The organism is Paraburkholderia monticola, from assembly GCF_001580545.1.
Taxonomy (GTDB): Bacteria; Pseudomonadota; Gammaproteobacteria; order Burkholderiales; family Burkholderiaceae; genus Paraburkholderia; species Paraburkholderia monticola.
Window position 1 is genome coordinate 688,130 of sequence record NZ_LRBG01000038.1, and the last position, 113,408, is coordinate 801,537.

The 113,408-nt window shown below is 64.8% G+C and carries 102 protein-coding genes (2 of these 102 running past the window's edge); 45 read left to right on the forward strand and 57 right to left on the reverse strand.

Annotated features, from left to right (window positions below; all coding sequences use genetic code 11):
* The 4 genes from CI15_RS30535 to CI15_RS30550 all read right to left on the reverse strand — a co-directional run.
* Positions 1–1,394, reverse strand: the 5' portion of a protein-coding gene (locus CI15_RS30535; RefSeq protein ID WP_062135884.1) for a potassium transporter Kup. Its footprint begins 520 nt before the window's first position; the window shows 1,394 of its 1,914 coding nt (coding positions 1–1,394); its start codon is at positions 1,392–1,394; its stop codon lies beyond the left edge, outside the window.
* A gap of 257 nt (positions 1,395–1,651) precedes the next feature.
* Entirely contained in the window at positions 1,652–2,002 is a 351-nt protein-coding gene (locus tag CI15_RS30540; RefSeq protein WP_062135886.1) for a hypothetical protein, read from the reverse strand.
* 99 nt (positions 2,003–2,101) lie between these two features.
* On the reverse strand, positions 2,102–2,740 hold the full coding sequence (locus tag CI15_RS30545) for a LysE family translocator (RefSeq protein ID WP_062135889.1): 639 nt from the start codon (positions 2,738–2,740) through the stop codon (positions 2,102–2,104).
* 206 nt (positions 2,741–2,946) lie between these two features.
* Entirely contained in the window at positions 2,947–3,822 is an 876-nt protein-coding gene (locus CI15_RS30550) for a LysR family transcriptional regulator (RefSeq protein WP_062135891.1), read from the reverse strand.
* A gap of 154 nt (positions 3,823–3,976) precedes the next feature.
* Between CI15_RS30550 and CI15_RS30555 the strand changes: the two genes are divergently transcribed.
* From CI15_RS30555 to CI15_RS30580, 6 genes are all read left to right on the forward strand, one after another.
* A complete protein-coding gene (locus CI15_RS30555) occupies positions 3,977–4,411 on the forward strand; it encodes a VOC family protein (protein ID WP_062135894.1) in 435 nt (144 codons plus the stop codon).
* 409 nt (positions 4,412–4,820) lie between these two features.
* On the forward strand, positions 4,821–8,093 hold the full coding sequence (locus CI15_RS30560) for an efflux RND transporter permease subunit (RefSeq protein WP_062135898.1): 3,273 nt from the start codon (positions 4,821–4,823) through the stop codon (positions 8,091–8,093).
* A gap of 23 nt (positions 8,094–8,116) precedes the next feature.
* Entirely contained in the window at positions 8,117–9,349 is a 1,233-nt protein-coding gene (locus CI15_RS30565) for an efflux RND transporter periplasmic adaptor subunit (RefSeq protein WP_062135901.1), read from the forward strand.
* Positions 9,349–10,869: an efflux transporter outer membrane subunit gene (locus CI15_RS30570; protein WP_062135904.1), complete on the forward strand. Its 1,521-nt coding sequence runs from the start codon at positions 9,349–9,351 to the stop codon at positions 10,867–10,869. The genes CI15_RS30565 and CI15_RS30570 overlap by 1 nt, the downstream gene beginning before the upstream one ends.
* 89 nt (positions 10,870–10,958) lie before the next feature.
* A complete protein-coding gene (locus CI15_RS30575) occupies positions 10,959–11,645 on the forward strand; it encodes a heavy metal response regulator transcription factor (RefSeq protein ID WP_062135907.1) in 687 nt (228 codons plus the stop codon).
* Complete coding sequence (locus tag CI15_RS30580; RefSeq protein WP_062135910.1) at positions 11,642–13,120, forward strand: heavy metal sensor histidine kinase; 1,479 nt, start codon at positions 11,642–11,644, stop codon at positions 13,118–13,120. The genes CI15_RS30575 and CI15_RS30580 overlap by 4 nt, the downstream gene beginning before the upstream one ends.
* Here the strand turns inward: CI15_RS30580 and dinB are convergent.
* On the reverse strand, positions 13,087–14,253 hold the full coding sequence (gene dinB / locus CI15_RS30585; RefSeq protein WP_062135913.1) for a DNA polymerase IV: 1,167 nt from the start codon (positions 14,251–14,253) through the stop codon (positions 13,087–13,089). The genes CI15_RS30580 and dinB overlap by 34 nt on opposite strands.
* A gap of 271 nt (positions 14,254–14,524) precedes the next feature.
* Here dinB and CI15_RS30590 point away from each other — a divergent pair, with 271 nt between their 5' ends.
* Complete coding sequence (locus tag CI15_RS30590) at positions 14,525–16,117, forward strand: EAL domain-containing protein (RefSeq protein WP_062135915.1); 1,593 nt, start codon at positions 14,525–14,527, stop codon at positions 16,115–16,117.
* A gap of 40 nt (positions 16,118–16,157) precedes the next feature.
* Here the strand turns inward: CI15_RS30590 and CI15_RS30595 are convergent, their stop codons facing one another.
* The 3 genes from CI15_RS30595 to CI15_RS30605 form a co-directional block, all read right to left on the reverse strand.
* Positions 16,158–16,739, reverse strand: coding sequence for a YceI family protein (locus CI15_RS30595; protein ID WP_062135918.1), 582 nt, complete (start codon positions 16,737–16,739; stop codon positions 16,158–16,160).
* Between the two features lie 48 nt (positions 16,740–16,787).
* Positions 16,788–17,363, reverse strand: a complete 576-nt coding sequence (locus tag CI15_RS30600; protein WP_062135919.1) for a YceI family protein — start codon at positions 17,361–17,363, stop codon at positions 16,788–16,790.
* A 112-nt stretch (positions 17,364–17,475) separates the two neighbouring features.
* Complete coding sequence (locus CI15_RS30605; RefSeq protein WP_062135922.1) at positions 17,476–18,039, reverse strand: cytochrome b; 564 nt, start codon at positions 18,037–18,039, stop codon at positions 17,476–17,478.
* Positions 18,040–18,259: 220 nt separating this feature from the next.
* Here CI15_RS30605 and CI15_RS30610 point away from each other — a divergent pair, with 220 nt between their 5' ends.
* On the forward strand, positions 18,260–19,510 hold the full coding sequence (locus CI15_RS30610) for an arsenic transporter (protein ID WP_062135925.1): 1,251 nt from the start codon (positions 18,260–18,262) through the stop codon (positions 19,508–19,510).
* Between the two features lie 23 nt (positions 19,511–19,533).
* On the opposite strand, the gene CI15_RS30615 is transcribed toward CI15_RS30610, so the two are convergent.
* Positions 19,534–19,773 carry a hypothetical protein gene (locus CI15_RS30615; protein ID WP_062135929.1) on the reverse strand — a complete coding sequence of 80 codons (240 nt, stop codon included), beginning with the start codon at positions 19,771–19,773 and terminating at the stop codon, positions 19,534–19,536.
* Positions 19,774–20,063: 290 nt separating this feature from the next.
* The gene (locus CI15_RS30620) at positions 20,064–20,285 is read right to left on the reverse strand and encodes a hypothetical protein (RefSeq protein ID WP_241495990.1); all 222 of its coding nucleotides are present in this window, start codon (positions 20,283–20,285) and stop codon (positions 20,064–20,066) included.
* Positions 20,286–20,535: 250 nt separating this feature from the next.
* On the opposite strand from CI15_RS30620, the gene CI15_RS30625 reads away from it, so the two are divergent.
* Genes CI15_RS30625 through CI15_RS30635 form a run of 3 tightly spaced genes read left to right on the forward strand, consistent with a single transcriptional unit; the run spans position 20,536 to position 22,936 of the window.
* Positions 20,536–20,826: an EF-hand domain-containing protein gene (locus CI15_RS30625; protein WP_062135932.1), complete on the forward strand. Its 291-nt coding sequence runs from the start codon at positions 20,536–20,538 to the stop codon at positions 20,824–20,826.
* A 26-nt stretch (positions 20,827–20,852) separates the two neighbouring features.
* The gene (locus tag CI15_RS30630) at positions 20,853–21,566 is read left to right on the forward strand and encodes a response regulator (RefSeq protein WP_062135935.1); all 714 of its coding nucleotides are present in this window, start codon (positions 20,853–20,855) and stop codon (positions 21,564–21,566) included.
* The gene (locus CI15_RS30635; protein WP_062135938.1) at positions 21,563–22,936 is read left to right on the forward strand and encodes an ATP-binding protein; all 1,374 of its coding nucleotides are present in this window, start codon (positions 21,563–21,565) and stop codon (positions 22,934–22,936) included. Before CI15_RS30630 ends, CI15_RS30635 begins: the two co-directional genes overlap by 4 nt.
* Positions 22,937–22,980: 44 nt before the next feature.
* Here the strand turns inward: CI15_RS30635 and CI15_RS30640 are convergent, their stop codons facing one another.
* The 3 genes from CI15_RS30640 to CI15_RS30650 form a co-directional block, all read right to left on the reverse strand.
* Positions 22,981–23,247 carry a hypothetical protein gene (locus CI15_RS30640; protein WP_062135940.1) on the reverse strand — a complete coding sequence of 89 codons (267 nt, stop codon included), beginning with the start codon at positions 23,245–23,247 and terminating at the stop codon, positions 22,981–22,983.
* 169 nt (positions 23,248–23,416) lie between these two features.
* Positions 23,417–24,733, reverse strand: coding sequence for an MFS transporter (locus tag CI15_RS30645; RefSeq protein WP_062135943.1), 1,317 nt, complete (start codon positions 24,731–24,733; stop codon positions 23,417–23,419).
* A 35-nt stretch (positions 24,734–24,768) separates the two neighbouring features.
* Positions 24,769–25,923: a M20 aminoacylase family protein gene (locus tag CI15_RS30650; RefSeq protein WP_062135946.1), complete on the reverse strand. Its 1,155-nt coding sequence runs from the start codon at positions 25,921–25,923 to the stop codon at positions 24,769–24,771.
* Between the two features lie 234 nt (positions 25,924–26,157).
* On the opposite strand from CI15_RS30650, the gene CI15_RS30655 reads away from it, so the two are divergent.
* Positions 26,158–26,790, forward strand: coding sequence for a MarR family winged helix-turn-helix transcriptional regulator (locus CI15_RS30655; RefSeq protein WP_241495991.1), 633 nt, complete (start codon positions 26,158–26,160; stop codon positions 26,788–26,790).
* Between the two features lie 28 nt (positions 26,791–26,818).
* Here the strand turns inward: CI15_RS30655 and CI15_RS30660 are convergent, their stop codons facing one another.
* The gene (locus tag CI15_RS30660; protein ID WP_241495992.1) at positions 26,819–28,651 is read right to left on the reverse strand and encodes a sigma-54-dependent Fis family transcriptional regulator; all 1,833 of its coding nucleotides are present in this window, start codon (positions 28,649–28,651) and stop codon (positions 26,819–26,821) included.
* 370 nt (positions 28,652–29,021) lie between these two features.
* On the opposite strand from CI15_RS30660, the gene CI15_RS30665 reads away from it, so the two are divergent.
* Genes CI15_RS30665 through CI15_RS30690 form a run of 6 tightly spaced genes read left to right on the forward strand, consistent with a single transcriptional unit; the run spans position 29,022 to position 33,798 of the window.
* Positions 29,022–29,297, forward strand: a complete 276-nt coding sequence (locus CI15_RS30665) for a phenol hydroxylase subunit (protein WP_062135948.1) — start codon at positions 29,022–29,024, stop codon at positions 29,295–29,297.
* Between the two features lie 33 nt (positions 29,298–29,330).
* Complete coding sequence (locus CI15_RS30670; RefSeq protein WP_062135951.1) at positions 29,331–30,377, forward strand: aromatic/alkene monooxygenase hydroxylase subunit beta; 1,047 nt, start codon at positions 29,331–29,333, stop codon at positions 30,375–30,377.
* Positions 30,370–30,642 carry an MmoB/DmpM family protein gene (locus CI15_RS30675; RefSeq protein ID WP_018433525.1) on the forward strand — a complete coding sequence of 91 codons (273 nt, stop codon included), beginning with the start codon at positions 30,370–30,372 and terminating at the stop codon, positions 30,640–30,642. Before CI15_RS30670 ends, CI15_RS30675 begins: the two co-directional genes overlap by 8 nt.
* A gap of 32 nt (positions 30,643–30,674) precedes the next feature.
* On the forward strand, positions 30,675–32,294 hold the full coding sequence (locus tag CI15_RS30680) for an aromatic/alkene/methane monooxygenase hydroxylase/oxygenase subunit alpha (RefSeq protein WP_062136311.1): 1,620 nt from the start codon (positions 30,675–30,677) through the stop codon (positions 32,292–32,294).
* Positions 32,295–32,332: 38 nt separating this feature from the next.
* Positions 32,333–32,695 carry a phenol hydroxylase subunit P4 gene (locus CI15_RS30685; protein WP_062135966.1) on the forward strand — a complete coding sequence of 121 codons (363 nt, stop codon included), beginning with the start codon at positions 32,333–32,335 and terminating at the stop codon, positions 32,693–32,695.
* Positions 32,696–32,733: 38 nt separating this feature from the next.
* Entirely contained in the window at positions 32,734–33,798 is a 1,065-nt protein-coding gene (locus CI15_RS30690) for an NADH:ubiquinone reductase (Na(+)-transporting) subunit F (protein ID WP_062135969.1), read from the forward strand.
* Positions 33,799–33,837: 39 nt separating this feature from the next.
* Here CI15_RS30690 and CI15_RS30695 read toward each other — a convergent pair whose 3' ends face one another.
* The 8 genes from CI15_RS30695 to bcsD form a co-directional block, all read right to left on the reverse strand.
* Positions 33,838–36,504 (reverse strand): hybrid sensor histidine kinase/response regulator, encoded by a 2,667-nt coding sequence (locus CI15_RS30695; protein ID WP_062135972.1) that lies wholly within the window; start codon positions 36,502–36,504, stop codon positions 33,838–33,840.
* A gap of 410 nt (positions 36,505–36,914) precedes the next feature.
* Entirely contained in the window at positions 36,915–41,615 is a 4,701-nt protein-coding gene (locus CI15_RS30700) for a cellulose synthase subunit BcsC-related outer membrane protein (RefSeq protein WP_062135974.1), read from the reverse strand.
* Positions 41,606–42,793, reverse strand: a complete 1,188-nt coding sequence (gene bcsZ / locus CI15_RS30705; protein ID WP_062135977.1) for a cellulose synthase complex periplasmic endoglucanase BcsZ — start codon at positions 42,791–42,793, stop codon at positions 41,606–41,608. The genes CI15_RS30700 and bcsZ overlap by 10 nt, the downstream gene beginning before the upstream one ends.
* A gap of 19 nt (positions 42,794–42,812) precedes the next feature.
* Positions 42,813–45,371 carry a cellulose biosynthesis cyclic di-GMP-binding regulatory protein BcsB gene (bcsB, locus tag CI15_RS30710; protein WP_062135980.1) on the reverse strand — a complete coding sequence of 853 codons (2,559 nt, stop codon included), beginning with the start codon at positions 45,369–45,371 and terminating at the stop codon, positions 42,813–42,815.
* A 3-nt stretch (positions 45,372–45,374) separates the two neighbouring features.
* The gene (gene bcsA, locus CI15_RS30715; protein ID WP_062135984.1) at positions 45,375–47,582 is read right to left on the reverse strand and encodes a UDP-forming cellulose synthase catalytic subunit; all 2,208 of its coding nucleotides are present in this window, start codon (positions 47,580–47,582) and stop codon (positions 45,375–45,377) included.
* A complete protein-coding gene (gene bcsQ / locus CI15_RS30720) occupies positions 47,579–48,367 on the reverse strand; it encodes a cellulose biosynthesis protein BcsQ (RefSeq protein ID WP_062135987.1) in 789 nt (262 codons plus the stop codon). The genes bcsA and bcsQ overlap by 4 nt, the downstream gene beginning before the upstream one ends.
* Complete coding sequence (gene bcsP / locus CI15_RS30725; protein WP_062135990.1) at positions 48,364–49,338, reverse strand: cellulose biosynthesis protein BcsP; 975 nt, start codon at positions 49,336–49,338, stop codon at positions 48,364–48,366. The genes bcsQ and bcsP overlap by 4 nt, the downstream gene beginning before the upstream one ends.
* Before the next feature lie 142 nt (positions 49,339–49,480).
* Complete coding sequence (gene bcsD / locus CI15_RS30730; protein WP_062135993.1) at positions 49,481–49,936, reverse strand: cellulose biosynthesis protein BcsD; 456 nt, start codon at positions 49,934–49,936, stop codon at positions 49,481–49,483.
* A 457-nt stretch (positions 49,937–50,393) separates the two neighbouring features.
* On the opposite strand from bcsD, the gene CI15_RS30735 reads away from it, so the two are divergent.
* From CI15_RS30735 to CI15_RS30745, 3 genes are all read left to right on the forward strand, one after another.
* Positions 50,394–51,542 (forward strand): GGDEF domain-containing protein, encoded by a 1,149-nt coding sequence (locus CI15_RS30735; RefSeq protein ID WP_062135996.1) that lies wholly within the window; start codon positions 50,394–50,396, stop codon positions 51,540–51,542.
* A gap of 174 nt (positions 51,543–51,716) precedes the next feature.
* Entirely contained in the window at positions 51,717–54,062 is a 2,346-nt protein-coding gene (locus CI15_RS30740; protein WP_062135999.1) for a bifunctional diguanylate cyclase/phosphodiesterase, read from the forward strand.
* Positions 54,063–54,172: 110 nt separating this feature from the next.
* Positions 54,173–57,493, forward strand: a complete 3,321-nt coding sequence (locus tag CI15_RS30745) for an adenylate/guanylate cyclase domain-containing protein (protein WP_082814335.1) — start codon at positions 54,173–54,175, stop codon at positions 57,491–57,493.
* Between the two features lie 16 nt (positions 57,494–57,509).
* On the opposite strand, the gene CI15_RS30750 is transcribed toward CI15_RS30745, so the two are convergent.
* The gene (locus tag CI15_RS30750) at positions 57,510–58,760 is read right to left on the reverse strand and encodes an ABC transporter substrate-binding protein (RefSeq protein WP_062136002.1); all 1,251 of its coding nucleotides are present in this window, start codon (positions 58,758–58,760) and stop codon (positions 57,510–57,512) included.
* A gap of 226 nt (positions 58,761–58,986) precedes the next feature.
* On the opposite strand from CI15_RS30750, the gene CI15_RS30755 reads away from it, so the two are divergent.
* Positions 58,987–60,042 carry a LuxR C-terminal-related transcriptional regulator gene (locus CI15_RS30755; protein WP_062136005.1) on the forward strand — a complete coding sequence of 352 codons (1,056 nt, stop codon included), beginning with the start codon at positions 58,987–58,989 and terminating at the stop codon, positions 60,040–60,042.
* A 102-nt stretch (positions 60,043–60,144) separates the two neighbouring features.
* Here the strand turns inward: CI15_RS30755 and CI15_RS35880 are convergent, their stop codons facing one another.
* The 8 genes from CI15_RS35880 to CI15_RS30790 all read right to left on the reverse strand — a co-directional run bounded on the left by CI15_RS35880 (position 60,145) and on the right by CI15_RS30790 (position 66,784).
* Complete coding sequence (locus CI15_RS35880; RefSeq protein WP_075643807.1) at positions 60,145–60,423, reverse strand: hypothetical protein; 279 nt, start codon at positions 60,421–60,423, stop codon at positions 60,145–60,147.
* Between the two features lie 386 nt (positions 60,424–60,809).
* Positions 60,810–61,613 carry a 4-hydroxy-2-oxoheptanedioate aldolase gene (gene hpaI, locus CI15_RS30760; RefSeq protein ID WP_062136008.1) on the reverse strand — a complete coding sequence of 268 codons (804 nt, stop codon included), beginning with the start codon at positions 61,611–61,613 and terminating at the stop codon, positions 60,810–60,812.
* A gap of 10 nt (positions 61,614–61,623) precedes the next feature.
* Positions 61,624–62,427, reverse strand: coding sequence for a 2-oxo-hept-4-ene-1,7-dioate hydratase (hpaH, locus tag CI15_RS30765; protein ID WP_062136011.1), 804 nt, complete (start codon positions 62,425–62,427; stop codon positions 61,624–61,626).
* Positions 62,428–62,437: 10 nt separating this feature from the next.
* Entirely contained in the window at positions 62,438–62,836 is a 399-nt protein-coding gene (locus CI15_RS30770; RefSeq protein WP_062136013.1) for a 5-carboxymethyl-2-hydroxymuconate Delta-isomerase, read from the reverse strand.
* A 19-nt stretch (positions 62,837–62,855) separates the two neighbouring features.
* The gene (gene hpaD / locus CI15_RS30775) at positions 62,856–63,719 is read right to left on the reverse strand and encodes a 3,4-dihydroxyphenylacetate 2,3-dioxygenase (RefSeq protein ID WP_062136016.1); all 864 of its coding nucleotides are present in this window, start codon (positions 63,717–63,719) and stop codon (positions 62,856–62,858) included.
* A gap of 38 nt (positions 63,720–63,757) precedes the next feature.
* Positions 63,758–65,215: a 5-carboxymethyl-2-hydroxymuconate semialdehyde dehydrogenase gene (hpaE, locus tag CI15_RS30780; RefSeq protein WP_062136019.1), complete on the reverse strand. Its 1,458-nt coding sequence runs from the start codon at positions 65,213–65,215 to the stop codon at positions 63,758–63,760.
* A 40-nt stretch (positions 65,216–65,255) separates the two neighbouring features.
* Positions 65,256–66,014 carry a fumarylacetoacetate hydrolase family protein gene (locus tag CI15_RS30785; protein WP_062136022.1) on the reverse strand — a complete coding sequence of 253 codons (759 nt, stop codon included), beginning with the start codon at positions 66,012–66,014 and terminating at the stop codon, positions 65,256–65,258.
* Positions 66,011–66,784 (reverse strand): fumarylacetoacetate hydrolase family protein, encoded by a 774-nt coding sequence (locus tag CI15_RS30790; RefSeq protein WP_062136024.1) that lies wholly within the window; start codon positions 66,782–66,784, stop codon positions 66,011–66,013. The genes CI15_RS30785 and CI15_RS30790 overlap by 4 nt, the downstream gene beginning before the upstream one ends.
* Before the next feature lie 189 nt (positions 66,785–66,973).
* Between CI15_RS30790 and hpaR the strand changes: the two genes are divergently transcribed.
* The gene (gene hpaR / locus CI15_RS30795) at positions 66,974–67,381 is read left to right on the forward strand and encodes a homoprotocatechuate degradation operon regulator HpaR (protein ID WP_062136314.1); all 408 of its coding nucleotides are present in this window, start codon (positions 66,974–66,976) and stop codon (positions 67,379–67,381) included.
* A 29-nt stretch (positions 67,382–67,410) separates the two neighbouring features.
* On the opposite strand, the gene CI15_RS30800 is transcribed toward hpaR, so the two are convergent.
* The 6 genes from CI15_RS30800 to CI15_RS30825 all read right to left on the reverse strand — a co-directional run bounded on the left by CI15_RS30800 (position 67,411) and on the right by CI15_RS30825 (position 72,316).
* The gene (locus CI15_RS30800; protein WP_062136027.1) at positions 67,411–67,704 is read right to left on the reverse strand and encodes a contact-dependent growth inhibition system immunity protein; all 294 of its coding nucleotides are present in this window, start codon (positions 67,702–67,704) and stop codon (positions 67,411–67,413) included.
* 498 nt (positions 67,705–68,202) lie between these two features.
* Entirely contained in the window at positions 68,203–68,493 is a 291-nt protein-coding gene (locus tag CI15_RS30805) for a contact-dependent growth inhibition system immunity protein (RefSeq protein WP_062136317.1), read from the reverse strand.
* 11 nt (positions 68,494–68,504) lie between these two features.
* Positions 68,505–69,341: an RNase A-like domain-containing protein gene (locus CI15_RS30810; protein ID WP_062136030.1), complete on the reverse strand. Its 837-nt coding sequence runs from the start codon at positions 69,339–69,341 to the stop codon at positions 68,505–68,507.
* A 143-nt stretch (positions 69,342–69,484) separates the two neighbouring features.
* Positions 69,485–70,633, reverse strand: a complete 1,149-nt coding sequence (locus CI15_RS30815) for a DSD1 family PLP-dependent enzyme (RefSeq protein ID WP_062136032.1) — start codon at positions 70,631–70,633, stop codon at positions 69,485–69,487.
* Between the two features lie 34 nt (positions 70,634–70,667).
* On the reverse strand, positions 70,668–71,321 hold the full coding sequence (locus CI15_RS30820; RefSeq protein ID WP_062136035.1) for an HAD-IA family hydrolase: 654 nt from the start codon (positions 71,319–71,321) through the stop codon (positions 70,668–70,670).
* A gap of 89 nt (positions 71,322–71,410) precedes the next feature.
* A complete protein-coding gene (locus CI15_RS30825; protein ID WP_062136038.1) occupies positions 71,411–72,316 on the reverse strand; it encodes a LysR substrate-binding domain-containing protein in 906 nt (301 codons plus the stop codon).
* 107 nt (positions 72,317–72,423) lie between these two features.
* Here CI15_RS30825 and CI15_RS30830 point away from each other — a divergent pair, with 107 nt between their 5' ends.
* The gene (locus CI15_RS30830; protein WP_062136042.1) at positions 72,424–73,500 is read left to right on the forward strand and encodes a hypothetical protein; all 1,077 of its coding nucleotides are present in this window, start codon (positions 72,424–72,426) and stop codon (positions 73,498–73,500) included.
* Positions 73,501–73,537: 37 nt separating this feature from the next.
* Here CI15_RS30830 and aroQ read toward each other — a convergent pair whose 3' ends face one another.
* From aroQ to CI15_RS30845, 3 genes are read right to left on the reverse strand one after another with little or no spacing between them, the layout of a single operon-like run.
* A complete protein-coding gene (gene aroQ, locus CI15_RS30835) occupies positions 73,538–73,975 on the reverse strand; it encodes a type II 3-dehydroquinate dehydratase (RefSeq protein ID WP_062136045.1) in 438 nt (145 codons plus the stop codon).
* Positions 73,976–74,027: 52 nt separating this feature from the next.
* Complete coding sequence (locus CI15_RS30840; RefSeq protein ID WP_062136048.1) at positions 74,028–75,098, reverse strand: Gfo/Idh/MocA family protein; 1,071 nt, start codon at positions 75,096–75,098, stop codon at positions 74,028–74,030.
* 51 nt (positions 75,099–75,149) lie between these two features.
* Positions 75,150–76,553: an MFS transporter gene (locus CI15_RS30845; RefSeq protein WP_062136051.1), complete on the reverse strand. Its 1,404-nt coding sequence runs from the start codon at positions 76,551–76,553 to the stop codon at positions 75,150–75,152.
* 284 nt (positions 76,554–76,837) lie between these two features.
* Here CI15_RS30845 and CI15_RS30850 point away from each other — a divergent pair, with 284 nt between their 5' ends.
* Positions 76,838–77,794: a LysR family transcriptional regulator gene (locus CI15_RS30850; protein WP_062136054.1), complete on the forward strand. Its 957-nt coding sequence runs from the start codon at positions 76,838–76,840 to the stop codon at positions 77,792–77,794.
* Between the two features lie 38 nt (positions 77,795–77,832).
* Here CI15_RS30850 and CI15_RS30855 read toward each other — a convergent pair whose 3' ends face one another.
* The 4 genes from CI15_RS30855 to CI15_RS30870 all read right to left on the reverse strand — a co-directional run bounded on the left by CI15_RS30855 (position 77,833) and on the right by CI15_RS30870 (position 81,079).
* Positions 77,833–79,179 (reverse strand): MFS transporter, encoded by a 1,347-nt coding sequence (locus CI15_RS30855; RefSeq protein ID WP_062136056.1) that lies wholly within the window; start codon positions 79,177–79,179, stop codon positions 77,833–77,835.
* Positions 79,180–79,241: 62 nt separating this feature from the next.
* Positions 79,242–79,808 (reverse strand): isochorismatase family protein, encoded by a 567-nt coding sequence (locus CI15_RS30860; RefSeq protein ID WP_062136059.1) that lies wholly within the window; start codon positions 79,806–79,808, stop codon positions 79,242–79,244.
* A gap of 45 nt (positions 79,809–79,853) precedes the next feature.
* On the reverse strand, positions 79,854–80,306 hold the full coding sequence (locus CI15_RS30865) for a MarR family winged helix-turn-helix transcriptional regulator (protein ID WP_062136062.1): 453 nt from the start codon (positions 80,304–80,306) through the stop codon (positions 79,854–79,856).
* A 125-nt stretch (positions 80,307–80,431) separates the two neighbouring features.
* On the reverse strand, positions 80,432–81,079 hold the full coding sequence (locus CI15_RS30870; RefSeq protein ID WP_062136067.1) for a VTT domain-containing protein: 648 nt from the start codon (positions 81,077–81,079) through the stop codon (positions 80,432–80,434).
* A gap of 151 nt (positions 81,080–81,230) precedes the next feature.
* Between CI15_RS30870 and CI15_RS30875 the strand changes: the two genes are divergently transcribed.
* Positions 81,231–81,758: a GNAT family N-acetyltransferase gene (locus CI15_RS30875; protein WP_062136070.1), complete on the forward strand. Its 528-nt coding sequence runs from the start codon at positions 81,231–81,233 to the stop codon at positions 81,756–81,758.
* Positions 81,759–81,862: 104 nt separating this feature from the next.
* On the opposite strand, the gene CI15_RS30880 is transcribed toward CI15_RS30875, so the two are convergent.
* Both CI15_RS30880 and CI15_RS30885 read right to left on the reverse strand, forming a co-directional pair.
* Positions 81,863–82,921: an alkene reductase gene (locus CI15_RS30880; RefSeq protein ID WP_062136072.1), complete on the reverse strand. Its 1,059-nt coding sequence runs from the start codon at positions 82,919–82,921 to the stop codon at positions 81,863–81,865.
* A gap of 83 nt (positions 82,922–83,004) precedes the next feature.
* Positions 83,005–83,307, reverse strand: a complete 303-nt coding sequence (locus CI15_RS30885) for an ArsR/SmtB family transcription factor (RefSeq protein ID WP_062136074.1) — start codon at positions 83,305–83,307, stop codon at positions 83,005–83,007.
* A gap of 220 nt (positions 83,308–83,527) precedes the next feature.
* Between CI15_RS30885 and CI15_RS30890 the strand changes: the two genes are divergently transcribed.
* From CI15_RS30890 to CI15_RS30905, 4 genes are all read left to right on the forward strand, one after another.
* Entirely contained in the window at positions 83,528–84,085 is a 558-nt protein-coding gene (locus CI15_RS30890) for a TetR/AcrR family transcriptional regulator (RefSeq protein WP_241495993.1), read from the forward strand.
* A 56-nt stretch (positions 84,086–84,141) separates the two neighbouring features.
* Positions 84,142–84,987: an SDR family NAD(P)-dependent oxidoreductase gene (locus CI15_RS30895; protein WP_062136079.1), complete on the forward strand. Its 846-nt coding sequence runs from the start codon at positions 84,142–84,144 to the stop codon at positions 84,985–84,987.
* Positions 84,988–85,093: 106 nt separating this feature from the next.
* Positions 85,094–85,951 carry an SDR family NAD(P)-dependent oxidoreductase gene (locus tag CI15_RS30900; protein WP_062136081.1) on the forward strand — a complete coding sequence of 286 codons (858 nt, stop codon included), beginning with the start codon at positions 85,094–85,096 and terminating at the stop codon, positions 85,949–85,951.
* A gap of 4 nt (positions 85,952–85,955) precedes the next feature.
* Positions 85,956–86,633 (forward strand): NAD-dependent epimerase/dehydratase family protein, encoded by a 678-nt coding sequence (locus tag CI15_RS30905; RefSeq protein ID WP_062136083.1) that lies wholly within the window; start codon positions 85,956–85,958, stop codon positions 86,631–86,633.
* A gap of 30 nt (positions 86,634–86,663) precedes the next feature.
* Here the strand turns inward: CI15_RS30905 and CI15_RS30910 are convergent, their stop codons facing one another.
* Positions 86,664–88,244: a Na+/H+ antiporter gene (locus tag CI15_RS30910; RefSeq protein WP_062136085.1), complete on the reverse strand. Its 1,581-nt coding sequence runs from the start codon at positions 88,242–88,244 to the stop codon at positions 86,664–86,666.
* Positions 88,245–88,293: 49 nt separating this feature from the next.
* Entirely contained in the window at positions 88,294–88,569 is a 276-nt protein-coding gene (locus CI15_RS30915; protein ID WP_062136320.1) for a XapX domain-containing protein, read from the reverse strand.
* Between the two features lie 277 nt (positions 88,570–88,846).
* Between CI15_RS30915 and CI15_RS30920 the strand changes: the two genes are divergently transcribed.
* Positions 88,847–89,533 (forward strand): hydrolase, encoded by a 687-nt coding sequence (locus CI15_RS30920; RefSeq protein WP_062136323.1) that lies wholly within the window; start codon positions 88,847–88,849, stop codon positions 89,531–89,533.
* A gap of 96 nt (positions 89,534–89,629) precedes the next feature.
* Here CI15_RS30920 and CI15_RS30925 read toward each other — a convergent pair whose 3' ends face one another.
* Positions 89,630–90,553: a LysR family transcriptional regulator gene (locus tag CI15_RS30925; RefSeq protein WP_062136088.1), complete on the reverse strand. Its 924-nt coding sequence runs from the start codon at positions 90,551–90,553 to the stop codon at positions 89,630–89,632.
* A 156-nt stretch (positions 90,554–90,709) separates the two neighbouring features.
* Here CI15_RS30925 and CI15_RS30930 point away from each other — a divergent pair, with 156 nt between their 5' ends.
* The 6 genes from CI15_RS30930 to CI15_RS30955 all read left to right on the forward strand — a co-directional run bounded on the left by CI15_RS30930 (position 90,710) and on the right by CI15_RS30955 (position 96,497).
* Positions 90,710–90,877, forward strand: coding sequence for a DUF1427 family protein (locus CI15_RS30930; RefSeq protein ID WP_062136091.1), 168 nt, complete (start codon positions 90,710–90,712; stop codon positions 90,875–90,877).
* A 36-nt stretch (positions 90,878–90,913) separates the two neighbouring features.
* The gene (locus CI15_RS30935; protein WP_062136095.1) at positions 90,914–92,803 is read left to right on the forward strand and encodes an amidohydrolase; all 1,890 of its coding nucleotides are present in this window, start codon (positions 90,914–90,916) and stop codon (positions 92,801–92,803) included.
* Between the two features lies 1 nt (position 92,804).
* Complete coding sequence (locus tag CI15_RS30940; protein WP_062136098.1) at positions 92,805–93,251, forward strand: DoxX family protein; 447 nt, start codon at positions 92,805–92,807, stop codon at positions 93,249–93,251.
* A 45-nt stretch (positions 93,252–93,296) separates the two neighbouring features.
* A complete protein-coding gene (locus CI15_RS30945) occupies positions 93,297–94,211 on the forward strand; it encodes a VOC family protein (protein ID WP_062136100.1) in 915 nt (304 codons plus the stop codon).
* Positions 94,208–94,903, forward strand: coding sequence for a YoaK family protein (locus tag CI15_RS30950; RefSeq protein WP_062136102.1), 696 nt, complete (start codon positions 94,208–94,210; stop codon positions 94,901–94,903). Before CI15_RS30945 ends, CI15_RS30950 begins: the two co-directional genes overlap by 4 nt.
* 76 nt (positions 94,904–94,979) lie before the next feature.
* Positions 94,980–96,497, forward strand: a complete 1,518-nt coding sequence (locus CI15_RS30955; RefSeq protein ID WP_420915889.1) for an alginate export family protein — start codon at positions 94,980–94,982, stop codon at positions 96,495–96,497.
* An 83-nt stretch (positions 96,498–96,580) separates the two neighbouring features.
* Here CI15_RS30955 and CI15_RS30960 read toward each other — a convergent pair whose 3' ends face one another.
* From CI15_RS30960 to CI15_RS30975, 4 genes are all read right to left on the reverse strand, one after another.
* Positions 96,581–99,190, reverse strand: a complete 2,610-nt coding sequence (locus CI15_RS30960) for an ATP-binding response regulator (protein WP_062136107.1) — start codon at positions 99,188–99,190, stop codon at positions 96,581–96,583.
* A 16-nt stretch (positions 99,191–99,206) separates the two neighbouring features.
* On the reverse strand, positions 99,207–100,439 hold the full coding sequence (locus tag CI15_RS30965) for a hypothetical protein (protein ID WP_174543276.1): 1,233 nt from the start codon (positions 100,437–100,439) through the stop codon (positions 99,207–99,209).
* A 296-nt stretch (positions 100,440–100,735) separates the two neighbouring features.
* Positions 100,736–101,986, reverse strand: coding sequence for a phospholipase A (locus tag CI15_RS30970; RefSeq protein ID WP_241495994.1), 1,251 nt, complete (start codon positions 101,984–101,986; stop codon positions 100,736–100,738).
* 575 nt (positions 101,987–102,561) lie between these two features.
* Positions 102,562–104,565: a bifunctional DedA family/phosphatase PAP2 family protein gene (locus CI15_RS30975; RefSeq protein WP_062136117.1), complete on the reverse strand. Its 2,004-nt coding sequence runs from the start codon at positions 104,563–104,565 to the stop codon at positions 102,562–102,564.
* A gap of 151 nt (positions 104,566–104,716) precedes the next feature.
* Here CI15_RS30975 and CI15_RS30980 point away from each other — a divergent pair, with 151 nt between their 5' ends.
* Both CI15_RS30980 and CI15_RS30985 read left to right on the forward strand, forming a co-directional pair.
* A complete protein-coding gene (locus CI15_RS30980) occupies positions 104,717–105,085 on the forward strand; it encodes a hypothetical protein (RefSeq protein ID WP_062136120.1) in 369 nt (122 codons plus the stop codon).
* 47 nt (positions 105,086–105,132) lie between these two features.
* Positions 105,133–105,609 carry an OsmC family protein gene (locus CI15_RS30985; protein ID WP_062136122.1) on the forward strand — a complete coding sequence of 159 codons (477 nt, stop codon included), beginning with the start codon at positions 105,133–105,135 and terminating at the stop codon, positions 105,607–105,609.
* Positions 105,610–105,691: 82 nt separating this feature from the next.
* Here CI15_RS30985 and CI15_RS30990 read toward each other — a convergent pair whose 3' ends face one another.
* Positions 105,692–105,925, reverse strand: a complete 234-nt coding sequence (locus CI15_RS30990; protein ID WP_062136125.1) for a hypothetical protein — start codon at positions 105,923–105,925, stop codon at positions 105,692–105,694.
* Between the two features lie 86 nt (positions 105,926–106,011).
* Complete coding sequence (locus tag CI15_RS30995) at positions 106,012–106,482, reverse strand: Lrp/AsnC family transcriptional regulator (protein ID WP_062136128.1); 471 nt, start codon at positions 106,480–106,482, stop codon at positions 106,012–106,014.
* A 153-nt stretch (positions 106,483–106,635) separates the two neighbouring features.
* Between CI15_RS30995 and CI15_RS31000 the strand changes: the two genes are divergently transcribed.
* Positions 106,636–107,316, forward strand: coding sequence for a LysE family translocator (locus CI15_RS31000; RefSeq protein ID WP_062136132.1), 681 nt, complete (start codon positions 106,636–106,638; stop codon positions 107,314–107,316).
* Positions 107,317–107,379: 63 nt separating this feature from the next.
* Here the strand turns inward: CI15_RS31000 and CI15_RS31005 are convergent, their stop codons facing one another.
* Entirely contained in the window at positions 107,380–107,553 is a 174-nt protein-coding gene (locus CI15_RS31005; RefSeq protein ID WP_062136134.1) for a DUF1289 domain-containing protein, read from the reverse strand.
* Positions 107,554–107,702: 149 nt separating this feature from the next.
* Between CI15_RS31005 and CI15_RS31010 the strand changes: the two genes are divergently transcribed.
* Positions 107,703–108,029: a YnfA family protein gene (locus CI15_RS31010; protein WP_062136136.1), complete on the forward strand. Its 327-nt coding sequence runs from the start codon at positions 107,703–107,705 to the stop codon at positions 108,027–108,029.
* Between the two features lie 37 nt (positions 108,030–108,066).
* On the opposite strand, the gene CI15_RS31015 is transcribed toward CI15_RS31010, so the two are convergent.
* Positions 108,067–108,579: a DUF1993 domain-containing protein gene (locus tag CI15_RS31015; RefSeq protein ID WP_062136139.1), complete on the reverse strand. Its 513-nt coding sequence runs from the start codon at positions 108,577–108,579 to the stop codon at positions 108,067–108,069.
* Between the two features lie 305 nt (positions 108,580–108,884).
* On the opposite strand from CI15_RS31015, the gene CI15_RS31020 reads away from it, so the two are divergent.
* From CI15_RS31020 to CI15_RS31035, 4 genes are all read left to right on the forward strand, one after another.
* On the forward strand, positions 108,885–110,444 hold the full coding sequence (locus CI15_RS31020) for a S53 family peptidase (protein WP_062136143.1): 1,560 nt from the start codon (positions 108,885–108,887) through the stop codon (positions 110,442–110,444).
* An 82-nt stretch (positions 110,445–110,526) separates the two neighbouring features.
* Positions 110,527–112,185, forward strand: coding sequence for a S10 family peptidase (locus CI15_RS31025; protein ID WP_062136146.1), 1,659 nt, complete (start codon positions 110,527–110,529; stop codon positions 112,183–112,185).
* A gap of 143 nt (positions 112,186–112,328) precedes the next feature.
* Complete coding sequence (locus CI15_RS31030; protein ID WP_062136149.1) at positions 112,329–113,000, forward strand: hypothetical protein; 672 nt, start codon at positions 112,329–112,331, stop codon at positions 112,998–113,000.
* Between the two features lie 89 nt (positions 113,001–113,089).
* On the forward strand, positions 113,090–113,408 hold the 5' portion of the coding sequence (locus CI15_RS31035; protein WP_062136152.1) for a hypothetical protein. 32 nt of this gene lie beyond the right edge of the window; the window shows 319 of its 351 coding nt (coding positions 1–319); its start codon is at positions 113,090–113,092; its stop codon lies off the right edge, out of view.

Genomic DNA, 113,408 nt, shown 5'->3' on the forward strand with positions numbered 1-113,408 from the left:
CGCGCTTCGGCCATCATCATTTCCCAGCCGCGTCCCCACGTCGCCATGATCGTGAACATGATCCCGCCGACCACGAGCGGGAACCAGCCGCCATCCACGATCTTCAGCAGGTTCGCCGAAAAGAACAGCGCGTCGATCACGAAGAAGAACGAGGTGGAGAGCACGCACAGCAGCCAGTTGTAGTGCCACGCGTAACGCACGACGAAGAACGTGAGGAAGGTGGTGATCAGCATCGTGCCGGTCACGGCGATGCCATACGCGGAGCCGAGGGCAGTGGACGAGCGGAAGCCCACCACCGCCGCGACGACCGCGACGAGCAGAATCCAGTTGATGCCGGGCACGTAGATCTGCCCGATCTCGCGCTCCGACGTATGCACGATGTTCATGCGCGGCAGGAAGGAGAGCTGCATGGCCTGCATCGTCATCGAATAGGTCCCCGAAATAACGGCCTGCGAGGCGATCACGGTGGCGACGGTCGCCAGCACGATCATCGGCACGACGGTCCATTGCGGGAACAGCCGGTAGAACGGGTTTTGCACTGCGCCGGGATTCGTCAGCAGCAGCGCGCCCTGGCCGAGATAGTTGAGCGCTAGTGCGGGAAAGACGATGCCGAACCACGTTAGACGAATGGGCCGCTTGCCGAAATGCCCCATGTCGGCGTAGAGCGCCTCGGCGCCCGTGAGAGAGAGCACGACCGCGCCGAGCGCGACGAACGCGAGCCAGTGATGATGCGCGCAGAACCGGAGTCCTTCCAGCGGATTCAGCGCGTAAAGCACGACCGGCGCGTTCAGGATGTTCGCGATGCCCGCCGCGGCGATCACGAAGAACCAGAGCACCATCACCGGCCCGAACACGGCGCCGATGCCGCTGGTACCGTGTTTTTGCGTGACGAAGAGGACGATGATCGCGGCGAGCGTGATCGGAATCACATAGGTCTTGAGGCCGGGCTCGACGACTTCGAGCCCCTCCACGGCGCTGAGCACGGAGATGGCGGGCGTGATCACGCTGTCGCCGAAGAACAGCGCCGCGCCCATCACGCCGACCACCAGCAGCGTACGACGCAAACGCGGCCGCGATTTGACCGACGACGCCGCGAGCGCGAGCAGCGCCATGATGCCGCCTTCGCCGTGATTATTCGCCCGCAGGATCAGCACGACGTACTTGAGCGACACGACGATCATCAGCGACCAGAAGATCAGCGAGACGATGCCGACGATATTGAAAGCATTGACCGCGAGACCGTTGATGGGATCGAACACGGTGGCGAGCGTGTAGAGGGGGCTCGTGCCGATGTCGCCATACACCACGCCGAGCGCGGCCAGCGCGAGCGCTGGCAGAGCCGGCGCGGCTTCGCCGTGGCCTTCCGCCGGCGCGTCCGTTGCGGGATGTCCCATGTCTCCCTCCTCATACGAATCGCGCGCCGGCCCTGATAGGCGAGCGCGGGTTCGCTTCGATTCTTTCGTTTTGTTGACGTGGATTCGTTCGGTTTTGTACGGGCCGCTTCCTGCTCGTTGTGCGCTAGAGGAAGTATAGAAATTTCCGGCGAAATTGCGCTTCGCGTCACCATTTCGCGCGGGTGTCGTCGTGCATTCGCAATACGGTCGGAGTCAGGCGCATTCGCCCGATCAATCGGGCGCGGCCGCTACGTCACTCACTCATCCGCGAAAAAATGGCCGATGAAGACACACCCGGCCGCGAGCGCGGCGCCCAGCACGGCGACCGTATAAGCGAGCCTGGAACCGTGCCACAGGTTATCGAACCATTGATGCAACTGCGCCATCAGCACCGCCGCGTTGCCGCCGATTTGCTGTAGCTCGATCTGATAGCGCGGATCGACCATGCCATACATCGCGACCGCGGGATCCGGCGGCGGCGTGCTGACGTAAATGAGTATCGCGGCGATCAGGCTGAGGACGAGGATCGCCGCGCCGGTGAAATAGAGCCGCCTTTGCAGCGGCGAACGTTGGGTTGAGGAGACTGCGTCGTGATCGTTGCCGTTCATCGTTTCGTGGGTGGGTGCGCTAGCAGCCGTCGTTCATGGAGCCGAACCGCCAGTATCGCAGAGCGCGGCCCGCAGGCGGCCGGGCGACCCCAGCAGGCCTCAACTCTTCGACGTCAACAACTTGATTCCCGCAATCCCGAACATCACCGCGAGCGATCCATCGAGCCAGCGGCGGATCGCCGTATAGATGCGCCGCGCGGACGCCGTCGAAAACAGCACCGCATAGCTGCTGAACACCGTCGCGCCGATCACCATGCAGCCAAGCACGACCGGCATCACGTGCGCGGCGCCGTGCACCGGCGACATCGCGAGCGAGACGATCGACAGCCACACGAGCACCGCCTTCGGATTGGTGAGGTGCAGCAAAAGACCGCGCAGATAGAGGCGCCCAAGCGGTTCGTCGAGGCGCGCCGCCCGGGCGGCCGGCTTGTCGGCGCTCAATGCCGAGCGCGCGGACTTGAAGCCGAGCCATAGCAGATATAGCCCGCCCGCAATGCGGATCGCGACGAGGCATTGCGAGTACGTGGCGAGCACCGCCGACAAGCCAAGCGAGGCGAGCAGCGCCCACGAAAACGAACCCGACACCACGCCGAGCGCGAACACCAGCGCGGCGCGCCGGCCCGCGCTCATCGCGAGCGACATGATCGCGAGATTGCTCGGCCCTGGGCTCGCGGTGCCGACGAAATAGGCGCTGTAGGCGATCAGGACATCGGCGGTGAGCAGAGGGCTGGCGATCATATCGGGCAGGGAGTAAGGGCAGGGCGCGTGACGGGCAATGCAGCGCAATGCAGCGCAATGCAACGCGGCGTGGCTCGCGCGCCATCCAGGCGGTTGAACGAAGCAACGATTCTGCGCGCCGCCGCGCGCAACTCACAGATACAGTTGCGCGTTCGTAGGGCAGGACACTCGAGTCGAACGCGCGTCGAGCGCACCGCCCGAACCGCTCACCCCTGCGCCGCGCCCGCAATACATTCCGCCAACGCATCCGCGACCACCGGCCGGCTATGCCGCGGCCGCAACACGAGCCCGATCTCACGCGTGAAGGTCGCGTCGCCGAGTTCGAGCGCCACGACGCTCGCCGGCCATTTGCCGAGCCCGGCCGTATCGGGAATCAACGCGACACCCATGCCGCGCGCGACCAGTTGCACGATCGCCTGCAATTCGTCGAGCTCGACCGCGTCGCGCACGGTCAGGCGCGCGCGCCGCAGAAAACGGTCGACGAGCCGGCCGCCGAACGACGCGCGGTCGTAGCGGATGAACGGCTCGCTGCGCAGCAACTCGCGCCACGAGCGGCCGCCGCGCGCGAGCTTTTTCGGCGCGAGCAGCACGAACGGTTCGGCGACGAGGGTGCGCCATTCGAGCTCCGAGGGCAGCGCGAACGGCGGCTTGATGATGACGGCCAGATCGAGTTCGCCGGAATCCACCTGGCCGAGCAGCCCCAGCGACACCCCCGGCACCACGCGAATGCGCCAGCCGGGGCGGTCGACGCGAAAGCGCGCGAGCGCGTCGGCGAGCAGCGACACCTGCGCGGACGCGATCGCGCCGACCCGCAGCATGCCGCTTTCGGCGGCGCCGCCGCTGCGCTCGGAGAGCCGCGCGTAGAGCGTCATCATTTCCTCGGCGAGCGCGAGCGTTTCGCGGCCCGCTTCGTTGAGCGTCGCCGAGCGCCCGGTGCGGTCGAACAACTGGAAGCCCAGTTCCTCCTCGAGCCGCTGCATCTGCGCGCTGACGGCGGATTGCGTGAGCCCGATGCGCGCGCCCGCGCCGGAAAATGTGCCGTACTGGCTGACGGCGATGAAGGTTTTCAACTCGCTGAGCATGATCGATCAATCGATTTTGGTGATGGTCAGATCAAATATATATCGTTTCTCAGCATTTTTATTCATGGTTAAACTTGCCTTCAATTGACCGGTCGTTAGTCGAACCGCCCGTCACGAGCCACCCCCCCACACCCACCCAGCGAGTCTTACCATCATGAGCGTTGCCGAAAACGTTTTGCCGCCATTCCATCTGGCGTTTCCTGTTCATAGCCTCGCCGCCGCGCGCGAGTTTTACGGTGAATTGCTCGGCTGTCCGGAAGGGCGCAGCTCCGACGCGTGGGTCGATTTCAATTTCTACGGCCATCAGATCGTCGCGCATCTGGCGCCGGACGAAATCGGTCATCGTCATACGAGCGCGGTCGACGGCGACGCGGTGCCGGTGCGCCACTTCGGCGCGGTGCTGTCGATGGAGCAGTGGCAGGCCGCCGCGGACAAACTGCAAAAGGCCGGCATCGAATTCATCATCGAGCCGCATGTGCGCTTCAAAGGCGAAGTCGGCGAGCAGGCGACGATGTTCTTCCTCGATCCGTCGGGTAATGCGCTCGAGTTCAAGGCGTTCGCCGATATGTCGTCGCTGTTCGCCAGGTAAGTGTCGCGGGCGTTGACGCCCGCAGGCGGATAGTTGTAAATCAGAAGGCCGGTCGACCCTGTAGGTCGACCGGCCTTTTGCATTGAGGAGCACGCTCGCGCGGAGCAAAATACCGTGTTGGGCGAATCAATCTGAAAGCATGTTTCATAATATTTCCAATGAAAGCCGTGTCGCGTCTCAGCAAACGTTCCATTAACTACGCTTAAATTTATTCAATAAACGTTTGCTTGTCGCGAAATTGGACGCATCTCCGGCGCGGGTACGGCGCCCTCAAAAATCGCGCTTAGGCTTTCAACAAGCTTCCTGACAATCTCGCCATTTTCACGCCATGCAGGCGTTGGTGCTACCGATCTAGCATAAGCGCAGATTCAATCCCTCCCTCCACCCGCATTTTCTCTGGCCCGTTTCAATGTGGATCGTCAACGTAGCGCTTAAGCGGCCATACACGTTCATCGTGATGGCGATTCTGATCGTGCTGGCGACGCCCTTCGTGCTGTTCACCACGCCCGTCGACGTGTTGCCGGAAATCAACATTCCGGTCGTCAGTATCATCTGGACGTATACGGGGCTGTCGGCCGAGGACATGGCCAACCGCATCACGTCGGTCAACGAGCGCAGTCTGACCACGACGGTCAACGACATCCAGCACATCGAATCGCAATCGCTGCAAGGCATCACGATTCTGAAGGTGTTCCTGCAACCGAACGCGAACATCCAGACCGCGATCGCGCAGACCGTCGCCGTCGAGCAGGCGCAGTTAAAGCAGATGCCGCCCGGCGCGACGCCGCCGCTCGTGATCAGCTATTCGGCGTCGAGCATTCCGGTGATCCAGCTCGGCCTGTCGAGCCCGAAGCTCTCCGAGCAGGCGCTCAACGACACCGCGCTGAACTTCCTGCGACCGCAGCTGGTGACGATTCCGGGCGCGGCCGTGCCGTATCCGTACGGCGGCAAGTCGCGCCTGATCTCGGTCGACCTCGACACGCGCGCGCTGCTCGCGAAAGGCCTGACGCCCTCGGACGTGGTCAGCGCGTTCAACGCGCAGAACCTGATCCTGCCGACCGGCACCGCGAAGATCGGCCCGAAGGAATACACGATCAACATGAACGGCTCGCCGCCGACGGTGGACGGGCTCAACGACATTCCGGTGCGCACCATCAACGGCGCGACGACCTATCTGCGTGAAGTCGCGCACGTGCGCGACGGCTTCTCGCCGCAGACCAACATCGTGCGGCAGAACGGCCATCGCGGTGTGCTGATATCGGTGCTGAAGAACGGCAACGCGTCGACGCTGTCGATCGTCGATACGCTGAAAGACCTGTTGCCCGGCGCGCGCGCGGCGCTGCCGCCGGACCTGCAGATCACCGCGCTGTTCGACCAGTCGGTGTTCGTGAAGGCGGCGGTGGCGGGCGTGGTGCGCGAGGCGCTGGTGGCCGCCGCGCTGACCGCCGCGATGATCCTGCTGTTCCTCGGCAACTGGCGCAGCACCTGCATCATCGCGATCTCGATTCCGCTGTCGATTCTGTCGTCGCTGATCGTGCTGCATGCGCTCGGGCAGACCATCAACATCATGACCTTGGGCGGGCTCGCGCTCGCGGTCGGGATCTTGGTGGACGACGCGACGGTGACGATCGAGAACATCGAGCGGCACTTGCACATGGGCACGAATCTGCACGACGCGATTCTCGACGGCGCCGGCGAAATCGCGGTGCCGGCACTCGTGTCGACGCTGTGTATCTGTATCGTGTTCGTGCCGATGTTCTTCCTGACCGGCGTCGCGCGCTATCTGTTCGTGCCGCTCGCGGAAGCGGTCGTGTTCGCGATGCTCGCGTCGTACATCCTGTCGCGTACGCTCGTGCCGACGCTCGCGATGCTGTTGATGGGCCACGCGCACAAGCCGAAGGCGGGCGCGAAGCCGAATCTGTTCATGCGTCTGTATCACCGCTTCGACGCCGGCTTCGAGCGCATGCGCGCGGCTTACATCATGATCCTGAGCAGCCTGCTCGTGCGTCGCAAGATGTTCGGCACGCTGTTCCTCGGCTTCTGCGTGCTGTCGATGGGCCTGTTCTTTACGCTCGGCGAAGACTTCTTCCCGAGCGTCGACGCGGGCGATATCCGCTTGCACATGCGCGCGCCGACCGGCACGCGCATCGAGGAAACCGCCCGGCTCGCCGACGAAGTGGAAAAGGTGATCCGCGAAGTCGTGCCGCCGAAGGACCTCGGCACGATTCTCGACAACCTCGGCCTGCCATATAGCGGTATCAACCTGTCGTACAGCAATGCGGGCACGATCGGCACGCTCGACGGCGAGATCCAGATCGCGCTGAACGAAGGGCACAAGCCGTCGCAGATGTATATGGACAAGCTGCGCACGATCCTGCCGCAGCGTTTCCCGGGCGTCGAGTTCTTCTTTCAGCCGGCCGACATCGTCACGCAGATCCTGAACTTCGGCCTGCCCGCCGCGGTCGACGTGCAGATTTCCGGCGCGGACCAGGAAGGCAATCTGGAGGCCGCGCGCAAGCTGCTCAAACAGGTGCGGCTGATCCCCGGCACCGTCGACACTCACATCCAGCAGAAGCTCGACGAACCCGCGATCAATCTGCAGATGGACCGCACGCGGCTGCAACAGCTGAACCTGAGCGCGAGCAACGTCGCGCAGAACGTGCTGATCTCGCTGTCGGGCAGCTCGCAGACCTCGCCGGGCTTCTGGTTCAACAACCGCAACGGCGTCGAATACAACGTCGCGGTGCAGACGCCGCAGTACCAGGTGTCGTCGATCGACGAACTGCTGCGCACGCCGGTGTCGGGTGCGGCCAACGGGCCGACGCAACTGCTCGGCAACCTCGTACGCGTGTCGCCGCACGCGCAGTTCGCGGTCGTCTCGCACTACAACATTCGTCCGGTGATCGATCTTTATGTGAGCGTTGAAAAGCGCGATCTCGGCAGCGTGGCGAATCAGGTCGACAAGATCGTCAACGAGGTGCGCGGCTCGCTGCCGCGCGGCAGCCAGATCACGGTGCGCGGGCAGGTGGAGACGATGCGCAGTTCGTTCTTCGGGCTCGGCATCGGTGTCGCGATGGCGATCGTGCTCGTGTATCTGCTGATCGTCGTGAACTTCCAGTCGTGGATCGATCCGCTGATCATCGTCAGCGCGCTGCCGGCGGCACTCGCGGGCATCATGTGGATGCTGTTCCTGACCGGCACCCATCTGAGCGTGCCGGCGCTGACCGGCGCGATCATGACAATGGGCGTCGCGACCGCGAACAGTATTCTGATGGTCTCGTTCGCGCGCCAGCGGCTCGCCGCCGGTGCGCCGGCGCTGACCGCCGCGCTCGAAGCGGGCGCGAGCCGGATCCGTCCGGTGCTGATGACCGCGTTCGCGATGATCATCGGCATGATCCCGATGGCCCTCGGCCTCGGCGAAGGCGCCGAGCAGAATGCGCCGCTCGGCCGCGCGGTGATCGGCGGCCTGCTGTTCGCGACCGTCTCGACGCTGTTTTTCGTGCCGCTCGTGTTCGCCGGGATTCATTCGTGGCTCGCGCGCCGGCACAGGAACGGCGGCGGCGACGACAACGGCGGTGGCGACGATGGCGGCAACGGCGGTGGCAACGGCGGTGGTACTGGCAGTGGCGGCCATACCCGCAGCCCTGCGCCGGAACACAGCAGTGCGGCAACGCCCGCGTAAAAGTTAAACGATGGTTGACTGAGATGACCGAAAAAACTCATGCATCGCTAGCGATCCCCGCGCGGGAAACCGAACAGGGAGAGCACCAGCTGCCGCCGCGCCAGCGCGAATGGAAGCGCGCGAAGATCGCGGTTGTGATCGTGTTCGTGCTGCTCGTGGTCGGCACGCTGCGCACCGTGATCGCGAACGTGATGCAAAACCGCGAAGTCACGGCGACCGCGCAGCAGAACGCCACGCAGTACGTGAACATCGTCACGCCGACGCAGACCGACGGCAGCGGCAACACGTTGCTGCCGGGCACGTTGCGCGGCTATGTCGAGTCGCCGATCTATGCGCGCGCCACCGGCTATCTGTTGCACTGGTACGCCGATATCGGCGCCCGTGTGAAGCAGGGGCAATTGCTCGCTGAACTCGATACGCCGGAAATCGATCAGGAACTCGCGCAGGCCCTCGCGCAACGTCAGCAGATCAATTCGAGCCTCGCGCTTGCGAAGAGCTCGCTGGAGCGCTGGCAGCAGTTGCGCCAACGCGATGCGGTCTCGCAACAGGAACTCGACGAACGGCAAAGCACGTACACCCAGGATCTCGCGAACCTGGCCGCCGCCGATGCGAACGTCAAGCGGCTGCAGCAGCTCGAATCGTTCAAGCGGATCGTGGCGCCCTTCACCGGCGTGGTCACGCAGCGCAATGTCGACGTCGGCGATCTGATCGATGCGGGCAGCGGCACGAGCCGGGCCCTGTTCGCGCTCGCGCAGTCGGACCCGTTGCGCGTCTATGTGCAATTGCCGCAGGCGTATGCGCAGAACGTCACGGTCGGGCAGAAGGTCGTCGTCACGCAGGCCGAGTTGCCCGGCCAGCAGTTCAACGGCACGATCACGCACATGTCCGGCGCGATCGACGTGCCCACCCGTTCGTTGCAGATCGAAGTGACGCTGCCGAATCCCGACGACAAGCTGCGCCCCGGCGCCTACGTGCAGGTCGCGGTGCCGGCCGCCGCGCATGCGCGCCTCACGGTGCCCGGCAACGCGCTGCTGTTCCGCGCCGAGGGGCCGCGCCTCGCGGTCGTCGATGCGAAGGGCGTCGTGAGCCTCCACAAGGTCGTGATCGCGCAGGACCTCGGTCAGCAGCTCGAAATCGAAAGCGGTATCGACCCGACCGATCGCGTCATCATCAACCCGAGCGATTCGATCGCCGATGGCGATCACGTGAAGGTGCAGCCTCAGTCCCAGCAGAAGAACGGCAAGGGGGCGTCGTGATGTTCGCGGCTTCACGCCAGGCACTGACGCGTGGCACCGTCTTCACCGCGCTAACCGCTTGCGCGGGCGCGGCGCTGCTCGCCGCCTGCACGGTCGGCCCGGACTATCAGCGGCCGCAGGCCGAGGTGCCGCCCGAATGGCACACCGATTCGTTCTGGCGCGTCGCGACCCCGTCGCACGCGCCGATCGCGCCGGACTGGTGGACGGGCTTTGCCGATCCGACGCTCGCGACGCTCGAAACCCAGGCGCTCGCGCAGAACCAGACGCTCGTCGCGGCGAGCGCGCACTACGAGCAGGCGAAGGCGACGCTCGCGAACACCAGCGCGCAGCGTGTGCCGGAAGTCGATTTCAACGCCCAGGGGTCGCGCTTCCGTATTTCGCACGACCGGCCGCTGACGAACTACGGGACGCCGACCCAATCGACGGTGCAGAACAACATCCAGCTCGGGCCGACGATCAACTACGACACCGATCTGTTCGGCCGCATCCGTCGTCAGGTCGAAGGGGCGAAGGCATCGGCCGAGCAGTCCGCGGACGATCTCGCGAACGCGCGCCTCGTGCTGACGACCGACCTCGCCACCGACTACTTCTCGCTGCGCGAGCTCGACAACGAGATCGACGTGCTGAACCAGTCGGTGAAGCTGCAGCAGAAGGCGCTCGATTACGTGAACACCGAGCACGATCTGGGCTCGGTATCGGGCCTCGACGTGCTACAGCAGAAGTCGCAGCTCGATGCCACGCGCGTGCAGGCGCAACTGCTGCTCAATCAGCGCGCGCAGTTCGAGCATGCGATCGCCGCGCTGGTCGGCGTGCCGGCCCCGCAGTTCGCGATCGAGCCGAAGGTGCTCGACATCAGGCCACCGACCGTGCCGCTCGGCTTGCCGAGCGACGTGCTGCAACGGCGCCCCGACGTCGCGTCGGCGGAACGCGCGATGGCGGCCGCCAACGCGCAGATCGGCGTGGCCAAGGCGGCGTACTTCCCGAGCCTCACGCTGACGCCGGGCATCGGCTGGGAGAGCACCGAGTTCGCCAATCTGCTGAGCGCGCCGACGCTGATGTGGACGCTCGGCGCGGCGGTCAGTCAGGTGATCTTCGACGGCGGGCGGCGCGCGGCCAACGTCAAGTTCGCGAGCGAGGGCTACACGGCCACCGAGGCGAACTATCGGCAAACGGTGTTGACCGCGTTCCAGCAGGTGCAGGACGGCATCACCGGGCTGTCGGTGCTCGACGGCGCGGCGAAGCAGTCGCGCGAGGCGGTCGAGGATGCGCAGCGGCTGCTGTCGCTCGCGAACGATCGATATTCGGGCGGGCTCGTCGCGTATCTGAACGTGATCGACGCGCAGGAGTCGCTGCTGACGAGCGAGCGGACCGACGTGCAGATTCACGGCCAGCAGTTGACGCTGTCGGTGGCGCTCGTGAAGGCGCTCGGTGGCGGCTGGGATGGCGGTGCGCAAGGCGGTGCAATGGCCGCGAACGAGGCCAACGTGCCGCAGACGGAGGCGCCGGCTCCAGCACGCTGAAGCGCTAGCCGAGCTTCCATGCCGAGGTAATGGGATCGACGCGAGGAGTTAGGGGCGTTTCGTATAATGCAGAGGCACAGGGGACAAGGATGAAATTGCTGATAGTTGAAGACGAGCACAAGGTAGTGGACTACCTGCGCTCCGGTTTGACAGAGCAGGGCTGGGTCGTCGACGTCGCGCTCGACGGCGAGGAAGGCATGCATCTGGCCACCGAATTCGACTATGACGTGATCGTCCTCGACGTGATGCTGCCCAAGCGTGACGGCTTCAGCGTGCTGAAGGCGCTGCGCATGCGCAAGTCGACGCCGGTCATCATGCTGACCGCGCGCGATCACGTGAACGACCGCGTGCGCGGTCTGCGCGAAGGCGCCGACGACTACCTGACCAAACCGTTCTCGTTCCTCGAACTCGTCGAGCGTCTGCATGCGCTCGCGCGCCGCACGCGTTCGCAGGAGTCCACCCTGATTTCCGTCGGCGATCTGTTCGTCGATCTGATCGGCCGCCGCGCGACGCGCGACGGCGTGCGCCTCGACCTCACCGCGAAAGAGTTTCAACTGTTGAGCGTGCTCGCGCGCCGTCAGGGCGACATCCTGTCGAAGACCGCGATTACCGAGCTCGTGTGGGACGTCAATTTCGACAGCCACACGAACGTCGTCGAAACCGCGATCAAGCGGCTGCGCGCGAAGCTCGACGGTCCGTTTCCGTCGAAGCTGCTGCACACGGTGCGCGGCATGGGCTACGTGCTCGAAGTGCGCGAAGAGGCTGAAGCATCATGAACCGCTCGATTGCCCGCCGTCTTGCGTCGATGTTCGCGCTGGTGGCGCTGTTCGTGTTTACGCTGGTCGGCAGCGGGCTCTTTCTGGTGCTGCGCACGCAGCTCGAACATCATCTGCGCGAGTCGCTCGACGATCGCACGCAGATCGCGCGCATCCTGGTCTATCACGCGGTGACGCCCGAGAAATGGCGAATGGCCCGCGAAAAGCTCACCGTCATGACGCCGCACGACAGCAGCACCGTGTACTCGGTGACGAGCGAGGACCCGAGCTATCACTTCGGCACGCCGGTCGAGGGCACCGTCACGAAGAGCTGGTCCGGCGGCTACGCGCGCATTACGCCGGCGGGCGGCGGCCCCGATATGCTGACCTCGACGGTGACGTTGCCCGCCAACGCCGGGCGGCCGCCCGTGCAGTTGCAGGTCGCGGCGAGCTATTCGCCGAACCTGCGCACGATGCGCGTGTTCGGCTCCGCGCTCGCGGCGCTGTCCGCGCTCGGCTCTCTCGCGGTGCTGCTGCTCAGCTACTCGGTCACGCGCATCGGTCTCGCACCGCTCACACGCCTGACGCGCGACGCCTCGGCGGTCAGTCCGAACAATCGCTCGCAGCGCCTGAACACCGCGTCGTTGCCGCACGAGCTGAACGATCTGGCGAACTCGTTCAACGGCGCGCTCGAACGGCTCGACGGCGCTTACGGGCGCCTCGAATCGTTCAATGCGGACGTCGCGCACGAACTGCGCACGCCGGTCACGATCCTGATCGGCCAGACCGAGGTCGCGCTCACGCGCAATCGCTCGGTCGAGGATCTGCGCCACACGCTGCAATCGAATCTGGAAGAGTTCGAGCGGATGCGCGCGATCATCAACGACATGCTGTTCCTCGCGCGCGCCGATCAGGGCGAACGCGCGACGGGGCTCATCGAGGTGTCGCTCGCGGCGGAAGTCGCGCATACGCTGGAATTTCTGGAGATCCCGCTCGAAGAGGCGCGCGTGCATGCGCACCTGGAGGGCGATGCCCTTGCGCGCGTGAACCGGTCGCTGTTCGGCCGCGCGTGCACGAACCTGCTGATGAACGCGATCCAGCATTGCGAGCCGGGCGCGTCGATCAGCGTGACGATCGCGCGCGGAGAGGGGCCGTTGCGTGACCAGTTGCGCGTGGCCGTGGCGAATCCGGGCGAGCCGATCGCGCCGGACGTCCTCGAACATCTGTTCGACCGCTTCTATCGCGCGGAAGTCTCGCGCACCAATAGCCGTGAAAACCACGGGCTCGGGCTCGCGATCGTGAAGGCGATCGCGGAGATGCATCGCGGCACCGTGTCCGCGCACAGCGCCAACGGCGTCAACACGTTCTCGTTTTCGGTGGCGGCGTCGGCGCTGTCCACTTCGGGCGGCGCGCCGGCCATGCGCGCGAGCGCGAATGCGACCGGTGTCAGCAGCGATACCGCTTATTCGTCGCTCGCAAAAGGCAAGTCGGCCTGAACCGGCAGGCGCGGTTTCAGTGCCTGTTCGCTCGCCGAGCTCAGCGCGCTGATGCGCACGCCCAATAACCGCAGCTTGCGGTTCAACTCCACGCGTCGCAAACATTCGGTCGCCGCGCGACGGATTTCGGTCGCGTCGGCGGTCGGTTCGTCGAGCGTCAGGTCGCGCGTGACGGTGCGGAAATCGTCGTAACGCAGCTTGATGCCGATCGTGCGGCCCACATAGCCCTTGCGCACGAGATCGTCGGCGACGCGCACGCACAACCCGGTAAACGCGCTCGATAACGCGGGCCGATCATGACGCGGATGCAGATCGCGCTCGAACGTGGTCTCGCGGCTGATCGACTTCGGCTCCGATTCGACCACCACCGGCCGCTCGTCGTGACCCTGCGCGACCTGCATCAGCCACGCGGAATAGCTGCGCCCGAAGTTGTCCTGCAACAGGCCGGCATCGGCGGCGGCCAGATCGCCGACCGTCGCGAGGCCGAGCGCGGTCAGCTTCTCCGCGGCCTTCGGGCCGATGCCGTTGACCTTGCGCACCGGCAGCGGCCACACGCGCAGCGGTATGTCGGCCGGTGTCAGGATCGTCAGGCCGTCGGGCTTGTCCAGTTCGGAGCCGATCTTCGCGAGCAGCTTGTTCGGCGCGACGCAGATCGAGCACGTGAGACCGGTGGCCTGATGCACGGCTTCCTTGATGCGTCGTCCGATGTCGGCCGCTTCTCCCGGCACCTCGGTCAGATCGATATAGATCTCGTCGATGCCGCGGTCTTCGATGCGCTCCGTGAAGGCCCTGACCGCCGCCTTGAAGAGGCGCGAGTAGTGGCGGTACGAATCGAAGTCGGTCGGCAGCAGGATCGCGTCGGGCGCGAGCGCGGCGGCCTTCATCATGCCCATCGCCGAAAACACGCCGAGCGCGCGCGCCTCGTAGGTCGAGGTGGTCACGACGCCGCGGCCCGCGTAATCGCGCAGCTTCGCAAAGCGTTTGCTGCCGTCTTCGAGCACCTGCGGCACGCTGTTGCGCCCGCCGCCGATCACCACCGCGCGGCCGCGCAGCTCCGGATAGCGCAGCAGTTCGACGGACGCATAAAACGCGTCCATGTCGAGGTGCGCGATGCGGCGGAGTGGCGAATTCATGGGGTTGACGCGGGCGATGGCGATGAGCGAGGGCTAGGGCTTGGGCGGCGCGCGCTGCAACGGCGCCAGCCCGTCATGGTACCTTGCCGCGCGCGCGGCGGGTCAGGGGCGCCTGCGGCGATCGCACGCGTGGCGTTCAACGCAAAGTTGAAAAAGCGGGTCCAGAAACTATCCTTGACACTGGCATCCGTCGCACGCGCGCCGGGTCCATGGCGGGCCGCGGCCGCTCCCGGCCGGTTTCGCCGCGACCGTTCATCACTGGGCTCGACAGATGATCAAGCGAGTGTCGCTGATTTCGGCGTATATCGCACTCGGCTGCGCCGCAACGGTGCTGCCGGTACTGATCAGCATCTATATCGCGAGCGATTACGTCATGCGCCGCGAGCAGGACAGTTTGCGGGAATTTGCGGCGAAGGCCCTGATGCGCGCCGATCTCGTCACCTATCAGGCCGTCGCCGCAATCGCGGAGCTGCACTCCGTGCGCGCGCCGCCGTGTTCGCCCGAATACCTGCAACGGGCTGCCCACGTGGTTTTCAACTACCGCTACGTTCGCGATGCCGGCGCCTACACCGACGGGCGCTATCTTTGCTCGCCGCTGTTCGGCGACGTTCGGACTCAGGACATCGTTTTGCCGCCGCCGCGTTGGCGCAGCAACGACGGCTTTCTGATCTGGTTCCAGCACAGGAATCCGCTCAGCGAGGTGCGCGAGGATATCCAGGTCGGGCGCGACGGCCAGTACGTGTCGATCGATCCGCAGTCGTTCGTCGATGTGATCGATCCGGCGGGAAGGCCGATCGCGACGATCAACACCAGACTGAACACGATCGTCGCGCTGTCGCCCGGGGCGGATCCCGACGATATGCTCAATGCATGGCGGCGGGCGGGGCGCGTCGAAAGCGACGAGTGGAACTACGTGGTGGCGGTTTCGGCGCCCCGCTCGTTGGGCGTCGTCGTCAAGGGCCGGCGCACCAGCCTGCTGAGGGACTGGCCCGGTCTGCTGGCGCTGTGGCTGTCGGTCGGCGTCGCCACGGGCGCCGCGCTGGGCTGGTTCGCGTTCAAACGGATCTCGCGGCAAGTGTCGTTCCAGGCCTCGCTCGAATGGGCGATTGCGCAGAAAGACATCGATGTCGTCTATCAACCGATCGTCCGTCTCGCGAACGGCGAATGCGTCGGCGTCGAAGCGCTGTCCCGATGGAAGCTGAACGGACGCGACATTTCGCCGAATATCTTCATTGCGTTGGCCGAGCAGCATGGCCTGATCCAGCCGTTGACCGACCTCGTGCTGGACAAACTCCTCGACGAGTTGACTGGGCTATTGCTTGCGCGGCCGTCGTTCTATGTCTCGATGAACGTGAGCGGTGACGACCTGTGCACGTCGCGCTTGCTGGAGCGGATCACCGCGAAACTGGCTGGGACGGGCATACGTCCTGCCCAGATCAGGATCGAAGCGACGGAGCGCAGCTTCCTGAATGCCGATGCAACCCGCAAGACGCTGGCGGCCTTCAGGAGCGCCGGCCACCCGATCTATATCGACGATTTCGGCACCGGCTATTCGAGCCTCGCCTATTTGCACACCTTCATGATCGACGTTCTGAAGATCGACAAATCGTTCGTCGACACCATCGCACAGGAGGCGGCGTCGAGCATCGTTGCGCCGCATATCATCGATATGGCGCACGAACTGGGTGTGGAAATCGTGGCGGAAGGGATCGAACGCACCGAGCAGGCCGAGTATCTGGTGCGCCGGGGTGTTCAGTACGGGCAGGGCTGGCTGTTTGCGAAGGCCATGCGTCGCGCGGAGCTGATCGCGTGGCTCGAGGCGCGCCACGCGTCGCACGCGCCGGCGCAGCCCGCGATCCAGTAGTTCGTCACCCGGCCATGCCGGCCGGGTGCGGGCGAGGCAGTTACTGCTTGATGCCTTCGGCCTGGATATTCAGCGTGGTCTTCATGTTGAAGCCGTACGCCTTGCCGAAGTCGATGCCGAAATCGTCGCGGTTGAACGTGGCGGTCGATTCGGTGCCGCACACTTCGCGCTTCAGCACCGGGTGCTGGATGCACTTGAACGATTCGATCTTCAGGTTCACCGGCTTCGTGATGCCGTGCATCGTCAGCGTGCCGATCACTTCGACCGGCTTGTCGCCTTCGAAGCGGACCTGCGTGCCCTTGTAGACTGCGGTCGGGTACTTCGCGGTGTCGAAGAACTTGTCGCCGACCAGTTCCTCGTTGAGCTTGTCGTTGCCGATGCCGACCGAGCTCAGGTCGATCGTCGCGTCGACCGTGCCGGTCTTCGCCGCGCGATCGAGCACGACCGTGCCGGTGGCTTTCTTGAACTTGCCGCGCCAGATCGACAGGCCGCCGAAGTGGTCGGCCTCGAAACTCGGCGACGTGTGCGTCGGATCGAGCTGGTAGGTTTCGGCGGCGGCCATCGCGTTAAACGACAATGCAGCGGCGAGCGCGCCGGCGGCGAGCAGGAAGGATTTCTTCAAGGTGGACTCCAGAGGTCGATAAGTAAAGCGGTGCGGCCGCGTTGTGCGTTATTTCTTCGCCGCGACCAGATGAAATTTGATGACGACTTCGTCGGCGACGACCGACGTGTCTTTCCATTCGCCGGTGCCGACGTCGAACTGCGTGCGCTTGATCGGCAGCGCGCCGTCGAAGGTTTGCGTGGCGCCCTGGCTCGCGATCACGACCGGCACGACGACCGTTTGCGATTTGCCCTTGATCGTCAGCTTGCCGGTCACCTTGTACTGGTTGCCGCCGGCCGGCGCGATCGAGCTCGACACGAAGGTCGCGGACGGGAAGGCGCCGCTGTCGAACCATTCCTTGCCTTGCGCCTGCTTGTTGTAGTCGTCGGCGCCGAGGTCGTAGCTCGCGGTGTCGATCGACACGTTCGCGCTGCCCGCGGCCGGCTTCGCCGGATCGAAATTCAGTTGCGCGGAGAACTTTTTGAACTTGCCGTCGACGGGCACGTTCATCTGTTTGGTCGTCGCGATGACGCTGCTTTTCGCGAGGTCGACGTCGGCGTGCGCGAGGTTCGCGCCGAAGAGCGCGAGTGCCGCGAGAGAGGCGAGCGTTGCGCGATGAGCGGAGTGATAAAAGGGTGTCTTCATGATGGTACGCATCCTATCCGAGCCACGCGGTCTGATTGCACACCGCGAAGAATTAGATTGCCAACCAGTCGTAGCCAATCGGCGGGGGGGCTTTCCTGAAGCCGTCATATCGCTATGCGCGGGTCTTCAGAAACGGCACCATGCGCGCGAGCAATCCATCGCGATCGACGAACTGATGCTTGAGCGCCGCGAGCACGTGCATGATCACGAGCGCGAGCAAGGTGTAGTTGAGCAGCACGTGCAGCGTGCGCAGCGTGGCCTTCAGCGCCTGATCGGGACCGATGATAGTCGGCAGCGGCACGATGCCCAGATACACGACCTGAATGCCGGCCGCCGAGCTATAGAAGTAGCCGGACAGCGGGATCGCGAGCATCAGCAGATACAGCAGACCGTGCACCAGATGCGCGGCGGCCTTCTGCCATCTCGGTGTGGCGGTATCGAGTGCGGGCGCGCGGTGGGTCGCGCGCCACAGCACGCGCACCAGCGCGAGTGCGAACACGGTGACGCCGATCCATTTGTGCCACGAGAAGTACCTGAGCTTCGTCGGCGTGAAGCCGGGGATATCGGTCATGATCCAGCCGATATAGAAGCCGCAGATCATCAGTGCCGCGACCAGCCAGTGCAGCGCGATGGCCGCGCCGTGGTAGCGCGCGGGAACAAAAGCCTGTCTCTGCATTGTGTTCTCTATCCGTTGCTCGCGAGAAGCCGCGTGGAAATGCGGATAGTAGGGATGTCAATTGAAAGTGAATAGGCGGGTGCGCGAGAACAGATTGTTGTCAGCGTGACGTTAATCGAGTCGAAAGGCAGGGGGCGCTGTGGTAACTTGTGGCCCCGAACAAGCCGCTTGCGCGCGCCTCGCGCAATCATCAACTTAACTCATTATCCGGGCTTGAGCCGTGAATTCCGTTTTTCTTTCCTGGGGCATCGCCGCGCTCGCCACCGCCGGCGTCATCACGCGGCCGTTCAAATGGCCCGAAGCCGTGTGGGCCGTCGCCGGTGCGCTGCTGCTCGTCGCGCTCGGCCTGTTGCCCTTGCATCTCGCGTTCGAAGCGATCGGTAAGGGTACCGACGTCTATCTGTTCCTGTTCGGCATGATGCTGCTGTCCGAAGTGGGCCGCCGCGAAGGACTGTTCGACTGGGTCGCGGTGCTCGCCGTCAATCATGCGCGCAGCTCGCCCCGCAAGCTGTTCGTGCTCGTGTATCTGTTCGGCGTCGTCATCACCGCGTTCCTTTCCAACGACGCCACCGCCGTGGTGCTGACACCCGCCGTGTTCGCGGCGGCGAAAAAAGCGAAGACGCCGCCGCTGCCGCTGCTGTTCGTCTGCGCGTTCGTCGCCAATGCGGCGAGCTTCGTGCTGCCGATTTCGAATCCGGCCAACATCGTGCTGTATGGCAATCACACGCCGCCGCTGGGACCGTGGATGTTGCGCTTTACGTTACCTTCGGTGCTGTCGATCGCCGCGACCTTCGTGATGCTGCGCTGGACGCAGCGCGAGGCGCTCTCCGGCGTTTGCGCGGCGAACCTCGAAGCGGTCGAGCTGTCGGCGAGCGGGCGCGTCGCGCTCGCGGGCATCGCGGTGACGGCCGGCGCGTTGCTGACGGTCTCCGCCTACGACATCCAGCTCGGTTTGCCGACCGCGATCCTCGGCACCTTGACCGCGCTCGTCGTGCTGATCAAGGAGCGCAAATCGCCGCTGCCGATGATCCGCGAGATTTCGTGGAGCGTGCTGCCGCTCGTCGCCGGGCTGTTCGTGCTGGTCGAGATGCTCGATCACACCGGCGTGATCAGCACGTTCGCGGGCGAGCTGCGGCGCGCGACCGAACACAACGAAATGGCCGCGGCCGGATGGGCCGGCACGAGCATCGCGTTCCTCAGCAATCTGATCAACAACCTGCCGGCCGGGCTGATCGCGAGCTCGACCGTGATGCAGGCGCATAGCCCCGAGCGCGTGGTCGATGCGCTGCTGATCGGCGTCGACCTCGGGCCGAACCTGTCGATCACCGGCTCGCTCGCGACGATCCTGTGGCTCAACGCGATCCGCCGCGAAGGCGAAGACGTCAGCTTCATGAAGTTCCTGAAGGTCGGCGTGCTCGTGATGGTGCCCGCGCTCGTGCTGGCGCTGGGGGCACGGGTTCTGACGGGCTGAGCGGCGGTTCGACGCCGCCGTTATCAGCGCGGGCTGGCAGCTCCGAGGCGCGTCGCGCCGGCCTTGTCGAGCCGCGCGCCGACCGAGCGCAGCGTCGCTTCGAGGTGGGCGACCCGTTCGCGTTGCACGGGCACCATCGACGAAAGATTCAGCGCATGCAGCCGGCGCTGCCAGTACGACAGCGGAAAACGGTCGCGCGCGGACAGCACGTGGAAGACGGCTTCGAGGTGGGCAATTTCCCTGTCGATATCTAGGTAGCTCATCGCAAAGGTCCAGGAAAAGAGAAGAGACGGAATCGGCGCGCGGACCCCAGAGCGGGAGCAATCTCCGTTCCATCCCGCCTATATGTAGTCGATATCAGCCGTCATGGCGCATAGGGCCGCATGGTGCGCGCCCCCGGGCGCGGTCCGGGATGGTAAGAAACGGCAGTTCCATGCAAGCTTTACGCGCGGCTCCCGGCTTTCAACGGGACAACGGGAATTCACCAGGCGTGCGCGAGAAACTCATGTCCTATGCTGAGTCAACGGTGTGCCTGGCCGGCCTTGGCGCGCAGTCAACGCGGTGCGGCGACGATGGTCGAGGCGGCCACCGGCACGGTGAGCGGTGGCGCCGAGACATACATGGGATTGATCTGCACCGGGTAGTAGATCGGTCGCGGCGGCGGCGCGTACACCACGTTGGCCGGCAGATACACGACCACTCGGGCGTAGGCGGCGGAAGAACAGGCAAGACCGATGGCGGTGAAAGTCGAGGCGCAGGCGAGACGGATGGTCATTTGGGACTCCTGAGACGTTGAGGGCCGACAGGCGGCAGACCGAACGATACGCAGCAGGCTCGCAAAACGGAAACGCAAACTCATTTCATTCGATGTCACGATGCCGTGGCGCGCTCGGCGCCGTGACATCGGCCGACATGATTCTTGAATTGCGATTGCGCGGCGTCTGACCAAGAATTCGGCCTGTCATCGAAACGGATCGCGGCACCCAGGCAGGCGACGGACGATGGCCCAACCGAAGGAGTCAGTCATGAAGAAGTTGCTCGCCACCGTGGTGCTGTGCTGCGCGTCCACCGTCACGTTCGCTCAGGCCGCCGCGCCGCAAGGTATCAGCCAGCAGCGCATGGCGCAGATGGAGCAGCAGCTGCAAACGCGCTTTGCCAACGCGAACGCCACACACGACGGCAAGCTCACCCGCGAGCAGGCGGCTGCCATGCCGATGGTCGCGCGTCATTTCGACGAAATCGACACGCAGAAAGCCGGCTACATCACGCTGCCGCAGATCGAGGCGTTCATGCAGGAACGCGCGGCCGCGCACTGAGCGGCGCAATATCGAGGAGCTTTCGCATGGAACGCCCGGCCAGGATCATCGTGCTCGACGACGAAGCCGAGTTGCGCAACATGCTGCTGCGCTTTCTGCGCGGTCATGGTTTCGACGTGCGCGCGGCCGAAGACAGCAAGCGTCTCAATCGTTATCTCGAACGCGAGCCGTTCGATCTGCTGATACTCGATCTGATGATCGGCGAAGAGAACGGCCTCGAAATCTGCGCGAAGCTGCGCGCGCAAGGGCAGACCTTGCCGATCCTGATGCTGACCGCGAAGGGCGATCCGCTCGACCGCGTGACCGGGCTCGAGACCGGCGCCGACGATTACCTGGCGAAGCCGTTCCTGCCGCGCGAACTGGTGGCGCGCATCAACGCGCTGCTGCGCCGCCAGAAGATGGCCGCGGGCGACCCCACGGTCACTTCGCAACGCGTGCGCTTCGGCGACTTCACGCTCGACGTCGGCAAGCAGGAGCTATCGCGCGCGGGCGAGCCGCTCGAGATTCATTCGGCGCAGATGCTGCTGCTGGTGGCGCTCGCCTCGTCGCCGAATCGCGCGGTGAGCCGCGACAATCTGCTCGCGCGTGCGCGCGGCCGCGATCACGACGCGCTCGATCGCAGTATCGACGTGCAGGTGCTGCGGCTGCGGCAGATCGTCGAGGACGATCCCACCAAGCCGCGTTTCATTCGCACGGTGTGGGGCGTCGGCTATATGCTCGCCGCCGACGTCGAGTCATGACGCGCTCGCTGTCGCGCATCCTGCTGCCGCGCACGCTGCTCGCGCGCAACATCGCGCTGTTGATCGCGCTCGTGATGCTGAGCCAGATCTGCTCGATCATCGTGCTGCTGCACTATGTGCAGCGGCCCCGCGTCGAGCGCGCGGCGGCCGTGTTCGCGACCTACGTCACCACGCTCGACAACCTGCTCGCGACGACCCCGCCCGCCTCGCGCGCGGCGCTGAGCGCGCGTCTCGACGCGCGCGAGCAGTTGCCGCCCGAAGCGACCGACAGGCCGCCGCGTGATCTGTTGCATTCGTATAGCGCCTACCAGCGCGGCGTGTTTCTCGACAGCCTGCAAAAACACCTGCCCGCCGATATGCCCGCGCGCTGGCAGACCGAGGGCGGGCAGCGCCTGTGGATTCGCATGCACGCGCCGGCCGCCGGCCCCGACCCGGCGGCGCAATCCACTCCGGGCGCGCCCTACTGGATCGCGTTGCCGGTTCCCGAGGACGCGCAGGGCAGCGGCCTCGAAGCGGCGATCTTTCTGTCGTTGGGTCTCGGCGTGCTTGCCGCGCTTGCCGGCTACGCGATCCAGCTGCATCTGAACGAGCCGTTGCACGAGCTGACCCAGGCGGCACGCCGCGTCAGTGCCGGCGAGATGCCCGCGCCGCTGCCGACCGACGGCCCCGCCGAAATCGCCGCGGTGGGCAGCGCTTTCAATCAGATGACGCAGGCGTTACAGGAGGCTGAATCGACGCGCGCGTTGATGCTCGCGGGCATCTCGCACGACATCCGCACGCCGCTGACGAAGCTGCGCCTGTCGATGGCCATGGCCATGCCGCAGGGTGCCGACAGCAGCTTCGTGATCGCCGCCGAATCGTATCTCGATCAGATCGAGACGATCCTGCAGCAGTTCATGGATTACGCGGGCAGCGGCGAGCGCGAGGAGGCGCAGCCCGGCGATCTGAACGCGCTGATCGAGCGGCTCGCGGGCGACTTCGCGGGGCTCGGGCACGAGTTCGAGTTGTCGCTCGGCAGCTTGCCGGCCGTGCGTTACCGGCCGATCAGCATGATGCGGCTGCTGATGAACCTGATGCAGAACGCGATCGTCTATGGCGGCAGCGGGCTGGCGGTGCGCACGTGGGCGACGCAGGACGCGGTGACGGTCGCGGTCGGCGATCGCGGCAAGGGCTTGACGGCCGTGGAGTTGGAGAAGCTGAAGGCGCCGTTCCAGCGCGGCCGCAATGCGCGTGCGCACAGCGGCGGCACGGGGCTGGGCCTGTCGATCGTCGAGCGGATCGCGCGGCTGCACGGCGGCGGCCTGCAGTTTCATGCGCGCGACGGCGGCGGCCTCGAAGTGTGGGTCGTGTTGCCGCTCAAGGCGGCTTAATGACGTAATGACGTAATGACGTGAGGGCGTGCCGTTCCTGCCGCTCACTCCCGATCGAGCCACGCGTCGAGTCCGACGCGAAACGCGACGCCCGCGATCACCGGCACCGTCAGCATCAGGATGATGCCGAAGTTCGGGATCTCGTCGCCGTACATGATCGGGTTGTAAAGCACGACGCCCGCCACGATCGCGAACATCACGACGCCAATGGCGACCATCAGGAGATTGCGCACCGAAAGGGACAGCGTCTTGCGCTTCGGCTTGTGCGTCGCGTCGTGAGCGCCGGGGGCTTCGTCGTGTTGGACAGGCATGATGGTTCTCGTGGCAAGTAAGGCGGCATCGAAAGCGGTCGCGGCAGGTGCCACGCCCGGCATCTTACCCGCACCCGCGCGGCTCGTGCAGATCGAGCCGCGCCGTTGCGGGTACCCCTCCTTACCAACAATATATGCCATTCCAGGCCGCGCAATTTCTGCTTGGCGCTCAGGTCGCGAATCCAGGCACCGTGCGGCGGGCCGCCGACGGCAATACCAGCACGCCGATGATGCCGATCACCACGCTCGCCTGCACGTAGTAGATCGGCGCGAGATTGCTGCCGCTCACGTGCACGAGCCACGTGTTCACGAACGGCGCGAGGCCGCCGAAAATCAGCACCGCGAGGTTGTACGTGACGGCGGCGCCGGTCGAACGAACGCTGACGGGGAACACTTCGGTCAGCACGATCGGCGTCGGGCCCCAGAAGAAGCTCATCAGGCACGACACGCCGATCTGCACCGCGAGCAGCGAGCCGAACGTCGGCACCTCGACGAGTTGCCTGAACAGCACGTACGAGGCGATGCCGTACGCGACGATCGCGGGCAGCAGCACGGCCTTGCGGCCAAAGCGGTCCGACAGATAGCCGGCGAGCGGGCAGAACACGAGAATGATCGCGGTGCCGATGAAGGTGCTCAGGTTCACGTCGGCGGCCGACATGCCGAGTTGCTTCTTCGCGAAGATCGGCAGGAAGAACACGAACACGTAGGCCGAGACGGTGCCGACCACCGACATGCCGATGCTGCCGAGCACCGCGCGCGGATAGTCGCGGAACACCGTGCGCAATGGCGTATTCACCGGCTTGATCTTGCCGCGCCGTACCTCGCTCGCGTAGGCGAGAAATTCCGGCGATTCGTCGACGGTCGAGCGGATCAGCCAGCCGACCGGCCCGATCAGGATGCCGAGCAGGAACGGCAGACGCCAGCCCCACGACTCGAGATCGTGCGGCGCGAGGTTGACGGTGAGCAGGTAGGCGACCAGCGCGCCGAGCGAAAACGCGAGCGCCTGCGAGCACATCTGGAAGCTGCCGTAAAAGCCACGCCGGTTCGCGGGCGCGAACTCGACCAGCATCGTCGTCGCGCCGCTGAATTCGCCGCCGACCGAGAAGCCCTGGATCAGCCGCGCGAGCACCATCAGGATCGGCGCCGCAATGCCGATCGCCGCATAGGTCGGCAACAGACCGATCATGCCGGTGCCGATCGACATCAGCACGATCGTCATCGACAGCGCCTTCTTGCGGCCCACGCGATCGCCATACAAACCGAGCAGCACGCCACCGAGCGGACGTACCGCGAAACCGACGCCGAACGTCGCGAGCGTGAGCAGCATCGACGCGAAGTCGTTGCCGCCCGGGAAAAACAGCTTCGCGATCAGCACGGCGAAGAGGCCGTAAATCGCGAAGTCGAACCATTCGAACGCATTGCCGAGTACCGAGGCAATCACGACTTTTCGCACCATCGCCGGCGAGGGCGTCGGGTTTCCGTTCATTGCTGCTCCCCTCTGATCGATTGCCTGAATGTGGATTAACCGAGCCGCTGCCGGACGATTTCGATGAACACGGTCGCGCCGGTGGGGGCGGTGTCGTCGTCGAAGTCGAACTCCGGGTGGTGGCAGGTGAGCCCATCGTGGCCGAGGAAAAAGTACGAGCCCGGGCGTTGCTGCAGCATGAACGCGAAGTCTTCCGAGGCCATCAGCGGCGCGACGTCGACGATCACGTTGTCCGCGCCGAGCACGCGCTCGGCGGCGCGCCGCACGGTGTCGGTTTCGGCGGGCGTGTTGAGCGTCGGCGGCGAGGTTTGCAGATGTTCGAAGCTGACTTCGCAGCCGTACATCGTGGCCGCGCCTTCGCAGATCGCGCGCAGCCGCGCGAGCGTGGTTTCCTGGGCCTTGACCGAGAGCGTGCGCACGGTGCCTTCGAGCACCGCGGTGTCGGGGATCACGTTGATCGCGGTGCCCGACAGGAACTTGCAGACGCTGACCACGGCGGTGTCGAGCGGATCGATGTTGCGGCTCACGATGCTCTGGATCGACTGCACGAGCGTCGTGCCGACGATCAGCGGATCGATCGACTTGTGCGGCATCGCCGCATGGCTGCCGATGCCCTTGACGGTGATGCGGAACAGGTCGCAGGCCGACAGGATCGCGCCGCTGCGCACGCCGATCTTGCCGGCCGGTAGCTGGTTGTTGTTGTGCAGCGCGTAGATTTCGTCGCAGTGGAAGCGCTCGAACAGGCCATCGCTGATCATCGCCGAACCGCCGCGCAGCGTTTCCTCGGCCGGCTGGAAGATCAGATGGACGGTGCCGCGAAAGTCGCGATGCGCGGCCAGGTGTTGGGCGACGCCGAGCAGGATCGCGGTGTGGCCGTCGTGGCCGCAGCCGTGGAACACGTTGTCGTGCATCGAGCGGTGCGCGGGGGTGCCTTTTTCGCTCATCGGCAGCGCGTCCATGTCGGCGCGCAAACCGATCGACGGGCCGTCGCCGCGCGTGCCGCGAATCGTGCCCACTACGCCCGTGCCGCCGATGCCGGTCTGCACCTCGATCGCCCAGTCGGCCAGCAGCTTCGCGACCAGCCCGGCCGTGCGATGCTCGTGAAAGCCGAGCTCGGGATGCTGGTGGATATCCCTGCGCCATGCGCGCATCTGTTCGCCGAGCGCGTTCAACTGATTGTCCGTCTGCATACCGCCAAGCCTCGCTGTGATGGGTGGGAATGCGGTCCGTCCGCGCGATGCGCAGTCGGCCGGTGCGTATCGAAGAATAATTCATTAGTTGATATTTTCAACTAATGCTTTTCCCTGATAATCGGATCGCGGACGGTTGGCTGGGCTATCATCGCTGGTATCAAGGGGCGCGCGGCATCGCAGCGGCGCAACGCGCTTCATATCAGGCACAGTCTTCAGACAGGACGCGAACAGATGCGAGCAGGCAGGCCAGCGGCGGGACAGAAGGCTCAGACGAAGCGCCGCGCGAACGATCCGGGCGACGCGCCGCACGACACCGCGAACGGCGCGGCGCAAGAAGCCGCGCAACCAGCAGCGCAAGAAGCGATTCAACAAGCGACGCAACAAGCGGAGGACGGCGCGCCGGACGCGCTCGCCTCGACGCGCGGCGTGTCGTATTTCCTGACCTTCAAGCTCGATCTGATCAAGAGCGAAATGATCAGCCGCGCGAATGCGGCCTACCGGCCCGCCGTCGGGCTCGACGTTCGTTCGCTGCGGGTGCTGCGGATCATCTGCGATGCGCCGGGGATTACGGCGACCACGTTGAAGGAACTGACGCTAATCGAGAAGACGCTGCTGTCGAAGCTCGTCGCGGACCTGATCGAACGCAAGCTGGTGCGGCGCTCGATCCATCCGGACGACGCGCGCCACTTCCAGCTATGGCCGACCGCGGCCGGCAAGCGGACCCGCACGTCCAGCGACGAACTGGGGCACACGCTGGAGACGGAGATCCTGTCGGTGCTGTCGGCCGACGAGCGCGGCCAGCTGAACCGTATCGTCGACAAGCTGGTCGACGAGTTTCGCAAAACGGGGAAGGGGCAGGGCTGATCAGGCGAGGCGTCCGGCCACCGCTTGCCTACACCCGCAGCCCGCGGCTCTTCAGCCGATAAACCAGCTGCGGCCGCGTAATCCCCAACGTGCGCGCGGCCGCCGACAGATTGCCCTGCGCGCGTTGCACCGCGCTTTTCAGCAGCGCGGTTTCGATATCGTCGAGCGAGGTCGGGTCGATCTCGCCGCTCGCGCCCATCAGCAGATCGTTCACCTTTCTGACCACCCGTTCCGCCTCGCCGTCGCCGGCGGCCTGCTGATCGAGCAGCGAACCCGACGGCATCAGCGAGCCGTTGGTGCCGAGGCCGAACATCTGCGCGTCGATCGTTTCGCCGCTCGTAAACAGATGGCCGATATCGATCGCCCCGCCGTCCGGCGCGAGAATCACGCCGCGCTCGACGAGGTTCTCCATCTCGCGGATATTGCCGGGCCAGCCGTAGTTCAGCAGCGCGTCGAGCGCGCGGCCGGTGAAGCCGGTCACGTCGCGCGCATGACGTTCGCGGTATTTGTGCAGCATGTGATTGAGCAGCACCGGCAAGTCCTCACGCCGCTCGCGCAGTGACGGCACGCGAATCGGGAACACGTTGAGCCGGAAATACAGGTCTTCCCTGAAGCGTCCCGCGCGAATCTCGTCCTTCAGATCGAGGTTCGTCGCGGCGATTACGCGTACGTTGACGCGGCGCGTCTGCGTGTCGCCGATCCGTTCGATCTCGCCTTCCTGCAGCGCGCGCAGCAGCTTGCCCTGGGCGGTCAGGCTCAGAACGCCGATCTCGTCGAGAAACAGCGTGCCGCCGTCGGCGCGCTCGAAGCGGCCCGCGCGGCTGTGCGTCGCATCGGTAAAGCCGCCACGCTCGACGCCGAACAGTTCCGATTCGACCAGCGCCTCCGGAATCGCCGCGCAATTGACCGCGACGAACGGACCGTCGCTGCATGCGCTGATCCGATGCAGCGTGCGCGCGCACACTTCCTTGCCGACGCCGCTTTCGCCGAGAAACAGCACGGTTGCGCGTGTGTTCGCGACGCGCCGGATCATGTGGCAGACCGCGTTGAAGCCGGGCGACGCGCCGACCATGTTGTCGTCACCGAATGCGGTGGGCGTGGGCGGCCGGGTGTCGCCGAGCAGGGCGACGCTCGCGTCCGGTTTGACGTCGCGCTTTACCGCCGCCGCCGAGAGCCCTTGCGTGAACGACTGTGCCTGCATGAAGCGCAGATCGTCGGCGGCTTCGTCGCCCCATTCCTCGACCGGCTTGCCGACGATCCGGCATTGCGACTGCCCGAGCGCGCGGCACTCGACCTCGCGATAGACGATCGGGCGTCCCATGAACACGCTCGTATAACCCGAGGCATAACCGATCTGCGTCCAGCACACCGGCTCCGCGCCGATGCCGTAGATGCGCACATGCTCCTCGTCTTCCGCGCAGTTCTTCCAGACGAACTCGCCGTAGTAATGGCCTTTTTCGACGTCGATCTCGAGCCGCACCGGCTCGACCACGGTCATGCCTTCGAGCATGTGCAATTGCGGGCCGACCGCGAACATTTCGGTAATCGAACTATCGGGACGCACCTTGCGCGCAAGCTCGGCGTCGCGCGCACCCGAGTTGTAGCCCATGCGCGTGAGCAGGCCGCGCGCCGCGTCGATGCCGAGACTATCGATCAGCTCGCGGCGCATCACGCCGACCGAGCCCGTATGCACGAGCAGCATGCGCTGATCGCCGAGCCAGATGCGCCCGTCGCCGGGCGAGAAGTGCAGCCTCGACATCAGGTCCGCGATGTCCGGATAGCGCAGGCTGTCCACGCAGTCGCCCTTGGGCGAGACCATCGACATGCGCGGGTTCGCGGCGGGCTTGATTCGGTTGGCCATCGGAATTCGTCTCCAACTACCTGTCTGTGTTTTTCGTCGGCGTATGCCGGCCGACAGTATGCAATGCGGCGCGCGCGGCTCGCCCTCGGGTGTTCCCTGATGACGATTTGATCGGCTGCGCAACGCGTGCAAGTGGGTGGTTTCGATCATTTGATCTAGCGCGAGCACGCATGCGTCTCGCGGCGAATCCGCCGCGCGAAATTTCGATTGCTGTTTGGTGGTTGATTCACAAGGGATTGTGCGCTTTTCGCCGCGCGGCGCGCGGCCTCTCCTGGTCCGTTGGCATAGCGGTTGCATTAATAGGCGCGCTGCCGCCAGTTTCGACGAAAGCGTGCAGTGACGGATAACGCCAAAACATCTGGAGACCGTGATGCCCTCGCAATCACCCCACGCCGAACCGCCGTCGCGAACGTTCGATGTCACGCGGCGCTATGTCCGCGTGCGCGAATGCCGCGACGACGGCTTCGTCGAGTTCGATTTCTCGATCGGCGATCCGGGCCTGAGCGTCGAGCTCGTGATGAGCGCCAGGGACTACGCGTCCTTCTGCGCGACTCATCACGTGTGCCAGTTGAGCGACGACGAAGCCGCCGCGTTGGATCTGGAGCAACTGAAGTGGCGCTACGGCACGCCGGGCGTCGCCGAGTGAAGCGCCCCCCATAAGAGACATAGGAGAGACCCCATGCAGATCGACATCAAGACGTCCTCGGTCCAGCAGATCCGCCAGACCTTCTCGCATGTCGCGAGACGGCTCGGCGCGGACAAGCCGGCGTCGCGCTATCAGGAAGCGACGCTGGAGCTGCAGCCCGAAGACAACTTCCATTACCGGCCGCTGTGGCAGCCCGGCTTCGCGCTCTACGACAAGGGCCGCACGGCGATCCGCATGAACGACTGGTACGCGTTCAAGGATCCGCGCCAGTACTACTACGGCGCGTACACGATCGCGCGGGCGAGGCAGCAGGACACGATGGAGAAGAACATCGAGTTCGTCACGCGACGGCGTCTGCTCGCCGATCTGCCCGATGACGCGAGAGCGCGCATCGCCGCGCTGATGGTGCCGCTGCGCCACCTCGAATGGGCGGCCAACACGAACAACTGCTTCGTGACCGGCTACGGCTGGGGCACCGCGATCACGCAGGCGACGATGTTCCACGCGATGGACCGCCTCGGCATCGCGCAGTACCTGTCGCGTATCGGTCTGCTGCTCGACGGCAATTCGGGCGCCTCGCTGGTCGAGGGAAAACAGCGCTGGCTCGATGATCCGATGTGGCAGGGCCTGCGTCGCGTGGTCGAGGACACGATGGTCGTGCAGGACTGGTTCGAAACCTATGTCGCGCAAAACGTCGTGCTCGATGGTTTGTTGTATCCGCTCGTCTACCGGCATATCGACCAGCGTTTGTCGCGCGAGCACGGCGCGGCGCTCGGCATGTTGAACGAGTTCGCGAGCGGCTGGTACGACGAAACGAGCCGCTGGGTCGATGCGACGTTGAAGACCGCGGCGGTGGAGTCGGCGCAGAACGCCGCATTGCTCGGGCGCTGGATCGCGCAGTGGCAGCCCCGCGTGCTAGAGGCGTTGCGCCCGCTTGCCGTCGAAGCGCTGGGCGCTGACGAGGCCGATGCGGCACTGCGCGAGATCACCCAGGCGTTCGATGCGCGCATCCAGAAGCAGGGCGTGCCGCTCGCGGCGCAGCCCACAGCACAGCCCACCCAGGAGACCCAACATGGCTGATTCCGTATTCATCGCGTTTCAGACCAACGACGACTCGCGCCCGATCATCGAGGCGATCGAGGCGGACAACCCGCACGCCGTCGTCAACGCGTTTCCGGCGATGGTCAAGATCGATGCGGTCGGGCGGCTCGTGATCCGGCGCGAGTCGATCGAGGAGCGCATCGGGCGCGACTTCGATCTGCGCGAGCTGCAACTCAATCTGATTTCGCTCGGCGGCAACATCGACGAGACCGACGACGAATTCATTCTCGAATGGAAGGCCTGAGTGGCCGCGACCAATCGCATGGGAGACGCACGATGAGCACCACGAACACGACGCCGAAGAAGCTGAGCATCAAGGAAAACTACGCGATGCTGACGCGCGGCCTCGGCTGGGAGACGACCTATCAGCCGATGGATGAGGTCTTTCCGTACGACCGCTTCGAAGGCATCAAGGTCCACGACTGGGACAAATGGGAAGACCCGTTCCGCCTGACGATGGACGCCTACTGGAAATATCAGGGCGAAAAGGAACGCAAGCTGTACGCGATCATCGACGCGTTCCAGCAGAACAACGGCCAGTTCAACGTGACCGACCCGCGCTATATCAACGCGCTGAAGCTGTTCCTGACCGGCGTGAGTCCGCTCGAATACGCGGCGCATCGCGGCTTCGCGCTCGCCGGCCGGAACTTTCGCGGCGCCGGCGCACGCATCGCCTGCCAGATGCAGGCGATCGACGAATTGCGGCACGCGCAGACGCAGGTTCATACGATCAGCCACTACAACAAGTTCTTCAACGGCTTTCACGACTTCAAGCATATGCACGACCGGGTCTGGTATCTGTCGGTGCCGAAGTCGTACTTCGAAGACGCGATGAGCGCCGGCCCGTTCGAGTTCGTCACCGCGATCTCGTTCTCGTTCGAATACGTGCTGACCAATCTGCTGTTCATGCCGTTCATGTCGGGCGCCGCATTCAACGGCGACATGGCGACGGTGACGTTCGGCTTCTCCGCGCAGTCCGACGAATCGCGCCATATGACGCTCGGTCTCGAAGTCGTGAAGTTCCTGCTCGAACAGGACCCGGGCAACGTGCCGATCATCCAGAAGTGGATCGACAAATGGTTCTGGCGCGGCTACCGGCTCTTGACGCTCGTCGCGATGATGATGGACTACATGCTGCCGAAGCGGATCATGTCGTGGCAGGAAGCGTGGGAAACCTACTTCGAGAAGAACGGCGGCGCGCTGTTTCATGATCTCGAACGCTACGGCATTCGCATGCCGAAGTATCACGAGGTCGCCTCGAAAGAGAAGGACCGCCTTTCGCACGAAGCGTGGGGCATCTTCTACAACTACACGCACGCGGCGGCGATGCATACGTGGATTCCGTCGGACGACGAAATGAACTGGCTCGCCGACAAGTATCCGGCGACGTTCGACAAGCTGTATCGTCCACGCTTCGAGTACTGGCGCGAGCAGCAGAAAGCGGGCAAGCGCTTCTACAACAACACGCTGCCGATGCTGTGCCAGATCTGCCAGATCCCGATGGCCTTCACCGAGCCCGACGATCCGACCAAAACCTGCTACCGCGAAAGCGATTATCTCGGCAACAAGTACCACTTCTGCTCGGACGGCTGCAAGGACATCTTCGACAACGAGCCGGAGAAATACGTCCAGGCGTGGTTGCCGGTGCATCAGATCTACCAGGGCAACTGCTTCGAGAAAGACGCGGACCCGTCCGCCGCCGATTTCGATCCGCTCGCCGAAGTGCTGCGCTATTACCACATCAACGTCGGCGCGGACGGTCACGAGTTCGAGGATTCACCCGACAGAAAGAACTGGCTGCGCTGGACCGGCAAGCCGAGCCACGGCGGCGAGGGCACCACGGAAAACGTCACCGAAGCCACGGGCCCAGGAACACCCGCCGCGCAAGCCGCGTGACGCTCACCCACGCCAACCGGATACGAAGGAGACACACCATGTCAGTTATCGCGCTCAAAGAAGGCTACACGGGCGAAGTGAAAGACCGCGAGGAAAACTTCCACGGCAACCGCCTGCTGTTTATCGGCTGGGAAGATCATTTGATGTTCTGCGCGCCGCATTGCATTCCGGTGGCGCCGTCGATGACGTTCGCGACGCTCGCGAACGACGTGCTGCCCGGCATCTACGCCGCGCATCCCGACTGGGAGCGCGTGAAGCAGGACGAGATCGAATGGTTCCGCTCGAACGAGCGCTTCACGCCCGCATTCGATCGGACGCTCGAAGAAAACGGCCTGCTTCACAAGGCACTGATCCGTTTTCGCACGCCGGGTTTGACCGGCATTCGCGGCTCGTGCAGCTAGGCCGCGCGCTCTCGTGACCAGAAAGAGGAGACGCTGACATGAGCTACCAGCTAACCATCGAGCCGATCGGCCACACGATCGAGATCGGTGACGAACAGACCATTCTCGACGCGTGCCTGCGCGCCGGCGTATGGCTACCGCACGCGTGCTGCCACGGGTTGTGCGCGACCTGCAAGGTGCAGGTCGTCGACGGCGAGATCGAGCACGGCAACGCGTCGCCGTTCGCGCTGATGGATTTCGAACGCGACGAACGCAAGTGCCTCGCGTGCTGCGCGACCGCGCAATCGGATCTGACGATCGAAGCCGATATCGACGAGGATGTCGACGCGCGTCACTTCCCGGTCCGCGATTTCACGGGCCGCGTGAAGGACAGCATCGATCTGACGCCGACCATCAAGGGCATCTTCGTCGAGTTGGACGGCGAGGGCATCGAGTTTCAGGCGGGGCAGTACGTGAACGTGCAGATTCCCGGCGAAGACACGCCGCGCGCGTTTTCGCTCGCCGGCAAGCCGGGGTCATCGACGCTGATCGAGCTGAACGTGAGGCGCGTGCCGGGCGGCAAGGGCACCGGCTATCTGCACGAAGCGCTGAAGCCCGGCGACGCGCTGCGCTTTACCGGTCCGTTCGGCCGGTTCTTCGTGCGCGCGTCGGACCCACAACCGGTGATCCTGATCGCGGGCGGCTCGGGATTGTCGAGCCCGCGTTCGATGCTGCTCGATCTGCTCGACGAGGGCGACACGCGGCCGATCACGCTCGTGTACGGCGCGCGCGATCGCGCGGAGCTGTATTACCACGACGAGTTCGTCGCGCTCGCCGAGCGGCACGCGAATTTCACCTATGTGCCGGCGCTGTCGAACGAGGCCGAGGGTAGTGCATGGGAGGGGTTTCGCGGCTTCGTCCACGAGGCCGCGAAGGCGCACTTCGGCGGCGATTTTCGCGGCCACAAGGCGTATCTGTGCGGACCGCCGGTGATGATCGAAGCGTCGATCCGCGCGCTGATGCAAGGGCAGTTGTTCGAGCGTGACATCTACACGGAGAAATTCCTCAGCAACGCGGACGGTGCCGAGGCGCTCGCGAAGAGTCCGTTATTCAGGTCGATCTGAAGCACGGCTGTCATGCAGAAGCCAGGAAGGCACGCTGGCTCACGCTCCGACGTTGGACCAGGACGCCGCCTCGGTATGGTCGAGCCATGGCGCGAGCTCGGTTCGCAATTGCGCCATATCGAGCGGTTTGCCGAGCAGCCGCGCGCCCGGAATCGCTGCTCCGATCTCGGCGCTGTGACCGTAGCCCGACACCAGCAGCACGCGTATCTCCGGCTGCAAGCGCCGTACGGCGCGGGCGAGTTCGTCGCCGGACATGCCAGGCAGCGTGAGGTCGGTCAACAGCACGTCGTAGTGTTGCGTGTTGGCGAGCGGCAGCGCTGCCTCCGCGCTCGCGACCGCGGTACAGGCGACGCCTAGCGCCGCGAGCAGTTCGCCGAGCGCCTCGCGCGATTCGGTGTCGTCCTCGACCAACAGCACGCGCGCGGCTTGCTGGGCGGCGCGCGGCTGGCGATGCTTCGGCGACGTCTTCCTCGACCTGTCGCGCGGCGCTTTGGCCGCGCCGTGCGGGTGCGCGCTTTCGTACGCGGTGGGCGGCACGCACGCGGCGATGCGCGCCTCGCGGATGTCGGCTGTCTGGTCCGCGCTCGCGGCGCCCGCGCGCAGAACGTTGCGCACGAGGCGCGCAAGATCGTCGCGCCGGTAGGGCTTGGACAGCAGCGTGATACCGGCGTCGAGCTTGCCGTGGTGGACCATTTCGTCGCGCGTATAGCCTGATGTGAATAGCGTGGGCAGCGGCGGCGTGCGCGCGGCCGCGCGCTCTGCGAGCTCGACGCTCTTCAGCTTGCCGGGCATCACGACGTCGGTGAACAGCAGATCGATCGGCACGTCGCTGTCGATGAACTCGAGCGCCGCGTCGCCGTTCGACGCGGTCAGCACCTTATAGCCGAGCTGCGCGAGCATTTCGACCGCGGTCAGCCGCACGTCGGCATCGTCCTCGACGACGAGGATCGTTTCGCCGCCGCCGATCGATGCGGCGGTGCCGTCGACGGTCTCCAGCGTCTCCGTCTCGCAGCAGCGCGGAAAGAACAGCGACACCGTGGTGCCGTGTCCCACTTCGCTTTCTATCGTGACATGCCCGCCGCTTTGCCGCGCGAAGCCGAACACCATCGACAGGCCAAGGCCGGTGCCGTGGCCATCGGGCTTGGTCGTGAAGAACGGCTCGAACACGTGTTGCAGCACCTCGGGCGGCATACCCGAACCGGTGTCGGCGACCGAAAACTCCACGTATTCGCCGGGCGACAGCTCCGGCTTGTCGCGACAGAAGGCGGCGTCGAGCGTGCGGTTGGTCGCGCGAACCGTGAGCACGCCGTCGGCGCGCATCGCGTCGCGCGCATTGATCGCCAGATTGAGCAGCGCGTTTTCGAGCTGATTGCGGTCGACCTGCACGTTCCACAGATCGTCGCTGAGCACCGTGTCGATCCGCACCGTTTCGCCGAGCGCGCGGTGCAGCATCTCGCTCATGCCGGTCAGCAGGCGGCGCGGATTCAGCACGGTCGGTGAGAGCGGCTGACGGCGCGCGAACGCGAGCAGGTGCGCGGCCAGCTTCGCGCCGCGTCTGACGGCGTCGGTCGCGGCGGACAGACGTCGCTGCGTGACGGGATCGTCGTCGGCGTCGGCGGCGAGCATCTGCAGATTGCCGTTGATCACCTGCAGCACGTTGTTGAAGTCGTGCGCGACGCCGCCCGTCAGGCTGCCGATCGCTTCCATCTTCTGCGCCTGGCGCAGCTGCTCCTCGGCGAGCGCGCGCGCCGCGATCGAGTCGGCGACACGCTGCTCGAGCGTTTCGGTCAACTGAACGAGCTGCTGTTCTGCGATCTTGCGCTCGTGAATATCGATCAGCACGCCCGGAAAGCGCGTCGGCTCGCCGTGTTCGTCGAACTGGCAGCGGCCGTTCGCCTGCACCCATATATATTCGCCGTCGGCGCGCCGGATTCGGTACTCGACGCGAAACGGGCCGCCGCTGCGGATGGCTTCGGCGATCTGGTTGTCGTTGAGCACCCGGTCGTCGGGGTGGATCATCTGCGTCGCCGCCTCGCGCGGCACGCCTTTCGACGCTTTGTCGCGCGCAAACGAGAAAGTGCGCGCGAAACGCTCGTCGCCGCTGACCTCGCCCGTGCGCACGTCGAGCACCCAGGTGCCGAGCACGGCGCCGGTGTTCAGCGCGAGCTGCAAGCGTTCGTTGGTCTCGTGCAGTTCGATTTCGGCTTGCTGGCGCAGGCGCTCGGTCAGCACGCGCCCGGTCGTCTCGACGACCATCGCGATGACGCCGGCAGGGGCGCCCGTGTCGCCCGCGACCGGGCTGTAGTACAGATCCATCCAGACGTCTTCGGGCTTGCCGTCGCGCAGCAGCACGAGCGCCTTGTCGCGATACGACAGCGTGCCGCCCGCGAGGCAGGTGCGCATGACCTGACGATTGAAGTCGGCGACCTCGGGCCAGCCGGCTTCGACCGGACAGCCGAGCAGATATGGATGCCGACCGCCCGCGAAAACCGCGTAGGCGTCGTTGTAGATCATGTGGCCGGGCTCGCCCCACAACAGGACGAGCGGCACCGGCGAGGCGAGCATCAACTGGACCGTCGAGGTCAGACTGCGCTGCCAGTTTTCGATCGCGCCGAGGCTGGTCGCGCGCCAGTCGAATTCGCTGATGCGTTGCGCCATCTCGCCGCGCCAGCCGGCGCAGCCGTAGTCTTGTGCCGGAAAAGGCATGCCGTGCTCCACGAGAGATCACGTCGAAATGGTGGGCGCGTTGACGAAGCTTCGTGGGCTTCGCGCGCTCTGATTATTGTAGGGCAAGCCATCGTCTCGCTGACGCATTGCGCGTGCTGTTCGGGGGGGGTGCCGGACCTGCAGGGTCGCCGAAAGCATCCGTTAAGGGACATCGTTCGATGCAGGTGCAACACTTACCGCGAGACGCGTTGGTTGCGGCGCTGGAATCGGAAGAAGCGCCCGCATCGGCGCTGGGGATCGTGTCAGGCGCGAATCGTCCGGACACCTGCGCCGGCTTCGAACCGTACGGTGGCGCAGCAAAACATCACACGATATCCGCGAAGTGAGGAACGGGTGAAACCAACGCTCGCGATTCGTCGAGCGTGGGTCTCACCCAGCGAGCGCATCCGTCAGTTGGACAGCGACAGATACTGCGACGTCAGCGGCACCGGCGGGAATGGCTGCAAGCCGGTCTGCTTGTTGAAGCTGTAGCGCACGTACACGGCCGCGAGCCACTCGCGATATTCGTAGGCGTTGCCGAGCGACGCGGTGGCCCCGACCGCGAGTTGCGGCGCGAGCTGATATTCGCCGACCGCGCTGATCGAATACGACACGCCGGTCTTGCTCTGGCCGGGGTAGACCTGGTTGCTCTGGAGGCCGTCAGGCGCGTTGTTGCTGCTCGCGAACGCCGCCGCGTTGGTTTGCCGGTTCGGGTCGGTCGGGAAGTAGTTGGACGGATCTTCGCGGTAATGCTGCACGCCGATCGAACCCTTCACGTCGTACGTGAACAGCTCGTAGCGGCCGGACCATTCGACCGGCAGGTTCAGGATCACGTACTGCTGTGGGCTGAAATAGCCGCCCTGGCCGTACGTGAAGTACGACAGATTGCGGTTGTAGCCCATGATCGTCGTGTTGACGCCGAGCGTCAGCGTCATGTCGGCGTCCTTCAACAGACGCGTGTAGACGCCGCCGCCGCCCTTGACCGCGTTGTTGCTCGGCACGTTGTAGCCCATGTAGTGCTGGTACGCCGCGTTCACGTACAGACCGCTCGTGCCGTCGTCCCAACTGAGCGCGGCGCGCGCGCCGTTCGACGTCACGCCACCCCATTCGAGCCCGGCGCCCTGATCGCGCGCGCCCGCGTACGACAGCAGGCTGTCGGTCACCGCGCGGCGTGCGACCGCCAGCGAATACGACACCTTGTCGGTGATGCCGCCGTCGTACTCGGCGCCGCCGACGATGTTGGTCTCGCGGAAACCGATCGGCGTGACGCCGATATCGCCGTTGATGCTGCGGCTCTCGTAACCGACCGACAATCCCACGCCACTGGCCGTCTGGCTGCCGTAGTTGTTGTTGCCGGCGGTCACGTTCGATTGCCCCGCGGGCGTCGACACGCCCCCGCCGAAGCGCGCCAGCGTCGTGGCGCTGTTCGAGGCGGTACCGGCGTCGAGCGTGACCGGCGTCGCGGTCACGACCACATGACCGTTGCCGGCCTTGATGCGTCCCTGGATCGGCGCCTCGATGTCGGTGAGCGACGACAGGCCGTCCTCGCCCACGCGATTGCGGAAGATCAGGCCCCCCGACACGGTGCTCGACTGCTCGCGATTGACTTGCGCAAGCTCTTCGGCGACGCCGAGCGTCTGCGCATTCGCGACGTTGGCCTGCGGGTTGTTCGGCGCGTTGGTGCCGGGCGGGTAGTACGGCTGCGCATAGCCGGCGGGCGGCTGCGGGATGTACGGCTGCTGCGCGTAGTAGCCCTGGTTCGGGTAGGGCTGATAAGGCTGCTGCTGCGGCGGGTACGGCTGGTAGGGCTGATACGGCTGATATGGCTGCGCGTAACCCTGCTGCTGCGGATAGGGCGGCTGCTGCTGCGCGTAGACCGGCGCGGCCTGGCTCGTTTTCGCGGTGCTCTTCTTCGTGCTCTTTTTCGTGGTCGTGCGGGTCGAGCCGTATGGCAGCGGCGTCGTCGATGCGGCGTTGGCCTGCGCCTCGCGGGCGGCCGGCGACATCGGCCACGGGGTCGCCGCATAGCCGTCCTGCGCGCCGTACGGCTGCTGTGCATACGCTGGCTGCTGCGGATAAGGCTGCTGCGGGTAGGCTTGCTGCTGCGGGTAGGCTTGCTGTTGCGCATAGGGCTGCGCCTGCGCGTAGCCCGCGTTGTACTGCTGCTGCGGCTGCATCTGCTGCATCGGCGCCTGGCCTTGCGCCGGGTAAGGCTGCAACGGCGCGCCCGATTGGCTCGAACCGTAAGATTCCTGCCCGTAGCCACCGAGGTTGGCGTCGGAGCGCGGCGCCGCATTCGGATAGGCCTGCATCGGCGCCGTATAGGGCGCGGGCGGCGCGGCAGGCGCGTTATAAGGCGCGACGTACGGCGCGGGCGGCGGGGGCGGCGGATAGTTCGGCACGGTCTGCGTCGGCAAAGGAGACTGCGTATTCAGGAACGGTTGCGCGGGGTGCGCGGCGTTGTCGGCGTCGCTCGAAGTCGCGATCGCCGTTTTGCCTTCGAATGGATTGGTGCCCGGCAGCGGCGTCGCGCCGATCTGGCTCATCGCGGCTTCCCAGCCGCGCGGCACGTTGGGCCCCGCGTTGCGGGGCGCGTTCGCCATCAGCGGCGTATTGGCCGCGACGAGCGAGCGTTGCAGATAGGTCGCCGCGAGCGACAGCTTGCCCTCGGCGCGGTACATGCGGCCCACGGTCGCGAGCACGCCCGGATCGTTGGGCGCGAGCGCGAGCGCCTGTTGCGCGAGCGTATCGGCGTAGCTGAACTGCCTCGAGCCGGCCGCGGCCGAGATCGCCGCCTGCAGCAGGCTCAGGTCGTCCGGGCGGCGTTGCAGCGCGACGCGAAAGCTCGTGAGCGCGTTGCGGTCGTCGCCCGCGCTCGCATACATGCGGCCGAGCGCGGCCTGCAGATCGGGGTTGTCGGGCATCGCGGCGAGCCACGGCGCGATCACGTCGTAGGCGCTCGCGAGATCGCCGCGCTGGCGCACCGCATCGGCCTGGCGCACGACGATGCCGATGTTCAGGTTGTTGAAGTCGGTGCGCTGCTGCGGCGTCAGCTGCATGCCCTGCAACTGGCGCATCACGGTGCCGAGTTCGGCCTGCTGGTTGGCCGCCGACAGAATGCCCGCGTATTGCAGCAGCAGGTCGGTGTTGCCGGGCGCCGCGCTCATCGCGCCGCGCACGAGGCTGAGCGCGCGGGTCGGGTCGCCGGCCTGCTGGTACGCGGCGGCGATCACGCCGATCAGCTCGGGGCTGTTGCCGGCCACCGGCTCGGCGGCGCGCAGGGTCGCGATGGCCTGCTGGGCCTGGCCGTTGTGCGCCATGCGCGTCGCGAGCTCGGCCTGCTGATGCACCCACAGCCGATGCTGCAGCGTCGTCATCGCGTCGGTGCGGTCGGCGGGTGCAATGCGGTCGAGCTGTGCGAGACCGGTCGACCAGTCCTGCGTTTCCGCCGACAGCAGCGCGCTCGCGTAGAGGGCATCGGTCATGTTCGGATGCGTGGCGAGCAGGCCGTCCATCATGCTGCGGGCATTCGCGACCGCGCCCTGGCGCACGTAGATGCGCGCGAGGTCGAGCCGCAGCCAAGGGTCGTCGGGCTTGTTCAGCAGCGCGTCCTCGAACAGGCTGCGTGCGGTGCCGAGATCGCCGCGCGCTTCGGCCGCGCGGGCCTGCGCCGCCTGCGCCTCGCCGCGCAAACGGTCGATACCGCCGACCTTCGCCTGTTGCTCCGCGTTCAGTTGATTGGCGAACTGCAGCGCCTCATCGGCACGGCCCTGGGCGGCCAGCGCGCCGACCAGGCCGCGAATCGCGTCGGGATTGTCGGCCTGGCGGCGCAGCGCCATCCGGTACGCCTGCTCGGCGCCGGCCGGGTCGCCGTTGGCGAGCAGCATTTCGCCGAGCAGCACCTGCGCAGTCACGTCGGACGGATTCAGCGCGATCGCGCGCTCGAACAGCGACTTCGCCTTCGCGAACTCGCCGTTGCTGCGCGCGCCGATCGCGTCGCTCGTGTAGGTCCAGTAGGTCGCGCTGTCGAGCGCGGATTTCCAGCGTGCCGGATTGGGGCCGCGCGACGCGCGCTCGAGGTAGTTGCGCGCTTCGGAGAAGTGTTCCTGCTTCAGCGCGGCGATGCCCATGCCGCCGAGCGCGTCGGTGTCGTTGGGACTCGTCGCCAGCACCGACGAGAATTTCGCTTGCGCGGTCACGAGGTCGTCGCGATCGAGCGCGGCGAAGCCGTCGGCGATCACGCGGCCGCGCGCGTCGGCGGCGGCGTTTTGCTGCGCGCGGGCGCGCGCCGCGCTGTCCTGCTGCACCATCGATTCGTAGCGCGCCCTCACGGCGGCGTCGTCGCCGGCGGTCTGGAAATACGACTCGTAGAGCGCGGCGTCGGAGGGCCGCGCATCGAGCCATAGCAGCGCCTGGCGCCAGCTCTTTTTCGCCGCCGCGCCGACCGAGCTGTCGCCCGCGAGCTTTTGCAGACGCGCGATGCCGTCGCGCCGCGTGACGTCGCGATAGGTCAGATGCTGCGCGTACGCGAGCGTGTAGCGCGGGTCGTTCGGGTTGTCGCGCGCGAGCTGTTCGAGGCCGCGGCGCGCTTCGTCCCAGCCTTGGGGCGTCGCCGACAGCGCCTGGTAGTACTCCAGCTGCAGTTGGGGCGTGCCCGGCTTGCCGGCCAGCGCCTGCTGATACTGCTGCACCGCGCTCGCGGCCTGGCCCGCTTGCGCGAGCCGGCGCGCGTCGTTGATTGTCTGGTCGCGCGGGCTCGTTTCGCCGAGGCGGCGGCCGAGCTCATCGAGATTCGGATAGTTCGGCGCGACGGCCTTCAGGCGCGCGAGGTATTGCTGCGCGCCGGCGCCGTCCTTGCGGTCGGCGAGCACCATGCCCATGCCGAACAGGGCGTCGGGCTGCTTCGGATCGATACTGAGCACCTTCTGCCACGCCTGCTCGGCGAGGTCGCCGCGCTGATGCGACTGCCAGTACTTGCCCTGATCGATCAGCGCGGTCAGGGGATCTTTGGTCGCCTGCGCGAGCGCATCGGCCGCGGGCGTGGCCGCGCAGAAAACCGCGCCGACCGACAGCGCGATGCGCAGCGACACGGCGAGAGCGGTCAATCGCATGCGGTCCTCCAGGCGGGCACGAGACGGCCGGCTTCATCGAAGTGATAGCGGCCATCGATGAACCCCGTGCCGAACAGACCCAGCACACGATCGTAATACACCGGTTCGCGACCCGGCACGCTCGCGTCGAGCGCGGCGAGCCGCGTGCGCGCGAGGCCGAGGCCGTGCTCGTCGCCTAGCGTCTTGAAGTAAGGCGCGAGCGCGCCCCAGTAGCTGAGCGGGCCTTCGCCGCTCGACTCGCCGGTCGTCGACGAGACCTTCTCGGGCGGGAAGCCGTTCTGCGCGACCTTCGCGCGCATGCCGCCGAGCGCGGCGAGCCACGGTTTGGCGAGCGGATCGGCGGGCGAGGCGAGGCCGGCCCACAGATAGACACGGATCGCGTCGTAGCTGCCGACGTCGCCGGTCTTAGGATCGACGACGAAGCGGCCGTTCTGCCAGGCCGCCCAGTCGGGCGCGAAGCCTTGCGGCGAGACGGTCTTGACGAACTGAAAGGCGTTGTCGGCGAGCTTGGCCCACGGGCCGTTTGGCAACTCATGCGCGAGCGCGCGCAGCACCGGCAGCGGCAGATAGCTCGGATTCAGGCGCGTCACGCTGCCGGTTTGGAAACCCTGTGGCCCCGGCAGCAGCATCGGCCCGAGGCCGGGCAGGCTCACGACTTCGTCGCGCGCGATGCGCCCGGCGAGCGCTTCGCCGAGTTGCGTGTAGCCGGTGTCGTGCCACAGGCGCCCGGCCTCCAGCAGGTCGTAGGCGATCCACAGATCGGAATCCGCCGCCGAATTCGGATCGAGCACGCCGTACGAGCCGTCGGGCTTCTTGCCCCATTGCCATGCCGGCAGCCGCAGATTCTGCGGGTCGAACTGACCGCCCGCGAGATTCGCGCGGGTCCAGCCGAGTACTTTGTCGAAGCTCGCGCGGTCGTTGGCGACCAGCGCGAAAAAGAGCGCGTAGGACTGGCCTTCCGAAGTGGTCTGCTGGGCCGCCGTCGAGTAATCGATGACACGGCCGTCGGCCTGCACGAAGCGCGCGACGAAGCTGCGCCAGGCGCTCCAGTCGCCGCAGGCGGCGCCGTTCTGCGCGGCCTGGGCGGCGCCGCTCCAAGCCGCAAGACTCGCCGACGCCGCCAGGCCGATGCCAAGCGCCAGCGCAAAAGAGGTCCTTCTGTTGATCCGAAACCGCATACGAGTCATATCCGTTCCATCATTCCTTCAGTCGACGCGCGGCGAGCGCGCGCAGCGTCCGGTAGCACAGGCCCGCGATGATCAGCGCGGCGAGCACGCCGCCGAACAGCAGCAGGAGCGGGTGCGACGACAGCGCCCAGCGCAGGTACTCCTGCGGCGACAGACGGCCGACATAGTATGCGGTGCCGTTCGACGTGATGGTGACGTCGCGGCCGTGGATCACGGCCATCGCGCCTTGAATCTTCGGCAGCACGTCGGCGTCGAGCAGCGCGGCGGACAGATCGGCGTCCGACTGGCCGGCCGCGCTGACCAGCGCGACCGCGCTGCGGCCTCGCTGCAGCGGCGACTCGAAGCCGGTCAGGAGCGCCGCGCCGTTCGAACTGACCATCGTCAGATCGGCGCGCGCGGGCGCGCGCTCGACGCCGCGCTCGCCGTGCCACCAGTCCTCCAGCTTGAACACGAGGTCGGTCAGCTGGAACGTGTGCGCGGCGCCGTCGCTGGAGAACGGCATCGACTTCGCCCAGGTCTGCAGCAACGGCTGCTTGCCGGGCGCGCCGAACACCAGCAGGTCCTTGTCCGCGAAGTGATCGACGTCGGCCGCATGCGTGACGGTGACGCCGGTGACCGGATAGCCGGTCGATTCGCCCATGCGGCCCATCGTCAGCAGATACAGGCTGAAGTCGCTCGGGTCGGCGTCGTCGGGCAGCACGGCGGCGGTCTCGGAGAGGTCCGCCATCCGCGTGAACGGGAAGCCGCTATTGGCGAACGCGGCCAGATCGGGCAGCGCCATGAAGTGCGGGAACGACGACAGGTCGATGGTCGAGTTCGGATCGATCGCGCCGACCACGTTTTGCAGCAGGCGGCCCGCGCATTCGCCGGTGTTCGGGATGTCGTAGTAGAAGTGCAGGCGCAGTTGGGTGCGCGGCGTCAGCAGCAGCGGCGGGATGCGGATGTTGCGGCGCGCCTCGGCGGTGCCGTCGGACGCCACGAGGTTGAAGTAGCGGCTCAACTCGAAGATCGAGGCCGCGCGCGACGGAATCGGCAGCGCCTGCACGAAGCCGTTGTTCACGCTGATGTTCAGCGACGAGCGGTCGCGTGCCGGCCGCACCGTGTAGCGGTAGCGCAGATCGATCGGCGCGCCGCGCGTGTGCCACATGAACAGATCGGGCGGCACGCGCATGTTGATGCGCACCGCGTCGGCGTCGTAGCCGAACACGGTCAGGTCTTTCGGATCGGCGAGCTCGCCGAAGCGCACGGCACGGTCGGTCGGCAGCCAGTTCGGCGCGTCGTACGGCACGCGCGGCGTGATCTCGTTGAGTGCCGTAATCGTCGCGCTCGGGCCGGACAGCGTGCTATGGCCGATCCCGAGCGACTTCGCGGCAGTCTTCAGCTCGGCTTCGGTGCGCCCGAGCACGAGCAGCAGCTTGCCGCGCGCGTTCGCGTCGCGCTCGACCACGGTGACGGTCGGGCCGGTGATCTCGGGAATCGTCACGCCGGCCGGATGCTGATCGCTCGTCGCGAACACGACTGCGTTGCCTGACAGCGGCACGTTGTCGAGCTGCGCGGGAAACACCGCGCCGCGATAGCCGGCGAGCGAGCCGAACCACGACGCGACGATGCCGGCCGCTTCGAGCGTGCCGTTGCCCGGCTTCTGCGCGAACACGAACGGCAGTTCGAGGCGGCGCACGTCGCGGCGGTCGAAGAACGGTTGCGGCAGCGCGGCCAGCTCCGGCTTGGTCGCGAGCGACGAGTAGGTCAGGTCGAGCGAGCTCGCGTTGCTGATCGTCGCCCACAGCGACGAGTGCGCGGGGTCTTCGCAGGCGGTCGTGTAATGGCCGATCAGCTGCAGGTTCAGGTGGTTGAAGTCGGTGATGAAGCGCGGATCGATCGAGACGTCGCGCGCGACCAGCATGCCGGCCTGCTCGTGCGGCAGCGGTAGCGTGGCCGCGACTTCGCCGTTGAGCAGCACCTTCAGCTGCGACAGGTTCGCCAGCAGCGCGGGCGAGTAGCTGTAGATCAGATGCAGCGTCGCGCCGGTCACGACCTCGTCGGCACGCACCGAGAACGCGATGCCGTTCTGGCCGTCGACGCCGCGCAACTGCAGCGGATCGAGCGCGCCGAAGTCGGCGAACGTCAGCGTCTGGCGGCGCCCGCCCGGCACCAGCGTGCCCGGCTCGGCGGTGGTGGGCGTGCGCATGCCGAGCGCCTTCACCGACGACGCCCCGAGCGCGGGCGTCGGCGTGGCGAGCGCGCCCTGGGCGATCGCGTTCGGATCGAACGGCACGGCGGGGCCCGGCGCGGGCACGTTGCCGACGCCGGTCGCGACCTGCGCCACGCCAGCGGTCGCCACCGCGGCCGAGGCCGGCTTGGCCGCCGCGGTGGCCGCCGCGGTCGCCGCTTCAGCCAGCGGCACGAACGACACCAGCGCAGTCTGCAGCGCGAGCCAGCAGGCGATGCCACGCATGACTCGCCGCGAGCGCGGGGAGCCCTGGCGGGCAAAAAAGCGCGATTGGGCTCCAGTGCTGTTGCGCCCGTGAGCCGGACGTTCGAGATTGTCCTTCGCTATCCTGTTGCCCATAGATCAGTCTTTGGTTTTTAGCTTCTTGACGTCCGTTGGACGGCGTTTGATCGAACTGCGCAAGTCGTCGTACAGATGCTCGAACAGACCCGCGATGCCGCGCACGCCGACCTGCAGCACGTGCGACAGGCCGCGCAGCGGCGTGTCCGTCTCGCGACCCTCGGCCCAGCCGGTCCACGCATCCGCGCGGGCGAAGGTGGTTTTCACGAATTCGTACTCCTGTTCGCGCGACATCGACGCGAAGCGCAGCCCCACGCGTCCCGGTTCGGTAAAGCTGACGGTGGCCGGGAACGCATATTCCTCGTCGCCACGGAACAGCGACACGCTCACGCGCTCCTGCATCGGTACTTCGATGCTGTTGGGCAGCGCGACGCCGACGCCGCCTTCCGAGTAGTCGATCGTTTCGCACGCGAGCGTGCGGCCGGTCGAGAACTTCAGCATCACGGGGATTTTCATCGCGACGCGGGGCACCGCGCGGATCTGGCGGCGCTCGCTCGCGGCGGCCACGCTCGCGCCGAGGATCAGCATGTTGTAGCCGGTCCACGCGAGATTGAGCAGCGTGGTCTCGACGATGCTGCGCACATGCCAGTTCACGTAGATGTGCACGAGCCCCGCGAGGAAACCGAGCAGGTTCAGGAGCAGCAGGAACAGATACGGCCGCGAAATCGACCAGTCGAAGTAGCTCTTCTCGATCACGCCGCCCTTGGCCGTCACGTTGAACTTTCCAAGCTTCGGATTGATCAGCGCGAGCAGCGTCGGCGCGGTGATGTACGACGCGAGCACCGACTCGTACACCTCGGCCCAGAACGAATGGCGGAACAGGCGCTGCATGCGCGAGTTCGTGATGCTCGCATGCATCATGTGCGGTAGCGCGTAGATCGCGATCGTGCTGGCCGCCGCTTCGATCACATGCGCGCCGAAGAACAGATACGACAGCGGCGCGGTCAGGAACACGAGACGCGGCACGCCGTAGAAGAAGTGCATCATCGCGTTCAGGTAACACAGCCGCTGGCCGATTTTCAGCCCCTTGCCGGAGAGCGGATTATCGATGCGGAAGATCTGCGTCATGCCGCGCGCCCAGCGGATGCGCTGGCCGATGTGGCCCGACAGGCTTTCGGTCGCGAGACCGGCGGCCTGCGGAATCGCCAGATACGCGGTGGTGTAGCCGAGGCGGTGCAGCTTCAGCGCGGTGTGCGCGTCCTCGGTGACGGTCTCCACCGCGATGCCGCCAATCTCTTCAACCATGTTCCGGCGCAAGAGCGCGCACGAGCCGCAGAAGAACGTCGCGTTCCACAGATCGTTGCCGTCCTGCACGAGGCCGTAGAACAGCTCGCCTTCGTTCGGCACCTTGCGGAAGGTGCCGAGGTTGCGCTCGAACGGGTCGGCGGAGAAGAAGTGGTGCGGCGTTTGCAGCATCGACAGCAGCTTGTCGCGCAGGAACCAGCCGAGGCCGATCTGCAGGAACGAGCGGGTCGGGATGTGATCGCAGTCGAAGATCGCGAGGTACTCGCCGCTGGTGATCTTCAGTGCTTCGTTGATGTTGCCGGCCTTCGCGTGACGATTGTGCGTGCGGATCGTCCAGTTGACGCCGACTTCCTCGCAGAACGCCTTGAACTCGGGGCGCCGGCCGTCGTCGAGCACGTGGATCGCCATCTTGTCGGCCGGGTAGTCGAGCGCCAGCGCCGCGTAGATGGTCGGTTTGACGACGCTGAGCGGCTCGTTGTAGGTCGGGATGAACACGTCGACGCTCGGCCACTCGTCGCGATTGGCCGGCAGCGGCAGCGGCTTGCGCTTGAGCGGCCATGCGGTCTGAAAGTAGCCGAGCATCAGCACGAGCGTCGCGTAGACCTCGGCGGACACGAGCAGCAGACCCCAGATTGCGTCGAGCGGCTGTTCCCATGAGGTCGTTTCGGTCAGGCGCCAGTACATGTAGCGGCCCGATGCGACGACCGACAGCATGATCATCACCATCGTCGCGTAGCGGCCGGGCAGACGGCGAAACAGCAGCGCGAGCACGAAGCAGAGGGTCGCGAAGGTCAGCTGCTGGTAGAACTCGAGCGGCACCGTGAACACGAAGTACAGCATGTACAGCGCGAGCAGCGTGACGAGCCCGGTGACGATGCGGCTGTTCCAGAAGTTCGCGTCGACGAAGCGTCCGAACCGCGACGGCTCGCCGCCTTCGGGCTCGCGCGAGGAGGCTGGGCTGCTCATGCGACGTTCCTTGGCTGGGCGGCGATCGCGTCGAGCGCCGCCATGAGCCAGGCGCCGCACGCGCGGAAGTCGGCGGCGGCCTGGCTCAGGGGGTCGTAATGGATCAGCGTGGTGTCGCAGGCGAGCGCTTCGCTGACGCCTTCGTCGAGATGGATCACGCCGGGGAACACCTTGTTGCCGAGCATCTGGCGCAGCACCTTCAGCACGTCTTTGGTCAACTGGCGAGACTGGTCGATCTGATTGATCACGTAGCCAGCGCCGCCGAAGTCCGCGCGCGGTGCCGCGTAGGTGTCGATCAGCCGCTCCATCTGCGGGATCGCCGCGTACGACGCGGCGTCGGCGAGCACGACGTTCACGACGAAGTTGGCTGCGCACAGCGCGGTGCGCACGTAGGTGGACGAGCCGGGCGGGGTGTCGACGATCACGATGTCGGACGGGTCTAGCCGCAGGTTCTGCAGCGACTGCGCGAGCCACTGCGGATGCTGGTCGACCTGTGCCTCGAAGCGCCGGCGGTCGTCCTCGAGCAAGACGCCGTACGGCAGCACGGTCACGCCGTCGATGCCGTCGAACATCACCGTTTGCCACGGGTTGCCGGACAGCGTCGCGCGCGACAGGCCGTCGATGCTGTCGAGCGGCACGCCGAAATGCAGACGCAGCGCGTTCTGCGGATCGAGATCGAGCGCGATCACGCGCCGGCCGCTGTTGGCGAGCACGGAGGCGAGATTGGCGGCGAGGGTGGTTTTACCGACCCCGCCTTTGGCGGACACCACGGCAATGACTTTCATGGGCGACGCGGACCGTTGGTGAGCCAGGAGGGGACGGCGCCGCGCGAATTGTCGGCGGGCGCCTGAGTGCCTTGAGCGGGGGTGCCGCGCAGACGGTCGAAGACCGAGTTCAGCGACGTGGCCTGGGGTGCGGGCGCGGCGGCTTGCGGCGGCGCTGGGCGGGTCTGCTGCGTGGCGAACACCTTGCCGAGGATCGACGGCGGCTGGGCCGCATGGGCAGGTTGCGGCGCGGGTGGCGGTTGCATCGACGGTGCCGGTGCTGGTGCCGTGTTCGCGCTGCCATAAGCGGGCGCGGCGGGGCGCGCCCAGCTCGGCGCGCCAGGCGCGGCCGGCGTGACCGCTTGCGCGGCCGGCGCGCCGAACCTGAAGGTGGATGGGGGGCTCACGGGCTCCACGGCGGGCGGGGTGGGCGATGCGCTCGAGGTGAACCATGCGGGAGCGGTCGGCGGAACTGACGTTTGTGCCTGCGTTTGCGCCGGTGACGGTGCGGGTGCCGCGATCGGCGGGACCGGTGCTGACGCGGCAGCACCCGGCGCAACCGGAGCACTCGGCGCGGCAGCCGTGCCCGCCGCCGCGCGCGCAGCCGCCTCATCGGGTTCCTCGGCCGAAGCGAAGCGCGACGCGCCGCTCGGCGCCGCCGGCTTGGCGGGCGCCAGCGGCACCGGCGGAATGTCACGCCGGTGCGAGCGCGTGAACAGCGGCGCCTTCGCGCGCGTCACCGACGCCACGTCCTTCGGTGTCGTGTCCTCATGGGCTGCGGCCCGCGGCGCCACGCTCACTGGCGGCTGCGGTCTGGCCTCGCGAAGCGGGCCGATTGCGGGAATGGCCGGTTGCGTCAGATCGAGTGTTACGAGCAGGGGCCAACGGGTGCGCGCGGTGCGCGCGTCGTTTTCGCGGCCGATCTCCTGGTACGCGGTGGCGTCGCCGCCGAATTGCTCGAACAGTTTGTCGATGTCGCTCGATGAACTCATGATGCCGTCGTCTGTAACATGCCGTGCATTGCCCCGAACCGACTCCCCGGGGTGCTGTTTTATTTGAAACTTCCCTGACCGCGCGTGGCGGTTGCATCGCTGCCCCACACGTTCTTATCGATGCGTGCGGACCCGCCGTCGCTCAGGCCGGATGACGGCCGAGGCGGAATTCGAGGGAGCTGTCCTCGCCGAACGCGCTCGTCTGCACGACCGACAAACCCTGCGCGCCCAACGCGCTCAACCACGTCTGATAGACGCCTTCGAGAAACGCCGGCGTCCAGGCGAGTGCCGAATCGCCGAACGCGGGCAGCGGCGCGCAGTAGTGAACGATGCGCAGCGACTCCGCCTCGTCGGCGAGCGCGACGTAACCCCAATCCATCGGATGCCAGTAAGAATTCAAGGCCTGCTCGAGCTCGGCCGTCGACGAGCAGGCGGGCAGCGGATGCGCGAGCGCGAAACGGCTGCCGACGCGATGCATCAGCTGACGCAACTCGTCACGGCCGATCTGCGCTTCGAACTCGCTTGCCAGTGCGCTCAGCATGCCGCGCCATTGCGGCGAGATTTGGCGTTCCAGCAGATAGTCGAGGATGGGGGCCATGGTTTCAGGTTGTGGTCGCTGCCCGTTGCCTATCCGCGAACGTGACAGCCATTGAATATCAGAGTAGTTCGGCAATTGCGCGGCGCGCGTCGTTTACGTCATTTCTACCGGGCCGTCTAGTGTGCCCGGCACACATCGTGAGAAGTCTACTTAAGACGCTAACTTTTAGCCACTTTCGAATGATCGCTCTATGCATATATTGACGCGCATTGGAGACACGGCAATTGCGTAATTTTTGCTGTTTCATGCTAATTGAAACGTTTGCTTTTGCTTGATGCAACAAAAAGCTTAAGCGGTCTGAGATGCAATAACCGGCAATTCGGGCATGCTTTGAGCTTTGCTTTTTAAACATGCACGCAACGGGTAGCGTATCGTTCGAAATTTTGCACGGCCAATTTGTCAAAATGACCTTGCAAAATCTATCGCGAGTCATCGCCGCGGCGCCAAACAATATGCAATGCTCAATCCACTCACTATCCTGCTGGTCACGGTTCTAGCGGACGCAATGGCGATGGCCGTGCTCTGCTCGCTCAGGCGCGCGGCGATTCCGGGTGTCAGCTACTGGATCGCGGCCAACGCGATGGCAGTCGTCTCGCTGCTTGGCGTGTCCCTGCAGGGACATGCGTCACCGTGGCTGACGATCGTCGCGGCCAACGTGCTGTTGGCGCTCGGGCTGCTGCTCCTGCTCGAAGGCTGCCTGCGCTTTCTCGACCGCCGCACGCGGCCCTGGCCCGCTTATGTGGGGCTCCTGCTCGTGCTGGCCGGCATGATCTACTGGTCCTTCGTCGCACCGAACTTCAATGCGCGCGTGGCGCTGGTGTCCGCGTATCACGCGAGCCTCTATGCGCTGATCGGTCTGTCGATGCTGAACGGACGCCCCGCCAACCGGCCACGCTACAGCTTCCACTTTGTCGCGACCGCGGCGTTGCTGCTGTGCGTGGGCCACGCGACGCGCGGCATCATGTACGGCTTCCACCTGCTCGAGCAGACGAACCTGATGCAGGTGTCGATACCCAACATCGTGTTCCTCGCACTCGGCATCCTCGCGCCGCCGTTCCTGTCGATCGGCGTCGTGATGCTCGCGCACGACCGCCTCGCCGAGCGCCTCGAACGGCTCGCCAACGTCGACGACCTGACCGGCTCGCTGTCGCGCCGCGCGTTCCTCGAAATCGGCGGCGCATTGCTGAACGCGTCGTTGCGCACGGGCTTGCCGGTCGCGATCGCGATCGTCGACATCGATTCGTTCAAAGCCGTCAACGATACCCACGGCCATGCGGCCGGCGACCAGGTGCTCGCGCACTTCGCGGCGTTCGTCGCGCGCGAGCTGCGAATCGGCGATGTGTTCGGACGACTCGGCGGCGAGGAGTTCGGCGTGCTGTGTCCGGCGACCACGGCCGCCGAGGCGGTCGTGCTGCTCGAGCGGCTGCGCGCGCGGCTTGCGGCCACCGCACCGGACGACTTGCCGGGCGGGCTGCGCTACACGTTCAGCGTCGGCGTCGATCAGCAGCGGCCCGGTGAATCGCTGGCGCAGATGATGGCGCGCGCCGACCGCGCGTTATATGCGGCGAAAGCGGCAGGGCGCGATCGGGTGATGGCGGCGGTATAGGGGAAAGGGGCGCAGCGGGCATGCCCCAGCGCATGCCGCCTCGCGCCTCTGACCGCATAGTGGGACGGTAGTCGATGAATTTATACGTCGTCGTACGTTAGCCATAAATGTTTGCCGGACGTTTGCCGATAACCATAGGTGGGGTGACCGGAACCCCAGCCTGATCATCCCTCTATGTCTGCCATCCCGACGCAGCACCCGCCCGAGCCGAGCTTGCGCGAGCGCTTTCACCAGCGCTCGCTCGAGCATCAGCGGCCGCTTTCCATCGTGACGATGGCCTTCACGGTCGTCACGTTCCTGTGCATGGTGGCGGCGCGCGAACTGGTCGGCATCCCTGCTGTGCCACTCGGCTACCGGATGCTGTGCGCGCTCGTACTCGCGCTGCTGGTGCTGGCGATTCCCAGCACGAAGTCGACGGCGCTGTTCGGCGCGATCGGTGTCGTGTATGAACTGGTGCTGATCGGCGGGCTCGTGCTGAATGCGAGCGGCGTCGCGCATCCGTTGGCGTGGTTGCTGCCCGCGCTCGTCGTGATACCGATCTGCGCGGCGCCGCTGTGGCTCACGCCGGTGCATTTCTTCACCGGCAACGCGCTGTTCTATGCGGTGGCCATCGCGCTGCTGCTCGGCGAAACGCATCCGCGCGAGGTCGACGCGGCCGTATGGACGTGGGTCATCGCGATCGGTGCACCGACGGCAGCAGTGTTTCATTTCGGCTTCTACCGTTTCCGGCGCAATCACTATTTGCTGGAGAGTCAGCTTGCGCAACTCGCCGCGACCGATCCGCTGACCGGTCTGCAAAACCGCCGTGCCTTCGTCAAGCATGCGGAGGCGCGCCTCGCGGCACTTGCGCCGGGTGCGCGGCTCAGTGCGATCTTTCTCGACATCGACAGCTTCAAGTCGCTCAACGACCGCTACGGCCATGCGGTCGGCGACCATGCGCTGTTCGAGGTCGCTCAGGTGCTGAAGGACGAAGTCGCGCTTTACCATAGCGTGAGCCGTCTCGGTGGCGAGGAGTTCGCGGTGCTGCTCGACGACGAGCTCAGCCGCGCGCTGCAACTCGCCGAGCGGATGCGCGTTGGCATCACCGCGATCGAACGGCCCGACGGCCATCTGACCGCGAGCTTCGGCGTCGCCGAGCACCGCCGCGGCGAGAGCTTCATGGCGCTGCTCGATCGCGCGGACGAGGCGTTGCTGCGCGCGAAGCACTTGGGCCGCAACCGGGTGTGCGCCGAGCGCGCGCCGCCGTTCGATGCGCTGCAGCCGCCTTTCGAAGCTGTCTTCGCGCCGCGCGCTGCGGGCACCGAAGCGGGCGCGTCGCGTTATCGCTGGGAAGACTTTTATCTGATCTCGCACTTCCAGCCGCTCTACAGCCTGTCGCATCAGAAGCAGGTCGGCTTCGAGGCGCTGCTGCGCGGCGAGCAGGACGACGGCACGCTGGTGCCGCCGGTCGTGATGTTCGCGCCGAAGCCGACGAGCGACGAAGGCGCGCTCGACCGCGCGAGCCACGCGGTGCATCTCGGCAATGCGCGCCGCGCGCTGCCCGGCGATGCGTGGCTGTTCCTGAACATTCTGCCGGCCACGTTCGTCGCCGACGGCTACGCCGATCAGTTGACGAAGATCGTGCGCGCCGCGGGGCTCGAACCCGAGCGCGTGATTCTGGAGATTCTCGAATCGCATGGCGGCAGCGTCGACGAGATGTCGCGCGCGGCGGCGCGATATCGCCAGCACGGCTTCCTGATCGCCGTCGACGACTTCGGCGCGGGCCAATCGAATCTGGACCGGCTGCTACGCATCCGCCCGGACCTCGTGAAGCTCGACGGCGAGCTGATTCGCGCGACGACGCATGGCACGCAGCAGCCGATCCTGCCGAAGCTCGTGTCGCTGCTGCACCAGGCGGGCATGCTGGTGGTCGTCGAAGGCGTCGAGACGGCCGAGGAGCTGATCCTCGCGGTGGAATCGAATGTCGATTTCGCGCAGGGCTATCTGCTCGGCCGGCCTGCGAGCGAGATCGCGCCGCCCGAGTCGGTGCACCGCCAGATCGACGATGCGTTCGACGTGATCGCGCAAGGCCGCGCACATCAGCATGCGCTGTTCGAATCCGAGGTGGAGCCGTACCGGCGCGAACTGCGCCGCGCGGCCGACGGCTTGCGCGCGGGCGCCGTGATGGACGACGCGTTCGCGCTGCTCGCCACCTTCGAGCGATGCATCAGCTGCTTCATTCTCGACGACACGGGCCGGCAGATCGGTCACGAGGTGCCGGGGCCGTCGTGGAGCAAGGATGCCGCGTCGCTGCAACCGGTCGCCAATCCGCGCGATGCGCGCTGGGATCATCGGCCGTACTTCCGCAATGCGGTGCTGCTGCCCGGCGAGGCGATCACCAGCAATCCTTATCTTTCACTGGCGAGCGGGCGGCCGTGCATTGCAGTGACGGTGGCGGTGCAACTGGCGAGCGGGCGCTGTGTGGTTGGGGTCGAGCTGGATTGGTCGGCGCGAGGCTTGCCTTGGCCGGCGGGGGAGTAGGGGGAGGCGCCTCGGGCCGATGTGCGCGCCAAAGTTGCGGCAAATCGACCAGCGCAGAACAGATGTTTTTCCTAACATTCTGTTAGGCAGCCGCCTTCAGGAGATAAACCGTGGCCAGCATTGCAGAGTGGTTGGCATCACTCGGCTTGACCGAGTATGTCCAGCTCTTTGCCGAGAACGGTATCGATCCCTCTGTCCTGCGCGATCTGACGGACCAGGATCTGAAGGATCTTGGCGTCCTGCTTGGGCATCGCCGCAAAATCCTGCGTGCAATCAACCAGCTTGGCGACGGCGCCGCTGCCATATCTCCAACCCTGACCACGCCCCAGTCACGCGATGACGCGGACCGGCGCCAGCTCACTGTCATGTTCTGCGATCTGGTCGGCTCGACCGCTCTCTCGAAGCGGCTCGATCCAGAAGACATGCGCAAGGTCCTCGCTGTTTATTACCGCGGATGCGCGGATGTCATCGCCAGCGCAGGCGGCTTCATTGCCCAGTACATGGGCGATGGTGTGATGGTCTATTTTGGTTATCCTCAGGCGCATGAGGACGATGCCGAGCGGGCCGTACGTGCTGGACTGACACTGGTGCGAACCATCGGCAAGCTCGATTCCGGAATCGACGCAAGTTTGCGGGTGCGGATCGGCATTGCTACCGGCGTCGTGGTAGTCGGCGATCGGAGGGATCAGGGCGAATCCCGGGAGCCCGGCGTCGTCGGTGAGACGCCCAATCTCGCTGCCCGGCTGCAGACGTTGGCCGAAGCCGGGACAGTGGTGATTGCTGCCAGCACGCAGCGGCTTACGGCCGGGTTGTTTGACTACCGTGACATGGGTTTCGTGACGGTGAAGGGTTTTGACGAAGCGGTGCGGGTTTGGCAAGTGCTCGGCCCCAGCGGAGTCGAAAGCCACTCCGAGGCGCTGCACGCGACCACCTTGACGCCGATTGTCGGACGCGACGAAGAGATCGGCTTGTTGCTTCGCCGATGGCAGCGGGCGAAAAATGGCGAGGGGCAGGTCGTGCTCCTTTCCGGCGAGGCGGGTATCGGGAAATCGCGGCTGACCACCTCTCTCGAAGAGCGGCTTCAATTCGAGCCGCACGAGCGCCTGCGGTATTTCTGCTCGCGGCGGCATCAGGACAGTGCCTACTACCCGTTCATTTCCCAGCTCGAACGTGCCGCCGGTCTGCGGAGGGACGATACGGCTGAACAACGCCTCGATAAACTGGAGGCGGTGCTCGCGTTCGCCGCCGACACTCGGCGCGAAGCTGCGCCGCTGGTGGCGGCATTGCTGTCGATTCCAACGGAGGGTCGATACCCGACGCTTAACCTCACGCCGCAGCAGTACAAGGACAGGACGCTTAGCACGATAATTGCGCAGATCAAGGACCGGGCAATGCGCCGGCCGCTGCTGATATTGTTCGAAGATGCGCATTGGGCCGACCCGAGTTCGCTCGAAGCGCTGGACCATCTTGTCGATCTCATTGCAACCCTGCCTGCCCTGCTGATCGTCAGCTTCCGGCCCGAGTTCAAATCTCGTTGGATCGGCCGTTCAGAAGTGATGCTTCTGACTCTCAATCGTCTGACCCCTCGGCAACGAGCCGAGATGATCGAACGGATAACGCTTGGCAAGGCACTGCCCAATGAGGTCACGGACCGGATCATTGAGCGTACTGACGGAGTACCACTATTTGTCGAAGAACTGACCAGAATGTTGCTGGAGAGCGGCGCATTGCGCGAGCAGGACGGGCGCTACGTGCTCGACAGACCGCTGCCACCGCTGGCGATCCCGATGACGCTGCACGCTTCGCTGATGGCGCGTCTCGATCGCCTGGCCCCAGTGCGGGATGTCGCACAGGTCGCCGCCGCAATCGGCCGGCGATTTTCTTATGAGCTCATCAGTGCGGTCGCGTCGATGCCGAAGGCGCGTCTGGACGATGCATTGGATCATCTCGTCAGTGCCGAACTGGTTTTCCGGCGCGGGGTGCCACCGAATGCGGAATACACCTTCAAGCACGCCCTGGTGCAAGACGCCGCGTACAGTTCCATGCTGCGAGACAGGCGACAGCAACTGCATGCCCGGATCGCGATGGAGCTCGAGAATCATTTTGCCGACGTAACGGAGCAACGACCGGAAATCCTGGCCGAACACTGCGCCCAGGCTGGATTGACGGAAAAGGCGGTCCGGCTGTGGCGGCGTGCTGGTCAGAACTCTGCGGAACGCGCTGCTCATCGGGAGGCGTCGGTCCTGTTCGAGAAAGCCCTGACTGCCTATGCGGCGCTGCCGTCCTCCGCCGAAATACTTGGCGAAATCATCGACGTTCGATGGGAACTCAACCACTCCCTTTATCCGCTCGGAGAATTGGCGCGGGACCGGGAGAATCTGGAAAGCGCGAAACGTCTGGCCGAAGGACTCGGCGACGAGGTGCGCCTATCACGCGTTCTATCAAGGCTGGCTTTCACGCTCGGTTCGCTAGGCGATCTGGTCGGCGCCGTCGAGGCAGGCGAACGTGCTCTGGCGTTGGCGGAGCGGCGAAGCGACCCCGATGCGAAGGCGTGGGCAGCCATGATGCTGGCAAGGTCACGTTATGGCCGCGGAGACTATGAACGCGCGATGGAACATGCTCGACAGGCGCTAGATCTGCTCCATGAAGGCCAAGGCCGCGGGCCCCATGAGTCTTACGCGAAATTCACGCGCGTCAACGCTCGGATCTGGTTGGTGCTGTGTCTGGCTGAACTCGGCCGATTCGACGAGGCTGCCGTCCTTGGACAGAAGGCGACCGACATGGCCCGAGAGATGAATGAGCCAGAGGAACTGATTTTTGCCGGCCACGGTGTCGGACGGATGCACCTTATTCGAGGCAATCCCGACGTTGCTGTCGAGGTACTTGAGCCAGCACTGGCCATGTGCAGGAGCGCTGAGTTTCCGATCTACGTTCCTCGGATCGCCTCCTGTCTCGGTGCCGCGTATGCCGCACTGGGACGCACCGATGAGGCACGGGTCGTGCTCGAAGAGGCGGTCCGCCAGGCAGCGGCGAGTAGTTTAACGTTCGGCCACTCGCTAGTGCTCTCAATTTCGGGTCGAGTGTGTCAGCTCGCTGGTCGACAAGATGAAGCCCTCACTCACGCACGTGACGCCATTGATCTTGCTCGAGCCTCCGGCGAACGAGGCAACGAGGCCTGGGCCTGGTGCCTGTTGGGAGATCTGGTCTCGGATGGCAACGCGGGCGCATCCAGGATTGAGGAAGCTCACGAGCACTATCGCATGGCTTCGATGATCGGCCGCGAACTTGAAATGCGGCCCTTGCAAGCACAGTGCCTATACGGACTATCCCGGCTGCAAAAGATGGGCGGAGATAAAGCATTGAGCGAGAAAAGTGCGGCAGACGCCGCGTCGCTTTGCCGGGAAATGGGCATCAAGCCACTACATCACTGAACAGACCACAGTCCCATTACTTTCCTAGTGCCCGGTTTGCCTTTTCGGCTGCCGCATTCAATGCCGCGGCGGGTTGTGTCTTTCCCAGGTAGACGGCTTGCATGGCATCCGACACGGCCTTCCCGGTGTCTTCCCATCCAGTGACGGTCGGTGCGAACCGCGCGTTCGGCAACAATGCAATGAACGCCCTGGTGTCCGGGTTATTGAACGCCGGATCGCTGGCTTCGGCCTTCGTTGTGGGCAGGAAGCCTTCCGTCTTCGAGAATTCGACACGCGGGCCCTCCGTGAAGAGGAAGTCGAGAAACTTCCAGGCACTCTTTTTGACCTTGGAGTTCTTGAACATCATGATTGAATCCGTCACTGCATAGGTGGCCTGAGTCGTTCCCGTCGGAATCGGATCGATACCGTACTGGAGGTTCGGCGCCTCCCTCGCGATCTGTTTCGACAGGACAGGCAAGGAGATAACCATCGCCACGCGGCCCTGCTTGAACAGGTTCTGGATGCCCTCACGGTTATACCCCGTGACCGCCGCTTCGGTCAGACCTTCGTCGATCATCGTTTTGTACAGCGTGGCGGCCTGCACGCCAGCCTGCGAGTTGAAAGCCGCCTTGCCGTCCGTGCCGATCACATCTCCGCCGTAACTCCAGAGTCCATAGTAAAAATAGACATCCGTCTCGATCTCTTTGCCTTGCAGACCAAAGCCGGCGATTCCCATCGCTTTCAACTTCCTCGACGCATCGATTACATCGTTCCAGGTCTTCGGACCATTCGAATAACCCGCTTTCGCCAGCAGGTCCTTGTTGTAGTACAGCGCGCGTGTTGAGGCTGTGAGCGGCAAGCCATACACCTTGCCTTTGATTTCACCTGGGGCCAGGATCTGGCCAATGAATCGGTCCCTGAAGCTGGCGTCCATGTAGCCATCGAGGGGCTCGGCGACATCGTCGTGAACGAAGTCCAGCAACCAACGGGTAGCGACAATCGCCAGGTCCGAGTTCGCGCCGCCCATGATGTCAGTCTGGAGCTTCTGTTGCAGCACGTCCCAGTTTGCTTCTTCGATCTTGATTGTCGTACCAGGGGTCGCTTTCTCGAACTCTCGAGCCATCCTGTTGAAATACGGGCCAGTCGCGTCACTGTAGTGCGAAACGGTGATCCGGACCGTGTCGGGGTGTGCCGTTACTGCAATACCTGCAAACGCAAGCCCTGCGACGATCCTGGCCAGCGAGAGAGGCGCAGGTACATGCTTGCGCCGCAGATTCAGCCTGCTCATGAGTTCGCTCCTGCTTGCGCACGAGCACTGCGTTGGCTCGCAGTACGGTGTCGTAGCCAATCACGCATTGCGCGCTGTTTTGATGGTATCCGTGATGTTCGATTGTGAAAGCGGACGGCGTGTTGGAGCTTCATTTTGGCGTGCAGGCCCTCATCCGCCATGATATTTGCGCATAAGCTCTCCGCTGACGCGCCCCGATATCGCGGCGGCAATCGCACTACTCGATATGCTTATCATCCTGATCGCACCGGCCGGTTTGTTCCGCGAAGGTATTGCACGGCTCGTCCGCGACTTCGAGCCGGGCACCGAGGTGAGATGTGCGGACTATCGGACGAGCACCTTCGAAGGCGCGACGAACGCAGACCTGCTGATCGTGGATGGCGACCCTCAAAGGGAAGCACTCGATACGCTGAGCGCGTTACGTCGCATCTTTCTGCATGTGCCGGTGCTCGCGTTGCTGACCGGGATCGATCAGGCGACTACCGATCCTTTCATGGCTGCCGGTGTGGCACGGTGCCTGAGCAAGTCGCAGTCCGCCCAGGCGTTGCGCGATGCGCTGCATGAGATGCGGGCTGCCGCCTCGCACTTGCCGCCCACGTTGCCCACAATCGTCCACACGCTAGCCGCACCTGGCGCATCTGAACAGACACGCGCTACGACCGAGGCCGCCATTAATAGCCGGATGCTGACGCCACGCCAGATCGAAGTGTTGGCGCTCGTGGCTCGAGGTGAGTCGAACAAGTCGATCGCGCGGCAACTCAATATCGCGGAAGGTACGGTGAAAGTACATCTCTATACGGTGTACAAAGCACTCAATGTCGAGAGCCGCAGGCAGGCAAGTATCGCGGCAGCGCGCCTCGACAAGGTTGGCGATGCACAGCTTCATCAGGCGCTCGATGCGCAGCTCGCCATCAAGCGGCTCCTTTCCGATTTGCCTCCGCGCCGCTTCAAACGCGGGGACGTGCTGTTCCGCAAGGATGCACCGAGTGACGCGCTCTACTATGTATTGCGCGGGACGGTCACGCTTCAGGAGATCGGAGTCGATGTGGGCGCTGGCACGTTAGTGGGAGAGATTGGACTGTTCTCTCCGGACCATCGCCGCACTTGCACGGCCTTTTGCGGGAGCGATTGCGAGTTGCTGATGGTCTCCGCGACTGAAGCAATGCGGATGTACTATCAGGACCCCGAATTTGCGATTTACCTGATCCATCTCGTCACGCGCAGACTGGAGGCCGATAAACTGCGCGCGAAGCAGGAAAGCGCGCGACGTTCCCGTGTTTGATCATCACGCGAGATTGCTGATGTGCGGTGGTTCAGCGAGCCCAGACGCAGCGGGCCGGCGGGCCCCCTGCGCTGTGCGCGCGTAAGTCGCGGCGGCGCCGACTCACTTGTGACCTTTGAAGAGTGCCTGCAACTGCGCTGCTTCGCCGTTCTGCTGTGAGCGCACGAGGTCTTGATAGACTTCGGCACGGGTCTTTCCGTACGTCATGCTACGCCCGCCGGACATGGAGCTTCCAGAAGGGTCCGGGCCTTCCGAACTCATCGCGTCAGGCTGTGCTACGGCCTGTGCTGTGGTCGTTGGATTTGCGGTGGTGTTTTGCGCGTAGACGTGCGAGGCGCACACGCAGATCAATCCACCGGCAACAAATAACGCTGTTTTCATGGGACCCTCCGTCAGGAAACGTGGACGCAATGCCTCGCGACGGCGGTCGGGGCTAAGCGCTAGCACCGCGCGTGGCTGAGGCTGCCGGACGAATTGGCTCGCAAGCCAGAAGGGCACCGGATAATGTGCACGAAAGTTGGTCTGTGCGGCAGCCTGAATTCAGTATGGTTTCCGAGCCCGACTTCGGCCATATCACTTTAGTAGTAGACGGCAATGAGAAAACGGACACACCGGTGCGTGTGTCCGTCAGATCCGCTCTTATCAACGCCGAGTTCCTCGCCCATGTGCCGCGTCGGGCTTGTTCGTCAGGAGCGAGTGGCACTTACGCTGGCGTGCTGCGAGGGTGTTTGGGTGTGTCGGCTCGCGGCCTTTTTCGGTTTTACTTTCTAATACCCACCTTTGACCTGCGCCCCCATCGCCGGGGTGTTCTTGTACGACGCGGCGAGATCCGCCGCCGCGCGGCTCAGCAACCCCGTATCCGTACCCACCGCGACGAAGCTCGCGCCCGCCGCCAGATAGTCAGCGGCGAGTGCCGGATCGGGGGCGAGCACGCCGGCCGCCTTGCCCGCGTCTCGCACGGTGGCGATGCCATGCCGAATCGCGTCGCGCACGCGCGCGTCCCCCGGTTTGCCGAGCAAGCCCATCGACGCGCTCAGATCCGACGGCCCGAAAAACACGCCGTCGACACCCTCCACGCGCGCGATGTCCGCGAGATTGTCGAGGCTCTGCACGGTCTCCGCCTGCACGATCACGCACAGCTCGTCAGCGGCAGTGTTCAGATAGTCGGGCACCCGATTCCAGCGCGACGCACGCGCGAGCGCGCTGCCCACGCCGCGAATGCCCTGAGGCGGATAGCGCGTGGCCGCGACCGCATCGCGTGCTTGCGCGGCGGTGTCGATCATCGGCAGCAGCAGCGTTTGTGCGCCGATGTCGAGCAACTGCTTGATCAGCGCGGCATCGCTCTTCACCGGCCGCACGACCGGATGCGACGCATACGCGGCGACCGCCTGCAATTGCGACAGCGTGCTGCGCACGTCGTTCGGCGCGTGCTCGTTGTCGATTAGCAGCCAGTCGAAGCCGGCGGTGGCGAGCAACTCGGTAACGTAGGCATCGGCAAGCGCGGCCCACAGGCCGAACTGCGGCCGGCCTTCGGCGAGGGCGCGTTTGAAGGGATTGGTGGGCAAGGACATGTCGATGCTCTCAGATGAAGTTCAAACCGATGCCGCCTAGCGGGCCATAGTCGACGTGGAACGTGTCGCCCGCGCGTGCCGGAATCGGGCTCGTGAACGAGCCGCTCAGGATCACGTCGTTCGCGTTCAATGATTCGTCGTACGGAGCAATCTTGTTCGCGAGCCATGCGACGCCGGTCGCCGGGTGATTGAGCACGGCCGCCCCGAGCCCGCTTTCTTCGACCACGCCGTTCTTGTACAGCAGCGCGCCGACCCAGCGCAGGTCGACATCGAGCGGCCGCACCGGCCGGCCGCCGAGCACGACGCCCGCGTTCGCGGCGAAGTCGGAGATCGTGTCGTAGACCTTGCGCGGCGCGCGCGTGTCGCGGTCGAACTGCTCGATGCGCGCGTCGATGATCTCGACGGCCGGGCTCACGTAGGCGGTCGCGTCGAGCACATCGAATAGCGTGACGCCGGGACCCTTCAGCGGTTTGCTCAGCACGAACGCGAGTTCCACTTCGACGCGCGGCGCGATGAAGCGATCGGCGCGAATGTCCTGACCGCTGTCGATGAACATGCTGTCGAGCAGCGGCGCGTAGTCGGGTTCGTCGATCTGCGACGCGCGCTGCATCGCGCGCGACGTGAGGCCGATTTTACGGCCCTTGATCACGTGGCCTTCGGCGAGCTTCAGCTTGACCCACTCGCGTTGAATCGCGTAGCCATCCTGAACGGTCATCTCTGGATACTGCGCGGAAAAATGGCGCAGTTGCGTGCGGGTCTTCTCCGCGTGATCGAGTTGCGCCGCGAGGTCGCGAATGGTTTGTTCGTCTAGCATGGTGTGATCGTCAGCCCTTGAGCCGCGCGTGCAGATTGTTGTGCTTCCAGGTGCCCGCTTCGCTGAACTCGTTGATTTCGAGCGACAACGCGAGCCCCTGACGTTCGAACTCCTCGGCGAAGCGCTGCTTGATCAGCGCGAACAGCGCGTCGCCGGTCGCTTTTTTGACCGCCTCCTGTCGCCCCGCGCCGATCTTCAGGTTCGCATGCAGGAACGCGGCGTCGGGGCGTCCATCGGCGATGCAGTACAGCTCGCAACGCAGCGCGCGCACGCGGATGCCGCCAAGCGGGTAGACGCGCTCGCCGTTCTCGCGCTGCGCGTCGAGGCATTGCGCGAGTTCTTTGCACAGTTCGCCGAGGCGTTGGGGGTCCGCGAGATTGGCGCTGTATTCGAGTGTCAGGTGGGGCATGGCGATTCCTTCACGAGTATCAGACGGGTAGCGGCGTGACCGGGAAGATCGCATTGATCTGGCCGGTGCCCGAACTGCCGAAATAAGGCGTGACGACTTCGGCCTTGCCGTCGTAACGATCCCAGCCGAGCGCGCCGAGCAGCATCGCGGTGTCGTGCATGCCGCCTTCGCCCCAGCATTTCTCGTTGTAGAGCGGCAGCATCTCGCAGAAGGTCTTCCAGTCGCCGGCTTCCCATAGGCGTACCACGCTGCGGTCCATCTGTTCGAGGAACGGGCTCCAGACCTTGTGCATGAACTGCTCGGCGGTGCCGTTGTTCGCGAAGTGATGGGACAGCGAGCCGCTCGCGAGAATCGCGACCGTGCCGTCGTAGCGTTCTTCGATGGCCTTGCGCACCGCCAGACCGAAGCGCGCGCTGGTTGCAAGGTCGTGCCACATGCACCAGCCCGCCACCGACACCGCCTTGAAGTGCTGATCGCCGTTCATATAGCGCATCGGTACCAGCGTGCCGTATTCGAGCTCGAGCGTGGTCTCGCTGTGCGCACGGCTTTTCACGCCCATTTCGTTGGCGACGTCCGCGATCAGCTGACCGAGCCCTACGTTGCCCGGATACGCGTACGGCATGTTCCTGATGAAATGCGGCAGCTCGTTGCTCGTGTACACGCCTTCGAATTTCGGCGCGCAATTGATGTGGTATTCGCTATTCACCAGCCAGTGCACGTCGAACACGACGATCGTATCGACGCCGAGTTCGCGGCAGCGTCGGCCGATCTCATGGTGTCCGTCGATCGCGGACTGACGGCAACCTTTGTGCGGACCGTCCAGTTCGGACAGATACAACGACGGCACGTGTGTGACTTTTGCTGCCAACGCGAGTTTGCCCATCGCGGTCTCCAATGTTCGCCAGGCGGTTGGCCTGCGGTCTAGACGCCCCAGTGCGGAATGTGATGCGAACCGAGCGACACGCAGACGTTCTTCGGTTCGAGAAACACTTCATAGCTCCACGTTCCGCCTTCGCGGCCCACGCCCGACGCCTTCGTGCCACCGAACGGCTGACGCAGATCGCGCACGTTCTGGCTGTTCACGAAGCACATGCCCGCTTCGACGGCGGCCGCCACGCGCAACGCGCGGCCGGTGTTCTCGGTCCAGATGTAGCTCGACAGACCATACGAAATATCGTTGGCGAGACGGATCGCCTCGGCTTCGTCGTCGAATGGAATCAGGCACGCGACCGGGCCGAAGATCTCTTCCTGCGCGATACGCATGCGGTTGTCGACGTCGACGAAGACGGTCGGCGTGACGAAGTTGCCGCGGCGCAATGCGTCGGGCAACTCGGGCGTATCGAGCCCGCCGCACGCGAGCGTCGCGCCTTCCTTCGGGCCCAGTTCGATGTAGCTGCGCACTTTCGCGAGATGCCCCTGGCTGATCATCGGGCCGACGATGGTGCTGTCCGCAAGCGGATCGCCGACCGTCAGACGCTTCGCACGCTCGATGAAGCGCTCGGCAAAGCGCGCGTAGATGGAGCGCTGCACGAGGATGCGCGAGCCCGCGGTGCAGCGCTCGCCATTGTTCGAGAAGATCATGAACACCGCGGCGTCGAGCGCGCGTTCAAAGTCGGCGTCGTCGAAGATCACGAACGGCGACTTGCCGCCGAGTTCCATCGAGAACTTCTTCAGGCCCGCGGTCTGCACGATGCGATTGCCGGTCGCGGTCGAACCGGTGAACGACACCGCGTGCACGTCGCGATGCGCGACGAGCGGTTCGCCCGCTTCCTTGCCATAGCCATGCACGACGTTCAGCACGCCTGCTGGAATACCCGCTTCGAGCGCGAGCTTGCCTAGCATCGATGCGGTGAGCGGCGACAGCTCGCTCATCTTCAGCACGGCCGTGTTGCCGAACGCGAGACAGGGCGCGACCTTCCAGGTGGCCGTCATGAACGGCACGTTCCACGGCGAGATCAGCGCGCACACGCCGACCGGATGAAACAGCGTGTAGTTCAGATGCGAGTCGGTCGGGTACGTGTGACCGTCGACGCGCATGCACATTTCGGCGAAATAGCTGAAGTTGTCGGCCGCGCGCGGCACCAGTTGCTTGCGCGTCTGCGAGATCGTCTGGCCGGTGTCCTGCGTTTCGACTTCCGAAATCTCCGGCACATGTTTCGTGATCAGCTCGCCGAGTTTGCGGATCAGCTTCGCGCGTTCTGCGGCGGGCTTCGCGGCCCAGGCGGGGAACGCCTCTTTGGCCGCGCGCACGGCCGCATCGACTTCCTTCACGCCGCCGCGCGCGACTTCATCGAGCACTTCCTGCGTGGCCGGGTTGACGGTTTCGAAGTAGTCGCTCGAGGTACACGCCTCGCCGTTGATCAGATGGTCGATCGGCATTGTCAGGTCCTTTCCGTGTTCGCTGGATGTGTGCTGTCCATCAGGCGCGGTCGAAGTCCGCGTCGGATGCGATCGTGTTGACGAGACGGCCGAGGCCGTCGATTTCGCAGACGACTTCGTCGCCCGCGTTGACGTTGACGATGCCTTCGGGCGTGCCGGTCAGGATCACGTCGCCCGGCGCGAGCGTCATGAAGCCGCTCAGGTATTCGATCAGTGCGGGGATATCGGTGACGAGATCGCGCGTATTGCCGCATTGCTGGCGCGTGCCGTTGACGAACGTGCGCAGTTCGAGCTGGGTGACGTCGGCGATGTCCGCCGCGTCGACGAACCAGGGGCCGAGCACCGTGCCGCCGTCGCGATTCTTCACACGCAGATTCGGGCGATAGTAGTTTTCGAGGTAATCGCGAATCGCGTAGTCGTTCGCGATCGTGTAGCCGGCCACGTGCTGCATGGCGTTTTCACGCTTGACGTTCTGCGCGGTTCGCCCGATCACGACCGCGAGCTCGCACTCGTAGTGCATGAACGTGACGTCGGCGGGACGGCGCGTGACGCCGCGATGGCCCAGCACCGTGCCCGGCCCCTTCAGAAACACCAGCGGTTCTTCCTGCTTGTTGAACTGCAATTCTTTGGCGTGCGCCGCGTAATTCAGACCGAGCGCGAAGATCGTGCCGACTTCGATCGGCGCGAGCCAGACCACTTCATCCTCGCGACGCACGCGGCCATCGGCCAGACGTACGCCATGCTCGTGCGGATACGCTTCGTGAATCGCTCCCGCATAGGCGACGCGGCCGCGCATCATGATTGGTCTCCGTTGTGTCGATTCGCGCCGATGAACGAGATGCTCAACGGCGGCAGCGTGCCGATCGACAGCGTGGCCGTATCGCCGATATGCGCGACCGGCGAGCCGTGCCGTACGCCGAGCGTCAGCACGTCGCCCGCGTTCAGCGTCATGAAGTCGGTGACGTCGGCGAGCAATTGCGCGACGTTGCGCACCGAGGTGGCGGTGCTTGCCGCGAACGGTTCGGCGCCGTTCAGCGAGACCGCGATGTCGAGCCGATCCGGTGCGGCGACGTGGTGGGCGGCGACGAGCGCCGGTCCGATGACGCAGAAGCCGTCGCGTGCGCGCAGCCGCACGTTCGGGCGATAGACGTTGGTATGCGGCACGCTCAGATCGCCAACGAGCGTATAGCCGGCGATATAGTCCGCCGCGCGCTCGGCGCTCACGCGCGTCGCGGTGCGGCCGATCACGATGCCGAGCGATGCGCCGACCTCGACGCCGAGAGCGTCATCTGGCACGACCACACGAGCCCGATGGCCTGCCAGCGTATTGCGCGGCTTCAGATACAGCACGGGCGCTTTCGGCGGCGCCTTGTACGGCGCCGCATGGACCGCGTCGCCCAACGCATCCAGGGCGGCGCGGTCGTTCAGCAGCGTGCCGTACACGGCGCCGCCGACCGGCGCGCGACACGCGATGCCGCTCGCCAGCAAGGCGGCCGCGGTGGGCGCGTCGACATCGCGTGGCAGTGCTTCGCCTTCGGGATGCAGCAGATGATCGGCAAGGGCAAACATGAGTGTGCGGCCTCGTGGCGAAAGTCGAGCGAAAACACTAAGATGTTAGTAGTATCATGCTTGATATGATCGACGGTCAATAGACTGTTGGTTGATCGCGGGTTTTCCCGTAAGCTCCGACAGCTGTTTTATTCATTCCTTGCCAACATGTCCGCTGCGTCCACCCGAGTTTTGCACCGCAATCTGCCGATGCTGTTGTTACGCGCCCGCGAAAAAATGATGGAGCGCTTCCGTCCGTTGATCACCGCGCATGGACTCACCGAGCAGCAATGGCGCGTGATTCGCGCGCTCAACGAGCACGGCCCGATGGAGCCGCGCCACATCTCCGACATCTGCACGATTTCGAGCCCGAGCATGGCCGGCGTGCTCGCGCGCATGGAGAGCATGGAACTGGTGACGAAGGAGCGTTTCGCGGAGGATCAGCGGCGCGTGCTCGTGTCGCTGACGGAGACGAGCCTCGAACTGGTGCGCGTGATTTCGAAGGATCTCGAGGCGCACTATCGCGAACTCGAGCGCAAGGTGGGACCGGAGATCGTCGAGCGCGTCTATCGGGCGGTCGACGATCTGCTGGCGGGGTTGTCGGAAGAGGATGAGTGAGCGACGTTTCGCGGCAGGCTTGGAGCTACCTACTCTCTAAGCAGCCGTTTCACCCCTTCGAGAAAAGAGGCGGTCGTGTGGCCCCACGGTTCGGGATCCACGTAGAGGCCATAGATTTCCTGAAAATATCCGTCGAGGTTGGCGGAATGATCGCGCACAAAACGATCGATTTCATCGACGACTAACTTATGAAGGGTTTTGTCGCTCTCTTTCTTGAAGCACGAGACGATTTCCTCTACGTTATCGCCCGATAAATCGAAATCTTCATTGAAATAGCTATGAATCAAAAAATCCAGATTCGGGTAAGGTGATTCGTCTTCCACAGTAAGCTCAACGCATCAGGTAGGCGGTCAGGACGTAGTATGGCATGCCGTTATATTCCTTTCGTATCAAGAGCATGTGAACGTTGCTCAGATAATGGCGTGTCGAAGCGCGTTTCCAACGGGCGATGAGCCTGAAGTGGGGGCGTACCGACTCGAGGATGCGCTCGCTGATATACGCAAAGTACTGACGCAGACGGCGGCGCGTGAATGAACTGCGGTGCGTGTGCCGACAGCGGGTGGGAAATCCATAGATTGGTGGCACAAATCCTTCTCACGAACATTCCCAATGCGGACGCGAAGACTCGAAACTTCGGGTCGCTAAGGGCCCGTGAAGGTGTCCGCGTTGCGCGGGGTTCGCATCCGTTCCGGGCCGACTGATTCCAGTGCGTACCGGTTTCGAAGGTAGACAATGCGAACCCTCATGCAGATGTCTTGGGACAAACGCGAACATCGCCGCGCGTGCATGCGCCGGACGGGATGGAACCGTCCGGAAGCCCGCTACTCGCTCAGGAGACGTTTCAACTCGTCCAGGAAAGATGCGGTCGTGTAACCCCATAATTCCGGGTCAAAATCTTGTCCATAATCCTTTTCGAACGCTGAATCCAAATCGTCCGGGTGTTCGCTCATGAACGAATTTATTTCATGAATCATTTCAAGGTGACTCTCCCGTGGGCAGTCCCTTTTATAGCAGGAGACAATTTCTGGAATCGTATCTCCCCATAAATCAAAATCCTGATTAAGGTATGCGCCGAACAACTGGTACATTTTGGGGTAGCGACTTGACAGCATGAATTTTTCCTTCATCCAACGTAAGCAGTAAGAATGTAATATGGCATTCCATTATATGTTTGATATTTTAGAACGACTACAACCTCATTCATCTGTGTCAATTTTCCTGCATCCCTCGTTATTCCATAGCCGACATCACCCGCCACGCGCTGCATCAGTGTGAGGGGGCCACCACTACCTGAAGACTTCGCCCAATTCTGAATTTGTGCCGTATTGGTGCGCATTACTTCCGATATCGCCCATTCTGCCCGTTCAAGGTTAGTGAATGACGATACTCTTTTTCGATTCGGCTCAAGTCTAAGTCTTTCGCGCAACTGCGCTTCATTACGCCCCACATGCTTTTCTACTGTGTGCCCTCCAAGCTTTGGATTAAGGGCCTTCGCCTCATGCATTTGCAGGTTGATCCGGCCCATCGTGATACCGACAACGCGCGCGGCCTTGATCGAGCCGGCGAAGCCGAACGGCACGACCATATCAAGCGACAGGCCGATATTGTTGGCCATGTCAGGATCGGCTTTCATCGCCTCAGCCAGCTTCGTCGTGCCCCGCTGGGTCAGCGTGGAGGTATCCCGGCCCGTCCAGACCTGACGCAGGCCAGCCGCAGCCGTGTCAGAACCATGTGCGCCGAACACAATGCACCCGGCCTTGCTTGCCATCGTCGGTTCCGGCATTACACATAGTGCCCCGGCTCCGACCATTTCCAGCAAACCGCCGACGAGTTGCAACCCACCCCATAGCCGGTTGGAAAGCATCTCGGTCTGACTGATCGACTGGCGGGTCAGCATCGCCGCCAGTTGCGGGGCGCTCAGTACGACGCGCACGCCGTCCGGTTCATTCAATTCTGTCATGTAAAAATCCTCTGTACTCCTGTCTGGATTTTCACGCTAACAGATAGATTCACCGTCGGGCTATGGGCGATGGATGATTCTGGCAGGCGGCGACGGCTTTCCTTGAGTGTTGAGTGTGCCGTGCGTATGTTGAAGCAGCTGACTTACCACCCGTAAAACCGCTGCCACTCGACGCTGCTACCATCCGGAGCCACCGCGAGATATTCGGGAAACTGAGCGCCGGTTGCGCAAGCGTGGTTCGGCAGGATGCGCAGTTTCATGCCGATGGGGAAGCGGTCGGCGATATCGTCGGCCTGCGCGTCGGCTGACGTATCCGCCGGAACCGCCGCGAGAATCCCATGCTCCTGGTTGGCGCCGCTCACGACATAGCCCGGCAGCAAGGTGCCATTGAGCAAACACGGCTGCCCATAGCCGAAATCGTGCGACTGCCGCGACGTGCCGCGGTCGCGGCTGAGCGCCATCCAGCCCGCGTCGAGAATCGCCCAGCCTTTGTCTTCCTGATGACCGATCACGGTCGTGAGTATGCTGAGCGCGATGTCGTCGAGGGTGCAGACCCCCACGTTGTGCATGACCAGATCGAATAGCACGTAGACGCCGGCGCGCACCTCGGTAACGCCTTCGAGATGCCGCGCGGCGAGCGCGGTCGGCGTCGAGCCGACGCTGACCGCCGGGCATGCGATGCCCGCTTCACGCAAGCGCTCGGCGGCGCGCACGCAGCCCGCGCGTTCCTGCTCCGCGAGCGCGGCGAGCGCTTCGGGCGTATTCAACTCGTAGCTCGAACCCGCATGGGTCATGACGCCGCCGACCCTCACGCCGTTCTCGTGCAGAATCCGCCCGACGTCGAGCAGCGTTTGCTGTTCGGGCTGGATGCCCGAACGATGTCCGTCCGTGTCGACCTCGATCCAGACCTCGAAGGTTTCGCCGTGCTGGTCGCCGAACGCGGCAATCGCGGCGGCGGCGGTCGGATTGTCGACCACGAGCTTCAGATCGCAACCCTGGCGGCGCAGGGCAAGCGCGCGCGGCAACTTCGATGGAACCATGCTGACCGCGTACAGGATGTCGTCGATGCCGGCCGCGAAGAACGCTTCCGCTTCCTTCAGCGTCGACACCGTGATCCCGCGCGCGCCGGCGGCGATCTGCGCGCGCACGACGTCGATGCACTTGGTGGTCTTCACATGCGGCCGGAACGCGACGCCGAGCGCATTCATCCGCCCCTGCATCCGCGCGATGTTCTTCTGCATGCGCGCGACGTCGATCAACGCGGCCGGGGTTTCGATCTGTTCGAGTTTCATGCTTGCACCTGAGGAGCGAGGTGATGGTGGAGAGTCAGTGCCGACGATCGCCGCCGAAGCCCGCGAGCCACGGCTCCAGCCGGTCGAGCGAGGCCGCTTCGATCTCGGGTGCGGGCGCGCCGTCGACGGGCGGCAGCCCGATGTGGTTGTGCCAGTAGGTCCGCAAACCGACGGCCGCGGTGCCGAACATGTCGTAGCTCGAACCGGCGACGAACGCCGCGCGCCCTGGCTCGACGCCGAGCTTGTCGAGCGCGAGGCGGTACGGTTGCGGGTCCGGCTTGTAGACGCCGGCTTCCTCGGCGGTCACGATCGCGTCCCACTGCACGGGCAACAGCGCGGCCGCCTGCGAGCCGAGCCGCGTCGAGCAGTTGGTGACGACCGCGAGCTTGCAATGCGGCGCGAGCGCGCGCAACGCGTCGAGCGCGCCGGGCCATGGCGTCAGGTTCAGCCAGTCCGCTTCGAGCGCATTCGCGGCCGATTCCGGCAGACCCACTTGCGCGGCGGCCTCGCGCACCAGCTGTTCGTAGGGAACGTAGCGGCCGCAGCCGTACGTCAGACGCAGATACGCGGCACGCCACGCGCGGCCCGCCGCGTCGGAGCCCGCCGCGCGGTTCCATGAGGACCACGAGTCGAGCAGGGCGGTGAGCAGGTCGAACAGCACCGCGTCGGGATAGGCGGCAGCAGTCATGATTGCATGTGAGCCGGCTGTTGAGGATGAATCGATTATAGGTACGTCGGCATTCAGACGGATCGAGTCTTAGATTCAGATGAACTGAATCATCGCCGCCACGGTGGCGACGGCCTGAAGCGGCTTTGCAGATACTGCATGAAATGGCGCGTGCGCGCGGGCAGCCCCGCGCGCTGGTGCGTGAGCGCGATCACGTTCGCGTCCGGCGCTTTCCAGCCCGGCAGCAGGCGCACGAGTTTGCCCTTCGCCAGGTCCTCGGCGACGTCCCATTCGGAGCGCAGAATCACGCCGCGGCCTTCGCAGGCCCATTGGCGAATCACGTCGCCGTCGTTGCAGCTCAGGTGCGCGGTCACGCGTACGCTGCGGCGCGTGCGGCCCTTGCTGAACTGCCATAGCGATACGTCCTCGTCGTTTTCGCGCAGGACGAGGCACGGCAGCCGGCTCAACGCATCCGGCGATTCCGGTTCGCCGATGCGCCTGACGAGCGCGGGCGCCGCGCAGACGAAGCGCGCATTCGGTGCGATCGTATAGCCGACCAGGTTCGATAGCGGCAGCTCGCCGATATGCACGACGATATCGAAGCGATCGAGCGTTTCGGTCAACGGCCGGTCGGATAGCGTCAGCGCGACGTCGATATCGGGGTTCTGCTGCTGGAACTCGCCGATCAGCGGCGCCAGGTGGCGTCGCCCGAAACCGAGCGGCGCATTGATCTTCAGTGTGCCGACGAGCCCGCCGCGGCGCGTTTGCAGATCGTCGAACAACGCGTCGAACTGCTCGATCAGCTCGGCGCCGCGCTCGCACAACAGCAGGCCTTCGTCGGTGAATTGCAGGCGGCGCGCGCTGCGGTTCACGAGCTGCGCACCGAGCTTCTTCTCGAGTTGCTGTAGACGCTGCGTGATGGCCGACGGCGACAGCGCGAGCCTGCGCGCAGCGGCGATCAGGCTGCCGCTGGCGCGCAACGTGAGCAGGAAGCGGATATCGGCCGAATCGTTCATGGGGGCGATGTGAAAGCGCGGAATCTCGCAGCATAATGCGTCTGGAGCGCTCACAGGGTAAAGTGGCGCTTCCGGTTGATTGACTCGAACATCAGAAGAGAAGTGCCATGCCGTTGCCCCATGAATCGTCCGCACACGACGCCCCCAACAGTCCGCTGAAACAGGCGGTTTTTCTGCATACGGGTTGGCGCAGCGCGGGTACGTGGGTCTGGTCCCGGCTGCGCGAACTCGAACGCGCGGACGGTTTCTACGAACCGCTCAGCAATGTGCTCGCTGATCTGAAGCTCGCCGACGTGCCCGCCTCGCGTCCGACCTTGACCTCGGGCCACCCGCCGCTCGCCGCGCCGTACTTCGACGAATACCGGCCGTTTCTGCGCGAAGACGCGCGCGGCGTGGCCGGTTACGACAGGCGTTTCAGCATCGATCGCTTTACGCGCGAGCCCGATGCGACGTTCCCGTCGCTACAGGCCTATCTGCGCGCGTTGAGCGAGCACACGACCGGGCAGGGCCGCGTGCCCGTCTTCAAGTTTTGCCGCACGGGCGGTCGTCTGCCATGGCTGAAGCGCGCGTTCGCCGATGCGCTGCACGTGGGCGTGCTGCGTAATCCGGCGTCGCAGTTCGCGTCGGGTTGGCTGCTGCGGCAGCAATGGAGCAATGCGTTTTTTGTCGCCGCGCCGTTTCGCGTCCTCGGCCTGAATCAGGTGGACCCGCTAGTGCGCGAAGCGATCGGCGTGTGCGAGGTGCGCCTGCCGCCGCTGCCGTCGATGCCCGATGACGCGTATGCAATCGCGTGCGAACAATTCGCGCGCACGGTGGACAGCGACAACGCGTATCGCGCGTTCATGGCGTTGTGGATCCTCTGCGCCGTGCGCATGGGCGAGGGCGTCGATCTGCTGATCGACATGGACCGGCTCGGTGAGTCGCGCGACTACGCGAGTGGTGTGGGCGCCAGGTTCGACGCGCAATGCGGCTTGTTGCCCGACTTCACGAGCGCCCGCGATCTGATCGTGGAAACGCGGCGCAGCGCGGCGCGTATGACCGGGATCGACGGCGGCGCGCTGCGTGTCGTGCACTCCGCCGCGCTGAAATTCCTGAAGGCTCAGCCGGGCATCGACGCGGCCTTCGTCGAAGTGGTCCGCCAGAAGATGGTACTGGCCAACGAGCTGACCGAAACCTGGCGCTAGCCGTGCGCCGCCGCCACCGCGCGGCGCACGCTCAGGACTAGCCGGCCGCCGACACCGCCGCGCGCAGCCCGAGCAGATAGCTGTCCACACCGAAACCGCAAATCTGTCCTTTGACGATCTCTGCGAACACGGACAGATGCCGGAACGCTTCGCGCGCATGAATGTTCGACATGTGGATCTCGACCACCGGCACGGTCAGGATCGCGAGTGCATCGCGAATGCCGTAGCTGTAATGCGTCCACGCGCCGGCGTTGATCAGCACGCCGTCGGCGTTGTCGGTGAACGCCTGGTGAATGCGCTCGCACATCGCCGCTTCGCTATTGGTCTGAAAACTCTCGACCCGCACGCCGAGCTCGTCGCCGAGCGCGCGCAGGCGTGCGTCGATTTCGTCGAGCGTGATCGTGCCGTATTGCGCGGGGTCGCGCTTGCCGAACATGTTGTGGTTGATGCCATGCAGCATCACGAAGGTCTTCATCTAGTGATCCTTAGTAATCGATTGGGTGGTATCGACGCGACTTCAGCGTGTTTCAGTGGACAGCCGCCGCGACGGCGCGCGCCGTATCGACGACCGCGCCGGTGCGTGCCGCCTCGACGATCGCCTCGGTGATGCGCAGATTCTGCAAGCCGTCCTGCGCGCTGACGAGCGGCGGCTCCTCGCCGTGAATGACGCGCACGAAATGCTCGATCTGCAGCTTCAGCGGATCGTCGCGCGTCATGTCGGCGACGCTGACGTCGAACGGCTTCCACCACGAGCGGTCCGCCGCGTTTGCGTAGGTCTTCAGGCGCATCGTCGGGACCGCGAGCGAGCCGAACGTTCCCGCGATCACGTAGCAGTCTTCATCCGGATACGACGGATAGGCCTTGTTTTCCTGCGAGGTCTGCTCCCAGCTGCGCGCGCTCGCGGCGGTATCGGACAGCATGAAGCTGCCGAGTGCGCCGTTCGCGAAACGCAAGTTGATCGCGACCGTATCCTCGACCGGAAAGCCGCGCGTCGCACGCGACGAAAAAGCCTGCACGGCCACGATGTCGCCGCACAGCATGCGCAGGTTGTGGACCTCGTGAATCATGTTCAGCAGGATCGGACCGCCGCCAGGCTGACGCCGCCAGTCCGCGTCGGCGAAGTACTCGTCGGGTTTGAAGAACACCGCGCTGCCCATCACCGCGACGAGCTTGCCGAGCCGGCCCTCGTCGATCAGCTGCCGCGCGCGCGCCATGATCGGGCTATGCGCGCGGTGATGGCCGATCAGAAGCGGCACGCCGCTGTGCTCGGCTTGCCCGGCGAGCGTTTCCGCTTCGTCGACGCTCGGTGCGATCGGCTTTTCGAGCAACGTCGGCACGCGCGCCGCGAGGCAACGCGATGCGTGTTCGACGTGCAGCTGGTTCGGCGTCGCGAGAATCACGCCGTCCGGTCGATCGCGTTCGAGCAGTTCGTCGAGCGTGCGATAGAGCGGCACGCCCGCCTCGGCGGCGAGCGCGGCGGCCGCCGGCGACGGATCGACGATCGCCGACAGCGTGCACGCCTCGCTTTGCCGTGCGACCGCCATGTGGGCGCGGCCGATATAGCCCGCGCCGGCGACGGCGATCCGGGTGCTGTTCATGAGCGGGTTCCTTGGGGTTCCTGATGAAAGTGGGTTGGGAGGAAAGCCGGCTTACGCAACGGCCTTTTTCGCGTCGGCCATGGTCTGCGCGCGCAGTGTGTCGTAGCTGAGCTTGTCCATCGGCATGACGTTCCTGTCGCCGAGGTCGCTGAGCCGCACGCGGAAGTTTTCACGCGCGCTCCATGCGGCGATCGCGCAGACGATCGTGATGGCGAACGTGATCGTGCCAATCATCAGCGGTATGTTCTGCGATCCCGGTGGCGCGACGTAGGCGAACAGCGCCGGCAGCAGCGCGGTGATCGTCGTGCCGATGTTCTGGCCGATCGCCATCGCAGAGACGCGCGAACGCGTCGGGAACAGTTCCGGAAAGAAGCTCGGGAAGATCGCGTTGTAGCCCTGATAGATGATGCCCCACATCAGGATCGACATCACCATCGCAAGCGGCACATTGCGGATGCTGATCGCGTACAGGTACCCGAACGACATCAACCCGGCGCCGAGCGAGCCGACGATGATCGGCAGACGCCGCCCGATCTGGTCGGACAGATTGCCCACGTACGGAATCACGAGCACGGCGACGATGTTGCCGATCACCGGAATCCACAGATACAGGCTCTTCGAGAAGCCGATGCCATACGCCGGCTGCACCGCGTACGCCGCGCCGAAAATCGTCGCGACGACCGGGATCACGTTCATCAGCGAGCACAGCACGACGCGCAGCATGTCGTCCCAGTTGTACTTGAACGCTTCGACGATCGGCGAGCGCGGCACGCCGCCGCTCGAGTCTTCCTTCACGAACGCGGGCGTTTCGTGAACTTCGCGGCGGATGATGTAGCCGGCGACCAGCACGCCCGAGCTGAGCAGGAACGGAATGCGCCAGCCCCACGCGTTGAACGCGGCGTCGTTCATGAAGTAGGCGAGCGGCAGGAAGATCGCGGCGGCGAGAATCTGGCCGGCCTGCACGCCTTGCAACGTGAAGCTCGCGTAAAAGCCGCGTCGCCCGAATGGTGCGTGTTCGAGGATCATCGAGCTGGCGCCAGAGATTTCACCGGCGACCGCGAAGCCCTGGATCAGCCGCAGCACGACGAGCAGCAGCGGCGCGAGAAAGCCGACCTGCTGATAGGTCGGCAGCAGACCGACGGCCATCGTCGATAGACCCATCAGGAACATGCAGACGAGCAACACGTTCTTGCGTCCGTGCGTATCGCCCCAGTGCCCGAGCACGATCGCGCCGATCGGCCGCGCGACGTAGCCGACGCCGTAGGTGGCGAGCGATGCGACGATCGCGATTTTCGGGTTGCCGGAAGGGAAGAACAACTGAGGAAAGATCAGCGCGGCGGCCTGCGCGTAGATGAAGAAGTCGTAGTACTCGAGTGCCGAGCCGATCCAGCCGCTGGCGGTTGCCTTGCGAGCCTGCGAGCCACGCTCGCTGCTTGCCGATGCGTTCGATTCCATGTCGTCTCCTGAACGGGAAATGTTTTTGTCAGCTTCTACGGCTGAGTCATTGGCGCCCTTAAACGGGCATCGCGCAAGCCAGGATTTTCCTGGTTTCGTTGCCGCGGTGCGGCATAACGGTATGGATCGAAGCTGCGGGCGAACTGCTGCGGCGCACTACGGGTTAACGCGGGCCTGTATGTGCCGCTCATGGCATTCAAACCCGCATTCAATCGACTGCTTCTTGCTCAACCAATCCGTTGGAGCTAGGGTAATAGCGTTATGCGCCGACACAATGCGTCCAGATGCAAAATCAGAATGCGCTCACAGCCACGAATGAATCCTTCCTGCGCGATCTGCAGCTGTTCTGTCATATCGCGCGGCGCGGCAGCTTTGTCGCGGCGTCGACGGAGATGGGGCTGTCGCCGTCGCATGTGAGCAAGCGCATCGCAATGCTCGAAGTCGGCCTCGGCGTCAAACTGTTTCAGCGCACCACGCGCCGCGTCAGCGTGACGAGCGACGGCGAAGCCGCCCTGCAATGGGCGCAACGCATCCTCGACGACGTGCAGGGCATGGCCGATGCGTTCGCCGATCGCCGCACCGAGCTCAGCGGTCTCTTGCGTATCAGCACGAGCTTGCGGCTCGGCCGCAAGCATGTATCGCCGATTCTCGCGATGCTGCGCGAGCGCCACCCGAACCTCGAAATCTGGCTCGAACTGCTGGATCGGCGCGCGGATGTCGTCGGCGAGAACTTCGACATCGACGTGCGCGTCGGCGAAGTGCAGGAACCGCATCTGATCGCGCACAAGATGGTGGAGAGCGCGCGCATCCTGTGCGCGTCGCCGGCTTACGTCGAGCGCCACGGCGCGCCGGTCGAACCCAACGATCTGACCGCTCACGACTGCCTGCTGTTTCGCGGCCGCGACGACCGCTTCGGCGTCTGGCGTCTCACCGGGCCGGATGGAGAAAAAAGCGTGAAGGTGACGGGCTCGGTCGCGTCGAATCTGAGCGACATCGTCGTGCAGTGGGCGAAGCAAGGCTACGGGATCGTGATGGTGTCGATCTGGGACGTGGCCGAGAGCCTGCGCGCGGGTGAACTGGTGCGCGTGCTGCCCGACTATCAGCAATCGGCCGATGTGTGGGCGGTGACCGCCGAGCGCCTGTCGTCGTCGGCGCGGATTCAGGTGTGCATCGAGTTTCTCAGGGAGCAACTGACGCGCGGACCTTATGCGCTGGTGACGCGCGGCGTGGGCGGATTCTGAGCGGCGCCTGCCTTTGCGGTGCTCGCGCAGATGGGCTTTTACACGCTCGACGCCGTATCCTCTTCCGCCTCGTCCAGCTCGCTGCGCTGAACCGTCGTGACGGAGTCGGGAATGACCGTCGCCGTGACTGGCCGCGGGTCTTCGATGCTGTAACGCAGACGCCAGCCTTCGCGATAGAAGCGCAGCTGCCGGTATCGCATCAGATAGATGAGGCCGACGAGCGCCGCGCCAAAGCCCGACGCCGCGCCGACGCCTAGCGCCCAGCGCGGGCCGAAACGGTCGGCGACCCAGCCGACCACTGGCGCGCCGAGCGGGGTGCCACCGAGCGCGATCGCAAGCAGAATCGCGATCACGCGGCCGCGCATCGCGGGCTCGGTGGTCAGTTGCACGAGGCTATTGGTCGAGGTGGTGAAGGTTTGCGTCGATACGCCGATCACGATCAGCACGATCCCGAACAGCAGGTAGTTCGGCATCAGCGCGGCCGCCGTGCAGCCGACGCCGAACATCGCGCCGGCGCCGAGCAGCAGGCCCATCGTGGGCCGCGCGCGGCGCGCGGCGAGCAGCGCGCCGGTGACCGAGCCGATCGCCATCGTCGAACTGAGCACGCCGTACTCGCTCGCGCCCGCATGGAATGCGGTGACGGACATCGTCGAAATGAAGATCGGGAAATTCAGGCCGAAGGTGCCGATCAGGAACAGCATCAGGAGCGCGGCCTTCAGATCGGGGCGCGTCCAGACATATTTGAAGCCTTCGAGGAAGCTGCCCCGCGAGCGCACATTGCGCGGCTTGATATGTAACTGGTCGAGCCGCAGCATGCGCAGCGCGCCGAGCACCGCGACGAATGACAGCGCGTTGATCAGAAACACCCAGCCAGTACCGACCGACGCAATCAGCAAGCCGGCGACCGCCGGCCCGAGCATGCGCGCGGCGTTGAACGACGTGGAGTTGAGCCCGACCGCGTTGGCGAGATCCTTCTCGCCGACGAGGTCGGACACGAAGGTCTGGCGCACGGGGGAATCGAACGCGGTGACGCAGCCGAGCAGCCCCGCGAACACGTAGACCTCCCATAGCCGCACGAGCCCGGTGACGGTAAGCAGACCGAGCGCCAGCGCCAGCGTGCCCATTGCTGCCTGGGTCGCGAACAGCATCTTGCGGCGATCGAAGTGATCGGCCGCGTAGCCGGTGAGCGGCAGCAACAGCATCTGCGGCCCGAACTGCAGCGACATCACGATGCCCACCGCGGTCGCGTTGTGATGCGTGAGTTCGGTGAGCACGAGCCAGTCCTGCGCCGTTCGCTGCATCCACGTGCCGATGTTCGAGACGATTGCACCGCTCGCCCAGACACGGTAGTTGAAAATGCGCAGCGAACGGAACGTGGTGCTCACGGCAGGGTTTTCCTCAGCGCGGGGTGGGCCGTATGTGGGCAGGGGCTCGCTTCAGTGCGAATTCAGGCGCGCGTGCTGTCGAGCAGATCGAGCACTTCCTGCGTCGTGCCGGTTTCGCCGAGGCGCGGGAAGATGCGCGTGATGCTGTTGGCGTGCGCGTCGGCGTTCAGGTCGGTCATCGCGTCGAGGACGAGCGTGACGTTCAGGCCCAGTTCGCTCGCGAAGCGCGCGGTCGATTCGACGCCGATGCTGGTCGCGATACCGGCGAGCACGACTTGCGTAACGCCTTGCTGCTGCAGATACGCGGCTAGATCGGTGTTCGTGAAGGCGCCCCACGTGCGCTTCGTGACCAGATGGTCCGACGGCTGCTGCTTCAGCTCCGGCAGCAGATCCGCGAAGCCGGCCGGGAAGTCGCCGGTGTGGCGGCCCTGGTCGGTGCGGCCCGGCGCGCCGGCGGCGACGTTCACGAGGACGACGGGCAAGCCGTGACGGCGAAACGCGTCGAGCAGCGTGACCGAGCGCTCGACGATTTCGTTGCTGGGATGGGGGGCGGTGGGCAGCGCGACGATGCCGCGCTGCAGATCGACGACCACCAGTGCGGTCTTTGCGTCGAGAGTGGTGAGTGCCATGGTGTGCTCCTGCGAGTGGTGAGACGCGTGTGTGCGAATCGCGAGTTACAAATCGACGAGGCGTTTCAAGAGATCGACGCCCGTCGCGAGTTGTTGCTGTTCGGCTGCCGTGAAGCTGGTTTGAATGGTGCGGTACAGCCAGTCTTCGCGCACCGCACGGCTCGCCTTGACCTTTTTGCGGAAGGAGGGCGTGAGCGACAGCACCGTTTGCCGTCCATCGTTGGGATCGGGCGCGCCGCTGACGAGCCCCGCCGCTTTCAATGGCGCGAGCGTTTCTCCCATCGATTGCGGACGCATGCCGTGCGCGCGGGCGAGCGCGGTGACCGTGGCCGGCCCTTCGCGTTCCAGCAAAGTCAGCACCTGTGCCTGCGACGACGTGAAGTCGCCGATATGCGACTCTTCACGCAGACGCCGGCGCAGCTTGACCGCCAGCACGCGCAGATCTTCGGCCAGCGTATGCAGTTCTTCCGGTGTAACGGGGGGAGGGGATTTGCTCATGCGGTGAACCCGCGCGATGACATGACGTGATGTGAAGGTATCCTGCTAAGGTTACCTTCGTATCTCGTTCGGGTCAAGTCTTGATGTGACGAGCGGCCAGGTGCGCACGCCTCGACACGCTGGACTCAGCGTGCCCGCATCCGCCGGTTGAAAAAGCGCCATGCCGCGCCGCCGGCCAGCATCGCGCCGCCGAGCGCGAGGCCCAGCAGCACCAGCGTGCTGAGATGCTCCCGCACCACCGGCACGTTACCGAACAGATAGCCGGCCCCGATCAGCGACACGACCCACAGCGCCGCGCCCGCGGTGACGTACTCGACGAAGCGCAAGAACGTCATGCGCGACACTCCCGCGGCAAATGGCGCGAACGTGCGCACCACGGCGATGAACGGCGACAGCAGGAAGGTCAGCCGGCCACGCGCCTCGCTGAACGCGTGCGCCCGGCGCAGCGCATTGCGGTTGAGCCAGTAGTAGTTGCGGGTGTAGGCCTTCTCGCCGACCGCGTGGCCGATCGCATACCCGACGACGCTGCCGCCCACCGTCCCGACGAACAGCACCGGCGCCACGATCCAGACATTCAGGGTGCCGGTGGCCGCGAGCGCGCCGCAGATGAAGATCAGCGGATCGCCGGGCAGAAAGAACAGCGGCAGAAAACCGTATTCGACGAAGACGACGACAAACAGCAGTGCGTAGATTGCCGTGCCGAATTGCACGCTCAGCGCGCTCAGATGCTGATCGAGGTGCAGCGCGATCTGCAGCACATTCATCAAGTTCATATTGGCGTCGGGCTCGAATAGCGTTCGGATGTCACGAGTGTAGTCCCGCGAGCGTGCGTGCAGGGAGCCCGCGTGAGTTTATGTCGTTTGTCGCTTGTCGAGGTTGCGGCGCCGATGTCAAACTCGCACGGTCCTGATCAGATGCAAGGCCATGCCGAACGACTGCACCATCACCTTCCGTTTTGCCGCGCCGCACGATGTCGAAACGATTCGTGCCATCGAATTCGAAGCGGGTCTGCGCTTCGTCAGCGTCGGCATGACCGGCATCGCCGACGCGCCGCCGATGGCGCGCGAGGTCGTCGAGCGCAAGATCGAGGCGGGCGAGATCATCGTCGCGCTCGACCAGCAGGCGACCTGCGCGGGCTTCGTGATGTTCGAGCCGCAGCCCATGCGCATCTACGTTCAGGAGCTCGACGTGCTGAGCTCGCACGCGGGCAGGCGGATCGGCGCGGCATTGCTCGAAGAGGTCGCGCGAGTCGCGCGCGAGCGGCAATTGACGCAGCTCGTGCTGTCGACGTATCGCGACGTGCCGTGGAATGCGCCGTACTACCGGCGGCTCGGGTTTCGCGACCTCGCGCTGTCGGAGCTCGACGCGGCCTTGCTCGCGCGGCGTGACGCCCATATCGCGCGCGGGCTCGATGAATCGAAGCGGGTGTTCATGCGGCGCGATCTCGTCTAGCGCACAAAAAGCAGCGGGCGTGACCGAAATTCAGTCACGCCCGCCGCCTGGCTTCGTCATTCCATGTAGCGGGCATGAGCCCGCCGCAACGACCGGTCGACCGGTTACACCGTTTCCAGCGCCGGATAGTCGGTGTAGCCGACTTCGCCACGCGCATAGTAAGTCGCCGGAACCGGCTTGTTCAGCGGCGCATCTTCAGCGAAGCGGCGCACCAGATCCGGATTCGCGATGTACAGCTGGCCCCAGGCCACCGCATCGGCTTCGCCGGCGTTAAGCACCTGCTGCGCCGATTCCTTCGTGAACTTTTCGTTCGCGATGTACGGGCCGCCGAACGCTTCCTTCAGCTGCGGGCCGAGGCGGTCGTCGCCGAGCGCTTCACGTGCCGCGATGAAGGCGATCTTGCGCTTGCCGAGTTCGCGCGCGACATAGCCGAACGTTGCGGCCGGATCGGAGTCGCCCATCGTGTGTGCGTCGCGGCGCGGTGCCAGATGCACGCCGACGCGGTTCGCGCCCCACACGCTGATGCACGCGTCGGTGACTTCGAGCAGCAGACGCGCGCGGTTTTCGATCGGGCCGCCGTAGGCATCGGTACGCTTGTTGGTGCTGTCCTGCAGGAACTGGTCGAGCAGATAGCCGTTCGCGCCGTGCACTTCGACGCCGTCGAAACCCGCGGCCTTGGCGTTTTCCGCGCCTTTGCGGAAGGCTTCGACGACACCGGCGATTTCATCGAGTTCGAGCGCGCGCGGCGTCACGAACGGACGCTCGGGGCGCACGAGGCTCACATGACCGCCTGCCGCGATCGCGCTCGGTGCAACCGGCAGCTCGCCGTTCAGGAACACCGGATCCGAAATGCGGCCGACGTGCCACAGTTGCAGGAAGATCTTGCCGCCCGCTTCGTGCACGGCCTGGGTGACGAGCTTCCAGCCTTCGACCTGCTCCTGCGACCAGATGCCCGGCGTTTCGGCGTAGCCGACGCCTTGCGGCGTGACCGACGTCGCTTCGCTGAGGATCAGACCGGCGCTTGCGCGCTCGGCGTAGTAGCGCGCCATCAGCGCGTTCGGCACGCGGATTTCCTCGGCGCGCTGACGCGTGAGCGGCGCCATGATGATGCGGTTCGGCAGCGTGATATCGCCAATTTGCAGCGGATCGAACAGAGTCGGCATATGAGTTCACCTTTGGCGGCGGGCAGGGCCCGAGCCTCAAAAGACTGCGTGAAAAAGGAAGCGCGGCGATGCGAATGCGGCGCTCAGAGCTTGGCGTTCATGTATTCGAGGAACGCCTGAATGACCGGCTCATTGCGTTTGAAAAACACCCATTGACCGACCCGTTTCGACGTGACGAGCCCCGCGCGCTGCAAGGCGGCGAGGTGCGCCGACACGGTGGACTGCGACAGGCCGCAGCGCGCGTCGATCTTGCCCGCGCACACGCCGTGGTCGAGCGGCAACTCCTGATCGGCGAAATGCACGTACGGCTCGCGCAGCCAGCCGAGAATCTCCCGGCGGACCGGGTTGGCCAGCGCTTTGTGGATCGCGTCGAAATCGGGCGTCATGTGGGTGGTTTCAGGTGATTCGACAACCGGCACGCCGAATGGCGTACGCGTAATTGCATCGCTACAGGACGAATCTTATATCGGAATCTGACGATATGTGCCAAGGCACTACTGGCAATGGGGCAATAGACGATCACCAGATGGGCGGTTGCACTTCGTGCAAAGCTGCGTATAATTGAGCGCGTACTCACTCTATATACTGATTCAGATGGCGCGCCCCTTGAGCCCGGAAAAACGTCAAGCCCTGTTATTGTCCGCAACCCAGGCGGTTGCCGAGCAGGGCGTGCAGGCGAGCACGTCGAGCATCGCCCGGGGCGCCGGCGTGGCCGAGGGCACCTTGTTCACGTACTTCGAGAACAAGGAGATGCTGTTCCAGGAGCTTTATCTGCATCTCAAGCGCAGTCTCGCGGAAACCGTGTTGCCCGACTATCCGCACGACGCGGACTACCAAGAGCGCATGGAGCACGTTTTCCAGCGCTATGTGAGTTGGGGCCTCGCTAATGCCGCTGGGCGGTTCGCCATCGCGCGGCTCTCGACTTCGGGCCATATATCGGACGAGACCAAAATGCAGGGTATGCAGGCGTTTCTGGAAGTGTCCCGAATGATGACGGACGGAGTGCGCGATGGCGTGCTGGTGGATGCGCCGATTGCCTTTCTTGCATCGCTGATCGAGCACATCGCCGATTCGATCATCGAGTACGTGCAGGCGAATCCGATGGACGCCGAACGTCACCGGCAACTGGGGTTTTGCGTGCTGTGGCGGGCGATTACGCGGTAAAAATTTTTGTTCTTTATTGAGTGCGTACGCGCTCATTGTTAAAGGAGGTTGGCATCATGTCCATCCAGAAGTGGTTCATTACCGGTGCGTCCGGCGGGCTGGGACTCGCTCTCACGGAAAAGGTGCTCGCCGAGGGGCATTCCGTCGTGGCGGCCGTGCGGCGGGTCGACGCGATGCAGGCGCTCAAACAGAAATACCCGGCGCTGCTCGCGTTGGAGGCGGTCGATTTGATGAACCCCGAGCAGATTCAGGCCGCGGCGGCGCGTCATCCCGATGTCGACGTGGTCGTCAACAACGCGGGAGGCGCGGTGATCGGTGCCATGGAGGAGATGAGCGAAGCCGATATCCAGCAGCAGATCGGACTGAATCTGCTCGCGCCTGTTCATGTCACACGCGCCTTCCTCCCGGCGTTGAGGGCAAGAAAGCATGGCACGTTCATCCACGTCAGCAGCGTCGGCGGACGTGGCGCCTTCCCGAGCGGCGCGTTGTACCACGCCGCGAAGTTCGGCCTCGAAGGTTTCGCGGAGGCGGTGAGCCAGGAAATCGCCGAGTTCGGCATCAAGACCATCATCATCGAACCGGGCTCCATCAAGACCGGCTTCGTGGCCAACATCCGCTGGACCGATGAACTCGATGCCTACAAGGACGGTGCAGTCGGCAAACTGCGCCGTCAGGTCAAGGAAGTCGGCGACGAATACGCTTCGGGCGACCCCGTGAAAATGGCCGACGCTATCTATACGATCAGTCAGATGCCTGAGCCCCCGTTGCGCACCGTCCTCGGCGGAGACGCCTATGCGGTGCTGGAGGCCGGCTACACCCGCAGTCTCTCCGAGTTGCGGGCGCAAAAGGAACTCGCCGAATCCGTGATGTTCGCGGGCAAGGCCGGATTCAATCCGCTGTGAACATAGCGAGGTCTGCAGGGTTGGCGCGCGGCCCCGCATGGTGCGAAGGGCGCTCGCATCTCCGGCACAAGTCATCACTGTCGATGCATTTCAAAGGCTAACTATCATGTCCAAAGTCTGGTTGATTACCGGAGCGTCCCGAGGTTTAGGCCGCTCCCTGCTCGAGGCCGCGTTGCAGGACGGCGCTCAGGTCGTGGCAACGGCGCGCGATACAGCGCGGTTCGCAGATTTGCAGGCACGCTATGGCGAGCGCCTCGCGACGTTCGAACTCGATGTCACGAACGAACAGCAGGCGCAGGAGGCCGTTGCCGAAGCAGTGCGTCGCTTCGGCCGCCTGGACGTGCTGATCAACAATGCCGGCTACGGCCACATTCAGCCATTCGAACACGTACATGCCGAAGATTTTCGTGCGCAGATCGAGACCAATCTCTTTGGCGTGGTGAACCTGACCCGTGCGGCCATCCCGGTGATGCGCGCGCAAGGCGGTGGGCACATTTTTCAGATTTCATCGGCGGGCGGTCGCATCAGCACGCCCGGACTTTCGGCTTACCAGGCTGCAAAATGGGCGGTGGGGGGATTCAGCGATGTGGTGGGCAAGGAAGTCGCGCCCTTCGGAATCCGCATCTGCACGCTCGAGCCAGGCGGCATGCGCACCGACTGGGGCCATGAAGCCCGCGCGACGCTGCAGCATCTGCCGCCGGACTACGCGGCATCGCTGGGTGACTTCAAGGCACTGATGGATGCCTACGTCGGCCATGAAGTTGGTGATCCTGAGCGTATCGCGAAGCTGATCGTGGCGCTCGCCTCGCGTAGCACGGTCCCCGCGCGCCTCGTGCTCGGCTCGGACGCCTGGCAGGTCGTCGAAGCCGAAGAACTGGCGCGCCGCGAGACGATGCAGTCCTGGAAACCGGTCACCCTCGCTGCCGACTTCGGTGCGGCATCGCCCGCGTGGCCATCGGAGTGACGCTATGCGAGTTGTCCTGATCGGCGCAACGGGGATGGTTGGCCAGGGCGTATTGCGGGCATGTCTCAAAGCACGCGACGTCACCGAAATCATCGTGGTGGGCCGGCGCGCGCCGCCTGGCTACGAGGACCCGCGCCTACGGGTCTTCGTCGTCCCCGACCTGAGTCGCTTCGATGCGGCAGACGACGCATTCGCCAAGGTCGACGCATGTTTTTTCTGCGTGGGCGTCTCGTCTTTCCGGATGTCCGAGCCGGCATATCGCGTGGTGACCTACGACCTCACGCTTCATCTCGCGCAACAACTGCTTGCCCGCAGTCCGGGCATGGCCATGGTGTATGTCTCGGGGGCCGGCGCGGATAGCAGCGAGCGGGGCAAGACGATGTGGGCCCGAGTCCGGGGAGAAACGGAGAACGCGTTACAGCGGTTGCCGTTTCGGCGGGTGGCGATTTTCCGTCCCGCCGCGATCGTTCCCGAAGATGGCATCCAGTCGCGCACCGCCCTTTACCGGTGGATGTATGTCGTGCTCAACCCGGTGCTGGTGCTGCTGCGGCGCATCTCGCCCGCCAGCATACTGACCACCGGAATCATCGGTGATGCCATGCTGAATGTCGTGCGTGTGGGCGTGCCGCAACCGATCCTCGAGTCGGCGGATATTTATCGATTGGGCGTCGCGGGCACGTGAGCTGGGGCGTTGGATACTGCACGCGGTTCTCTACGGTTCGAGCAGGCGCAACAGGCGTAGTTCTTCGAGATCGAGTTCCGACTCGATACGATGCAGCACCTCGTCATCGACCTTGCCGTCCTGGTGCAGGTTGAGCAGCGTCTCGCGCGACACGCCCACCAGCTTCAGCTCGATCCGTAGAAAGCGCGCGCGGTCTTCGATCCGCTCTGCGCCCAGCGCATGCGCGTTTTCGTTCGCCGAGACGCGGATGCGGTATTCGGCTTGCAGGCGCTCGAAGGTCGCCCGTTCGACAGCGGGTGCATGCTTGCTCGTCTTCTCGAGTTCAGCGAGCGAAGCGCCGAACGTCCGCGCACGCGCTTCGTGCTCCGACATGGTCTGGCGTGCGTGTGGGCGCAGATTGAGCACGTGGATGAGTGGCGCAAGACTGCCGCCCTGCACGACGAGCGTCGCGATGATGAGCAGGAAGGTGCTGAATATGATCAGGTCGCGGCCCGGAAAATTGCCGGGCAACGCAAGCGCGGCCGCGAGACTGACCACGCCACGCATACCGGCCCATCCGAGCACGACCGCCTCGCCTGCCGACCACGGCTGGCTGCCCAGGCGCTTCGCAAGCAAGCGGCTCGGCAGCCAGATCGCGGCAAACACCCATACGAGGCGGGCGGCAATCGCCGCCGCTGTTGCGGGCAGCGCAACGTGCAAACCCGCCATCAGGACGCCGACGTCGTAGTTCACCCGAGCCATGATGCCGCTTAGCGCCAGGCCGATCAGGATGAAAACGAGCGCGTCGAGCGCGAACACGATGGCTTCCCAGGTGGCCTTGGACTTGATGCGCATGCCGGCGTCGAACACCCGGTGCTGGCGCACACCGAGCACGAGGCCGCAGGTCACGACGGCGAGCACGCCTGAGCCGCGAATCGCGTCCGCGATGCCGTAGCTTGCCCAGGCCATCACGAAGGTCAGCACGATGCCGAGCATCGCGTCGCCGAGGCGCGGCAGGACCCAGCAGAGGGTCTGGCCGCAGATGAGGCCGACCGCGATGCCGATTAGCGAAAGCGTGAAGAAAAGCCCCGTTCCGCTCGCGATCGTGATCGTTGCTGCGAGTGCCGCCGCAACCGCGATCTGATAGAGCAACAGGCCCGACGCGTCATTGACGAGACTTTCCCCTTCGAGCACGGTCACGAGCCGCGTGGGGAGCGGGTGGCGTTGCAGGATCGCCTTCGCCGCGACGGCGTCGGGAGGCGAGACGATCGCACCGAGCGTGAAGCAGGCGGCCCATGGCAGACCAGGATTGAATGCATGCACGAGAACGCCAACCGCGACGGTCGTGAAGGTCACCGCACCGAGTACGAGCGAAGCGATCGTGCCAAGTTCGCGGCGGAAGTCCTTCCAGGCCGTGTAGAACGAGCTCGACATCAGCAGCGGCGGAAGCACGGCCGCGAGCAGCAGATTCGGGTCCATCCCGGGCACGCGCTTGCCGGTGGCCGCGATGACGCAGCCGCCTAGCAACAGCACGACGGCGGGCGGGATGGCGATGCGCTCCGCAAGCCACGTCAGCGCGCCCGCACCACAGATCAACAACAACAGGTAGTGAAAGATCTCGACGTTGTTCATCCGGGTGCCGGCAGACGATGCAGCACGCGATGGTGTGAATGTCGACGCGTCACGATGATCGCGGGTCCTTGGCGGCTGCCTCGGGGGCCCGCGCGCCCGGCAGTGAGCCGAACATGTGCTGGCTGCATTTCGCTTCGCGCCAGGCCACATTCAGCTTGAGGCCGGAGAACATGCGGCGCACGACGGGAAGTATCTGCTCGCCGGCCAGAATACCAAGCAGGCCCACGAGCGCAACCGTGGGCGGAGCCGGCGACTGCACGCCGATTGCGTAGTAGACGACCCCGACAAGCACACCTGCGAGGAAAGAGAAAAGATACGCTTTCATGATGCGAGTCCCGTAGATGGCCGATCGGCGAGAGGCACTGCGCAGCGAATGTTTCGAAAGCGTATCGGGTTTGCGGAAATAAGGAAAGCGAAGATGCGGCAACCGGAGGATGCAATTTTGCGAATCGAATTAATTCCATTTCCTGGGTGTTCTTTCGGCGCGATTGCGTATTAAATGTCTAGGGCTGGATGCCGTACCCCGGCGCGCGGAACATTTAATTCCTCCCGGTCATGCCGACGAGGCGGGTTTTTTCCAACGATTAGAGGAGATGTACGTCATGAGCAATCCGAAGCTTGAAGTACTCACTCCGCAAAACAGTCAGCTCATCATCATCGATCAGCAGCCTCAAATGGCGTTCGGCGTGCAGTCCATGGACCGCCAGGCGCTCAAGAACAACGTCGTCGGGCTGGCCAAGGCGGCCAAGGCGTTCAAGATCCCGACCACGATCACGACCGTCGAGTCGGAGAGCTTCTCGGGGTTCACGTACCCGGAACTGCTCGACGTGTTTCCAGGCCAGAAGCTGCTCGAGCGTACCTCGATGAACTCATGGGACGACCAGAAAGTCCGTGACGCGCTTGCCGCGAATGGCCGCAAGAAGGTGGTCGTGTCGGGGCTGTGGACGGAAGTCTGCAATACCACGTTCGCACTCTGCGCCATGCTCGAAGGCAACTACGAGATCTACATGGTGGCGGACGCCTCGGGCGGCACGTCGAAAGACGCGCACGACTTCGCGATGCAGCGCATGGTTCAGGCGGGTGTCGTGCCGGTCACCTGGCAGCAGGTCATGCTCGAATGGCAGCGCGACTGGGCGCGCCGCGATACCTACGACGAAATCATGGCGATCGCGAAGGAGCACTCGGGCGCCTACGGCATGGGCATCGACTACGCGTACACCATGGTCCACAAGGCCGCGCAGCGCACGGCGACACCGCACGAGGCGCTGCCGGCCGTACCGGCGAAATGATCGCGCGTCGCGATGGTCGCAACGGGCATGGCGCGTTCCCGGCGAATGCGCCGCACCGGTGAGCGCGCAGGCGTAATCGAGACTGCCGTTTCGCGGTCAACTCTCGGCCATCGCCCATGGAGCGTGCGCCAGATGCGTGACGAGAAGATCGAGCAACGCGGTCACGCGCGGGACGCGCACGACGCTCGGTGGCGTAATGAGGTTGACATCGATGTCGGCGATTCTCCAGTCGCACATCACTTGCTCGAGCTCACCACGCTGCAATGCGTCCCACACCAGGAACTCGGGTTGAAAGGCGAGACCATGTCCCGCGATCAACGATGGAAGGAGCACGTCGGCGTTGTTGCTGCGCACGCGACCGCGCACGGGCACCGCATATTCGTCGTCCGAAGTCGTGGAGCGGAAGCGCCAGTATTCGGGAGTCGGCAGGCTCGTGTCGGTCAAGGTGGCATGCCGTTCGAGATCGCGCGGGTGCACGGGGCGTCCGTGCCGCTCGAGATAGGCGGGCGACGCCACCAGCTGGCGGCGCACCGCGCAGATGCGGCGCGAGCTGACCGAGGAATCGCTCATGTCGGCAAGGCGGATGGCCACGTCGAAGCCGCCCAGCACGATATCGATGGGATGATCGGTGAGCACGAGGTCGACATCGACGCTCGGATGATGCTCGAGAAAGGCCGGAAGCAGCGGCGCGACATGGAGCAGGCCAAACGAGGTCGGCGCATTGACGCGCACGACACCATGAGGTTCGAGCGCGAGAGCGGACGCCTCGCTTTCGAAGACCTCGGCGTTGGCGAGCAGTTGAACCGCCCGGTTGCGCAACAGTTCGCCGGTCGGGGTGAGCGAGAGCTTGCGTGTCGTGCGGTACAGCAGCATGGTGCCGAGCCGTTGCTCGAGACGGGCAATGGCTTTGGAGACGGTCGGCTGGGAGATGCCGAACAGGTCGGCAGCCTTCGCGAAGGAGCCGGTCTCCGCCACACGCGCGAAGATGGCCCAGGCTTCAAGATCAGGAAGGTTTTGCATGTTGGCGCGTATTGGCAGTGGAATCGACGAGCGTCTGCGGCGCACGCTTATTGCGCTGAGGGCGGCCCGATGCAACCGGGGGACGGGCAACGCAACCCGGCGGGTCGGACCGGGATGTAATCATCTGCATTCTATGCTGTCGGAGAGGGCGATCATATGAAACCGTATCTCGTTTCACTGGGGGCAGGGCTGCTGGTAGGCGTGATCTACAGCGCGATCAAGGTCCGTTCGCCCGCGCCGCCGCTGGTTGCCCTGATCGGCTTGCTGGGCATGGTGATCGGCGTGCAAGCCATCCCCGCCCTCCGGCAGTTGTTCGGACTTTGATTGAACTGAGCATAGTGAGCGAAGCGAGGAGCGCACATGAGCACAACCGGCAATCAACCCGACCTGATTCTTCATAACGGGCGATTCACCACGCTGGACCCGACGAACCCCACCGCGACGGCAGCGGCAATCGCCGATGGCCGCTTCGTGGCGGTCGGCAGCGATGCCGAGGTCATGCCGCTTGCCGGCCGCTCGACCCGGGTCGTCGATTTGGGTAATCGGCCCGTGTTGCCGGGCCTGATCGACAACCATTTGCACCTGATCCGCGGCGGCCTCAACTACAACATGGAGCTGCGCTGGGACGGTGTACCCTCGCTCGCCGTTGCCATGGAGATGCTCAGGCAGCAGGTCGCGATCACGCCCGCGCCGCAATGGGTGCGGGTGGTCGGCGGCTTCACCGAGCACCAGTTCACGGAAAAGCGCTTGCCGACCATCGAGGAGCTCAATGCGGCCGCGCCCGATACGCCGGTGTTCATCCTGCATCTGTATGACCGCGCGCTGCTCAATGCCGCCGCGCTGCGTGTGGTCGGCTATACGAAAGACACGCCGGAGCCGCCGGGAGGCAAGATCCTGCGTGACGACGCGGGCCATCCCACCGGCTTGCTGCTCGCCAATCCGAATGCCGCGATTCTCTACGCCACGCTGGCGAAAGGCCCGAAGCTGCCCTCCGAGTATCAGTACAACTCGACGCGACATTTCATGCGCGAACTCAATCGGCTCGGCGTGACCGGCGCGATCGACGCGGGCGGCGGCTCGCAGAACTTCCCCGACGATTACGAAGTCATCCGCAAGCTGCACGACGCGGGCGAGATGACCATTCGCATCGCGTACAACCTCTTCACGCAAAAGCCGAAGGCCGAGAAGGAAGACTTCGTGAACTGGACCAGCACGGTCAAGTATCACGACGGCACGGACTACTTCCGCCACAACGGCGGCGGCGAAATGCTGGTGTTTTCCGCAGCCGACTTCGAGGACTTTCGGGTGGCGCGTCCGGAGTTGGCGCCCGAGATGGAAGGCGAACTCGAAGGCGTGGTGCGCGTGCTCGCGCAGAACCGCTGGCCCTGGCGGCTGCACGCCACTTACGACGAAACCATCAGCCGCGCGCTCGACGTGTTCGAGAAGGTGAACAAGGAGATCCCGCTCCAAGGCCTGAACTGGTTCTTCGATCACGCGGAAACGGTTTCCGAGCGATCGATGGATCGGATTGCGGCGTTGGGCGGCGGCATCGCGGTGCAGCACCGCATGGCCTACCAGGGCGAGTACTTCGTCGAGCGCTACGGTGCGCAAGCAGCGGAAGCCACGCCGCCGGTCGCGAAGATGCTCGCCAAGGGCATCAAGGTTTCGGCCGGCACCGACGCGACCCGCGTCGCTTCGTACAACCCGTGGGTGTCGCTCGCGTGGCTCGTCAGCGGCAAGACGGTCGCGGGCTTGCGTATGTATCCGCGACGCAACCTGCTCGATCGCGAAACGGCGCTGCGCATGTGGACGGAATATGTGACCTGGTTCTCGAACGAGGAGGGCCGCAAAGGCCGCATCGCGGTCGGGCAACTGGCGGATCTGATGGTGCCGGACCGCGACTTCTTCGCCTGCGCCGAAGACGATATCGCCGCCACCACGGCCTTGTTGACGGTGGTCGGCGGCCGGATCGTCTGGGGCGCGGGGCCGTTCTCGCAATACGACGCGCCGATTCCGCCGGCGATGCCGGACTGGTCGCCGGTGCGACGCTACGGCGGTTACGGTGCATGGGGCGCGGCGCAGAACGGCAGCGCCCCGCTGCAACGTGCCGCGGCGGCTGCGGCGTGCGGCTGTGCGCGCGCATGCAACGTGCACGGTCATGGGCACGCGGGCGCATGGGGCGGCGCGCTGCCCGCCGCAGATGCACAGGCGTTCTGGGGCGCGTTTGGTTGCTCCTGCTGGGCAATCTGAGATGACGGCGCTGAGCGGCAGCAGCAGTCCGATATGGATCCGGGGGATCCTTGCGCAACCGTGGGTGGCGCCGCTCGTGCGCCTCGCTCTCGTCTCGGCCTACCTGATAGGCGGCGTGAACAAGGCGCTGAACTTCGACAGCGCGATCGCGGAGCAGGCGCATTTCGGCCTGCATCCGCCCGCGCTCTGGGCTGCGCTCGCGGTGGCGGTCGAGATCGTTGGTTCGCTGTGCGTGGTATTTCGGCGCTATACATGGCTCGGCGCCGGCGGACTCGCCGTGCTGACCGTCGTCGCGATGGTCGTGGCCAACGATTTCTGGAATCAGACCGGCACCGCGCGCTTCATGGCGCTCAACAGCTTCTTCGAGCACGTAGGGCTGATCGCTGCGCTCGTGCTCGCGACCATGCTTGGCGATGTCAAGCATGCGGCTGACGGCGACCGCGACTGATCTGATCGATTCGAAAGTCAGCTGAAACAACAGGGGAACCCCGTCATGAGAACGATTCGCTCCGCATTGCTTGGCCTGACGATCGCGGCCGCTCTCGCCGCCGCGCCAGTCTCGTTCGCGAAGCCGCCCGTCCCGACCGCCGCAACGCCGACGCTTGCCGTCGGTCCGCAATACGACACGACGCACGTGTACGTCGCACCCGAAGATTTCGACCGGTTCACCGACAGCTTCGTCGCGACGTTCGGCGGCAGCAAGTCGAAGCAGGGCGTATTTCAGGTCACGCCCACACCGAGCCAGACGATGTCGCAACTCGTCTTCACGCCGTCGGGCACGATTTCGGTGTTCGGCTTCAAGACGCCGATTCCCTGGCCGTTCGGCGCGGAGCGCACGGGCTACCTCGTGACCAACATGGACACGGCCATGAAAGTGGCGCGCGACCACGGCGCGGATGTGATCGTCGACACGTTCCCCGACCCGATCGGCCGCGACGCGGTCATCCGCTGGGGGGGCGGCGTGAACATGCAGCTCTACTGGCATACCCAGGCGCCGAACTACGAACCGTTGGAGAGGATTCCGGAGAATCGGGTCTACGTTTCGCCGTACAGCTTGCATAAGTTCGTTCACGATTTCGTCAAGTTCTCGAACGGCAAGGTGGTGTCCGACGTGGCTAACGCGCCGGGCATCGAAGTGGGACAGCCGGACGGTACCTATCGACGCGTGCGCATCGAGTCCGGCTTCGGCAAGATCACCGTGCTCGTGACCAACGGCCATCTGCCTTACCCCTATGGCCGGGAAACGACGGGCTATGAAGTGGCCGATCTAGCCGCGACGCTGGAGAAGGCGAAGGCCGCAGGCGTCAGCGTGCTCGTGCCTCCGTTCACTTCGGACGGGCGCAACGCCGCGATGGTCCAGTTCCCCGGCGGATACATCGCCGAGATCCACGCCAACGCTGCGAAATGAAATCCGAGGACACGATTCTTTCCGCGATTGCCGGCTTCGTCGATACGCTGAGCTTCGTTGCCCTGTTCGGACTTTTCACCGCGCACGTGACGGGCAACTTCGTGCTGATCGGGGCCGGCGTGGCCGGCTTCGGCCGCGGCATATTGCTCAAGCTGATCGTGTTTCCCGCCTTCGTCGGCGGCGTGGTCGTGAGTAGCCTGCTGGTGCGATCGCTGTCCGAGCGGCACGCACGCCAGGGCTCGCGCCTGCTTCATGCGGTGCAGGCCGTGCTCATGTTCGGCTACTGCCTGGCTGGCGTCTGGGCGACGCCCGTCACGCAGCCCGACAGCCTCGCGGTCACGGTGGCGGGTATCGTCGGCGCGTTTGCGATGGGTGTACAGAATGCGCATCCCAAGCTCGTCAAGCGCCCCAGCGTGCCGAATACCGTGATGACGGGCAACGTCACGCAAGCCATCCTCGATGTGGTCGACCTGCTCTCGGCGGACACGTCCGGGAGCGTGCGCGAGATCGCACGCGCACGCTTCGCGACGATGCTGCCGGCTATCGTCGCATTCGCAATCGGGGCGATCGCCGGAGCGTTGGGTTACCGCCATATGGGATTCTGGGCGTTGCTCGCACCGGCGTGCGTGCTCGTGGTGCTCGCCTTGACCACGGGGGAGCACGAGCGCGCGGCCACACCGGGCCACACCTGAGTTTCAAGCGCAGGGAGAATGGCCTCGATTCCGCCCGCCGCGCGTACAGGCGGGCGCATATCAACACAAGCGGACAATGGCGAGGGAGACCATGGTGTCGACTGCAAGGCGCGGGCGTCGATTCGAAAAGGCCGCGAGCGTCACGGTCTGCGCGGGTCTGCTGCTGGTGTTTGCCGCTGCGGCATGCGCCGATGCGCCCGCACAGCCGGCCGCCAACATGAGCCTCGCGGCCGATACGGATTCAGGTGCGACGGCGGCCGCCAGGACGCCGAGCGCCACATGCGATGCCAAACGTCCTGTCGTCATGTTCAATCGCTGGCAGGAAGACTGGTCGGTGCTCGCGAATCCTTGCGTGCCGCGCAAGCCGCTCGACAGCCTCAAGTACATCCCGCTCGGCGCCGACCCTTCGTCCTATCTGTCGCTCGGGATGAACCTGCGCGAGCGCATCGAAAGCAATAACGCAACGCTATTCGGCATTGGCACGCAGTCGGATACGTATCTGCTCCAGCGTCTTCAGGTTCACGCAGATATGCATCTCGCCGACCATTGGCAGTTCTTCGTGCAACTCGAAGACGCGCGCCCGTTTGGCAAGAACGTGGTCACGCCGGTCGACAAGAACCCGCTCGACCTCGAACAGGCATTCGTGACCTACACGGGCGCGCTCGGCGGCGGCACGTTCAAGTTTCGCGTTGGTCGCCAGGAAATGGCATTCGACCTGCAGCGGTTCATCTCCGTGCGCGACGGCCCCAATGTGCGCCAGGCCTACGACGCGATCTGGGCCGACTACGAATACCAGCAGTGGCGCTTCATCGCCTACGCGACGCAACCGGTGCAATACCGCGACGTCACCGTGTTCGACGACGTGTCGAACCGCAACCTCACGTTCAGCGGGGTGCGTTTCGAGCGCAAGTCGGCGGGCCCGGGGGACCTGTCCGGCTACTGGTCGCTCTACAGCCGCAGCAACGCGCAATACCTCGACGCGAGCGGGCCCGAACGGCGCGATGTCTGGGACACGCGTTACTCCGGCTCGTACGGACGCTTCAATTGGGACATCGAAGGAATGCTGCAGACGGGGACGGTTGGCAACGACACGATCCTCGCGTGGGCAATCGGCTCGATCGCGGGCTACAAGCTCGACATGCCGTGGTCGCCGCAAGTTTCCGTGCAGGTCGACGCGGCTTCGGGCGACCGTCATCCGCACGGCGGCCGGCTCGAGACGTTCAATCCATTGTTTCCGAACGGCTATTACTTCACGCTCGCGGGCTATACGAGCTATGCGAATCTGATCCATATCAAGCCGTCCATCACGCTCAAACCAACGACCAGTCTCGCGCTGCTCGGAGCACTGGGCTTTCAGTGGCGCCAAACGACCGCGGACGCCGTGTATCAGCAGCCGCTTCAACCGGTGCCGGGCACTGCGGGCAAGGGCAGCCTGTGGACGGGCATGTATCTGCAACTGCGTGCCGACTGGACGATTGCCGCCAATCTGATCGGTTCCATCGAAGCCGTGCACTTCCAGGTGGGCAACTCGATCAGGCAGGCCGGCGGGCGCAACGCGGACTATGCCGGCATCGAACTGAAGTACGGGTGGTAGCGGGAGATACACGCCGCATTCTCGCCCGCGTCCGGGCGGCGCGCGCTCGCAGCGCTCCATGGCGGGCGACCGCGGCCGCCCGCTCAATCGCTCAGCGCGTCCCGATGATCGCGCTCGCCTTTCGCCGCCGCGTGATAGCGCTGCAATGCGTCGGTCGAGCGCGCGCCCAGCGCGTGGATCTGTACGAGCCAGTCGGTTTCCGCTGGCCACTCGCCGTCGATCACGCGCGGATAGATCTGCCGCGTGTAACCGTGCAATGCCTTCGCGCCGATGTTGCCGCTGACGCCAAGCAGCGCGTGCAAGTCCACGTGGGTCGCCTTGATATCGTCGGCTGCGCTGTGGACCGCGAGCCGCGCGACGAGCGAGCGTATCGTTTCGATGCCGTTCAGGAACGATTCGTCGAGCAGATCGAGCGAGGCCAGTTCCTCGAGGTGCGGCTCGTCGAGCAGGTTTTCTTCGGCGATGACCGGGGCGGGGTGCGCCGGAACCGGTGCGCTCACCGCCTCGGCCGACGCCACCGGCATGGCCGCAGAATCCGTTGGCGCAGTGGCGCCCACTTTCTGGGCGATTTCCTCTGTTGCGTCCGCGAGCCGCGCGCCGCGCTTGCCGAACTGCCGCGCGAGGCACGCGTACAACGAGCCGGGCTGCACCGGCTTGATCAGCACTTCGTTCATCCCGGCGGCGAGGCAGGTCTGCACGGCTTCGAGCTCGGAATGACTGGTCAGCGCGATGACCGGCAGCGTTGCATAGGCATCGGTGCGCGCGCGGATCGACTTCGTCGTGTCGATGCCGCTCATGCCCAGCATGTTCACGTCCATCAGGATCGCGTCGATAAAGCCGTCTTCCTGCAGTTTCCTGAGCACCGCCTGACCGTGGTCGGCCTCGATCACGCTGGCACCGCAGCGCTCCAGATAAGCCTTCGCGACGAGCCGGCTGTAGGTGTCGTCGTCGGCGATCACGAAGGTTCTGCCGGCGAAGCCCTCGGGTAGCTCGCCCGGGTGATGCCGCGCGCCGTTATCGAACAGCGCCTGCACCGCGGTGATCAGTTCCTGCACGTTCGACGTCTTGCCGATGATCTCGTCCATGCCGGCGCGCCGCGCGCGCAGCCGCACCGCGTTGCCAGGCTCGGCGGTGTAGGCGACGATCAGCACGTTGCGGTTCGGGCAGTCGCGTTCCGCGCGGATGCGCTCGGTCGTCGTGTAGCCGTCCATCCCGGGCATGCTGATGTCCATCAGCACGAGGTCGTACAGCGCCGCGCGCCGCAACGTGGCGAGCGCGAGTTCGCCGCCCGAGGCCTCGCTGACATACGCGCCGGCCTTCGTCAGCACGCGGCGGGTGCGGGCGCGCAGCGTGTCGTCGTCGTCGACGACGAGCACGCGCTTGCCCTTGAACGCGGGCATCGCGCGTTCGAACAGGCGCCGCTCGTGCTCAGCGACTTCGTCGGCGGCCACCGGTGGAAAGCGCAGCGTGAACGCGGTGAACTTGCCGACTTCGGATTGGCAGTCGATGCTGCCGCCGAATGCGCGCATCGCACGCTGGCAGTAAGCGAGTCCGAGCCCGGTGCCGCCCGCGTTGCCGGCCGTGCGAAACGGCTCGAACAGGTGCTGCAGGATTTCCGGTGCGATGCCGGGGCCGGTGTCGCGCACGATCACCGCGTCGCGGTCGACGATCAGCGTCAGCGTCGCCTGCGGATACGCGACGATATGATGCAGCGCGTTCTTGATGAGATTGAAAAGCGTGAACAGATAGACCGTCTCGTCGACCTTGAACACGAAGTCGCGCTTGACGACGAGACTCACCTTCGCGCGTTCCGTGTCGTTTTCGAAGCCGTATTCGGCGAGCGCTTTGCGTGTGGTCGCCCCTGCTTGCAGATAAGCGAGGCTGTCGGGGCGGATCGATTTCGCGCTGACTTCATCGAGCGTCATCGCGATGATGCGCAGGCCGCGCTCGATCGACAATTGCCCCTGCGCGAGATGGTTGTACATCAGCGAGGCCATGCCGTCCGTCAGCGTGGGCACCGCACCCCTATCGGTCGACGAGGGCAGCGCTTCCTCGACGCGATCGAGCACGTGCCGCAACTGGCTCAGCGGATTGCGCATCTCGTGCGCAATGGAACCCGCGAGCGCCTGCAACGCACGGTTCTTTTCGACGAAGATGCGTCCTTTGCTGATCGCGTGACTGAACGCCATGCTGCACAGCACGACCACCGGCAGCAGCGCGAGATTGGACTTGTCCTGGGCGCTGAGGACGATCGGCTCCGGCGCGCTGAGCACGCCGGCGAGGCCGCCGGAAAACACGCCGATGCCGATGCAGGTCATCAGCAGCAGGGGGTTGTCGATGCACAGCGCCAGAATGAAGATCATCATGACCTCGGTCATCATCCACATCGTGGAGAAACCGTTTCTGACGGTCAGGAACGTGCAGACGAACGGCAGCACGTAGATCAGGCAGCAATGCCAGTAGATCAGCAGCGCGGGGTTGTAGCGCTTCGGCCAGCGCGCCTGGAACAGCAGCGGAACGCACACGGCTGCCGCGCTGAGGCGCAGCAGCAGGTTGTCGTAGGGCTGCGGAAGGATGTAGGTCCAGACGACGTAATAGATGGGGTGACACAGGAGGCCGAGTGCGCCTCCCCATCGAATCGCGAATCTGCTTCTTTCCAGCATATCCCGCATGCTGTCACGCGGTATTGCCATCAGGCCTCCAGGTGCATTAGGACCCCATCAATTCATGCGTATTGCATTGATCTGCTTCGACGCCTTCGGGGAGCGAATCGCCGTTCTTGCCGTGGAACGGTCCGACCGAAAAGCCGTACTTCTTGAGCAGACCATGAGTATAAGAGACCGACCACACAGGCGGGCTACCAATGATGAAATCCGATGCGATACCTTCCTGCCACGCCGAATATCCTTCGGCGAAACAGGTGTAGCAGTCGCGGGTCGACGGCAGCCTGAACGGGAAGGCGGTGTCGAGTCCGGCGGGGCCACGTGCGAAGCATTCAATATAGAGCGTCTGGCCGCGAGACGCGAGTTCCGCTTCGACGCTTGCCGCGCGCGGATGGGAGTCGTCGATCCAGAACTGCGCGCGTTTGAGATCGGCCGCGGTGAGGTAGGGCACACTCGTGCTGCTCGCGAGGATCGCGCCGTCGAAGTCCGGCAGCGGCGTGTCCGGGCAGAACGTATGCACCGACACTTTCGATTTGCCGAGCAGGTCCGACGCGAGCAGCTCCTTCGCCTGATCGATCAGCAGGTTGAGTTTGTCCGGCAGATCGATCAGCACCAGTTCCTTCGGCGCATCCTTGTAGAGCAGATACTTCGCGACTGTCGTGCCGAGCCGGCCGGCCGCGCCGAACAGCGCGAGCTTCGTGTTGCCGAGCTCGAGGTCGAGCTGCTCGCAGCAATGCATCGCCCAGTCCTTCAGCATCGCCGCGGTCGCCGCATGGCCGGTGGTGATGTGCGGTGGTTTGACCGGGCGCGGCAGGGCGCCGTAGTTGCACGCGTAGGGCGTCGATGCGCCCATCGCGACCATGTTCAAGCCCGCCTTTCTGGCGAGCTCCAGCGCCGGAAAGAATTGCGTCTCGCGAAAGCGCTTGATGCCGCGCGGGCTGCCGAGCCACATTTCGAGCGGCACCGGGCAGGCGATATTCGCGCCGATCACCTGCGAACCCGAATAGATCGGCGATGCGATGAAGGGCTTCGTATTCCACAGCTCCTCTTCGAATGATTCGCTGCGTTCACGAACATGGTGAAAAGAAAACGAAAGGGTTTCCCAGTCGGTCGCATGAAACAGGAAACCAACTCCCCCTTGACGGGCCGGCAGGCTATCCCGGATCTGTTCCGGGTGAATTTCGTGCTTGAGCACAAGCGGTGCACTATTCCGATGCAAAAGAAGTCCGGGTGGCTCGTGTGAAACGGTCGACACGTCTTTAAGGAGAGCGGTTTTCATTGGTTTTTCCTTGGTCTTGAATAAACGCTGTAAAAATCAGCGCGGCGTGGGCAGCCGGTTGGACCGGCGACCCATCAACTCTAGAGAAATCCGCGCCGATATGCCCGTCTGTTCGTTCACACAGAATTGACGGGCGGTTCAAGAAGGGCTGCCCACCGGCTGGGACGCGGTTTTGGGCGGACTTCCAAAGAATTGGGGTAGAGCTTTCGATCTATTACGGCGCGTCGCGCGCCGTCATCGAATGGCAAAAGGGCCGCTCGGCGGCCCTTTCGCTTGCATATCAGTCGACTTCCCGATTAGCGCGTGAGGCTATAGCCGATTCGCGCAATCCAGTGATGCTGGTTGTAGCCGAGCAGGTCCTCGCCATAGCCGGAAAAGAAGCCGAGCCACAGGTACCCGCCCCAGCGGCTGTTGATCAGCTTCGCCATTGGATAGGTGAACTGGGTTTCGATGCTGCCTTTGCCGCCCTGCGTTCCTTTGCGCAATGTCGTGTCCAATTGCGCGCCCTCCGGGGCGCCGTAGATGAAGCGCAGATCCACGTAGCCGCGATAGTCGGTGATATCGTGGTTCTCTCCGGCGATGTGCGTATAGATATAAATCTTGGGCGCGACGGTCAGATGGTAGCCGGTGATGTCGCCGAAATCCCAGATCGGCTTGACGTAGAAATAGTCGAGCCCGCGCGATTCGGGACCGTCCTGGCCATTCGAGTCGTGTTCGTAGCCGGTCTCGATACCCATCCTGCTCCACAATTTGCTCTTCCAGCCGGTGTCCTCGAGGTAGTAGAACAGTGCCGGCATATAGCTGGTGTCGCGGAACGGCGCCGAGTACTCGCGGATATCCCACAGCGAGGTTTGCGTGTAGGCGAAGTACAGATTGTCCACAAATTTGCGAGAGCGCGGGTCGTCCGGGATGACGAGGCGGAACTTGGCGCTCAACTGGAATTTCGCGAGGTTCTCGCCATTCGAGCCATCGGCGAAGTACGTCGGCTGGTAGGCAGAGAAGCGGCTCAGAAACGTGTTGATCAGCGGCACCGGCGCATCGGGGCGCGACGGTGCGGGCGACGATGCGATCAGATTCGTCGACGACGGCTCGCCGCTTGCCGTGCCCGCCGTTGATCCCGTGGCTGTTCCCGCGGCTGTTCCACTGGTGCCGCCGGCCGACGCGAGCGCCGCGTCCTTGCCGGAGTGTGGCGCTCGCCTGAGCAGCACGTACGAGGGCGACACGTCGAGTTGGGGTACGTCGATCTGCATCGCGCCGCGCGCCCATTCGGGCCAGGTGCCGGTATAGCGGACCGACTTCAGTTCGCCGGCGGCGAGCTTCAGATGGTCGGGCGCGCCGCTTTCGCGGGTCAGCGTCAACGGTTTCGGCGTCACGTCGGTATTGCTGACAGTGATGGTCAATTGGGCCGGCACGTCGACCTCGGTGCCGCCGGGCTGATCGCCGGCATAGACCACCGTTACTTCGAGTGGGCTGCTCGATATCGCTTCTCGCGGCGGACGCAATACCGAAACGCCCGCGACGCTATAGGCGGAGTAGCTGCAGAGCACCAGCGCACTCATGCAAAGCGAAAGGCGCGGCAGGAGCCTGGAAAATGGACTGGAAAGCGGACTTGAAGATAATTGGGAAACACGCGAGCAGTAGCTGCGTTCGGCGGACTGGCGGTCTTTCTTCACGCGAGACATCAATCGATTCCGCACACGGAGCTCCTATTGGTCTACGAGTTCAGGTCGCAATGAGACGATAGCGTTAAAGCATGCAATTGGGTGGAAAATCAGGGCCGGCGAGTTTCATTGCGGAAGCGGCAATACATGCCGGTTCCCGCTAGTGGGTTTTTCGCCCATTCTGCCAGTGCCATTACGCATTGCGCGAGTGGAAAAAGAATTAGAAGCGGTATGGGTGCGGACCTGTCGTTGCATTTGCGCAACGAAGGTTTAAATGTCAAATCGAGTGTCACTTTCGGCCTGGTATATCCCCGGAGTGACATCGGCCATTTCCGTTATGGCAATTGCACGCGAATGGGCGATTCGCTTTACGTCAATTACGCGTTGTCGAGTCGATCGGAACGCGGCCCATCAATTGTCTTTTTATCGACGCGTTAAAGGGGAATGCCGGGCCGTGGCATTCATTCCATCGGCGAGACGAGCAGGGACACCGGCACGCCGTGACAATCGACTTCCGCCAGGACCATCGCGCCGAGCCCGGCGGCGGCCTTGGCGCGCGCGTCGAACGGTCCCGCGTCGCGGTCGATGCGCAGAATGTTCAGCGGCCAGGAAGGCCGCGTCAGCCGCTCGTGCGCGAAAGTGCCGACCCATAGCGGCACGGCGGACGTGCCGTTGTCGACCGCGTAGCCGCTCGGCCAGAAGCGCAACACGTAGCGTTCCTCGCGCGATTCTCCCGCGCGCATGAAGACCAGCGACGACGGCACGCCGTTGTTCAGCTTGGGCAGCACCGGCAGCGACACCGCCGAGACGTCGGGCGAGGCGAGCGAGAGCAGGCTGTGCGCCGACACGTCGGTGCCCTCGACCCAGCCCTGCGCGCGCAACTGCTCGCGTAACGAAGCGGGCTCCGACACCCATTGCAGCGTCAGCGGCTCCTTGTGATCGCCGCCCATGTCGGAGCGAAAGCACGGCAGGCGTTTCCAGTCGGAGAGCTTCCACTGCGCCTCGGTGAGTTGCACGGGCGGCGGCTGCGGCGCGCTGTCCGGCGGGGTCGGCATCGCGACGCCAAGTTGCAGGCCGACGCTGAGCACGATGATCGCGAGCACCGCGAGCGGCATGAACGGGCGCTGCGCGGGCGGGTGCGGATGCCGCCACATCGCGGTCAACGCGATCAGCGCGACCCACACGTACGCGAGTGCCGCGCCGCCGATCGCGTCGGACACCCAGTAGCGGCCGAAGTAGACCCCCGAGAGCGCGACCACGATCACGACGATGGTGCTCGCGCCCGCGACCAGCACGCCTTCGACCTTGCCGACCCGGCGCGCGAGCAGAAACGCGAGAAAGCCGTAGACGATCACCGTCGCGGCGACGTGATTGCTCGGAAATACGTACTGGCTCGTCATCAGTTCATTCGGTGGCGCGCGGTGCATCGCGAGCTGCAGGCCGAGAATCAGCAACTGCGAAAACACGACCGCCGCGAGCCAGTAGGTGATCGTGCGCCAGCGCCGCTCCAGCAGCATCCACAGGGCGACCGTGACAGTCAGCACGATCAGCGTGACGCTGCTGCCGAGTGTCCCGAGCGCCGCGAGAACCGTGTCGCCCCACGGCGTGCGCACCGATTGCAGGAAGTGGTAGACGGACAGGTCGATGGTGGTCAGCGGATCGCCGCTGACGACATCGTCAAGGACCCCGAAGAAAAGCGCGCCGGCCACCAGCACGATCAGCGAGGTCAGCAGGAGGTGGGTCGCATCGGGCGTCTCGGGGTCGAGCATGCGACGCGCCGCGCGGCCGAGCGGACCCGGATGGCGGCATGCCCAACTGCCGAGATGACGGCCCGCCGCGCTCGACCAGGCGTTCGCGTGCGACACCAGAAATCCCGCGCCGCGAAAGCTGAGCCACACGATGCACACCAGCATCGCGAGGATCACGACGAGCCGGAACGACACCGCGCCCGCGAGCAGCACCGACGCGCCGAACACGACGCCGGGCAGGATATGCGCGGGCGCCCAGAGCAGCGCGGAGAGGATGTTGATCGCGAGGAAGCGCAGCGGCGGCATGTTCATCATGCCCGCGACGACCGGCACGATCGCGCGCAACGGGCCGATGAAGCGAGCGAGCACGACGCTCTTCGCGCCATGCTTCAGAAAGAAGCGCTGACCCGCGTCGAGCACTTCGGGATGCGTGCGGAACGGCCACAGGAGGACGATGCGCTCCTTGTAGCGATCGCCGACCCAGAAGCTGAAGCCGTCGCCGGCGATGGCGCCGACGATCGCCCATACGAATACCCAGGCAAGGCTCAGCGAGCCGGTGCCGGTCAGCGCGCCCGCGAGGAACATCGCCGTGCTGCCGGGGATGAAGGTGCCGATGACCGCGATCGCTTCGAGAAATGCGGCGAGAAACACGACCGCGAGCATCCACGTCGAGTGGCCGGCGAGCAGATGCAAAAGGTGGATGTAGGCGTGCTCCATCGTGCGCGATCGGCCGTTCTGGCGTAACGATCGATCATAACGCGCGCGGACACGCCGTGTGCGCGGGCGGCAGCGGCGCCGCTGCAGCGCTCGGGCGATCGGCTCAGAATAGATGTCGTGGCCCGGTGGCTCGATGCAGTGGGAGGTGGGTATGAACAGAGCAACAGATGGGAGGGTGCGCTCGGCGTTGCTTGCGGCGCTGTTGACGTTTGGGAGCGCGGGAGCGGTTCTCGCCCAACAACTGGGCAATCCGGCCGGCGGCAAAGCCGGCACCACTGCGCCTACCACCACCACCGGCAATACGGCGGTCGGGGGCGTGACGGGTATCGGGACCGGCGTCAGTCCAAGTGCGATGCAGGCGCCCGGCATGTCGGCAGGCGGCTCGTATGGGCTCGGCTCTGGCGGCGAGACGGGTTCGGGTGCCGCGCTCAACAACATGCGCGCGAACGGCACGGCGCTCTACATGAACCCCGACCCGCGCGCGCCGAACGTGACCGGCCGCGCGGCGCCCCCGCGCTAGTGCGGCGCGGATAGAATGCAGGTCCGATCCGACAACAGGGGAAGCGAATGGCGCACGGCGAGCACAAGTACCACGTATCGGTGCAATGGACCGGCAACCGCGGCAGCGGCACGTCCGGCTACCGCGACTACGGCCGCGATCACGTGATTTCTTCCGACGGCAAGCCCGACATTCCGGGCTCGTCGGATCCGGCGTTTCTCGGCGACGCGACGCGCTGGAATCCCGAGGACCTGCTGGTCGCCTCGGCGAGCGCGTGTCACAAGCTGTGGTACCTGCATCTGTGCTCGGACGCGGGCATCGTCGTGCTCGGCTATCGCGACGATGCCGAAGGCACGATGCTCGATAGCGCCCAGCCAGGCCGCTTCTCGCAGATCGTGCTGCGACCGCGGGTGATGATTCGCGCGGGCGGTGACGTCGAACAGGCCACGCATCTGCATCACGTCGCGCATCAGAAGTGCTACATCGCCAACTCGGTCAACTTTCCGATTCTGTGCGAACCGGTGGTGGTGGCGGACGCGGGCTGACGCGTAACCGGCGGCGCGAAGCGTGTGAACTGGCTGGTTGGCTGGCTGGAGGATGGGGCGCCGGCCAGCCGCTCACGGGTGTTCAACGATTGCCGTCGAGCAGATCGCCGAGCAGTTCGTCGAACGCGGCCTGGGCGTCTTCGAGTTCCTGCAGCGCGGCGTCGAACGTCTGCAACGCAAATTGCGAGGGCTTGCCGCTGCCGGCCGGCGGGAATTGCGATTGCAGCGACGCGAACGCCGTCTGCACCCGCTTGGTCGCGGTCAATACGCGTTCCATCGCGGCGGTTTCTTCGGCTCGCGCCTGGTCGTGATCCATGGGAACTCCGGGGGTGTCGATTTGCGTCGGAACGGCTCGCGCCGCTTCAAACAGGGAATAAAGGCGTGACTATGCCACGTTCGTGCTCAGGAGAGCGGCAGGCCGCCATACGCTTTCACCTCGCGCAACGATAACGCCGATTCCACCGACGTCACGCCAGGCAGGCCGCGCAGTTCGTCGCGCATGAACGTGCCGTAGTCGTCGAGATCACGCGCGACGATCTGCAGGATGTAGTCGGCGCTGCCCGACACGTTGTGGCACGACAGGATGCGCGGGATCGCCTGCACCTCGCGCTCGAAGCGCGTCGCCACCACGCGGTCGTGCACGGCGAAGCGCACCAGCACGAACGCGACCACCCCCAGACCCAGCGCGCCGCGCGACAGCACTGCGCGGTAGCGGTCGATATAGCCGTCGTTCTCCAACCGTTTCAGGCGCCGCGCGCAGGGCGTCTCGCTGAGGCCGACCGTCTCGGCGAGGCGCGCATTCGACATGCGGCCGTCGTTTTGCAGCGCGGCAAGAATCGCGCGGTCGGTTTTGTCGAGGTCGTCGGCGGGCATGGTTGGGGGCATTTTGGGGATTGGTGGAAGGCGCTACGGTCTATGAGAATATTAGCGTATTCCGCTACATCCGGCGCCGTGATGACGGAAATTCGCCAGCAAACCCTCCTCCTCCGATAGCAATATGGAGCCTCCAACAACAAGGCGGCTCCCATGATTTCCGCTCACCTGCTGGCCGTCTATATGGCGGCGTTAGTCGTCGTGTATGCGGTGCCAGGACCGGACATGGCGCTGATCCTGCAAACCAGCATTGCGCGCGGCGTGCGAAGTGGCTTCGCGGCCGCGGCGGGGCTGGGGGTGTCGCGCGCCACGCACGTGACGCTATCGGCGTGCGGCATGGCGGCGCTGCTGCGCAACGCGCCGTGGCTGTACGATGCGGTGCGCTATGCCGGCGCGATCTATCTCGCGTGGATCGGGATTCAGATCTTCCGCTCGCCTGGCTTTGCGTTGCCCGCCGCTTCGCGCGACCCGCAAGCGGCCGACGCGCCGCGCGCTGCAACCACGGCGTCGAGCGATGTGGGCAATTCGGCGCGGCCGTTGCGGACCGCGTTCGTCAAAGGTCTGCTGACGAATCTGCTCAACCCGAAGGCGCTGCTGTTCTGCTCGGTGCTGTTGCCGCAATTCATACGGCCGGAAGCGGGACCCGTGGCGTGGCAGATGATCGAGCTCGGTGTCGTGCTGCTCGTGATCGGCGCGTGCTTCGACGCCTTGTATGCGATCGGCGCCGCCCGGATCGCGCACTGGATGCGCGCCCATCCGCTCGCGCAGACGGTGCAGCGCTGGACCTTTTCGGCTGCGCTGATCGGTTTTGCGCTACGGCTTTCGCTGGATTGATGCGCGCAGTTGGCGCGACGCGGCATGAATCGGTGAGCATTCGCAAGCGGCGACGCCGGCCGCTCACTTCTTCAATTTGCGCTCGCGCCGCGGCCGGTCCTCGATGATCTTCCTGCGATGCTTGTGCTTCATTTTCTTCCAGCTTTTGCATTCGTCGCGGGTGCGCATGCAGCCGATGCAAAAGCCGGTTTTGTCGTCGAACTTGCAGATGTCGACGCAGGGTGACTCGATGCTCATGACCGGTGGCCGTCGGAGTTGAAGTAGCGCGACTGTCGCACGCGCGGCGCGCAAGATGCCAAGTGATTGTGTTAATAAAGCCGATAGAGCACCGGCCGCGCGCCCGCGCGGCGACACCATCACACACCATCACTTTCGCACGTTCGTCGATGAAAACCTTCCTGCTGTATGTCGTGACCGCCGTCGCCGAGATTCTCGGCTGCTACCTGCCGTGGCGCTGGCTGAAGGAGGGCGGCTCCGCATGGCTGTTGCTGCCCGGCGCGGCAAGCCTCGCGCTGTTCGCCTGGTTGCTGACGCTGCACGGCACCGCCGCGGGCCGCGTCTATGCGGCCTACGGTGGCGTGTACGTGGCGGTCGCGATAGCGTGGCTGTGGATCGTGGACGAGGTTCGGCCCACGCTGTGGGACGTGGCAGGCGCCGCGTTGACGCTAGCCGGCATGGCGGTGATCGCATTCCAGCCGCGCCTGCACGCGTGAGCAGGGCGCCGCACGATCGACGACGCGCCCGCTCTCTTTACTGCTGCAACCCGCCCAGATAGTCGAGCTTGCCGAGTTCGACACCGTTGTGACGCAGGATGTCGTATGCGGTCGTCACGTGGAAAAAGAAATTGGGCAGCACGAAACCGAACAGATATGACAGTCCGGTGAACTCGATCGGGCCCGGCCGCATTTTCAGCGTGATCGCGCGGCTTTCCGAGCCGTCAATCTGCGCCGCATTGAATTCCTTCAGGTAATCGATCGTCTTCTGGATACGGGCCTGCAGTTCGTCGAACGTCTGCTCGACGTCCTCGAACTTCGGCGGCTCGACGCCAGCGAGACGCGCCGCGCAACCCTTCGCGGTATCGCTCGCGATATACACCTGGCGCACAAGCGGCAGCATGTCCGGCGCGAGCCGGGCATTCGTGAACACCGACGGCTCGATCTGCTTCGCGGCGGCGTGCGCCTCGGCTTTGCCCAGGATGGCCTGCAGGTTCGTGAGGCCGCGAATCAGCACAGGCAGTGATGCTTGATACATCGAAATTGACATGGGTTCCTCTGATTACTCGATCGTGCGCGCGGGCGGCGCGCGAGGCAATGGAACGGCGGGAATGCCGCTCCAGCATCATAGCGTGTCGCATCCACGCCGCGCATCAGCCGTTCGGACGACTGCCGCGCGGGCCGGAACTGTGTTCGAATGCCCTGGTCGGACGGTTGGATGAAGTTCTTGAACAACCCCTGCCGCGTATCGCGTCGAACGATGTGCCTCGCGCAGGCGCGTGGTGTGCTTGCCCGCCGCCGGGCCGCACGGCGAGTGGTCGTGTGCGCCGCCACGCTAACAGGAGAGTCGACACCATGGTCACCAAGCATGCATTGCCGGGCAGCGAGCGTAAGGTCGAGCAGGGGGCGACGGTCATCGGGCAATGCGATCCCGCCGAGCAGATCGAGGTCATCGTGATACTGCGCCGCCAGCAACAGGCGCAGTTCGACGCATTGATGAAACGCATCGAAGCGGGCGACCCGAGCGTGAAGCCGCTCTCGCGCGAAGCGCTCGCCAAAGACTACGGCGCCGCGCCCGAAGATATTGCCAAGGTCCACACGTTCGCGGCCGCGCATGGGCTCACCGTCGCGCGCGAAGATCCGGCGGCGCGCTCGGTGGTGCTGAGCGGCACCATCGCGCAATTCCAGAGCGCGTTCGAGGTCAAGCTCGAGCGCTACCAGCACCACTCGGCCGGCCAGTTCCGTGGCCGCACCGGCATGATCAGCGTGCCCGACGATCTGCATGGCGTGGTCGAGGCGGTGCTGGGGCTCGACAACCGGCCGCAGGCGCGGCCGCACTTCCGCATTCGCCCACCGTTCGTGGCGGCGCGTGCCCAGCAGGTTTCGTTCACCCCGCCGCAGCTCGCGTCGCTCTACCAGTTTCCTCAAGGCGACGGCAGTGGCCAGTGCGTCGGCATCATCGAGCTTGGCGGAGGCTACAACACGTCGGACCTGAAAACCTATTTCTCCAACCTCGGCGTCAGCGAGCCGAAGGTGACATCGGTGGGGGTCGATCAGGGCGGCAACCACCCCAGCGGGGACCCGAACGGGCCCGACGGCGAGGTCACGCTCGACATCGAGATCGTCGGCGCGATCGTGCCGGGCGCGGCCATCGCCGTGTACTTCACCCAGAACAGCGACGCCGGCTTCCTCGACGCGGTGAGCCGCGCGGTGCACGACACGACCAACAAGCCGTCGGTGATCTCGATCAGCTGGGGCGCGCCAGAGTCGGTCTGGACCAGCCAGTCGATGCAGGCGTTCAACAGCCTGCTGCAGTCGGCGGCGGCGCTCGGCGTGACGATCTGCGCGGCCTCGGGCGACAGCGGGTCGAGCGACGGCTCGGGCGGCGGCGACCAGGTCGACTTTCCGGCGTCGAGCCCGTACGTGCTCGCTTGCGGTGGCACGCACCTGAGCGCGTCCGGTTCGTCGATCACGCATGAGGTCGTGTGGAATGACGGCGAGCAGGGCGGGGCGAGCGGCGGCGGTGTCAGTACCGCGTTTCCGGTGCCGGCGTGGCAGCAGGGTTTGTCGGCCACCTCGACGGGCGGCGCCAGCAAGCCGCTCAGCGGGCGCGGCGTGCCCGATGTCGCCGGCGATGCATCGCCGATGACCGGCTACAGCGTCCTCATCGACGGCACCGAAACCGTAGTGGGCGGCACTAGCGCGGTCGCGCCGCTGTGGGCGGCGCTGATCACCCGGATCAACGCGGCGAAGGGACAGCCGGCCGGCTTCGTCAACGCGAAGCTGTACAAGGCGTCGGGGGTGTGTCGCGACATCACGCAGGGCAACAACGGCAGCTTCGCGGCGGCGAAGGGATGGGACGCCTGCACGGGACTTGGTAGTCCCAATGGCGGGAAGGTGGCGGCCGCACTATAGTCTGCAACACGGCGCACAACAAACAACTACGAGAAGTCAGAACGAAGACGCACGGCACGTAAAACGAACCCTTGGAGCGATCATGACGAATACAGAATCAGCTTCCGGCAGTCAGCCTTCGCCGCACAACACGCATGCCGCGGCAGGCGCGGCCACCACCACGAGCACGGCGCACAAGGGCGGCGACCAGCCTTTCTTCGATCCGGTCGCCTACGGCAACGGCCCGGACGATTCCGTCACCGAGACAGCGGAAACGGCCGCGATCACGCACCATTCGATCTCCATCGGCGGGCACACGATCAACTACACGGCGACCGCGGGTCATCTGATGATCGTCGATCCGAGCAGTTCGCAGCCGACGGCGAGGATGTTCTACGTCGCGTTCACGCAGGACAACCAGAAGGAAGAAACGCGGCCGGTCACGTTTTTCTACAACGGTGGTCCGGGGTCGTCGGCGGTTTTCGTGCTGCTCGGCTCGTTCGCGCCGCGCCGCATCAAGACGTCGATGCCCGGCTTCACGCCGCCCGCACCGTATTCGCTCGAAGACAATCCGGACAGTCTGCTCGACAAGAGCGACCTCGTGTTCATCAACCCGGTCGGCACCGGCTATTCGGCGGCGATCGCGCCGAAGAAGAATCGGGACTTCTGGGGCGTCGATCAGGACGCGGATTCGATCAAGCAATTCATCAAGCGTTTCCTGACCAAAAACAACCGCTGGAATTCGCCGAAGTATCTGTTCGGCGAGTCCTACGGCACGGCGCGTAGCTGCGTGCTCGCGTACCGGCTGCACGAGGATGGCGTCGACCTGAACGGCGTGACGCTGCAATCGTCGATTCTCGATTACACGCAATCGGGCAATCCGGTCGGCGCGCTGCCCACGGCGGCCGCGGACGCGTGGTATCACAAGAAGCTCGGCGTCGCGCCGCGCCCGACCGATCTCGGCACCTTCGCGGAAGAGGTCGCGCAGTTCGCGCGCACCGACTACCTGGCCGCGCTGCGCAAGTTTCCGACCACCGACTCCGCGACCGTCGAAAAACTCAGCGAATACACCGGTATCGACAAAACGACGCTGCTCGCGTGGAGCCTCGATATCGCGGGCTACGACAGCCGCGGCAATTCGCTGTTCCTGACGACGCTGCTGAAATCGCAAGGCCTCGCACTCGGCGCCTACGACGGCCGCGTGACCGCGATCGACACCGGCATCGCCGGCAAGATCGATCCGAACTCCGGCGGCAACGATCCAACCATGACCGCTGTCACCGGCGTCTACACGACGATGTGGAACGTGTATCTGAACGAGCAGTTGAAGTACACCTCGAACTCGTCGTTCACGGACCTCAACGATCAGGCGTTCAAGTACTGGGATTTCAGCCATATCGATCCGACCGGCGCGCAAAAGGGCCTCGACTCGAAAGGCAACATCATTCTGTACACGGCCGGCGACCTCGCGGCCGTGATGGCGCTCAATCCCGATCTCAAGGTGCTGTCGGCGAACGGCTTCTACGATTTCGTCACGCCTTTCTATCAGACCGTGCTCGATCTTCAGCAGATGCCGCTCGTCAGTCAGCAGGTGCGGCAGAACCTGTCTGCGCGGTTCTATCCGTCGGGGCATATGGTGTATCTCGACGGTGGTTCGCGCACCGCGCTGAAGGCCGATCTTGCGAAGATGTACGAACAGACGGTGTCGGACACGCAGGCGCTCGGGCGGATCCGCGCGTTGCAGGCACGCGTGGCGAAGTAACGGCGGCAAGCCGCGAGCGGGCCTCGTCGCATCAGTCGGGGCTCGCGCGCAACCATGTCCGGGTTTCGTACCTATCCATATTGAATGTGTTTTAATTGCCTCGCGAATTGAACTACCGCGTGCCGCCGCCGGCGCGCCGACGAATGAACGCAGGCAACGCAGACACGCATCGGCGCGGGCTTTCCCGTGCTACAACCTGCAGCAATGACGCGGCCAATGCGCCGTGGTCCGGGCGCCAGCGCGTGTTGCCCCGGCACGGGCGCGCGCGACAGCGGGCGCTGCTGCTCACCGTCGGCGCGCTGCTCGCGCTGCGCATCGGTAGTGCCGCCGCGCAACAGAGCGTCATGCTCGACGAGCGCGTGACCCAGCAGTCGATCGGCGAAACGATTTGCCGCCCCGGTTATGCGGAAACCGTCGCGCCACCGTTCGACGAACTGATGGCGCACAAGGATCGCATGCTTGCCGCGCGCGGCCTCGATGCGCGTCAGGGCGCCGCGTTCGCGCTCGACCGGCGCGTGCCGATCGTGCTCGGCGGATCGCCGGCTGCACCGGCCAATCTCGACCTTTTGCCGTGGGCCGGCCCGCAGGGCGAGCGGCGCAAGGCACGCGCGGCGGTCATGCTGAAACGCTGCGTGTGCGAAGGCAAGCTGAGTCTCGCGCAGGCGCAAGCGGCGATCATCGGCAACTGGTCGGCGGTGTATGCGGGCTTTGGCCAGGCGTCCTGCGACGTGAGCCGGCTCGACGTAGCAACGGGCGACGACGGCGTCGACAGCGAGGACAGCCGGCGCGACGATCAGCAGGAACGCGCGCCTTGAGCGCGTCGTGCCGTCGCGCATCTGCCTGTTGACCCGTTCCCCGCGGAACGACGGTTCGCTGCCTCTTTCATTTTTTTCGGAGAAACACGATGTCCCATTCCCGTCTCGCCGCGCTTGCGCTGACCATCGGCTGCATGAGCGTCAGCGCCGCCGCGTTTGCCGCCGCGCCCGCGCATTGCGAGCGTACCGACGCACTCGAGATTCGCGGCGACGTGCCGGCGGCGCTGAGCTTCGACGTGTATCGGCAATTGCAGCCGCTGAACGCGAAACGCGTCGCGCTGTTCGAGGCCGCTGGTGAAGTGAAGCGTCTGCCCGACGGTCTGCCGGTGTGCCAGATCGCCGACGACGGCGTCGACGATCCTTCCGCCGTGCTGGTCCGTCTGCCGCAGGGCAAGAATGCGTGGTGGG

What these genes read in the sequence shown, in the direction of transcription:
- CI15_RS30640 (WP_062135940.1), bottom strand. Translation starts at nt 23,247, where the DNA reads ATGCCTGTCCAACACGACGAAGCCCCCGGCGCTCACGACGCGACGCAC.
- CI15_RS30790 (WP_062136024.1), bottom strand. Translation starts at nt 66,784, where the DNA reads ATGTTTGCCCTTGCCGATCATCTGCTGCATCCCGAAGGCGAAGCACTG.
- CI15_RS30900 (WP_062136081.1), top strand. Translation starts at nt 85,094, where the DNA reads ATGTCCAAAGTCTGGTTGATTACCGGAGCGTCCCGAGGTTTAGGCCGC.
- CI15_RS30940 (WP_062136098.1), top strand. Translation starts at nt 92,805, where the DNA reads ATGACGGCGCTGAGCGGCAGCAGCAGTCCGATATGGATCCGGGGGATC.
- CI15_RS30605 (WP_062135922.1), bottom strand. Translation starts at nt 18,039, where the DNA reads ATGCAGAGACAGGCTTTTGTTCCCGCGCGCTACCACGGCGCGGCCATC.
- CI15_RS30785 (WP_062136022.1), bottom strand. Translation starts at nt 66,014, where the DNA reads ATGATGCGCGGCCGCGTCGCCTATGCGGGAGCGATTCACGAAGCGTAT.
- CI15_RS30980 (WP_062136120.1), top strand. Translation starts at nt 104,717, where the DNA reads ATGAACAGAGCAACAGATGGGAGGGTGCGCTCGGCGTTGCTTGCGGCG.
- CI15_RS30690 (WP_062135969.1), top strand. Translation starts at nt 32,734, where the DNA reads ATGAGCTACCAGCTAACCATCGAGCCGATCGGCCACACGATCGAGATC.
- CI15_RS30860 (WP_062136059.1), bottom strand. Translation starts at nt 79,808, where the DNA reads ATGGCACTCACCACTCTCGACGCAAAGACCGCACTGGTGGTCGTCGAT.
- CI15_RS30830 (WP_062136042.1), top strand. Translation starts at nt 72,424, where the DNA reads ATGCCGTTGCCCCATGAATCGTCCGCACACGACGCCCCCAACAGTCCG.
- CI15_RS30635 (WP_062135938.1), top strand. Translation starts at nt 21,563, where the DNA reads ATGACGCGCTCGCTGTCGCGCATCCTGCTGCCGCGCACGCTGCTCGCG.
- CI15_RS30870 (WP_062136067.1), bottom strand. Translation starts at nt 81,079, where the DNA reads ATGAACTTGATGAATGTGCTGCAGATCGCGCTGCACCTCGATCAGCAT.
- bcsB (WP_062135980.1), bottom strand. Translation starts at nt 45,371, where the DNA reads ATGGGCAACAGGATAGCGAAGGACAATCTCGAACGTCCGGCTCACGGG.
- CI15_RS30895 (WP_062136079.1), top strand. Translation starts at nt 84,142, where the DNA reads ATGTCCATCCAGAAGTGGTTCATTACCGGTGCGTCCGGCGGGCTGGGA.
- bcsQ (WP_062135987.1), bottom strand. Translation starts at nt 48,367, where the DNA reads ATGAAAGTCATTGCCGTGGTGTCCGCCAAAGGCGGGGTCGGTAAAACC.
- CI15_RS30570 (WP_062135904.1), top strand. Translation starts at nt 9,349, where the DNA reads ATGTTCGCGGCTTCACGCCAGGCACTGACGCGTGGCACCGTCTTCACC.
- CI15_RS30820 (WP_062136035.1), bottom strand. Translation starts at nt 71,321, where the DNA reads ATGACTGCTGCCGCCTATCCCGACGCGGTGCTGTTCGACCTGCTCACC.
- CI15_RS30910 (WP_062136085.1), bottom strand. Translation starts at nt 88,244, where the DNA reads ATGAACAACGTCGAGATCTTTCACTACCTGTTGTTGTTGATCTGTGGT.
- CI15_RS30950 (WP_062136102.1), top strand. Translation starts at nt 94,208, where the DNA reads ATGAAATCCGAGGACACGATTCTTTCCGCGATTGCCGGCTTCGTCGAT.
- CI15_RS30815 (WP_062136032.1), bottom strand. Translation starts at nt 70,633, where the DNA reads ATGAAACTCGAACAGATCGAAACCCCGGCCGCGTTGATCGACGTCGCG.
- hpaH (WP_062136011.1), bottom strand. Translation starts at nt 62,427, where the DNA reads ATGCTAGACGAACAAACCATTCGCGACCTCGCGGCGCAACTCGATCAC.
- CI15_RS30985 (WP_062136122.1), top strand. Translation starts at nt 105,133, where the DNA reads ATGGCGCACGGCGAGCACAAGTACCACGTATCGGTGCAATGGACCGGC.
- CI15_RS30590 (WP_062135915.1), top strand. Translation starts at nt 14,525, where the DNA reads ATGATCAAGCGAGTGTCGCTGATTTCGGCGTATATCGCACTCGGCTGC.
- CI15_RS30770 (WP_062136013.1), bottom strand. Translation starts at nt 62,836, where the DNA reads ATGCCCCACCTGACACTCGAATACAGCGCCAATCTCGCGGACCCCCAA.
- CI15_RS30810 (WP_062136030.1), bottom strand. Translation starts at nt 69,341, where the DNA reads ATGACAGAATTGAATGAACCGGACGGCGTGCGCGTCGTACTGAGCGCC.
- CI15_RS30915 (WP_062136320.1), bottom strand. Translation starts at nt 88,569, where the DNA reads ATGAAAGCGTATCTTTTCTCTTTCCTCGCAGGTGTGCTTGTCGGGGTC.
- CI15_RS30920 (WP_062136323.1), top strand. Translation starts at nt 88,847, where the DNA reads ATGAGCAATCCGAAGCTTGAAGTACTCACTCCGCAAAACAGTCAGCTC.
- CI15_RS31000 (WP_062136132.1), top strand. Translation starts at nt 106,636, where the DNA reads ATGATTTCCGCTCACCTGCTGGCCGTCTATATGGCGGCGTTAGTCGTC.
- CI15_RS31025 (WP_062136146.1), top strand. Translation starts at nt 110,527, where the DNA reads ATGACGAATACAGAATCAGCTTCCGGCAGTCAGCCTTCGCCGCACAAC.
- CI15_RS30675 (WP_018433525.1), top strand. Translation starts at nt 30,370, where the DNA reads ATGGCTGATTCCGTATTCATCGCGTTTCAGACCAACGACGACTCGCGC.
- CI15_RS30960 (WP_062136107.1), bottom strand. Translation starts at nt 99,190, where the DNA reads ATGGCAATACCGCGTGACAGCATGCGGGATATGCTGGAAAGAAGCAGA.
- CI15_RS30825 (WP_062136038.1), bottom strand. Translation starts at nt 72,316, where the DNA reads ATGAACGATTCGGCCGATATCCGCTTCCTGCTCACGTTGCGCGCCAGC.
- CI15_RS30670 (WP_062135951.1), top strand. Translation starts at nt 29,331, where the DNA reads ATGCAGATCGACATCAAGACGTCCTCGGTCCAGCAGATCCGCCAGACC.
- CI15_RS31030 (WP_062136149.1), top strand. Translation starts at nt 112,329, where the DNA reads ATGAACGCAGGCAACGCAGACACGCATCGGCGCGGGCTTTCCCGTGCT.
- CI15_RS30695 (WP_062135972.1), bottom strand. Translation starts at nt 36,504, where the DNA reads ATGCCTTTTCCGGCACAAGACTACGGCTGCGCCGGCTGGCGCGGCGAG.
- CI15_RS30550 (WP_062135891.1), bottom strand. Translation starts at nt 3,822, where the DNA reads ATGCTCAGCGAGTTGAAAACCTTCATCGCCGTCAGCCAGTACGGCACA.
- CI15_RS30630 (WP_062135935.1), top strand. Translation starts at nt 20,853, where the DNA reads ATGGAACGCCCGGCCAGGATCATCGTGCTCGACGACGAAGCCGAGTTG.
- CI15_RS30625 (WP_062135932.1), top strand. Translation starts at nt 20,536, where the DNA reads ATGAAGAAGTTGCTCGCCACCGTGGTGCTGTGCTGCGCGTCCACCGTC.
- CI15_RS31010 (WP_062136136.1), top strand. Translation starts at nt 107,703, where the DNA reads ATGAAAACCTTCCTGCTGTATGTCGTGACCGCCGTCGCCGAGATTCTC.
- CI15_RS30685 (WP_062135966.1), top strand. Translation starts at nt 32,333, where the DNA reads ATGTCAGTTATCGCGCTCAAAGAAGGCTACACGGGCGAAGTGAAAGAC.
- CI15_RS30555 (WP_062135894.1), top strand. Translation starts at nt 3,977, where the DNA reads ATGAGCGTTGCCGAAAACGTTTTGCCGCCATTCCATCTGGCGTTTCCT.
- CI15_RS30735 (WP_062135996.1), top strand. Translation starts at nt 50,394, where the DNA reads ATGCTCAATCCACTCACTATCCTGCTGGTCACGGTTCTAGCGGACGCA.
- CI15_RS30990 (WP_062136125.1), bottom strand. Translation starts at nt 105,925, where the DNA reads ATGGATCACGACCAGGCGCGAGCCGAAGAAACCGCCGCGATGGAACGC.
- CI15_RS30740 (WP_062135999.1), top strand. Translation starts at nt 51,717, where the DNA reads ATGTCTGCCATCCCGACGCAGCACCCGCCCGAGCCGAGCTTGCGCGAG.
- CI15_RS30955 (WP_420915889.1), top strand. Translation starts at nt 94,980, where the DNA reads ATGGCGAGGGAGACCATGGTGTCGACTGCAAGGCGCGGGCGTCGATTC.
- CI15_RS30885 (WP_062136074.1), bottom strand. Translation starts at nt 83,307, where the DNA reads ATGACGCCCGATTTCGACGCGATCCACAAAGCGCTGGCCAACCCGGTC.
- bcsA (WP_062135984.1), bottom strand. Translation starts at nt 47,582, where the DNA reads ATGAGCAGCCCAGCCTCCTCGCGCGAGCCCGAAGGCGGCGAGCCGTCG.
- CI15_RS30875 (WP_062136070.1), top strand. Translation starts at nt 81,231, where the DNA reads ATGCCGAACGACTGCACCATCACCTTCCGTTTTGCCGCGCCGCACGAT.
- CI15_RS30995 (WP_062136128.1), bottom strand. Translation starts at nt 106,482, where the DNA reads ATGCCCGCCGACGACCTCGACAAAACCGACCGCGCGATTCTTGCCGCG.
- bcsZ (WP_062135977.1), bottom strand. Translation starts at nt 42,793, where the DNA reads ATGCGGTTTCGGATCAACAGAAGGACCTCTTTTGCGCTGGCGCTTGGC.
- CI15_RS30650 (WP_062135946.1), bottom strand. Translation starts at nt 25,923, where the DNA reads ATGCAGACGGACAATCAGTTGAACGCGCTCGGCGAACAGATGCGCGCA.
- bcsD (WP_062135993.1), bottom strand. Translation starts at nt 49,936, where the DNA reads ATGGCCCCCATCCTCGACTATCTGCTGGAACGCCAAATCTCGCCGCAA.
- CI15_RS30975 (WP_062136117.1), bottom strand. Translation starts at nt 104,565, where the DNA reads ATGGAGCACGCCTACATCCACCTTTTGCATCTGCTCGCCGGCCACTCG.
- hpaE (WP_062136019.1), bottom strand. Translation starts at nt 65,215, where the DNA reads ATGCCGATCGACCATCTGATCAACGGCGAGGCGTGTACCTCGAGCGAC.
- CI15_RS30805 (WP_062136317.1), bottom strand. Translation starts at nt 68,493, where the DNA reads ATGCTGTCAAGTCGCTACCCCAAAATGTACCAGTTGTTCGGCGCATAC.
- CI15_RS30945 (WP_062136100.1), top strand. Translation starts at nt 93,297, where the DNA reads ATGAGAACGATTCGCTCCGCATTGCTTGGCCTGACGATCGCGGCCGCT.
- hpaR (WP_062136314.1), top strand. Translation starts at nt 66,974, where the DNA reads ATGCTGTTGTTACGCGCCCGCGAAAAAATGATGGAGCGCTTCCGTCCG.
- CI15_RS30840 (WP_062136048.1), bottom strand. Translation starts at nt 75,098, where the DNA reads ATGAACAGCACCCGGATCGCCGTCGCCGGCGCGGGCTATATCGGCCGC.
- CI15_RS31015 (WP_062136139.1), bottom strand. Translation starts at nt 108,579, where the DNA reads ATGTCAATTTCGATGTATCAAGCATCACTGCCTGTGCTGATTCGCGGC.
- CI15_RS30880 (WP_062136072.1), bottom strand. Translation starts at nt 82,921, where the DNA reads ATGCCGACTCTGTTCGATCCGCTGCAAATTGGCGATATCACGCTGCCG.
- hpaD (WP_062136016.1), bottom strand. Translation starts at nt 63,719, where the DNA reads ATGGGCAAACTCGCGTTGGCAGCAAAAGTCACACACGTGCCGTCGTTG.
- CI15_RS30560 (WP_062135898.1), top strand. Translation starts at nt 4,821, where the DNA reads ATGTGGATCGTCAACGTAGCGCTTAAGCGGCCATACACGTTCATCGTG.
- CI15_RS30660 (WP_241495992.1), bottom strand. Translation starts at nt 28,651, where the DNA reads ATGGCCAACCGAATCAAGCCCGCCGCGAACCCGCGCATGTCGATGGTC.
- bcsP (WP_062135990.1), bottom strand. Translation starts at nt 49,338, where the DNA reads ATGAGTTCATCGAGCGACATCGACAAACTGTTCGAGCAATTCGGCGGC.
- CI15_RS30645 (WP_062135943.1), bottom strand. Translation starts at nt 24,733, where the DNA reads ATGAACGGAAACCCGACGCCCTCGCCGGCGATGGTGCGAAAAGTCGTG.
- CI15_RS31005 (WP_062136134.1), bottom strand. Translation starts at nt 107,553, where the DNA reads ATGAGCATCGAGTCACCCTGCGTCGACATCTGCAAGTTCGACGACAAA.
- CI15_RS30965 (WP_174543276.1), bottom strand. Translation starts at nt 100,439, where the DNA reads ATGAAAACCGCTCTCCTTAAAGACGTGTCGACCGTTTCACACGAGCCA.
- CI15_RS30905 (WP_062136083.1), top strand. Translation starts at nt 85,956, where the DNA reads ATGCGAGTTGTCCTGATCGGCGCAACGGGGATGGTTGGCCAGGGCGTA.
- dinB (WP_062135913.1), bottom strand. Translation starts at nt 14,253, where the DNA reads ATGAATTCGCCACTCCGCCGCATCGCGCACCTCGACATGGACGCGTTT.
- CI15_RS30865 (WP_062136062.1), bottom strand. Translation starts at nt 80,306, where the DNA reads ATGAGCAAATCCCCTCCCCCCGTTACACCGGAAGAACTGCATACGCTG.
- CI15_RS35880 (WP_075643807.1), bottom strand. Translation starts at nt 60,423, where the DNA reads ATGAAAACAGCGTTATTTGTTGCCGGTGGATTGATCTGCGTGTGCGCC.
- CI15_RS30700 (WP_062135974.1), bottom strand. Translation starts at nt 41,615, where the DNA reads ATGCGATTGACCGCTCTCGCCGTGTCGCTGCGCATCGCGCTGTCGGTC.
- CI15_RS30600 (WP_062135919.1), bottom strand. Translation starts at nt 17,363, where the DNA reads ATGAAGACACCCTTTTATCACTCCGCTCATCGCGCAACGCTCGCCTCT.
- aroQ (WP_062136045.1), bottom strand. Translation starts at nt 73,975, where the DNA reads ATGAAGACCTTCGTGATGCTGCATGGCATCAACCACAACATGTTCGGC.
- CI15_RS30565 (WP_062135901.1), top strand. Translation starts at nt 8,117, where the DNA reads ATGACCGAAAAAACTCATGCATCGCTAGCGATCCCCGCGCGGGAAACC.
- CI15_RS31020 (WP_062136143.1), top strand. Translation starts at nt 108,885, where the DNA reads ATGGTCACCAAGCATGCATTGCCGGGCAGCGAGCGTAAGGTCGAGCAG.
- CI15_RS30615 (WP_062135929.1), bottom strand. Translation starts at nt 19,773, where the DNA reads ATGAGCTACCTAGATATCGACAGGGAAATTGCCCACCTCGAAGCCGTC.
- CI15_RS30655 (WP_241495991.1), top strand. Translation starts at nt 26,158, where the DNA reads ATGCGAGCAGGCAGGCCAGCGGCGGGACAGAAGGCTCAGACGAAGCGC.
- CI15_RS30680 (WP_062136311.1), top strand. Translation starts at nt 30,675, where the DNA reads ATGAGCACCACGAACACGACGCCGAAGAAGCTGAGCATCAAGGAAAAC.
- CI15_RS30845 (WP_062136051.1), bottom strand. Translation starts at nt 76,553, where the DNA reads ATGGAATCGAACGCATCGGCAAGCAGCGAGCGTGGCTCGCAGGCTCGC.
- CI15_RS30935 (WP_062136095.1), top strand. Translation starts at nt 90,914, where the DNA reads ATGAGCACAACCGGCAATCAACCCGACCTGATTCTTCATAACGGGCGA.
- CI15_RS30580 (WP_062135910.1), top strand. Translation starts at nt 11,642, where the DNA reads ATGAACCGCTCGATTGCCCGCCGTCTTGCGTCGATGTTCGCGCTGGTG.
- CI15_RS30665 (WP_062135948.1), top strand. Translation starts at nt 29,022, where the DNA reads ATGCCCTCGCAATCACCCCACGCCGAACCGCCGTCGCGAACGTTCGAT.
- CI15_RS30545 (WP_062135889.1), bottom strand. Translation starts at nt 2,740, where the DNA reads ATGATCGCCAGCCCTCTGCTCACCGCCGATGTCCTGATCGCCTACAGC.
- CI15_RS30925 (WP_062136088.1), bottom strand. Translation starts at nt 90,553, where the DNA reads ATGCAAAACCTTCCTGATCTTGAAGCCTGGGCCATCTTCGCGCGTGTG.
- CI15_RS30930 (WP_062136091.1), top strand. Translation starts at nt 90,710, where the DNA reads ATGAAACCGTATCTCGTTTCACTGGGGGCAGGGCTGCTGGTAGGCGTG.
- CI15_RS30750 (WP_062136002.1), bottom strand. Translation starts at nt 58,760, where the DNA reads ATGAGCAGGCTGAATCTGCGGCGCAAGCATGTACCTGCGCCTCTCTCG.
- CI15_RS30620 (WP_241495990.1), bottom strand. Translation starts at nt 20,285, where the DNA reads ATGACCATCCGTCTCGCCTGCGCCTCGACTTTCACCGCCATCGGTCTT.
- CI15_RS30575 (WP_062135907.1), top strand. Translation starts at nt 10,959, where the DNA reads ATGAAATTGCTGATAGTTGAAGACGAGCACAAGGTAGTGGACTACCTG.
- CI15_RS30850 (WP_062136054.1), top strand. Translation starts at nt 76,838, where the DNA reads ATGCAAAATCAGAATGCGCTCACAGCCACGAATGAATCCTTCCTGCGC.
- hpaI (WP_062136008.1), bottom strand. Translation starts at nt 61,613, where the DNA reads ATGTCCTTGCCCACCAATCCCTTCAAACGCGCCCTCGCCGAAGGCCGG.
- CI15_RS30755 (WP_062136005.1), top strand. Translation starts at nt 58,987, where the DNA reads ATGCTTATCATCCTGATCGCACCGGCCGGTTTGTTCCGCGAAGGTATT.
- CI15_RS30540 (WP_062135886.1), bottom strand. Translation starts at nt 2,002, where the DNA reads ATGAACGGCAACGATCACGACGCAGTCTCCTCAACCCAACGTTCGCCG.